Origin of the sequence: Streptomyces olindensis (assembly GCF_040645895.1) — a bacterium.
GTDB classification, from domain to species: domain Bacteria; phylum Actinomycetota; class Actinomycetes; order Streptomycetales; family Streptomycetaceae; genus Streptomyces; species Streptomyces olindensis.
This window is the reverse complement of record NZ_JBEYZD010000028.1, coordinates 1-99,255: the sequence shown is the minus strand read 5'-3', so window position 1 is coordinate 99,255 and position 99,255 is coordinate 1. Positions and strand designations below refer to the sequence as shown.

Here is a 99,255-nt window from a genome sequence, read left to right as displayed (position 1 = left end):
GGCACGAGCCCGAGCCCGTCGGAGACGGTGGTGAACCGGTCGACGCCCCGGTTCTTCAGCAGCCTGCGCGCCTCCTGGTACGCGCTCTCCGTCTGGTCTCGGGACCCCAGTAGACGTCCTCCTCGGACTCCCAGACGTCCGCGCGGCCGCCGGCGAAGCCGAAGGTCTCGAAGCCCATCTGCTCCAGGGCGACGTTGCCGGTGAGGATCATCAGGTCGGCCCAGGAGATGGACTGGCCGTACTTCTTCTTGACCGGCCACAGCAGACGGCGGGCCTTGTCCAGGTTGCCGTTGTCCGGCCAGCTGTTCAGCGGCGCGAAGCGCTGCTGGCCGGCGCCGGCGCCGCCGCGGCCGTCGCTGATGCGGTAGGTGCCCGCGCTGTGCCAGGCCATGCGGATCATCAGCGGGCCGTAGTTGCCGAAGTCGGCCGGCCACCAGTCCTGCGAGGTGGTGAGCACCTCGGCGATGTCGCGTTTGACGGCCGCGAGGTCGAGGTTCTGGAACGCCTCGGCGTAGTCGAAGTCCTCACCGAGGGGGTTGGCCACCTCGGGGTTCTTGGCGAGGATCTTCAGGTTGAGCCGCTCGGGCCACCACTGGCGGTTGCCGCCGCCCTGGGTCGGGTGCAGCGCGCGGCCGTGCGCCACCGGGCAGCCCCCTCCCGCCTCCTCCGACTTCGGGTCGGTGACGATCGCGTCGTGGTTCTCAGTCATGGAAATCCTTCCGGACGGGGTGGATCACGGTGCTCGGGTGGATCACGTGCTCAGGAACTGCGGGCGGTGGAACAGTCGGGGCACAGGCCCCAGTAGATGACCTCGGCCTCGTCGACGGCGAAGCCGCGGTCGTCGGACGCGGTCAGGCAGGGGGCGTGGCCGACCGCGCAGTCGACGTCGGCGACCGCTCCGCACGAGCGGCACACGAGGTGGTGGTGGTTGTCGCCGACCCGCCCCTCGTAGAGGGCCGGGCTGCCGGGTGGTTCGAGGCGGCGTATGAGTCCCGCCGCGGTGAGTGCGTGGAGCCCCTCGTAGACGGCCTGGACGGAGATGTGGCCGACGCGGCCGCGGACCTCGGAGGCGATGGCCTCGGCACCGAGGTGGTCACCGTCCCGCACGGTCTCGAGCAGCGCGACGCGGGCTGCCGTCACCCGCAGGCCGGCACCGCGCAGCTCTTCGGCGGTGGTCGGGGTCCCGGATGCGGTCATGCGGGACAACCTAGCGGCACAAACACGACCGATTCAAGAAAACGAACGGTTCAATTTTGGTGTCGTCCGCGTGAGGCTTTGCGGGGGCGGCTGTGTGGGCAGGGACCGTGAGCCATGTCACAGGGCTGATGATCGCGGCCGGCCACTGTCAGGGCGGTCCGTGACGCGCCGGGGCCGCCCGGGCGTCGCCGTCCTCGCGCTTGCACCGACGATCCCCCGCCACCGCCGGCGCCGCTCACCCCCGGTGCCGCCATCCGGGCGCCGGGCCGAGCACGTAGGGGCGCGTCACGAGGAAGTCAGGCGGGCGAGCCGGGCGGCGGCCGTCGCGGCCCGGCGGTCGGCCTCGCGGAGGCGGCGGTCGGCCTCGCGGGCCCGCTCCCGGGCCGACCGCTCGGCGAAGCGGGCCTGCTGGTGTTCGCCCCTGGTGCGCTCCAGTTCCCCGGTGAGCTCGTCGACGCGCTGCTGCAGGCGTTCCACCTGCTGCTTCGCCTCCTCGGCGACCTGTCCGGCGGCCGCTGCCTCGTCCTGCCGGGTCCGCAGCTCGTGCTCCGCCTCCTCGGCGGCCCGGCGGGCTTCCGTCAGCCGCTGCCGGTGCCGCTCATCGACCTTCTCGTCCGGCCGGTCGGGGACCTCGGGGGGCGTCGGACGCTGCGGCCTCGCACCCTCCGCGGCGGCGGGGAAGCCGACGGCGGCGCTGAGCGGCTTGGTCAGCCGGCCGCTCGCCCAGGCCTCGGCGGCACCGGGGTCGGCCAGGACGGCGTGCAGGGTGTTCTCGACCTCGCGCTGCACGCTCTCGCCGATCGGATGGCCCGCCTCCTTCGCGAGCTGCCGGGTCTGGCCGGACAGGGCGCGGATGAGCGCGTGCTGCCGGCGGCTCAGCTCGCGCAGCTGGGTGCCGTCCAGGTCCTGGTGGGCCCGGCGGAGGCCCTCCCCCAGCCGGAGCAGCGGCTCGACCTCGCCGGGGCGGCTGCGGACCAGGAGGTTGGCGGCCCAGGCCGCGAGGCTGGGCTTGCGCAACGCGCCGATGCGCTCGGCGAGTTCGCGGTCGCCGGCGGTGCGGGCGGCCGCCACGGCCGAGGCACGGGCGGCGGTGAAGTCCTCCGGCCGCAGGGCGTACAGCTCGTCGGCCACAGCGTCGAAATCCATGCGCGTCCCTTTCGCACGGAAGCTCCGTTCCGATCGTCTCAGGCCGGACCCTCGGGGGCGCGCGGGAAGCCGGCCGCAGGCCCCGGAGCCCCCCGTTCATGATCAGGAAATCGACGGTTTAACATATGAGCGCCGCCTAGCTCGAAAGATGGATTCGTGACTGCCAACGAGGACTCGTTCACCAATTGGAAGAACCGCGAGGAGATCGCGGAGTCGATGATCCCGATCATCGGGAAGCTGCACCGAGAGCGGGACGTGACGGTCCTGCTGCACAGCCGCTCCCTGGTGAACAAGTCGGTGGTCAGCATCCTCAAGACCCACCGGTTCGCCCGGCAGATCGCCGGCGCGGAGCTCTCGGTCACCGAGACGCTGCCGTTCCTGAAGACCCTCGCCGAGCTCGACCTCGGGCCGTCCCAGATCGACATCGGCATGCTGGCCGCGACGTACCGCGAGGACGACCGCGGTCTGTCGGTCGCCGAGTTCACCGCCGAGGCGGTCGCCGGGGCCACCGGCGCCGAGAAGATCGAGCGCCGCGAGGGACGCGACGTCGTCCTCTACGGCTTCGGCCGGATCGGCCGCCTGGTCGCCCGGCTGCTCATCGAGAAGGCCGGCTCGGGCAACGGCCTGCGGCTGCGGGCCATCGTCGTCCGCGGCGGAGGCGAGCAGGACATCGTCAAGCGCGCCTCGCTGCTGCGCCGCGACTCGATCCACGGCCAGTTCCAGGGCACGATCACCGTCGACGAGGCGACCAGCACGATCGTCGCCAACGGCAACGAGATCAAGGTCATCTACGCGAACGACCCGTCCGAGATCGACTACACGGCGTACGGCATCAAGAACGCCATCCTCATCGACAACACCGGCAAGTGGCGCGACCGCGAGGGCCTGTCGCAGCACCTGCGCCCCGGTATCGACAAGGTCGTGCTGACCGCGCCGGGCAAGGGCGACGTCCCGAACATCGTGCACGGCGTCAACCACGACACGATCAAGCCGGACGAGCAGATCCTGTCCTGCGCCTCGTGCACCACGAACGCCATAGTGCCGCCGCTGAAGGCGATGGACGACGAGTTCGGGGTCCAGCGCGGCCACGTGGAGACGGTCCACTCGTTCACCAACGACCAGAACCTGCTGGACAACTACCACAAGTCCGAGCGCCGGGGCCGCAGCGCGCCGCTCAACATGGTCATCACCGAGACCGGCGCCGCCTCCGCCGTCGCCAAGGCGCTGCCCGACCTCAAGGCGAAGATCACCGGCAGCTCCATCCGGGTGCCGGTGCCGGACGTCTCCATCGCGATCCTCAACCTGCAGCTCGCGCGCGAGACCACGCGGCAGGAGGTCCTCGACTACCTGCGCGAGGTGTCCCTGACCTCGCCGCTGAAGCGCCAGATCGACTTCATCAGCGCCCCCGACGCGGTCTCCAGCGACTTCATCGGCTCGCGCCACGCCTCGATCGTCGACGCCGGCGCCACCAAGGTCGAGGGCGACAACGCGATCCTCTACCTCTGGTACGACAACGAGTTCGGCTACTCGTGCCAGGTCATCCGGGTCGTGCAGCACGTGTCGGGCGTGGAGTACCCGACGTACCCGGCCCCGGCGGTCTGATCCGCGCGGTGCCGCAGGGAAGCGCGGGGCGTGCGGGCCCCGCGCTTCCTCGTGTCCGCGGCAGGTCAGCGGCGGGTGAGCTCGATCCGGTACTCGCGTGTCTGTGAGCCGTCCTCGCCGGTGACGGAGACGACGTGGGCCGTCCTGCCCCGGGAGGTGTCCGCGCGGACCGTCACGTTCGCGTAGGGGTCACGCGGGGAGGCGGTGACACGGGCCCGCTCCGGCCGGTCGACGGCCGTGCGGTAGCTCGTCCGGTCCGGGTCGAAGCCGGTCAGCGGCGTCCCGTCCACCTCGATCGAGGCCGCGGCGGCGTCGGCGGAGGTGCCCGGCGCCTTGGCGTACACCTCGATCTCGCCCAGGGTGATGTAGCCGCCCGGGCGTGCCGTCATGACCACGCGCACGCCGGTCACCGGGCCGCTCGCGCGCACCGGCACGTCGGCCACGGGCGTGCCCTCGGTGCCGACGGGGACCGTGTCGCTCGCGTCGGCCCAGGTGCCGTCGGCGCCGCGCACCTGCACCTTGAGGGCCTCGGCGAAGCTGACGTTGCTGCCGTCGCGGTGGAAGTGGGTCACGACGCGGGTCAGGTCGCGCGCCTCGGGCAGGGTCAGGGTGATGGTGTCGGACGGGTTCTTCGTGCCCGACTTCCAGTTCGACCAGGCCTTCTCGGAGGTGTTCCCGTTGCGCAGGCCCTCGGCGGAGTACCCGCTCTCGGTGTACGTCGCGCCGACCGTCACGCCCTGGTCGCGCGCGGCGTTCGTCTCCCGGGGCGCGGTGACCTGGACGCGTGCGGTCGCCGCCGTCGTGGTCCCGCCGGGGACCCGGGCGGTGCCGCGCAGGGTCACCACCCCGGCCTTGTCGAAGGCACCCTCGGGGGCGGTGTCCCAGGTGACCGGGAGGTCGGCGGTTCCGCCGTGCCGTCCGACGCCGGTGACCGTGGCGGGCAGTCCGGGCCGTCCGCCGGTGTAGGTCTTGGCGCGGGCGGGGAGGGTGGCGGCGACGGTGTCCACGGTGACCAGCGCCTCGGCGGGCAGGGTCCGGCCCAGCGCGTCGGTCGCCCGGCCCTTCACCCGTACCGTTCCGGGCTCGCGCCAGCGTGACGGCGAGGGCAGTGTCCACTCGACGGGGAGCGCGCCCCGGGCGCCGTCGCGGAAGACGGGCGTCACGGTCGCGGGCAGGTCGGGCGCGTGGCCGGGGACGGTGAACGCCTTGGCGGGCTGTGTGCGGAGCACCGTCTCGTCGGTGACGCCCCACCGCTGGTTGGCCGCGGAGGTCGGCAGGAAGGCCGACACGCGGGCGCCGTCCGCCGTGGACTGCCCGACGACGTCGAGCAGACGGCCCGTGGCGGCGTTGACGAAGGTCCAGGTGCCGTCCCCGGTGGTCGACATGATCCACTGCGCGGCCGGTGACGCCGGTGTGCCCGCTTCTTCGAGGACGGCCTCGTCGTCGCGCACGGTGAGGCGCCTGCCGTCGGAGGCGCTGACGAGGGCGTAGCGGTCCCGGTTGCCCTCGCCGCGGGTCAGCCGCTGCACGGACCACAGCTGGGACTTGGCCGCCGGGTCGTTCGTGCGGACGACGACGCCGTCACCGTCGGCGGACGGGGCCAGGGACTTTCCGCTCTGGGCGCCCTGGAGGCGGTAGACGTGGCCGGGCTGGACGAGTGCGGCGTCCGCGGCGGTGCCGGACACGCCGTCGACGAGGAGGGTCGTGACCGACTTCGGCGGCACGGTCAGCGTGGCGGAGTCGTCCTTCACCCGCACCGGCGTGCCGCGGACCAGTGCGCCCTCGGCGCTGGTCACCACGGGGGTCACGGTGGCGCCGGGGGCGACGCGCCGGAACTTCGAGAGGTCCAGGGTGACGGCGCGCGGGGTCGTGCCGCTGTTGACGTGCACCACGGTCGCTCCGCGGCCGGACCTGCGTACGGCGGCGACGCTGGAGGGGTCGTCGGCCTTCACGAAGTGGTCGCCGGGCCGGATGTGGTGGGTGAAGTTGCGCAGGGTGTGGAACTTGGTGTTGGCCTTGACCGGGCAGGTCTCCAGGGTGTCCTTCGCGGTGCAGTTGAACGGGATGTGGATGCTGCCCCAGTTCTTGCCGGCCGCCGCCTGCGGGATGGAGTCCTCGATCGGCTGCCACAACACCCAGGCCGACGGCTCCAGTTCACGGATGTCGTCGACGACCCGGGTGGCGATGCCGAGCCCCGGTTCCATGCCGGTGAAGTCGGTGCCGGTCCCCCAGGTGCCCTCGACCTCGCTCATCCAGAACGGTTTGTCCGCGGCCTTGGCGCTGTCGCGGGCGCTGGTGCGCATGCCGGTGCCGTAGGTGTGCACGTTGAGCTGGTCGACGGCGGCGCGGGCGGAGGCGTCGTAGGCGTTCCAGTTGCGGACGAAGGTGCCGGGGTTGGTCTCGTCCATGGCGGAGACGGTGGCGCGGGTGCCGGCGTCCCGCAGGGCGCGGTGCAGGGCCAGGACGACCTTCTGCTGGAGTTCGGGGCCGGCGTGCGCGCCCTCCTGGCGGCCGCCGGTGGGCTGTCCGTCGGGGCCGATCTGGGTGCCCCAGTAGTTGGTGTTGGGCTCGTTCAGCGGGGCGATGGTGTCGAAGCGGATGCGGTGCTTCTTCTCCAGCCGCTCGGTCACCCTGACCAGGTAGGTGGCGAAGTCGTCGACGCGGTCGGCCCGGATCTGGTCCGTGTTGGCGTCGAAGCCTCCGGAGACGTAGCCGCTGACGGTCTGGAACCAGGGCGGGGAGTTACTGAAGGCCTCCCAGCGGGTCACCTTGCTCTTGACCTGGTCCACCCACCAGCGCTGGTTCGCGTCGGCGGACCAGTCCCAGTGGTCCGGGTCGTCCGGGTTCCACCAGTCGGTGTCCTCCCGGGTGGTGCCCGGCGGGGCCTTCCAGAAGCCCTCCATGGTCGCGCCGACCTTCATGTAGTCCTTGCGGACGTCCGGGGCGTTGCCGCCGCCGATGTTGTAGCGCGCGATGTTCAGGCGGAGGCCGTCCTCGCCGAACAGCATGTCGACGAGCTTCCTGCGGATGGGTTCCGGATAGCCGCCGGTGATGTTGGCGAACCAGACGAGGCTCGTGCCCCACCCTTCGAACTCCTGCTGCCGGTACGACGGGTCGATCCGCACCGTGACCGCACTGCCGGGGGGCTCGGCGGCAGCGGCGGGCGGCACGGCCACGAGCCCCGCGCCGAGCGCCAGGGGGACGGTGGCCGCCAGGGCCCGGGCGAGGCGATGTCTGCTGGACATGAATTCCCTTCGGGAGCGAACAGAACCGCGCAGAACCAATCGAGCTTCCCGAATGTTTTAGGACGGCAATCAACACGTCAAGAGGCAGGACGAGTTGGGAACCGGCGCACACCCCTTGACGCGTTCCGCCCCGCCACCCCAATAATGACCGTCCACATATCTAAACGACGTTCTCTGTTGTGTACAGGAGCGAGCGCGGAGGCACAGTGGCCGGTTCAGGCGCAGCCCGCAGTCGTCCGATCGTCACGTCCCTCGTCGTCCTGCTCGCCGCCTCCGGCTGCTCGGTCGCCGGGGCCGATCCCATCGGCGGCGGACCGGACGACTTACGCATCGTCCTGCCCGAGGAACCGCCCACGCTGGAGCCGTGTGACGCCTCGCTGACCGCGACGGGCCGGGTGACCCGGGCCAACATCACGGAGGCGCTCACCGAGCGCGACGCGTCCACCGGACGCCTGGAGCCCGCCCTCGCCACCCGGTGGACCCGCACGTCGGCCACTTCATGGACCTTCACCCTCCGCCGGGGCGTCACGTTCCACGACGGCTCGCCGTTCACGGCGGCCGCAGCGGCGTTCTCGATCGCACGCGCCACGGATTCGGGGATCGACTGCAACGTCGACGGCTACATTTTCGCGGACAGCGAGCTCACCGCCACGCCCGTCGACGAGACCACCCTCCGGGTCACCACGGCGAAGCCCGACCCGATCCTGCCCCTGCGCCTGTCGTTCGTCGAGATCGTGCCGACGGGCACCGCCCCCGACTCCCGCGTGCGCGAGCCGGTCGGCACGGGCCCCTACCGCATCGACGAGTGGAACCAGGGCCGTTACCTGCGGCTGAAACGCTTCCCCGGCTACTGGGGCAAGGCCCCCGACTTCGCGGCGGCCACCTACGTCTGGCGCGCCGAGGGCAGTGTGCGGGCGGCGATGGTGACGAACGACGAGGCGGATGTCGCGATCGGCCTCGCACCCGAGGACGGGGCCGGTGACCGCGCCGTGGAGTTCGCCACCAACGAGGTCTCCTACCTGCGCATGGACGCCGGCAAGCCGCCCCTCGACGACATCCGTGTCCGGCAGGCCGTCAACTACGCCATCGACCGGGAGGGCCTGACCACGGCGGTCTTCGCCGGACGGCCCAGCGGGCAGCTCGTCTCCCAGGGCGTCACCGGCTACAACCCGAGCGTCCGGCCGTGGCCGTACGACCCGGAACGGGCCAGGGAACTGGTCGCCGAGGCCCGCGCCGACGGGGTCCGCACGGACACCACCCTCACCATCGTCGGCCGCAACGGCATCTACCCGAAGGCCGCCGAGGCCATGGAGGTCGTCCAGGACGGCCTGATCAAGGCCGGGCTGAAGGTCAGGATCAGGATGCTGGACGTCAACGCCTGGCTGGAGTACCTGCTGCGCCCCTTCCCCGCCGGCGACACCGGTCCCACCCTGCTCCAGGCCCAGCACGGCAACCAGGCGGGCGACGCCGCCTTCACGATGGGCCAGATCTACGGCAGCGAGGGCGCCCAGAGCAGCTACGGCACCGCCGAGTTCGACACGCTCATCGAGCGGGCCGGACTCGCCTCGGGCGGCGACCGCCAGAAGGCGTTCGCGGAGGCGTTCGCCCACCAGAACGACAAGGTCGTACGGGACGCCGTGATGGCCAACATGACCGGTCTGCTGGCCCTCTCCCCCAAGGTCCGCTACCGGCCCGACTCCGCCACCAACGACGAGATGCGACTCGTCGACATGCGGCGCCCGGACTGAGGGAGAGGACCTCACGTGCTGACCCTGCTGCGCCGCCGCGCCGTCTCCAGCGTCGTCCCCCTGCTGTTCGTGGTCCTCGGCGTGTTCTTCCTGGCCCGTCTCACCGGAGACCCCGCCAACCTGTACCTGCCGCTGAGCGCGACGCCCGAGATGCGGGCCGAGTTCGCCGCCCGCAACGGCCTGGACGACCCGCTGATCAACCAGTTCGGCGACTACCTCGCCCAGGTCGCCCACCTGGACTTCGGGGAGTCGCTGCGCACCGCCCAGCCGGCGGGCGAGGCCGTCCTGCGGGCGTTCCCCGCGACCCTGCAACTGGCCGGCTGGACGATGCTGCTCGCCCTCGCGGGCGCCGTGGTCATCGGCAGCCTGGCGGCCTACCGCCCGAACTCGGTCACCGACCGGATCGCGACCTTCCTGTCGTCGACGGCCGCCAGCGTGCCCGACTTCTGGATCGCCATCATGGGCGTGCTGGTCTTCGCGGTCACCCTGGGCTGGCTGCCCACCTCCGGCACCAGCGGCGCGGCGGCCTGGGTACTGCCCGTGGCCACGCTGCTCATCCGCCCGTTCGGGGTGCTGGTCCAGGTGGTGCGCGGCGCCATGGTCTCCGCGCTGTCCGCCCCGTACGTGAAGGTGGCGCGCGGCAAAGGCGCCTCCGAAATCCGGGTGGTCTTCGGGCACGCCCTGCGCAACGCGGCCGCACCGGCGCTGACCGTCGCGGGCGACCTGGCCGTGGGGCTGGTCAACGGAGCGGTCGTCGTCGAGACGATCTTCGGCTGGCCCGGGATCGGCAAACTCATGATCGACTCGGTGCTCCAGCGGGACTTCGCGGTGCTGCAGGCCGCGGTGCTCGTGACGGCGCTGGCGATCTTCGCTCTCAACATCCTGGTGGACCTCTGCCACGCGCTCCTCGACCCGCGGGTACGGCAGCGGGCGGCGGCATGAGCCAAGGACGGGACATGCTTGACACTTCCGAGGCCGGTGGTCCGGCCGTACGGCGACGGTGGTTCGCCCTGCTGCTCCGGGACCGGTTCGCCACCGCGGCGGCCCTGGTCCTCCTCCTGGTCGCGCTGGGCGCGGTGCTCGGGCCGCTGCTGGCCGGGGAGCTGGCGACCCGTCAGAACCTGCGCGCCCCGGGCCGCCCGCCCTTCAGTCTCGAACACGGCTGGGCCTTCGTCCTCGGCAGCGACTCGCTCGGGCGCCCCGTCGCCGCGCGGCTGCTGGCCGCGGCCGGGACGACCCTGGCGGTGGCGGTGCCCGCCGTGCTCTGCTCGCTCGTCATCGGCTCGGTGTGGGGCATGTGGGCGGGCTACCACGGCGGTTGGCGCGAGAACGTGTCGCTGCGGGTGGCCGACGTGATCCTCAGCTTCCCCTCCCTGCTGCTGGCCGTGGTGGTGCTGTACGTCTTCTCGCCGAGCGCCGCGAGCCTGGTGCTGGTGCTGGCCGTGGCCCGGATCCCGGTGTATCTGCGCACGGCCCGGGCGGAGGCGGCGGAGCTGCGCAGCCGGCTGTTCATGGACGCGGCCCGGACCTTCGGCACGGGCGGCTGGGCGGCCATCCGGCGGCACGTCGCGCCGAGTGTGCTGCCCACGCTGCTCACCGTCGCCGCGCTCGACTTCTGCTTCGTCATGCTGGCCGAGTCGTCGCTGAGCTTCCTGGGCATCGGCATCCAGCCGCCGGACGTCAGCTGGGGGCTGATGGTGGCGCAGGGGCGGCAGGAGCTGCAGAGCGCGTGGTGGATCGCGCTGTTCCCGGGCCTGGCGATCGTCGTCACGACCGTTTCGGCGACCGTGCTCGCCTCCTGGGCCCGGCTGACGACCGACCCCGGGCAGCGGTGGCGGGAGGGGCTGGGGCGACGCTCCCGGGGGCCGCGGCGTGACCGGGGGCGGTCCGCGGCGGCCGACGCGGCCACGGAAGAGGAGAGGGAGGAGGAGCGTCCGGTGCCGGGAAGCGCGGCCGGTACCAACGCCCGTCCCACCGGCGACGACACCGAGGCCGGCGTCCTGGTCGTGGACGGCCTGTCCGTCGACGTCCACACCCCGGCCGGTCCCGTGCACGTCGTCCGCCGGGTGAGCTTCGCCGTGCGCTCGGGCGAGACGCTGGCGCTGCTGGGCGAGTCGGGCTGCGGCAAGAGCATGACCGCGCACGCCGTCGCCGGTCTGCTCGACCCGGTCGCCGAAGTCGTGGGCGGGCGCGTGCGCCTGGACGGCGTGGACCTGCTCGGGCTCGGAGGGCGGGCCCGGCGCCGGCTGGCCGGCCCGGGTCTCGCCATGGTCTTCCAGGACGCGCTCAGCGCGCTCAACCCCGTCCACACGGTCGGAGCCCAGCTCGCCGAGCCGTTCCGCATCCACGAGGGACTGTCCCGGCGTGCGGCGAGGGCCCGGGCGGTGGAGCTGATGGAACGCGTGGGCATCCCGGAGGCCCGCGCCCGGGCGGACGCCTACCCGCACCAGTTCTCCGGCGGGATGCGGCAGCGCCTGCTGATCGCGACGGCGGTCGCCCTGCGGCCGAAGGTCCTGATCGCCGACGAGCCCACGACGGCACTGGACGTCACCGTGCAGGCCCAGATCATGGACCTGCTCGGCGAGTTGCGCGCCGAGCAGCGGACGGCGCTCGTCCTCATCACCCACGACCTCGGGCTCGCCGCCGAGCACGCGGACCGGGTCGCGGTCATGTACGCCGGGACGGTGGTGGAGACCGGGCCGGTCGCCGAGGTGTTCGGCAGGCCCCACCACCCGTACACCCGGGGCCTGCTGGCGTCGGTCCCGGCCGAGCAGCACCGGGGCGCCCGGCTGGCCTCGATCCCCGGGAGCCCGCCGGAGCCGGGCGCCGTGCCGGCGGGCTGTGCCTTCCGTACGCGCTGTCCCATGGCCCGGGAACGCTGCGCCACGCACCGGCCGGCGCTGACCGGCACCGGAGCCGGCCGGGCCGCCGCCTGCCACTTCGGGAAGGAACTGGCCGATGCCTGAGCACACGGCACTGCTGGAGGCCACCGGTCTGGCCAAGAGCTTCACGGTCCGGCGGACCCTGCGCGGCGGCACCCGGCTGCGGGCACTGGACGGTGTCGACCTGACCCTGGGACGCGGGGAGACCCTCGGACTCGTCGGCGAGTCGGGCTGCGGCAAGTCCACGCTGGCCAGGGTCCTCCTGCGGCTGGAGCGGCCCGACGCGGGCAGCCTGCGCCACGACGGCGTCGACCCGTTCGCGCTGTCGGGTGCGGAGCTGCTCGCCTGGCGCCGGAAGGTGCAGATGGTGTTCCAGGACCCGTTCGGTTCCCTGGACCCCCGCCTCACCGCCGCGGATCTGATCGGCGAGCCCTGGCTGACCCACCGCGCGCTCGTGCCCGCGTCGCAGCGGGCGGGGCGGGTGGCCGAACTGCTGGAGATGGTCGGGCTGCGCGCCTCGGACGCGCGCCGCCTGCCGCACGAGTTCTCGGGCGGGCAGCGGCAGCGGATCGGGATCGCCCGTGCCCTCGCGCTGGAGCCCGAGGTGATCGTCTGCGACGAGCCGGTGTCCGCGCTGGATCTGTCGGTGCAGGCCCAGGTGCTCAATCTCCTGTGCGACCTGCGGGACGAGCTGGGACTGTCGTACGTGTTCATCTCGCACGACCTGTCGGTGGTGCGGCACCTCGCCGACCGGGTCGCCGTGATGTACCTCGGGAGGATCGTGGAGACGGGCCCGACGGAGGAGGTCTACGAGCGGCCGCGGCACCCGTACACGGAGGCGCTGCTGTCGGCGGCCCCGTCCCCCGTGTCCGGCGGCGGGCGCCGCAGGCAGCGCATCGTGCTCACCGGCGAGATCCCGTCACCGGCCGACCCGCCGTCCGGGTGCCGGTTCCGGACGCGGTGTCCGCGAGCACGGGACCTGTGCGCCGAGGTCGCCCCCGCGCCTGTGCCGGGTGCGCCGCTCCACGGCGCGGCGTGCCACTTCCCCCTGGAGGAGACCCGCGCGGTCACGGCGTGACGGAGGGTTTCAGCCGGCGGCCTCCACCAGGAACTCCTGGTCCCGTGCCCCGGTGCACCGCTGCTGGGCGATCTCGGCGCCCGCGGCCCGGTCGTCGGTGCCGTTGACGCCGAGGCACATGCCGTTCTGCACCACGTGGATCCGGTAGCGGTCGGTCTCGGCGTCGCCGACGGGGTCGAAGTAGAAATGCTGGCTGGTGCGGTCCGCCGAACAGCTCTCCCAGGGCCAGGGTTCGAGCAGTCCCTCGACCACGTGGCCGCTGCCCAGCGCGGTGAGACAGCCGTCGCCCTGCACGGGGTGCCGCCACTGGATGTAGTACGAGCCTGTGGTGCCGACCGACACCAGTGACAGGTCGGGCGGTGTGGCGTCGGCACAGGGCCGTTGGGCGGCGATCTGGCTGCGGTAGCGGCCCTTGCGGTCGTGGCCTTCGGTGAGGCAGAGCCGGGGCGCCAGGACCGGCCGGATCCGGGACCGTCCGGGTGCCGGGCCGTCGGGATCGGTGCTGGGGCCGGGGGACGCCGAGGGTGCGGAGCGTGGCGCCACTCCGGCCGCGTTCGTCGTCCCGTCCCGGTCGTCCGTCTCGTCGGGCAGCAGCGCCCAGGCTCCCACCGCGGCGAGGAGCAGCACGGCGCCGGCCGAGGCGGCGAGGGCCCGCCGGTTCCGGATCCGGCCCGGGCCCGATGCCCGGGAGGCGGGATCCGGCGTCGGTTCCTCGTCCGTGTCCGGCGGCTCGGCGGCGGCCAGCCGGTTCCTGGCGTCCAGCCAGTCGGCGGTGTCCTCGCCCCTGCCGCAGGCCCGGACGAACGCGGCGACCACCTCCGCGCGGGGCAGCGAATCCCGGCGCAGCAGGTCCGCCGCGGTGCTGCGGGCGAGCACGTCCCCGCGTTGCTCCGCGTTGGCCTCCAACTGCCGGTAGGTGAGGCCGGCCTGCTGCTTGAGTGCGCGCATGCAGGCCACGAACTCGGCGGCGCTGCGCGCCTCGTGGGGTAACGGACCCTGCTGTCTCTCCATGTCCGGCCATCCTCGTCCCGCCGTCGGCCGGGGACAATCCGGGATTCTGCCAATCGCCGTCAGCGGAGACCTGCCGTGGCCGGTGCCGCGCCCTTGCCGCACGGGGACAGCGTGACTGGTGCCGCGCCCCCCACGGGAACGCGGCACCAGCATGCGACGGGCGCCCTCAGTGCTTGAAGACGCCCTCAGCGCTTGAAGGCATCCTCAGTGCTTGAAGACGTCCTCAGTGCTTGAAGACGTCCTTCGTCTTCTCCTTGGCCTGCCGGGCGTCGCCCTTCGACTGCTCCGCGCGGCCCTCGGCCTCCAGCCGCTCGTTGCCCACGGCACGGCCGACCGTCTCCTTGACCTTTCCCTTGGCCTGCTCGGCCTTGGCCTTGCCCTTCTGTTCTCCAGCCACGGTTCCTTCACTCCAAGCCGTGTCCGACTTCGGGGTCACGGTCCGAGTGACCTTGAAGAGGCGGTGCAAACGTCTCCGACGGTCAGTTCAGGAGCTCGCGGGCCAGCGCCCCGCACCACCACCGCTCGACGCGGTCGGGCGACCACCCGCGTTCCGCGGTCAGCTCGTTGTAGACGTCGATGTTGCACAGCGCGGCGTAGACGTCGACCGCGGACGGCACGTCGACGCCGGGGCGCAGGACTCCAGGCGGCCAGGCGGAGAAGACCTGCACCCGGGTCTGGTCGCCGCGCACCCGGCTGTCGCGGTAGAGCGTCGCCAGCTCCGGCTCGGAACGGCCCGCTTCCCGGACGAGCGTGATGATCTCGCCGGCGCGCTCGTACAGACGCCGGTCGTAGCCGGCCATCGCGGCGAGCTGCCGGGCGGGGTCCGTCGCGGCGGCCTCCAACTCGGCCACCTGCTGCGGCACATCGGCCGAGAGGTCGGCCGCGTCGGCCAGCGCCCGGGTCAGTCCGGACTTGTTGCCGTACGCCGCGTAGACGGTGGGCACGGACACCCCCGCCTCGCGGGCCACGTCCCGCACCGTCGTCGCCGTCCACCCGTGGGAGACGAACAGCCGCAGCGCGGCACGGGCGATGTCGGCACGCGTCTGCTGCGCCTGCGCCGTCCGGCGCAGGGAGTCGTACCGCCGCCGCCCCGGCCCCTCGGTCATGCTCGGCCCCTTCCCCACATTCACTGAACGCTGCTTATAATCAATATATGTTACGTCCTCCGCCGGGTACTCCCCCGGCTCCCCTGGGCTTCGCCCGGATCAGCGGGTTCGCCGCCGTGGGCTTCGCCTTCCTGATCGTCGCCGGGAACGTGGTCCTGGTACCGGCCGGCCTGCCGCGCACCGGCTCCGGCGTCGAGGAGGTCGAGGGGTTCTTCCGCACGCACGGGGACCTGGTCGGCCTCGGCTCCGCGGTGACCCCCCTCGCCTGGGTGCTGGCCACGCTGTTCGGCGCGGGCGCGGTCCGTGTGCTGTGGCGGTCCGAGCGGGACCGGGGCGAGGCGTGGGCCCTGCTCGGCTTCGCCGGGCTCGTCCTGCAGAACGCCGTCTTCACCGGGGTCGTCGCGATCCGGCTGGCGCTCGCCTCGACAGCCGCGGACGGCGTCGGCGCGGCGAGCGGCCTGTGGGCTCTGCACGACGCCCTGTTCACCCTGAACGGCACGTTCCTGGCGGTCGCGCTGGTCGGCCTGTCCCTCGCCGGCCTGCGTGCGGGGCTGATCCGGCCGTGGCACGGCCGTTGGGGGCTGGTGTCGGCCGCGCTGCTGTCCTGTTCGGCCGTGCTCACCCCCCTGGTCATCGACCACGACGGCCCGCTCGGACTCCTCGGCCTCGTCGGCTGGCTGATGTGGGTGGTGTGGATCGTCGTCTACGGCCTCGTCCTGATGCGCCCGGTGCCGGCCCCGCCTGCGCCGGCCGGCCGTTGAGCGGCGGCCGGCTGGTCCGTGGTCTCGGTCGACCGGCGTGAGAAAGGGGCCCCCGGGCTCGGGCCCCCACCGGGTCAGTGACAGCAGCCGTCGGCCTGCTCGGGGCCGGGCGCGGTGTCCAGGCGGCAGAAGCAGGACGCCTGGATCGGCACGTCGGCCAGCGCCGTCGCCAGTTTGAGCTGCTGGGCCACGAGGGCCGCCTCGCCGGTCTTGCCCGTCCGCAGCAGGCACTCGTGGAAGCCGTGCAGCGACCAGACGTTGCCCGGGTGCTGGAGGGCACGGGGCAGGGTGTCGTCCAGGCCGAGGTCCGCGCGGTAGACCGCCTCGGCCTCCGCCAGCCGGCCCTGCTCCAGCAGCAGCGCCCCGTAGGCGTGGCGGGTGGGCTGCATCCAGCCCCAGGGCTCGTCGTAGGGGAGGTTGTCGTCGAGCTCGATGGAGCGTTCCAGGGCGGCGAAGGCCAGGTCGTGGTTGCCCTTGCGGTACTCGAGTTCCCCGTCCAGCATGGCCGCCGCGATGGCGAGGATGTCGTGGCAGGTGTTGTTGAACAGCATCCGCGTCCCGGGCACCCGGGTCACCGCCGCGCGGAACAGTTCGCGTTCGGTCTCGGCCCGGGCGACCTCACCGGTGGCCGCGAGGGCGACACCGCGGGCGTAGTGCCGCAGGGCGGTGGTCACCGAGTAGAGCTCCGGGTCGGCGGGGGCCGGCAGGGCGAGGATGTCGGTCCAGCGGCCGAAGCGGATCAGCACGTGGACGCGCATGCCCAGGAAGGCCTCGAGCCAGTCGGCCATCGGCGGACTCTGCACGCGGAGCAGGTCCTCGGGCACGGCGGCTTCCAGCTCGGCGGCGGTGTCCAGGGCGATCCGCTCCTGGCCGAGGAACATCGCCCCGTAGATCTTGAAGTGGTAGTTGTGCACCCGGTAGAGGGTGTAGAAGTTCATCGCGCCGGACCGCCGGCGGAACTTCTCGTCGGCCGCGATCGCGTCGCTGTTGGCGGCCACGACCCGGCGGTAGTCGCCGCACAGGACGTCGAGGTGCGAGGGCATGTGGAGCAGGTGCCCGGCGTCGGGCACGACGCCGCGCAGGCGGTCGGCGACGGTCAGCGCCTGCTCCGGCGTCGGGGACATCTCCATCAGGTGGATGTAGAGGTGCAGGACGCCGGGGTGGTCCGCCCCGGCGGCGGTGCCGAGCGCGCTCTCCAGTACGGCCCTGGCCTCCAGGGTGCGGGCGCCCTCGGCCGGCCGGCCGGTCTTCAGGTCCCACAGCTGCCAGGGGGTGAGGTTCATCAGGGCGTCGGCGTGGAGCGTGGCGATGTCCGGGTCGTCGGGAGCCAGTTCGTACACCGCGCGCATCGCGTCCGCGTAGGGCTCGTTCCACACCGAGCAGTCCTCGACGGCCTCCGGCTGCGGGTAGCGGGCGCGCAGCGCGCCGATGAGGGCCTGCTCGACCGGGGTGGCGCCGGCGGTTCTGTCGTGGGCCCGTTCGACGGCGGTGTGCGTGCGTTCGACGGTGTCGGCCAGCTCCTCGTCGTCGAAGAATTCCCAGGGCTTGTTGTAGTTCGGGCCGAGCGCGTACGCGATTCCCCAATGGGCCATCGCGCACTCGGGATCGGCCGCGGCCGCCTTTTCGAAACAGGCGACGGCTTCCTCGTGATGGAAGGCGTACGTCCACACCAGGCCGCGATCGAACCAGAGTTGCGCTTCCGCCGAGGATGTGGTGACGGGACGGCTGTGGGTCCCGAGGTCGTAATAGTCGCCCATGGTCTTCTCCTGGAAAGGCGGGCCGGGGCCAGTGAGAATAGCGGCCGGCGACAGGCCGTCATCGACTTCCGATGAGTTCTCCTATTTCCACATTAAATCGAGTCGGCGTTGTCCACGCGGAATGCGACCGGTCGGCTCCGAGCCTTGATCGCTGCGGCCGTCCTGGCGGCCTGTTCGATCTTCGCGCGATGGGCCGCACGGGCTTCCTCGTCGATCTGCATCTCGTGTTCGGCGCGCATCCCGGTCCGGCCGTCGAGGCCCTCGCGCAGGATGTCGGCGTGCCCGGCGTGCCGGACGGACTCGCCGAGGACATGGACCATGACGGCGAACAGGTTCGTGGCGGCATAAGGCTCCGGCCACCACGGCACGTGGCCGGGGGCGTCGAGGGGAAGCTCGTCGATCGTCGCGTCCGAGTGTTCCCACGTGCGCCGGTAGAACCCGAAGATCTGATCACGGGTCTCGTCCTCGGTCGCCCACAGATCGCTGCCGTCGGAGTCCTGCCACCGGGGCAGCGGCTCCGGGGAAGGGCGGTCGAAGACCTCGCCGAAGTACCTGGCCTCGACGGTGGCCACGTGTTTGACCAGGCCGAGGAGGTTGGTCCCGGTCGCTGTCAGAGGTCGGCGGACGTCGTATTCGGACAAGCCGTCGAGTTTCCAGAGCAGCGCCTCGCGGTCCCGCCGCAGTCTCCCGTGCAGGTTGTCCTTCGCGAAGTCATCGATCACGCGGCATGAGCCTGCCATGGGCTGCTCGTGGCCTCAAGATCCCGTAAGTGGCCCGCCACCACGGGAGAGTCGGTGACACAGAGTGCGCGAACCGTGACATTCCCACGGTCGCGGCGAAACCTGGGCCGATCATCATGTCGTTCGATCGTGGACACCTTCGCCGACAGGCTGGCACCGCCCAACTCCCGCTCCCTAGGATGTACTTCCTGTCCAGCCAGTCCGTTGGCGCGGCACCTTGCAGGGGGAACGATGCACTCCGAGAAGCAGTTGTCCACCGAGATCGACGCGAACGTGCCGACGGCAGCGCGCATGTACGACTACTACCTGGGCGGCAAGGACAACTACGCGGCCGACCGCGCCGCGTGCGAGGAACTCGACAAGGTCGTCCCCAGCACGCGCCGCCTGGCCCTGAACAACCGGCGTTTCCTCCAGCGGGTCGTGCGGACCCTGTCCGAGGAGTACGGCATCCGGCAGTACCTCGACCACGGCTCGGGTCTGCCCACGCAGGACAACGTGCACCAGGTCGCCCAGCGCATCGACCCCACGACCCACGTGGTGTACGTCGACAACGACCCCATGGTGCTGGTCCACGGCCGCGCGCTGCTGGAGCAGGACGAGCGCACCACCGTCATCCACGCGGACATGCGCGAGACCGACCAGATCCTCGACCACCCCGACACCAAGCGGCTGATCGACTTCTCCGAGCCGGTGTGCGTGCTCTTCAACTCGGTGTTCCACTGCATCCCGGACAGCGACACCGACGGGCCCCTCGCGGTGGCGCGCCGCGTCCGGGAACGGCTCGCGCCCGGCAGCTTCATGGTGATGTGCCAGCTGGTCAGCGAGGACCCCGAGGTCCGCGACTTCGTCACGAACTTCATGGACCAGGCGACGCAGGGGCACTGGGGCCGGGTGCGTGAGGAGAAGGACGTCGCCGCGTACTTCGACGGCCTGGAGGTCCTCGAACCGGGTCTCGTCGAGGTGTCCACCTGGCGTCCGGACACAGAGGTGGCGCCCCGTCAGCTCACCCACGAATGGATCGAGTTCGGCGGTGTGGGGCGGGTTCCGCCGGCGAAGTGACCGAGGCCCCTCGTGTGGGACGCGAGCCGTCCCACACGAGGCGCATGCCCGTCACCCGTAGCGTTCGTCCATCGTCCGGCGCAGCATGTCGAGGGAGTCACGCGGCTTGAGCGCCTCGTCCGCGAGGCGGTCCAGCGCGATCCGGTACTCCTCCGTCTCGTCGCGGTCCTCCAGGAAGTTGGCGCTCCTGATGTGCTCCAGGTAGACCACGTCGGGAAGGTCCAGGCCGCCGAAGCGCAGATACGTCACCGGGATGGCGGGCGCCGAGGCGTTCGTGACGTCCAGCGGCACGATCTGCACCGTCACATGGGGACGCTGCGCCATCTCGACGAGGTGCGCGAGCTGTTCCCGCATCACGTCGGTGCTGCCCAGGACACGCAGCAGCACGGACTCGTCGATGATCGCCCACAGCTGCGGGGCGTCGGACCGGGACAGCAGACGCGTCCGGTGCCTGCGGAGTTCGACGCGCCGCTCCACCTCGCCGGCGGGCACGTTCGGCAGGCCGCGCTCCACCACCGCCCTGGTGTAGGCGGGGGTCTGCAACAGGCCGGGCACGTACTGGATCTCGAAGGTACGGATGGTGGCGGCGGCCTCCTGGAGACCGACCAGGCGGTCGAACCACTCGGGCATCAGCCGCTTGTCGTACCGCTGCCACCAGCCCGGCTCACCGGCGCGCTGCAGCAGCTTGAGCAGCACCGAGGCTTCGTAGGCGTCGGTGCCGTACAGCTCCAGCAGCGCCCGGACGTCGCTCTCCGTCGGCGGGCGGCGGCCCTTGCCCGCCTCGATGCGGGAGAGTTTCGCGGCGCTGAAACCGACAGCGCGCGCCGCCTGGTCCTGGGCGAGCCCGGCGTCCTCACGGAAGCCTGCCAGCTGCACACCGACGAGCATCTTCAGCAGAGTCGGCGCCGGCTCGGGCCTGTCCAGGTAGGGTTCCAGACGGGAGATGCGATGCGACGCGGCGGACATCCTGACTCCCAGCAGACCGGCACAAGGGCGATTTACACTATCGCACTCGTCCGGGCGTCTCCGCATCAGCCCGTAGGAGCGCACGGATATGAGGAGTTGGGCTCCGCTTCACCATGAAGGCTTCACACCGCGGACGCGTCGGGCCCCCCGCTCACACCAGGTGGTCGAACTCGCCGTCCTTCGCACCGGCCAGGAACGCCGCCACCTCCGCGGCCGTGTAGACCAGGGCGGGACCGTCGGGGTCGCGGGAGTTGCGCAGGGCGATCCCCCCGTCGACGAGAGGGGCGACCTCGACGCAGTTGCCCTCGGCGTTGCTGTGCCGGCTCTTGATCCAGCAGGCGTCCAACGAACTCGCCCGCACTCCGTTCCGCACTGGTGGCACCGCAGTCTCCTTGCTCTGAGGCCGTATTCGTCCCGGCTTGCGTACCCACGACGGCTTGATTTTCACGCAATTTCTCGTGCAATTGCACGCGAGCGCCGTCAGCGTGGATAATAGCTGCGGCGTCAACCCCCGTGCTGGCGCCTCGTCCTGACGTCGCATCGGGGAGATGCCGTGTCATCACCTGCGCACCATGTGCTCCAGCCGCCGAGTGGGGCTGCGGCACACGCAGGCGCATCGGCGACGGCCCACGACGTACCACCCGTCCCGCCCGTCCCACCCGGCCCGCTCACGGCGACGCCGTACGAGGCGACGCCGTTCGGGACCCCGCCCCCGATGCCGGAGACGATGCCGCAGCCCCCGGCCGCCCTGTGCGCCTCGGCCGTCCTGCGCGTCGAGTGCAGCCGGGAGGGCTTCGCGCGCGTCCGGTCCTTCACACGTGACACCCTCCACGTCTGGTCGCTCGACCACTGCTGTGACGACGCCACCCTCGTCATCACCGAGCTCACCGCCAACGCCGCGACGCACGCGGCGCCGGGGGCATCGAGTGCGCCGGACATCCGGCTCGGGTTCCTCCTGGACCCGACGCACCTGCTGGTCACCGTCTCCGACCCCGACGACCATCCGCCCCTGTACGCGCCCGCCGGCTGCTCCCTGGAGGAGAACGGCCGCGGGCTGTGCATCGTCGACGCCCTGTCCGAGGAGTGGGGCTGGGCCCCCAGCCCTCCGGCGGGCAAGACGGTCTGGGCCAGATTGTCGACCTGTCCACCCCTCTGACACGACTGCCGCGGAAAGGCCCCTCGCCATGCGCAGCGCTTCGACGGAACACCCGAGCAGCGAGCGCCCCCAGCGCCCCGACGCCCCGACCGGGGTGGCCCGGACCACGCCGCTCACGGCACTGGACCGTGTGCCGTGGGGCGACATCCAGGACTCCACCGGATCGGCCGCGGCCATTCCCCTGCTGCTCAACGGCATCGCCTGGGGAGACGCCGACACGGCCCGGTCCGCCCTGGACGACCTGCGGAAGCGGATCTGTCAGTTCGGCTTCGTCGTGGAGCAGGCGACCGCCGCCACGGTTCCGTTCCTGTGGGAGCTGGCGAAGCTGCCGCACGTGACCTGCCGCGCCGAGATCATCCAGCTGCTCAAGAGCATCGCCGACGCCCGGCAGTGGGAGAGCACCGCCGCCGTCTACCCGAAGCTGATGAACCGCCGGGAGAACCCGGTGACGTGGGAGCGCGCGGCGCGCCAGGCGGTGCGGGCCCGGCGCGGCGACCTCGGCCGGCTGTTGGCGGACGAGGACACGGAGATCGCCAGGGCCACCACCGAGCTGGCCCGCTCCCTCGGCACCTGAGCCCGTCGTGCGTTTTCCGAGGACCTCGAGCCCGTGCGGGTCCGGAGTCGTGACGAAACCGTGAGGGCCCCCTGTCACCATGGGTGATGCCCCTCGCCTCGCGGGGCCGGGCAGTGTAGACATGGCACATGGTCCGACTCTTGGGTCGATCCGGGACTCGATCGCCCCTGCGGCCCGGCGCTGCGCCGTCCGCACGGCAGCGGCGGGAGGCGGGCCCGTCGCGGTGGCATCCGGTGGCGGGGCTGCGGTCGACGCTGGGCGGACGCAGCGTCGCCGGACAGGTGTTCCTGCTGGTCGTGGTGATCGTCCTGCTGCTGGTCGTGGCGGCCGTGGTGGCGCTGGTGCTGCAGGTGCGGCACGACACGACGCTGGAGGCCCGCAACCGTTCGCTCGCCGTCGCGGAGACCTTCGCCAACGCGCCGGGCACCGTCGAGGCGCTGCGCGGCCCCGACCCCACGGCCGTGCTGCAGCCGCGGGCGGAGGCCGCCCGCGAACGGTCGGAGGTCGACTTCGTCGTCGTCATGAACACCGACGGCATCCGCTACACCCACCCCAAGACGGACCGCATCGGCAAGCGCTTCGTCGGGACGATCGCGCCGGCGCTGGCCGGAAAGGCGGTCACCGAGGAGATCGAGGGCACCATCGGCCCCCTCGTACAGGCCGTGGTGCCGGTGAAGGACCCGGACGGGCGGGTCGTGGGCCTGGTGTCGGCGGGGATCACGACGGCGAAAGTCGGCGGGACCGCCGACGAGCAGCTGCCGCTCCTGCTCTCCGCCGCCGCGGCGGCGCTCGCCCTGGCGACGGCGGGCGCCGCGCTGGTGAGCAGGCGCCTGCTGCGGCAGACGCACGGCCTCGGCCCGCACGAGATGACCCGGATGTACGAACACCACGACGCCGTGCTGCACGCCGTCCGCGAGGGCGTCCTCATCCTCGACGACGGCGGCACGCTGCTCCTCGCCAACGACGAGGCGCACCGGCTGCTCGGGCTGCCCGCCGACGCCGAGGGCCGGCACGTCCTCAGCCTGGGCCTCGACCCGGGCACCGCCGACCTGCTGGCCTCCGGACGCGTGGCCACGGACGAGGTGCACCTCGTCGGGGACCGGCTCCTGGCCGTCAACCAGCGGACCACGGACCACGCGGGCGGCCCGCCCGGCAGTGTCGCCACGCTGCGCGACTCCACCGAGCTGCGTGCCCTCTCGGGCCGGGCCGAGACCGCGCGGGAACGGCTCAACATGCTGTATGACGCCGGCGTGGGCATCGGGACGAGCCTGGACGTGACCCGCACGGCCGAGGAGCTGACCGAGCTGGCCGTGCCCCGGTTCGCCGACTTCGCCACCGTGGACCTGTTCGACGCGGTGCTGGGCGGCGGGCAGCCCGACGCGGCGGCCGCGCTGAGCCGCACGGCGCTCGGCGGGATCCGCAAGGACGCCCCGCTGTACGCCGTCGGCGAGCGGATCAGGTTCGTCGAGTCCTCCCCGCAGGGCCGCAGCCTCGCCACCGGCCGGCCCGTCCTGGAACCCCGGCTGAGCAAGGCCCCCGGCTGGCAGGCGCAGGACCTCGAACGCTCGGCGCAGATCGTCGACTACGGCATCCACTCCCTGATCACCGTGCCGCTGCGGGCCGGCGCCCTGGTGCTTGGCGTGGTCAGCTTCTGGCGCTTCGAGAAGCCGGAGCCGTTCGACGAGGACGAGCTGGCCCTGGCCGAGGAGCTGGTCGCGCGGGCCGCCGTCTCCATCGACAACGCGCGCCGCTACACGCGCGAGCACAGCATGGCGGTGACGCTCCAGCGCAGCCTGCTGCCGAGGAACCTGCCCGAGCAGGGCGCGCTGGAGATCGCCTACCGCTATCTGCCCGCGCAGGCCGGCGTGGGCGGCGACTGGTTCGACGTGCTGCCGCTGTCGGGAGCCCGGGTCGCGCTCGTGGTCGGCGACGTCGTCGGCCACGGTCTGCACGCCGCGGCCACGATGGGGCGGCTGCGCACCGCGGTGCACAACTTCTCCGCGCTCGACCTGCCGCCCGAGGAACTCATCGCCCTGCTGGACGAGTTGGTCGGCCGCATCGACCAGGACGAGACGGAGGCGGAGGGCAGCGCCCCGGTCACCGGCGCGACCTGTCTGTACGCCGTCTACGACCCGGTCTCCCGGCGGTGCACCGTCGCGCGGGCCGGGCATCCGCCGCCGGCCCTGATCCACCCCGACGGCCACGTCGAGTTCCCCGAGGTGCCGGCCGGGCCCCCGCTCGGCCTCGGCGGTCTGCCGTTCGAGACGGCCGAGCTGGAGCTGGCCGAGGGCAGCCGGCTCGTCCTCTACACCGACGGGCTGGTCGAGGACCGGGAGCGGGACATCGACGTCGGCCTGGAGATGCTGCGCCAGGCCCTGAGCCGGTCCGGCGCCTCCCCCGAGGACACCTGCCGGACCGTGCTGGACTCACAGCTCACGGCCCGCTCCAGCGACGACATCGCGCTGATCGTCGCGCGCACCCGGGCGCTCGCCGACGGCCGGGTCGCCGAGTGGCCGGTGCCGGCCGACCCGGCGGCCGTGGGCGAGGTGCGGGCGGCGGTCAGCCGGCAGCTGGCCGAGTGGGGGCTGGACGAGCTGACGTTCACCACGGAGCTCATCCTGAGCGAGCTGGTCACCAACGCGCTCCGGTACGGGGACGGGCCCATCCGCGTGCGGGTGCTGCGCGATCGCAACCTGATCTGCGAGGTGTTCGACAGCAGCAGCACCTCTCCGCACCTGCGGTACGCGACCATGACGGACGAGGGCGGGCGGGGGCTGTTCCTCGTCGCGCAGCTCGCGGAACGCTGGGGGACGCGTTATCTGCCCGCGGGGAAGGTGATCTGGGCGGAGCAGCCCCTGCCGTGAGCGGTCACCGGGCCGCGTCCGCCCGGGGCCGCTGTCCGATCCGGTCCACCACCCCCACCGCGACCAGTCCCTTGACCTCCGTGTACTTCTGACCGCCCCGCAGCTCGCCGTCCACCCACCGGCCGCCCTTGGAGCCCTCCTGCCGCAGACCGAGGTAGGCGTAGGTCTTCGGATCGAAGATGAAGGCGAAGCTCAGGCCGGGGTACGAGACAGCGACGCCGCGGCGTCCGAGCGCGTCCACCGCGTCGTGGTCCAGCCTGATGCCGGGCAGCTTCGCGACGGCCTCGAAGGCGGCGGCCTGGAGGCCGGGCGGCATCACGCGGGGGCCGCGCAGGAGCAGACAGGCGTTCAGGTATGCGTCCTGGGCGGCTTCCGGGCTTCCCGGGTCGCGCAGGCTGAGGACGTCCAGGAGCTTGTCGGGGTCCGTGGGCCACTTCTTGAGCTTGGCGTACTCGGTGGGGGGCCAGCGCACCTCGTGCTCGCCCAGGGGAGGTTCGTCGAGGATCCGGCCGTAGTAGCTGTACCGGGAGGGCCTGGAGCCGTCGACCGACAGCCAGCTCTCGTCGGTGAACCGCTGGGTCCTGCCGCCCTTGAGGAAGGTACGGGTGGAGATCTCCTTGGTGTAGAGGTACTGGTCGTTGCGCGGGACCGGCAGGTGCGCGCTGTCGGCGCGCGACCGCTCGGCGGCCCGGTGCAGGAGCTGCGCCGCGCCGGCCAACTGCGGTTCCCCGGCGTCCCGTTCCTCGCCGTCGGCCCTCAGGACGGCGGCGCCGGTCGCGACGGCCGCGGTGGCCGTCGCGGCGATCGCGGTGCGCAGCGCGAGCCTGCGGGTGAAGGCTCCGGCACCGTGCGGGCGGGTCTCGCGGTCGACGGCCCGCAGCAGGCGGGCTCGGGCGTCGTCGCGGGCCCGGTCGGTCAGCGGGGGCACGTCGGTCTCCAGGTCGCGCACCGCGGTGAGGTCATCCACGAGCAGTCCTTTCCGTCTCGCCGGCCGCGCCGGTCTCGTCCGTGTCGTCGTGCGGGGCGGTGGGGTCCGATCCGCCCAGTGCTTCGCGCAGCTTCTTCCGGGCCCGGTGCAGCCGGGAGCGGACGGTGCCCACCGGGATGCCGAGGGCCTGGGCGGCCTCGGCGTAGTCGAGGTCGCCCCAGGCGATCACCAGCAGCACATCGCGGTGGCGGGCGGGCAGCGCGGCGAGGGCGCCGGCCAGGGCGGCGCGCGAGCCCTCGGCGCTGACCCGGGCGGCGACCCGGTCCGCCAACGGTTCGGTGTCGCCGCTCCGTTCGCCCGGCGCCTGGGCGGCGACGCGGGACAGGGCGCGCAGTCTGCGGGCCTCGGCGCGCCGGTGCCGGCCGACGAGGTTGGTGGCGATGCCGTACAGCCAGGGGCGGGCCGGCGAGCGCGACAGGTCGTAGCGGCGGCGCTGCTGGAAGGCCGTCACGAAGGTCTCGGCCATCAGGTCGTCGGCCGCCTCGGTGCCGAGCCGCCGCGCGATGTACCGGTGGATGTCGTCGGCGTAGCGGTCGAAGAGCACCGCGAACGCGTCGGGGTCCTCCCGGGACCGCTCGATCACCGAGGCGTCGGGCTCCTCGCACCGGCCGGGGGCGTGGCGTGCTCCGACGCTCGGGAGTGCGGTCACCGGTCGGCTCTCGGGTACGGCCGGTCGCCTGTCAGGTCCATAGGGTTCCTCCGATGTCACGGGGCATGGTCGACTGCTGTTCGCCGATGCCCGCGGTCGGGTTCCCGAGGTGGGTGTGCGAGGGTGCCCCGACAGGCCGGACACCCGCCCATAAAGTAGCCTTATGAGCTCATAGACCGGACCCGCATACCGACTTAGGCTTGCCTTAGTTTAGGCTTCCCGTCGAGATCGCTTGTCGCCGCTCGAAGGGAACCTGACCATGCCCCGCCCCCTGCGGGTAGCCATCGTCGGATCCGGCCCCGCCGGGATCTACGCCGCCGACGCCCTGCTCAAGTCCGAGGTGGCCTCCGAACCCGGCGTGTCCATCGACATCTTCGAGCGCATGCCGGCGCCGTTCGGACTGATCCGGTACGGCGTCGCCCCCGACCACCCGCGGATCAAGGGCATCATCACGGCCCTGCACCAGGTGCTCGACAAGCCCCAGATCCGGCTCTTCGGCAACGTGGACTACGGCACCGACATCGGCCTGGACGACCTGCGCGCGTTCTACGACGGCGTGATCTTCGCCACCGGCGCGACGGCCGACCGGGCGCTGTCCATCCCGGGCATCGACCTCGACGGCTCCTACGGCGCCGCCGACTTCGTGTCCTGGTACGACGGTCACCCGGACGTGCCGCGCACCTGGCCGCTGGAGGCGGAGAAGGTCGCCGTGCTCGGCGTCGGCAACGTCGCGCTCGACATCGCGCGCGTGCTGGCCAAGACGGCGGACGAGCTGCTGCCGACGGAGATCCCGCCGAACGTGTACGAGGGCCTGAAGGCCAACCGGGCCAAGGAGATCCACGTGTTCGGCCGCCGGGGCCCGGCGCAGGCGAAGTTCAGCCCGATGGAGCTGCGGGAGCTGGACCACTCCCCCAACATCGAGGTCATCGTCGACCCCGAGGACATCGACTACGACGAGGGCTCGATCGCCACCCGGCGCGGCAACAAGCAGGCCGACATGGTCGCCAAGACCCTGGAGAACTGGGCGATCCGCGACGTCGGCGACCGCCCGCACAAGCTCTTCCTGCACTTCTTCGAGTCGCCGGTCGAGGTCCTCGGCGAGGACGGCAAGGTCGTCGGCCTGCGCACCGAGCGCACGGAACTCGACGGCACCGGGAACGTCAAGGGCACCAGCACGTTCAAGACGTGGGACGTCACCGCGGTGTACCGCGCGGTGGGCTACCTGTCCGACAAACTCCCCAAGCTGCCCTGGGACATCGACTCGGGCACCGTCCCGGACGAGGGCGGGCGGGTCATGCAGGAGTCCGGCGAGCACCTGCAGTCCACCTACGTCACCGGCTGGATCCGGCGCGGGCCGGTCGGTCTGATCGGCCACACCAAGGGCGACGCCAACGAGACGGTGTCGAACCTGCTGGACGACTACGCGAACGGCCGGCTGCACACGCCTTCGACTCCCGCGCCGGAGGCCGTGGACGCGTTCCTCGCCGAGCGCGACATCCGCTTCACCACGTGGGACGGCTGGTACCGGCTGGACGCCGCGGAGAAGGCCCTCGGCGAGCCCGAGGGGCGCGAGCGCGTGAAGATCGTCGAGCGCGAGGACATGCTCCGCGCCAGCGGCGCCTGATCTCACACACACCCCTGGGCGGGTTCGGTGGCAATGTCACCGGACCCGCCCTTATGCGTGCTTGAACCGTGTACGATCCAGACGCTTCACCGAACCATCACATCGCCTTCACCAGAGGGCCATGCAAGGGGGGACGAACGTCCATGCGTATACGCCTTGTCGCCGCCACGGCCGCCGCTGCCGGAGCCCTGACCGCCCTGACGGCGGCCCCGGCCCAGGCCGCCGAGTACAACTCCGCACTGAAGATCGGCGGTGTCCAGTACGACGCCCCCGGCCGTGACTCCAACAACTGCCGCACGGGGAACACCGACGAGGAGTACTTGAAGATCAAGAACTACTCGCGGTCGACGACGGTGAACCTCAAGGGCTACGTCGTGAAGGACGCCGCCGGGAACAAGTTCACCTTCACCGCGAACCACACCCTGCAGCCCGGGGACTACGTGAAGCTGCGCGGCGGCAACGGCACCGACTCCGACAGGAACAACGTCGTCTACCGCGACAACTGCAACTTCATGTGGAACAACGACAAGGACACGATCTACGTGTACAAGCCGTCCGGCAGCCCGGCCGATGTGCACTCGTACACCAAGAGCGGCTCCGACAAGGACGGCAACGGGTACGTCACGTTCCACGGCTGAGCCTTTTGCCGAACCGGCAACAGGCTTGGTGCGCGGCGCGGCGGGCGACGGATGATCAGTGGACTGAGTGTCCGATTCCGCCTCGCGGGAGGATCCATGCCGCAGACGTCCGCCGTCGACCGCACGCACCGCCTCGTGCCCTCACCGGCCGGCCGCACCCACCTCGTGGAACAGGGTGACGGGCCGCTCGTGCTCCTGCTGCACGGATTCCCGGAGTCCTGGTACGCGTGGCGCCACCAACTGCCCGCCCTGGCCGCGGCCGGTTACCGCGCGGTGGCCGTCGACGTACGGGGCTACGGACGCTCGTCCCGGCCCGCGGACGTGGAGGCGTACCGGATCCTCGAGTTGGTGGCGGACAACGTCGCCGTGGTGGAGGCACTGGGCGAGCGGTCCGCCGTGCTCATCGGGCACGACTGGGGTGCGACCATCGCCGCGACGTCCGCGCTGGTCCGCCCGGACGTGTTCCGCGCGGTGGGGCTGCTGAGCGTGCCCTACACGCCACCGGGCGGGCCCCGGCCGAGTGAGGTGTTCGCGGGGATGGGCGGCGACGAGGAGTTCTACGTCTCCTACTTCCAGGAGCCCGGCCGGGCCGAGGCGGAGATCGAGCCCGACGTGCGCGGCTGGATCGCGGGCTTCTACGCGGCTCTGTCCGCGGACACGATGCCCGCGGACACGCTGCCCGCGGGCGATCCGCATTTCGTGACGCGGGGCGGCCGGTTGCGCGACCGGTTCCCCGTCGGCCGGCTGCCCCACTGGCTGAGCGAGACCGACCTCGACGTCTACGCCGGGGAGTTCGAGCGCACGGGGATGACCGGCGCCCTGAACCGCTACCGGAACATGGACCGCGACTGGGAGGACCTGGCGGACTTCGCGGGCGCGCCCGTCACGCAGCCGTCGCTGTTCCTCGGCGGCGGCCTGGACGCGTCCACGACGTGGCTCGCCGACGCGATCGAGGCGTACCCGGCCACGCTGCCCGGCCTGACGGCGTGCCACATCCTCGACGGCTGCGGCCACTTCCTCCAGCAGGAGCGTCCCGCCGAGACCAACCGGCTGCTGGTCGATTGGCTGGGCGGGCTCCCCTCCTAGGGGCGCGGCAGCCAGCGGTCGAGGTAGGTGTGCAGCCCCGTCAGGTCGGTGCCGCCTGCCGCGTAGCCCACGTATCCGTCGGGGCGTACGAGGGCGTGGCCGGTGCCCTGCCACGGGCTTCGTGCGCCGAGTCGGTGGAGGGCGACCAGATCGTGCGGGGGCGCGATCTCGGGCCAGGGGCCGGTGAGCAGCAGGTGGTAGCCGGGGCCGGCGGTGCGCTGCTGGAGGCCGCGTGGGACGTCGGGGAGCCGGTCCCCCGCCCGCGGTCCGCGGCCCGGCTTGCGCGGCCCGGTCGTGGAGAGGGGGCCACGGCGGTAGTGGACGGCGAGTTCGGAGACCGTACGGAACAGGCGTGCGCGGGGGGCGGTCGTGCGCAACAGCAGGGGGGCGAAGCGCGGGGCGAGGTGGGTGCGGGCCAGGCGCAGCGCAGGGTGGCTGCTCGTGCCCGCGGTGAACGCGCGGTCGGTGAGGCGCCGTACGCCGTGGCCGACCGGGGCGCGTTCGGTCTCGTAGGTCTCCAGCAGGTCCTCCGGGGCGGCGCCGCGGCAGACGTGGGCGAGTTTCCAGCCGAGGTTGAGCGCGTCCTGGATGCCGGTGTTCATGCCCTGGCCCCCGGCGGGGCTGTGGATGTGCGCCGCGTCCCCGGCGAGGAAGAACGGGCCCTTCCGGTAGCGGGTGGCGCCGCGGTTGTGGATGCGGAAGGAGGTCATCCAGACCGGGTCGCGCAGGGTCAGCCGGTCGGTGGTCCAGTCGTCGGCGATCCGCTGGAGCAGCTCCGGTGTCACGTCGCCGGACCCGCTTCCCGGCGGCCGCATGGCGATCATCCGCCAAGTGGCCGGGGTGCCGAGGGGGAAGAAGAACAGCAGGCCGGAGCCGGTCATGAAGGTGTGCGCGGTGCCCGGCTCCAGTCCGTCGACCTCCAGGTCGGCCAGCAGGAACGTCTGCGGGTAGGCGTACCCCTCGAAGGCGATGCCCGCCTGGGCGCGCACGGTGCTGTGGGCGCCGTCGCAGCCGACGACGTAGCGGGCCCGCAGGGTCTCCCGGCCGCCGTCCCGGCGCCGCAGCCGGCAGGTGACGTGCGCGCCGTCCCGCTCGGCGCTCACCAGTTCCGTGCTCCGCTCCACCGCCACGTCCCGTGCGGCCAGACGAGCCGTCAGCACGGCCTCCGTCTCCGACTGCGGCAGGAACAGCAGGAAGGGGTACGGCGTGTCGTCGCACCCGACGTCGAACAAGGGCACCCGGAGCACGCGCCGCGACAGGTGCAGGTGGAGCCGGACGGTCGTACTGCCCCGGTCGACGAGGTCGTCCGTCACGCCGAAGCCGGCGAGTTGCTCCAGGGTGCGGGGCTGGATGGCCGGGGCGCGTGACTCCCGGGCGCGGTCCGGCGAGCGGTCCACGATCCGGAAGCGGGTGCCGTAGGCGCGCAGTTGCGTCGCGAGCGCGAGTCCGGTGGGGCCCGCGCCCACCACGAGCACGTCCAGGGGTGCCGTCATGGCATCCACCGTAGATCCGGCGGGCCGGCATGGCGGGGCCCTCCACGCCGGGTCCGTCGCGGAGGGCTCCCGTCCGGTGGTGCCGGTTCAGACCTCCAGGTCGGCTTCGATCCGGCGGAGCTGGTGGCGGGCCATGGCCAGGTTGGCGCGGCTTCCGTCCAGCACGAGGTAGAGGAACAGTCCGCTGCCCCCGCGCCCCTTGAGGAGGCGGATGAGGTGGTACTGGGAGTTCAGGGTGATCAGGATGTCCTCGATCTCCTCCTTCAGCCCCAGGTGTTCCATGGTGCGCAGCTTGGCCCGTACGACGTCGGTGTTGCCGGCGGCGGCGACTTCGAGGTCGAAGTCCTTGCTGCCGCCGAGGGTGCCGAGGGCCATGCCGCTGGTGTAGTCGACGAGGGCGGCGGCCGTGGCTCCGTCGATGGAGCTCAGGCATTCCTTCAGGGCGGTCTCCGTGTTGGCCATGCGGTCGGTTCCTTTCGTTCGGTGTTTCTTCTGTCGGTCCGGAGGTTCGGGTGGCTCAGATGCCGGTCTGCGGGCGCGGCGGGTGGGTGGGCCGCTGCGGGGTGCGTACCGGGAGGGTGCCGATGGGGCGGGCCGTGGCCGGAGGTGCCGTGGCGATGTGCTCTTCGGGTGCGGGTGGGGATGCGGGTGCGGGTGGGGACGGGGGTGCGGCTGCCGGTGTCGCCCTCGGCGTCGGCGTCGGTGTGGGTGTGGGTGTGGATGTGCTGGTGGGAGTCGGTGTCGGCCGGTCGGCGTGGCGGCCGGTGCCCGGGCCGACGCGCGTGGCCACGAGGTCGGCGATGCGGGCGCCGCCGCGGCGGCCCTCCAGGTGGAGGCGGCCGACGTTGACACGGTCCTCGGCCAGGAGGGTGAGGACGGCGGTCGTCCCGGCCGCGTAGGTCGCCACGTAGCCGTCGGCGCCCCGTACGAGCAGTTCGCGGAAGTCGCCGCGGGCGGCGGCGTCGGTCATGCGGTACGCAACGCCGAGGGCGGCGGCGGTGAGCGCCGCGAGTCCCTCCGGCTCGGCCTCAGGTACGTCGTGGGCGAGGACCAGTCCGTCGACGGTGGCCGCGAGGGAGCCGGTCAGCCCGGGTACGCGGGTGCGGAGCCGGCGCAGTTCGTCCAGGACGTCGGTCTCGACGGCCATGAGCAGTCTCCTTTCGGCACGCTGTCGTCGCGCGCGGATCACAGTGCCTCCAAGGCGTGCAGGAGCCGTCGCAGCAGTGCGGTGTCGGGCTCGTCCGGTGCCGCCGGCAGGGGGGCGGGGCCCGGCTCGGCGGACGCGGTGGCGGGGTCTGCGGGGACGACCAGCCCGGCTGCGGCCAGACGGCGGAGTTCGACGAGGGTGTGGAAGGTGCGGCAGGCCAGGGCCGTCGCGATCTGGGCGGCGGTGCGGACGCCGTCGACCTGGGCGAGGGTCCGGCCGCGGCGGGCGGGCAGGTCCACGGGGTCGCCCGGCACGCGGGCGAGCGGAGCGACGTCGATGGCGGGTTCGGGCCATATGCGGTGCAGCAGTTCGCGGCGGCGTCGGGACTCGCGCAGGACGGTGTCCACCGGTACGGAGCGGACGGCGCCGAGCCAGTGCGCGACTCCGGGGCGGAAGCGGAGGGCCGGTCCGTCGTGGGCGAGGACGAAGTACGCCGCGTCGAAGAGGGCGCCGAGGTGGCAGAGTTCGAGTGCGCCGGCGGCGAGGTGGCCGCTGTCCACGAGTTGTCTGCCGACCCGGCAACGGCGGCCGGCCTGGTCGATCGCCGCCCACCAGCCGTCCGGGGCGAGTGCTCCGCTGTGGGTGAGCAGGTCGCCGAGGTCGGGGGTGACGGCGGATTCGACGTGGACGACGTGTCCCGACGCGAGGTAGACGATCCCCGACTCGGTGGACAGGGCGCCGCTCGCGCCCTGGGCCGCGAGGGTGCCGAGCAGGACCGAGGCCGGTTCGTCCGTGCGTGCGGTCAGCATCGGCGCGATCATCCGAGCACCAGTCTGTCCGCCATCTCGGCGAGCCGGATGCGGGCGAGGGCCAGGTTGCCGTCCGCGCGGTCGAGCCACAGGTGCAGGAACACCGTGCTGTCGAAGGTCGTGGTGACGAATCTCAGCAGGTGGTACGAGTCGGTGTTCGTGATGATCAGGTCCTGCACGGGCGGTTCCTTGCCGGACGGCCCGCCCGCGTCGCCGCCGGCCGGCGCGAGGGCGCCGCTCTCCGTGGCGAGGCGGGCGAGTTCGGCGGTCTCCGCGGCCGTCGCCTCCGGGTCGCCGCCCGGTGCGTCACCCACCGCGCCCAGGGCGAGACCACTGATCCAGTCGACCACCGACGCGCCTCGCGCACCGGGCAGCCGCATGGCTTCCAGCAGACTTTCGTCGATTCCGGGCACGCCGGATCCCCTCCCCCTGCACGGCCGTTCCCGCGAACGTGAGCACGACACTACGGAAAGTGCTCGGCCCAGGTGAACGCTTTGGCATTTTCCAAATGAATGTGCCGGAAGCGAGCGGGAGCTGATCAGGGTTGAACGGAAGCGAGCAGGAAGAGTCGCAGCACCAGGTTGGGCGCAGGCCGGTGACCTGACCTGTGCGGAGTGCGTCGAGATCACTCGAAGACGGCAGCGATACCTGGTCGCCACCAACCAGGTTCCGCGGCGGGAGCGTTGACGCGCCGGCGTTCGTTTCGCCATGAGGCCGCCCAGGCGGGGCCGGAGGACCGTCGAGCGCGTGGAACACCGGCCCCACGACGGCCGCTCCGGCGATTCCGGACACGGCCGCGTACACGGCGAGCACGGCGAGGCGGATCAACGTGCGCTGCCGGTCGGCGTGACCGTGTCCTTGAACTCTGCCGCCAAGACAGGCGACTTGGCGCCGCGCGCGGCGATACGCACCTGAAGGCGGGGTGGAGGGTCAGCCGAACAGACGGCGCTGGATCTCCCGCCGGTAGTCCTCCAGCGTCCTGTCGAGGTGTACCGCCGTGGCCTCGGCCGCCTCGTCGGGCCGGCCGTCGCGGATGGCCCGGTAGATCGCCTCGTGCTCCTCCACCGCGGCCTCGGTCCCGTCACCGAACGTGTCATGGATCCCGATGGCGCTGGACTGCCGCTGCAGTCGCCGCGCGTCGCGCACCGCGCTGGCCAGGAAGGTGTTGTGCGAGGCCGCGGCCACACCGGCGTGGAAGTCGTCGTCCGCCTGGTTGAACACGTCGACCTGGCCGTGGACGAACCCGTGCCGGCACTGCTGCATCGCCACTTCGATGGTCCGTAGCTCGGCGGGCGTGGCACGGGTGGCCGCCAGACTGCTGGCGGCCATCTCCTGCACCCTGCGGAACTCGAACAGCATCAGGACGTGGTCGAGGTCGACGGGGCGGAAGAAGCCTCCCCAGCGGCTGGTGATGAGCATGCCCTCGTCGTCCGCGACGAACAGTCCGCGCCCCTTGTGCGCCCGGACCCGGCCGAGGGCCGACAGGATCTTCACCGCCTCCCGTACGACCGCCCGGCTGGTGTTCAGCGTCTGGGCGAGGTCGTTCTCCGTGGGCAGCCGGTCCCCCGGGGTCAGACGCTGCTCGGCGATGAACTCGAGGATCCGCTCGGCCACCACTTCGTAGCCGGGCCGGTAGTCACGCCGCTCCCCGTCCGGGCCGTTCACCGCCGCGGCAGCGGTGGTGGAGGCCTGCGCGGGCAGGTCCAGTCCGGTCGCGGGCGTGTCGTTCATCTGTGATGCCTCCGGGTGACTGCGACGACAGCGATCGATCGCTGCTGAGCCGGGCTCATCCTACCCACAGCCAACAATGAGTCGTACTCATTTGGCAATGGCCTGGACAGACAAGGCTGATACATAAATCGGTTACTAGGTCTCAATGAGGGCAAATCGCCCCAGCAAGATGCGGTCAGCGCTCCGAAATTGCGCGAAGAGAGCGGCACACACCCTTGACTGGCCTTCGGATAAGGCGCCTAATTTCTTCCGCGACGGCAGTGACAGAGCAGTCGTCGCCCCATCCGCGCGCCACCTTCCCGAGCTGCTTCGGGGCGCCCGCACACCGAGTGGAGTCGTTCATGACCCTCAACGAGTCTTCGGCCGGCCAGGCAAGAGTGCCCAGCAAGAGACGTTCGGCGTTGCTGGCCGGCTGCGCGGCCACCGTGCTCCTGACCGTGACCGCCTGCGGTGGCGGCGGCACCGCGAGCACGACCGAGAAGGACGGCTTCGCCCAAGCGCCCCAGAAGGACGGCGCGTTGACCGTCTGGGTGGACGCGACCCGCATGGAGGCCGCGAAGCTGTACCAGCGGCTGCACCCGGAGGTGAAGCTGAGCATCGTCAGCTACGACGGCAACGCCAACGGGTCGAACTACCTCCAGACCAAGGTCCAGCTCTTCAACCGCACGAAGAAGGGCTGGCCGGACGTCGTCTTCAGCTCGCAGAACAACGAGGTCACCTGGGCGGTCGACGCGGGCTTCGCCGCCCCGCTCGACAAGGGGCTGATGCCGGCGGCGACCCTGGGGAAGTTCGCCAAGGGCGCCAACGACGTCTGCACGGTGAACGGCACGCTCTACTGCCTGCGCAACGACCTCTCCCAGGCGGTGCTCTGGTACAACGCGCCGCTGATGAAGAAGTTCGGCTACACGGTGCCCACGACCTGGGAGGAGTACCAGAAGCTCGGCGAGAGGGTCGCCGAGGAGCACCCCGGCTACCTGGTGGGCGACGCGGGCGACTCCTTCACGCCCGAGATCTACCTGTGGGCGAGCAAGTGCGGCGCCAACCACATCACCGGCCCCAAGGCCGTGTCGGTGAACACCACCAGCGAGGCCTGCACCAAGATGGCCAGGCTCATGGACGTACTGATCAAGAACAAGTCCATGTCCGTCAGCGGGGTGTTCAGCACCGACTTCGCCAAGAACAAGGCCGACAAGGTGCTGCTCTTGCCCGGACCGGCCTGGTTCGGCGGGGCGGTGTTCAAGGACGGTCTCAAGACCCCGGCGAAGCAGATCGGGGTGGCTCCCATGCCGCAGTGGGAGGGGGACTCCGCGACGTCCACCGGCAACGTCGGCGGCGGCACCTGGCTGCTCTCCCAGCACTCCCCTCATCTCAAGGCGGCCACCGACTTCCTGAAGTGGGTCACCACCGACAACGCCTACCAGGGCGAGAAGGCACCCGGCTTCCCGGCCTACGCACCCGCTGCCGAGAACTGGCTGAAGGCCCAGGACGCCTCCGGCTACTTCAGCGGTGACCTCAGTGCGCTCAAGGACGCCTCCTCACAGGTCTGGCCGGGCTGGGGCTCGGGCCAGTTCAGCCAGGAGGCGATCTGGGCCGCCACCGTCAAGCCCGGCCTCACCCAGGGCAAGAGCATCGTCTCGATGCTGCCGGCCTGGCAGGACTCCATCGTCGAGCACGCCAAGTCCAACGGATACCAGGTCTCCCAGTGACCCTCACCCTCTCCTCGGCCGGTTCTGCCCGTCGGCGCCGTCGCGGCCCCGCCCGGCAGAGCCGGGCCGGCGTGGCGTTCGTCGCCGCCTACGTGGTCCTGCTGATCGCCTTCGGCATCCTTCCGACCGGCTACGCCATCTGGTTCGCCTTCACCGACGCCGGGGGCACCTTCACCGGATTCGCCAACTTCGTCACCACGGCACGGGACTTCCGGTTCCTGGACGCCGTGAGCCACGTCGCGGTCTATCTCGTCCTGTGGCTGGTCTCGCTGGTGGTCTTCGTGGTCGGCCTGGCGCTGCTGCTGCACCGCCTGGCCTCCGGCAGGACCGGGCAGGCGCTCCGGTTCCTCTACTACATCCCCGGAGCGCTCGCCGGCGCCGCGAGCGTGCTGGTGTGGCTGTTCATGCTCGATCCGACGGTGAGCCCGGTCAGTTCGCTCCTTGGCGCGCTGGGCTTCCAGACCTTCGGCGAGGTGATCGCACCCGGCAACCTGGCGTTGCTGTTCACCATCATCGCGTTCTGGACCGGTGCGGGCGGCTGGATCGTCGTCATGTACGGGGCGCTCAACAACATCCCCAAGGACGTCATGGAAGCCGCGCGCATCGACGGTGCCAACGCCTGGCAGATCGCCTGGCGGGTGCAGATCCCGATGCTCCGCAAGTGGATCGTGTACATGGTGATCCTGGCCTTCGCGGGCGGCGCCCAGCTGTTCGTCGAGCCGCAGTTGCTGTCCCTCGCCAGCGTGGGCGTGGCCGGACGTGACTACTCGCTCAACCAGTTGACGTACGACTTCGCCTTCCAGATGAACAACGTCAACGGCGCCGCCGCCGTGTCGGTGGAGCTCCTGGTCGTCAGTGTGTCGGCCGCCGCCCTCTTCGTCGCACGGTCGGGGTTCTTCGATGCCGATTGACACCTCCCCCAGTCCGGTCGCCGCGCCCCGCACGGAGCGGGGCCCCGAGCGCACGAGCCGGTCACGGCACCGGCCCTCCCGGCAGCGCCGACGGTCCGTACGGCACCTGCCGTCCCGGCTGCTCGCCGCGTCCGTACTCGCCCTGTTCGTCGTGTTCTTCGTGCTGCCGGTGCTCTGGCTCGTCCTCGCGGCGACCAAGACCGACCAGCAGCTGGTCCACGACAGCCCGCTCTCCATCGGCTCCTGGCACACGCTCGAGGCCAACTGGCACGCCCTCTCGGCGTACCAGGACAACGCCATCCTGCTGTGGTTGCGCAACTCCGCGCTCTATGCGGTGATTTCGCTGGTCATCACGCTCTGCGTGGCCGTGCCCGCGGGCTACGCCCTGGCGATGACCGAGTTCCGGGGCCGGCGCGCGCTGCTGGTCTCGACGCTGGTCGTGATGCTCATGCCGAACGCCACGCTGGTGGTGCCGCTGTTCCTGGAGATCAACGCGGTGGGCCTGATCGGCACGATGTGGTCGATCATCCTGCCCTACTCCTTCTACCCGTTCGGCGTGTACCTGACCTACATCTACTTCACGACCGCCGTCCCGAAGGACCTGCTCGCGGCAGCGCGGATGGACGGCTGCTCCGAGTTCGGTGTCTTCCGCCTCGTGGCGCTGCCGCTGGCGACACCGGTCATCGCGCTCGTGGGCTTCTTCAGCTTCGTCGCCAACTGGACCAACTACTTCCTGCCGTACGTGATGCTCCCCGAGAGCGACCAGATGCCCGTCCAGGTGGGCGTGGGCAACCTGCTCAGCAGCGTGCCGTCGTTCAACCCGACGGTCGGCTCGCTCGCCGTCGAGCGCCCGCAACTGGCCCTGGCGACCCTGGTGGCCATCACACCGGTGCTGGTCGTCTTCCTCTTCGCCCAGCGCTTCCTGGTCAGCGGGATGCTCGCGGGCGCCACCAAGGAATGACGTCCCCGCCACCACCCCGAACGGAGATCCCTCGCATGCCACTCAGCTCTGCCGACCGCGACTCGGGGGAGGACGCCCAGGCCTCCGGCCACCTTGCTCCCCCACCCGAGGTCCGGGCCGGGGTGCCGCTGCTCGAACCCCCCGGCTGGGCCACGGCGCAGCGTGCGCTGTTCGACCTGCTCGACCACGCCTGGCGCCGTTTCGCCCGCGACTTCACCGGCCCGGACGGGCGGCTGAACTACAACGACCGTCTCACCACCCGTGACGGTGTGGACGACTTCTACGAGGTGTTCTTCAACTGGCCCCAGCTGTACCTCCTCGGCGGCGCCGACGATCTGCTGCCCGCCAGTGAGAAACACTGGGAGGGGGTGACCCGGCAGCTGACCGAACTGGGCATGCTGCGCGACGAGTACGAGCGCGGCTACGACTGGTTCCACCAGGGCGAGAGCCTCCTGCTGCTGTACTTCCTGTGCATGGCCGCCCCGGACCGCTGGTCCGAGCGCGCCCTGCGCTTCGCCGAGCTGTACGTCGATCCGGCCCACGGGAACTACGACCCCGGGCACCGCATCGTCACCCGCCCGCACAACGGCAGCGACCCGGACCGGTCGGGCCTGTTCGACGGTGACGTCTACCCCTGGCTGTTGAAGGAGGCCGAGACCTACGGCTTCCCCCTGGACTGGATCCCCGAGGCGAAGGGCGGCCCGTTCCCCCTCTCCGAGGATCCGCGTCTGGGCGAGCAGATGCGCGAGCGGATGGGCGTCGGCGACACGGCGGTCAACCTCGCCGCGGCCGGGCTGGTCCTCAACGCCTGGATCCTGTCGGGCGAGGAGCGTTACCGCGACTGGATCGTCGAGTACGTGGGCGCGTGGCGGGAACGGACGCGGGCGAACGAGGGACTCGTCCCGGACAACGCCGGCCCGGACGGCGAGGTCGGCAGTCTGCTGGAGGGACGCTGGTACGGCGGCCACTACGGCTGGTCCTGGCCGCACGGCTGGCACAGCGTGGGCCACGCGGCCTGTGTGGCGGCGCTGGCGGCGGCGACGGTCACCGGGGACGACGACTACCTCTCCATGGTCGCGACCTCGCTCGACACCCTCATCGGCCACGGCAAGGTCATGCCCCACACCGAGGCGGACTCCAGCCTCCCCTCCAAGTGGGTCGTCGAGCTCGGCCCGGACGTCCACACGCCCACGCTCCACCTCCCCTTCCGCCACAACGACTCGGGCTGGTTCGACTACAACCCGGTCACCGCGCCGGTGCCGGTGGCCCTGTGGCACCACACGGCCTCCGACGCCGACCGGGCCCGGCTGGAGGGGCTGCGCGAGGCGGACGGCATCGACTGGCGTACGGTCCGGCCGTTCCGTGCCAAGGAGGAGTCCGGGCACGAGAAGGCGTGGTTCGCCTTCCTCGCCGGTGACGACCCCGGCTACCCGGAGCGGATCCTCGCCACCGCTCAGGCCCAGGTTCGCCACCGTCTGCGGCGCATCGACCGCTACCGCGACCTGGACGTGCCCGAGGCCGACATCCACGTGTGGCAGCTGTGCAACCCCGTGGTCACCGAGGCCCTCGTCCAGCTGACCTGGGGCGGCCCCCAGGTGCTGTACAACGGCGGCCTGCAACAGGCCCGGCTGCGCTACCACGACGCCGAGGCCCGCCGCGCCGGCCTGCCGCCGGACGTGGCCGCGCTGGTCACGTCCATCGAGCCCGAGGCGACCACCGTCGAACTGGTGAACCTCTCCCCCGAGGCCGAGCGCACGGTGATCGTCCAGGCGGGCACCTTCGCCGAGCACACCATCACGACGGTCCGGTACACGACCTGCGCGGACGACAGCTGGGTCGGGGACATGTACGACTACGGCCACACGGAGCCTGTCGTCACCGAGGCGGAGACGGTCTGCGACAGCGCCTTCCTGACCGTCCGGCTGCCGGCGTCCACCCGCATCCGGCTCACGCTGCGGCTCCGGCTGCGCACCCACACCCCCAGCTACCGGACGCCCTTCACCCCCGAGGAGGGTGCGTGATGAAACGCATCGCTCAGACCATCAGACTCCGGTCCGAACGCCGCCGGGAGTACCTCGAACTCCACTCCGCCGTCTGGCCCGGAGTCGAGGCCGCCCTGCGCCGGGCACACATCCGCAACTACAGCATCTTCCTCCACGGTGACGTGCTGTTCGCCTACTTCGAGTACCACGGCGACGACTTCGAGGCCGACATGGCGGAACTCGAGGCCGACCCCGAGACCCAGGAGTGGTGGAAGCGCACCGATCCCTGCCAGGAGCCCTGGCCGGACCGGGGCGACTCGCGCCAGTGGACGGAGCTGGCGGAGGTCTGGCACCTGAGCCCGGAGGAGGGCCGGCGGTGACCGCGACCCCCGCACTCGTCGACGCCCACCACCACCTGTGGGACCTGGACCGCCGTCCGCAGCCCTGGCTCGACGACCCCGACATGGCAGTGATCCGCCGTACCTTCAGCCCCGGCGACCTGCGCTCCACCGCCACTCAGCCGATCGCGGGCCGGCTGCTGCACAGCACGGTCGTGGTGCAGTGCGTCGCGGACGTGCCCGAGACCGAGGACCTGCTCGCGCTCGCCGCGCGGGAGCCGCTGATCGGGGCCGTGGTCGGCTGGGCGGATCTGACGTCCCCGGCGATCGGTGACGTGCTCGACGGCCTTCGCGCCGGACCGGGCGGCACGTATCTGCGTTCCCTGCGCCACCTCGTCCAGGGCGAGACGGACCCCGGGTGGCTGCAACGGCCCGATGTGGAGCGGGGCCTGGCGGCGGTCCGGGACCGGGGCCTCTGTTACGACGTGCTCGTCCGCAGCCACCAGCTCGACCAGGCGATCCGGCTGGCCGAACGGTTCCCGGACCTGCCCCAGGTGCTCGACCACGCGGGGAAGCCGCCCATCGCCGCGGGTGACCTGGCGGACTGGGAACGCCAGGTGCGCCGGCTCGCGGGTCACCCCCACGTGGTGTGCAAGGTGTCGGGGCTGATCACCGAGGCCGACCACGACAGCTGGACGACCGCCGGCATCCGGCCCGTCTGGGACGTCCTGCTCGACTCCTTCGGCCCCGACCGGCTGATGTTCGGCTCGGACTGGCCGGTCGCGAACCTCGCGGGCGGCTGGAACCGCTGGGCCGCCACCGTGGACGAACTCCTCGACGGCTGCGCCGAGAACGAGATCCGGTCCGTCCTGGCCGGCACCGCGACCGCCTTCTACCGCCTCGCACCCGCCCCCGAAGGCGACGTGCCTGCACACCGGCCCAGTCCCCCCGCCGCTCCACCTCCGTCGTGAGGTGAACCCGCAGTCGTGCCCAGGCCTGCGAGGCACTCAGGGCCGAACCCACCGAAGATCCGAGTCAACCGCGCCGAGGACCCACCGAGGACATACAGGAGCCGCAGTATGTACGCCAACCCGATCATTCGCACCGCGGGGAGGGACAGACGATGAAGCACGTCATCCCCTCCGTCCGCATATTGTCAGCAGGCATCGCGGTGGCGGTCTCCGCCGCGCTGCTGACGTCCCTCACGACGCCGACCCCGGCCTCGGCCGCGACCCAGGCGACGTACTACGTCTCTCCCGACGGCAGCGACTCCAACTCCGGGACGATATCGGCGCCGTTCAAGACCCTCCAGCGCGCACGGGACGTCGTGCGCACGGTCAACGACGACATGACCGGAGACATCAACGTCTATCTCCGCGGCGGCACCTACCCGGTGAGCAGCACCATCGGCTTCACCTCGGCCGACTCCGGCACGAACGGGCACCGTGTCGTGTACGCCGCCTACCCGGGCGAGAAGCCGGTCCTGGAGGGAGGCGTCCAGGTGACCGGCTGGACCCAGCACAGCGGCAACATCTGGAAGGCCACCCTCAACCGCGACAACAAGCTGCGCGCTCTCTACGTCAACGGCAAGCGCGCCGAGATGGCCTCCAAGACGATCAACTCGGCCGGATGCTACTCGCGCTACAAGGTCGATCCTCCCTTGCCGTCCTGGGCCTGGGAGGCGGTCGACGAGTGCGACGGATCCAAGTACAGCCTCTCCGACCTGCCCGCCATCGCGTCCGACCAGGACGACGTGGAGATCAAGACGACGTGGACCTGGACCACGGCGATCATAGGCGTCAAACAGATCACCACGAGCTCGGACGGCGCCCACCGCGTGGCCATGTACCAGCAGCCCGGCGCGGCCATCGCCCAGGGACCGCCGAACGGCAACTTCAACCCCGGCGGCAGCCACACGTTCATGAACGCGTACGAGTTCCTGAACCAGCCGGGTGAGTTCTACTTCGACAAGACCAGCCACGCGCTGTACTACTACAAGTCCAGCTCCGAGGACATGACCACGGCGAAGGTCTTCGCCCCGAACAACGTGTCCACCCTCCTCAAGATCGCGGGCACGTCGAGGACCGACCACGCCAAGAACATCACGTTCTCCGGTCTCACGGTCGAGCACTCCGACTGGAACCTGACCAAGGTGGGGGACTCCGTCTTCCGGCAGGGCCAGCAGGGCAACGCCGGCGCGAACGTGTTCACGACGGGGAACTTCCACGTCTACCACTACCGCAACGTCGATCTGCCGCCGGCGATGATCCAGATCGAGAACGCCGACGGGATCATCCTGCGGCGCAACACGGTGCAGCACACCGGTGCCGACGGGATCACCATGGCCAACGACGTGACGGACTCGCAGGTGACCGGCAACTTCACCAATGACATAGCCGGCTCCGCCCTCACCGTGGGACACCCCCAGCATGTGTACATCGGGGACTACACCTCGACCAACCACGAGAAGTACCCGGTGGACGTCGAGGGCGTCTGCAAGAACATCACCGTCACGAACAACTACCTGTACGACAGCGCGGTCCTGTTCGAGGGTTCCAGCCCCGTGTCGGCCTACTTCGCCGACACGCTGTCGCTGCAGCACAACCGCATCGAGAAGGCCCCGTGGGCGGGCATCACGCTCGGCTGGGGATGGTGGAACTTCGACGGTTCGCAGAACTCCATCGTTCCCGGGACCCCGACCACGACGGCGAAGAACAACAGCGTCCAGTACAACGAGCTCATCGACACCATGCAGACGCTCAGTGACGCTGCTCCCATCTACACGCTGGGCAATCAGCCGGGCACGGAGATCAGCAACAACTTCCTCCAGGGCGTGCCCGCCGGGCACAAGTACGGCATCCACCCCGATGAAGGCTCGGCCAACATCAACGAGCACGACAACGTCCTGGACATCGATCCGAACGTCAAGTACGCCATCAACTCCGGCACCTGGGGCAACCAGAACAACCTGAAGATCACCAACACCTACGGTCCCGTCAACACGATCTTCAGCACGAGCGTCCCGGGCAGCACCATCGAGAACGTGCGCGTGCACGCGGACCGCGTGTGGCCGTCGCAGGCGTACGGCATCGCGGTGAACGCGGGTCTGGACGACCTCTACAAGGACATCATCCCGTCCGGCCATGTGACGCTCCAGGACTACGCGCTGCCCGCCAGCACGTTCACCGGCAAGGGCGTGACGACCATTCCGGTGCGCAGCCCCGGAGACAGCACCAAGACCCTCTGGCTGGCTCCCACCGGCACGACGACGTTCACCGCCGGTCCCACGAAGACCCGTGCGAGCGGCACCGCGACGTCCATCAGCGTTCCGCAGACGGCGGGTGACTACCGCCTCTACGTCGTGGACGCCCAGGGGAACGCGTCCGCCGCGTCGAAGGCGCTCGTGCGGCAGCGCTGGAACCACGTCGACGACAAGGCGACCGGCGTGACCTACTCCGGCACCTGGTCGAACTGGAACGACACGCAGGACATGAACGGGTCCGAGAAGTTCACGAGCACCGCGGGCCACTACGCCGAGTTCTCGTTCACCGGCTCGGGCGTCCGGTACCTGAGCATGACGCAGCCGAACATGGGCAAGGTGGACGTCTACCTCGACGGTACCCTCGCCCAGTCGGGCGTCGACGCCTACGCCTCGACGGTGACAAAGCAGGTGCCGCTGTTCGAGAAGACGGACCTCGCGGCGGGCCCGCACACGATCAAGGTGGTGTGCACCGGCACGAAGAACACCGCGTCGTCCGGCACCGTCTGCGCACTGGACGCGTTCGCCTCCATCGCGTTCCCCACCACCAACGCCAACTACAAGGTGCTCAACAAGGGCAGCGGCAAGGCGGTCGACGTCTCGGCGGCTTCGAAGACCGACGGAGCCAACGTCATCCAGTGGAACGACACCGGAGGCCCGAACCAGAACTGGCGCTTCGTCCCGGTCGGTGACGGCAGCTACGAGATCGTCAGCCGGAACAGCGCCCTGTTGCTGAGCGTCAGCGGTGGCGTCACCACCGAGGGCGCGTCCATCGTCCAGTCGGCCGACACCAACGCCGCGAGCCAGCGCTGGACCCTGGTCGCCAACGGAAACGGCTACTACGAGATCAAGAACGTGAACAGCAGCAAGCTGCTCACCGTGTCCTCGGGAGGCACTCAGCTCGTCCAGTCGACCGACACGAACGCCGACGGCCAGTTGTGGAAGGTCGTGAACGTGGACTGACCGCTCACCGGTACAGGTGAGCCGGAGAACTGAAGGAGGCGAACAATCCTGCGGGGCGGGGCCGGTGGAGAAACCGGCACCGCCCCGCGGGCGTGCCCGCAGGACTGCCCCGTCTGGTCGAGGAGACTCCGTGCCGGTTCTCGAAGACGAAGCTGGAACCGCTGATGTAGGTGAACAGCGAGCGGTGCAGGCCGGGACTGACCACGCGGCACGGTCAGCGGGCCCGCGCTGCCGGTCCGAGGGGGCCGAGTTCGCCCCGCACGCGCGCACCGGCCCGGACGAGGACCGGAATACGCTCCAGCGGTGCCGCGACGGGCACGCTCGTGCCGCCTTCGTACTCGGCTCCGCTCGCGGTGTCGCACCAGCGGCTGCCGGACGGCAGGTACACGGTCCGTTCGCGGGCGCCCGCCTCGGTGACCGGTGCGACGAGCAGGTCGGGGCCGAGCATGTACTGGTCGTCGACGTCCCAGGCGGTCTCGTCGTCCGGGAAGTCGAAGAACAGCGGGCGCATGGGCGGGGCGCCGGTGCGGTGGGCGGTCTCGGCGAGTCCGTGGAGGTAGGGGCGCAGGCGTTCACGCAGCAGAAGGTGGTCGCGCAGGATCGGGTACGCCTGCTCGCCGTAGGACCAGATCTCGTTGGGGCCGCCGCTCATCCGGGCGCTGAAGGGCTGGTTCGGCTCGCGGTCGCCGTGCAGGCGCATGACGGGGCTGAACGTGCCGTACTGGAACCAGCGGATCAGCAGTTCCCGGTAGGCCGGGTCGTCCGGGTTTCCGCCGAGGAAGCCGCCGATGTCGGTGTGCCACCAGGGGATGCCGCTCAGGGCGACGTTGAGTCCCGCGCGGACCTGGGCGGCCAGGGAGTCGAAGGTGGGCGGGATGTCCCCGGACCACAGTGCGGCGCCGTGGCGCTGGCTGCCCGCCCAGGCCGAGCGGACCAGGCTGAGGGGACGGTCGTCGCCGGTCTCCCGCAGCCCCTCGGCGACGCCCCGTACGTGCTCGTGCCCGTAGGCGTTGCCCACCTGGGGGCCCGGTCCCGCGTGGTAGACGGCTCGGGACGCCAGGGCCGGGGACAGGTCGGGTTCGCAGGCGTCCAGCCAGAACGCGGTGACGCCCAGGGCCTGGTAGTTGGCCCGCAGCCGGTCCCAGAGGAGGCGGCGGGCTCTCGGGTGGGTCGCGTCGTAGTACGCCATGGGCAGATAGCGCTGGTCGCCGCCGCGCGCCGGCCAGTGCTGCCGCAGCAGCCCGCCGTGGCTGTCCCGGACCAGGCCACCGCAGTCGCGCAGGGCCGCGAAGCCGGCACTGTCGTCCTCCAGGGTCGGCCAGACGGACACGAGGAGCCGTACGCCGAGCGCGTCCAGTTCCTTGGTCATGGCCGCGGGGTCGGGCCAGTCCTCCGGATCGAACGACCAGTCGCCCATGCGGGTCCAGTGGAAGAAGTCGCAGACGATGACGGACAGGGGCAGTCCGCGCCGGTGGTGTTCGCGGGCGACGGCGAGGAGTTCGTCCTGGGTGCGGTAGCGGAGCTTGGACTGCCAGAAGCCGCTCGCCCAGTCGGGCAGCAGGGGCGGGTGGCCGGTGGCGTCCGCGTAGGCCGCCATGATCTCGGCCGGGGTGTCGCCCGCGACGACCCAGTAGTCGATCCCACGGGTCTGCTCGGCGACCCAGCGGGTGGTGTCGGTGGCGAGTTCCACGCGGCCCGTGGCGGGGTTGTTCCACAGCAGGCCGTAGCCGCGCGAGGAGTGGAGGAAGGGGATCGTCACGACGGTGTTGCGCTGGACGAGGTCGATGACACGGCCCTTGTGGTCCAGGCCGCCGTGCGGATGCTGACCGAGGCCGTGCAGGCGCTCACCGTCGTACGCCTCGAAGCTCTGCTCGGCGGTGTAGGTGCCGTCGCCGCGCGAGGCGTGGACGCGGGGGCCCGGGCGGGCGTGGTGGGGGCGCTTCTCGGCGAGCAGTTCGCGCGGGGCGTCCGCCTCTCCGGTGCGCAGGAAGCGCAGCCGCCCGTCCGGGTCGGCCTCGACGGTGAGGCGTCCGTTGACCAGGCGGGCCGTGCCGTCGCCGCGTACGAGGACTGTCGACTCCCCCTGCACGGGAGGCAGGTCGAGGGCCCACCTCGCCTCGTGGTCGATGGTGTCGGCCGCGGCGCGCACCCGGACCGCGTGCGGGCCCCAGGGTTCGACGCGCAGGATCTCGCCCTGGGTCCGTCGCTCGAGGGCGCGTTCGGCTCGCTGGTACATGGTGTCGGCCTCAGTTCTCGTGACGAAGGGCGAGGGCGGTAGGAGCAGGGGCAGGAACCCAAGAGGGCCCCCTGGAAGCACGCCGGTTTCGAGGTGTTGAAGCGCTTCGACGCTGCCACCGGCCTCTCAGGCTGTCAATGGACCGAGGAAAAGAAAGTTTCCTAGGCATCACCCTCTTGTTTCGCGAGAAACCTGTCGTTAGCGTACGCCGCCAGGTGAAGCGCTTCGACAGCGAGCGCCCGATCCGCCCCGGTTCCGACGGTGCGCCAGAGCGGTGCACTCGCCACGTCGCCTCACCAGGAGGGCCCGTCATGACCTCGCGCAGCCTCACCGACCGTCTGGGCGGACTCGCCTTCGGCGGTGACTACAACCCCGAGCAGTGGGACGAAGCGGTCTGGAAGGAGGACGATGAGCTGATGCGACGGGCCGGGGTCAACCTGGCCACCGTCGGGGTCTTCTCCTGGGTCCTGCTGGAACCGGAGGAGGGCCGCTACGACTTCGCCTGGCTGGACGCCCACCTCGACCGGCTGCACGCGAACGGCGTGGCCGTCGACCTGGCCACCCCCACCGCCTCCCCGCCGCCCTGGTTCACCCTGGCCCACCCGGACGCGCTGACGGTCCGGCCCGACGGCACCCGCCTCGTGCACGGCAGCCGGGACACGTACTGCCTCACCGCGCCCGCCTACCGGAACGCGGCCCGCCGGATCGCCGGGGCCCTCGCGGAACGCTACGGGGACCATCCCGCCGTCGCGCTGTGGCACGTGCACAACGAGTACGCCACGCTGTGCTACTGCGACCACACGGCGGCCGCGTTCCGGGTGTGGCTGCGGGCCCGCCACGGCTCGCTGGACGCCCTCAACGAGGCCTGGGGGACGGCCTTCTGGAGCCAGCGCTACGGCTCCTGGGAGCAGGTGCTGCCGCCGCGCGCGACCAACTGGCACGGCAACCCGGGCCAGCACCTCGACTTCCGTCGCTTCTGGTCCGACGAGGTGGTCGCCGCCTACCGCGAGCAGCGCGACGCGATCCGCGCGCACAGCGACCGCCCGGTGACGACCAACCTGATGCTGCCCGCCTACCAGAACCTGGATCTGTGGGCCCTCGCCCGCGAGCTCGACGTGGTCAGCTGCGACCAGTATCCGAGCGCCCCCGGGCCGGCTGCCGCCGCCGACGTCGCCTTCCACGCCGACCGTGCCCGCTCCCTGGGCGGCGGACGGCCGTGGCTGCTGATGGAGCAGGGCACGAGCACGGTGTACGACGGGGACCGGGTCCTCGCCAAGGACCCCGGGGACGTCCTGCGCCACACCCTCGGCCACATCGCGCGTGGTTCGGAGGGCGCCCTCTTCTTCCAGTGGCGGCAGTCCCGGGCCGGCGCCGAGACCTGGCACTCGGCGATGGTGCCGCACGCGGGGCCCGACAGCCGGATCTTCCGTGAGGTCACAGAGGTCGGCGAGGCGGTCGCCCGGCTCGGCGAGCTGGCGGGGTCGACGGTCGCCGGGTCGGTGGCCGTCCTGCACGACGCGGACGCGTGGTGGGCGCTCGGCGTGGACGGCCTGCCCTCCGCGGGCCTCGACTACCACGCGGCACTCGGCCGGGCACACCGTGCCCTGTGGGACGCCGGTGTCACGGTCGACTTCGCCCACCCGGAACACGACCTGGGCCCCTACCCGCTGGTCATCGCACCGGCCCTGTTCCTCCTGTCCGACGCGGCCGCCGAGAACCTGCGGCGTTACGTCGCCGGCGGTGGAACGCTCCTGGTCCAGCACGCGAGCGGATACGTCGACGACCGCCTGCACGCCCGTCTCGGCGGCTACCCGGCCCCTGCCCTGCGCGAGGCTCTGGGCATCCGCGTCGAGGAGTACCGGCCGTTGCGGCGGGACGAGCGGGTCACCCTGTCGGACGGGTCGCACGGCACCGTATGGAGCGAGTCCCTGCGCACCGACGGTGCCCAGACGCTGGCCGCCTACACCCACGGGATGCTCGCCGGCAGCCCGGCGCTCACCCGTCACCGCCACGGCACCGGCCAGGGCTGGTACCTCTCCACCCGCCTCGACGACGCCGGTCACGCGGCCCTGGTCGCCCGGCTCCTCGACGAGGCGGGAGTGGGACCCGAGGTGCGGGGCCTGCCTCCCCGGGTCGAGGCCGTCACCCGGCACGCCGCGGACGGCCGCCGCTGGCGCTTCCTGATCAACCACCGCACCGAACCCGTGCCCCTGCCCGAGCCCGCCCACGACCTGCTCACGGACGCCCCGGTGTCCGAACTGCCGCCCGGCGGCTGCGTCGTACTCCGCATCGCCTGAAGCCGGCCGACCTACCGGAAAGGCAATCATGACCAGCGCACCGCAGATCCTCCGATGGGGCCATCGGACCCTGGAGGTCGAGATCGGCGTCGCCGAGGACGGCACCGCCCGCCTCACGCGGATCGGCCTTCCCGGCGGCACGCCGCCCGAGCGGCGCAACTGGCCTCCGCTGCCCTTGGTGGAGGTGACGGCCGCGGGCCACGGCCGCGCCTGGTCGGGCGGGCGTCTGATCGACACGTCCCTCGGCGCGCGTCTGCGGTACCGCGAGCACCGTGTGACCCGCGACGGCGCATGGCACGTGCTCACTGTCGGACTCCACGACCCCGAGACCGGTCTCACGGCACAGGTGACGTACCGCTCGCCGGACGGCGTGCCCGTGCTGCGCGCCGAAGTGGTCCTGCGCAACGACGGGGCGGCCACCCTCCACCTGGAGTCGGTCTCCTCCCTCGTCGTGGCCCCTCTCGCCGACGGGCGCGAGGCCATCGAGGCGGCGGACGTGCTGTGGGCCGAGAACGACTGGGTCGCCGAATGCCGGTGGCGGCGACAGCCGATGCGGGTGACCTCGCCCTTCCTCGGCGACCGCGTCGTCTACGACAACGGCAAGGGCGAGATCACACGGACCGGGCGGGGGGTGTGGTCCAGCTGCGGCCGACTGCCCATGGGCGGACTGACCGACCGTGGCGCGGGCCGCACCTGGCTGTGGCAGATCGAGCACAACGGCGGTGGCTGGCACTGGGAGTGCGGGGAGCGCGACGGGCTGGCCTACCTGGCCCTGTTCGGTCCGAACGACACCCACCACGGATGGCGGCATCCCCTGGAGCCCGGCGCGGAGTTCACCACCGTACCGGTCGCCCTCGCCTTCGGCGACCACGGCGGCCCGGACGAGGCGTTCGCCGCACTCACCCGCTACCGGCGCGCCATCCGCCGCCCGCACCCGGACCACCAGCGGCTCCCCGTCGTCTTCAACGACTACATGAACTGCCTGATGGGCGACCCCACCACGGAGAAACTGCTGCCGCTGATCGACGCGGCGGCCGAGGCGGGCGCGGAGTACTTCGTCATCGACGCCGGCTGGTACGACGGCGAGAACGGCGGCTGGTGGGACAGCGTGGGCGCCTGGGAGCCCGCCGCCTCGCGCTTCCCGGGGGAACGCGGCATCCACGAAGTGCTGGACCGCATCCGGGAGCGCGGCATGGTGCCCGGTCTGTGGCTGGAGCCGGAGGTGATCGGCGTCCGCAGCCCCATGGCCAAGTCCCTCCCGGACGAGGCGTTCTTCCGCCGCGACGGTGTCCGCGTCACGGAGACCGGCCGCCACCACCTCGACCTGCGCCACCCCGCCGCCCGCGCCCACCTGGACCGGGTCGTGGACCGCCTGGTGGGCGAGTGGGGCGTCGGCTACCTCAAACTCGACCACAACATCGACCCGGGCTCCGGCACCAGTGCCCACCCCGGGGAAACGCCGGGCGCCGGTCTGCTAGGCCACAACCGGGCGCACCTCGACTGGCTCGACGGCATCCTGGACCGCTTCCCGCGACTGGTCGTGGAGAACTGCTCGTCCGGCGGCATGCGCTGGGACTACGCACTGCTGTCCCGGATGCAGCTGCAGTCCACCAGCGACCAGCAGAACCTCCAGCTGTACGCGCCCATCGCCGCCTCCGCCCCCACCGCGGTCACCCCCGAGCAGGGCGCCGTCTGGGCCTACCCGCTGCCGCAGGACTCCTCGGACGAGGTGGCCTTCACCATGGCCAACGCCCTCCTCGGCCGCATCCATCTGTCGGGGCTGCTGCCGGACCTGCGGCCAGAGTCCCTCGCCCTGGTGCACGAGGCCGTCGCCGTGTACAAGGCCATCCGCGCCGACCTGACCCGGGCCGTCCCCGCCTGGCCGCTCGGACTGCCGGCCTGGGAGGACCCGTGGATCGCCTTGGCCCTGCACACCCCCGACACCACGTACCTCACGGTGTGGCGCCGCCCCGGAGCCGAGGCCACCACGCGTCTCGCCCTGCCACACCTGCGGGGCGCCACGCCTCGCCCTGAGGTCCTCTACCCCACCGCCAGCCGGGCCGACGTCGCATGGGACCCCGGCACCGGCCACCTCACGCTGACGCTGCCCACAGCTCCGTCCGCGGTGCTGCTCCGCCTCGACAACGCGTCGACGAACCACTGACGACAAGGACTTGACCGAGTGTCAGAGAACCAGCTCTCCGAAGCCCTCGTGGCCAACCCCGTCATCCCCGGCCTCCATCCCGACCCCAGCGTGTGCCGTGTGGGCGACGACTACTACCTGGTGTGCTCCAGCTTCGAGTACTTCCCCGGCGTCCCCGTCTTCCACAGTCGTGACCTGGTGCACTGGAGGCAGATCGGCAACGCCCTGGACCGGCCCGGCCAGCTCCGCCTGACCACGGACACGCCCTCCTCCGCCGGCATCTACGCCCCCACGCTGCGCCACCACGACGGCCGCTTCTGGCTGATCGTCACCAACGTGGCCAAGGGCGAGGGAAACCTGCTGTTCACCGCCACCGATCCGGCCGGGCCGTGGTCCGATCCGGTGCGGCTGCCGGGGATCAAGGGCATCGACCCGGACCTCGCCTGGGACGAGGACGGCACCTGCCTGTGCACGACCGCCGGGGTCTCGCAGGTGCGCCTCGACCCGTCCACCGGAGAGACGCTCGGCGAGCCGCGACCCCTCTGGTCCGGCGGCGTCGACGCGATGGCCCCGGAGGCGCCGCACCTGTACCGCATCGGCGCGTACTGGTACCTGCTCATCGCCGAGGGCGGCACCGAGCGCGGTCACGCCGTCTCGATCGCCCGCGCGACGTCTCCCTCCGGCCCGTTCGAGCCGTGCCCGCACAACCCGGTCGTGACCCACCGCGGCACCAACCGCCCTGTCCAGAACACCGGACACGCGGACCTGGTCCAGGCGCCCGACGGCTCGTGGTGGATGGTGCTGCTCGCCGTCCGGCCGCGGGGCGGCACGCCGGGCTGGCACGTGCTGGGCCGCGAGACGTTCCTGGTGCCGGTGGAGTGGGTGGACGGCTGGCCGGTCGTCGGCGAGGTGCCGTCCGAACTGCCCGCGCCGGCCTGGCCGCTCGTCCCCCAGCCCGCCGAACCCGTCCGTGACGACTTCGACCTCACTGAGCTGCGGCCGCAGTGGATCTCCGTGCGGGACCGTCCCGTGGAGCACTGCACTACGAAGGAACGCGCCGGCTGGCTGACCCTGCGGGCCCGCGGCGCCTCGCTCGACGAACGGGATGTCGTCTTCGTCGGTCGCCGCCAGCAGCACCTGACGTGCGCGGTGCGCACCCGCGTCGACCCGGCGGAGGGCCGTGGCGGCCTCGCCGTCCGCCTGGACGAGGAGCACCACTACGAGATCGAGGCGTCCGAGGGCGAAGTGCGGCTGCTCGCCCGGATGGGGCCCCTGCGCACCGTCGTGGCGTCACGGTCCGTGCCCGCCGGGCCCGTGGTCCTCGGCCTGCGCGTCTCCCCCACGCCGGCCCGGGACGCGCGCACCGGGCCGGACACCCTCACGTTCGGCGTCGAGGAGCCGGACGGCACGTTCACCGAGCTCGGCGCCCTCGACGGCCGCTATCTGTCGACCGAGGTGGCCGGCGGCTTCACCGGCCGGGTCATCGGCCTGTACGCAGCCGCCGGCACGGTCCACTTCGACTGGTTCGACTACGAGTCCGACTACGAGCCCTCCGGCCCCTGATCCGGCGTCAGGATGCCGTGGCAACGGCCTTTCCTCGACCGACCGAACACACGATCCCCCCACGGGCGGGCCCCGCCCGGCCGAACAGAGAAGGGTCAGAGATGCAGAGAACGCACCACCTCACCGACCGCCGCAGTCGCGGTCCGGGCCGGGTACTCGGCCTCCTGCTGGCGCTGATCACCATGATCGGGCTGACCGGCACCGCGGCATTCGCCGCACCCGACCAGAAGGGCTCGCTCCCGATACGGCTCCCGCTGCTCGCCGCGAGCCCGATGGACACCGTGGCCGCGATGCAGCCGAGCTGGAACCTGGGCAACACCCTGGACGCCATTCCCGACGAGACGTCCTGGGGCAACCCGAAGGTCACCAAGGCCCTGTTCGACACCATCAAGGCCCAGGGCTTCCGCAGCGTCCGCATTCCCGTCACCTGGACCGACCACCAGTCCGCCACGGCCCCCTACACGATCGACGCGACGTGGATGAACCGCGTCAAGGAGGTCGTCGACATGGCCCTGGCCGACGGGCTGTACGTCGTGGTCAACGTCCATCACGACTCGTGGCAGTGGATCTCCGCCATGCACACCGACCACGACCGTGTCCTGGCCCGCTTCAAGGCCACGTGGACCCAGATCTCCGCCACGTTCAAGGACTCCCCGAAGTCCCTGCTCTTCGAGAGCAACAACGAGCCGCAGTTCGACAACACCACCGATGCCCAGGGCATCCAGTACAACAGCGAACTGAACACGGCGTTCCGCACCGTGGTGCGCCAGTCCGGCGGCAACAACGCGACCCGGCTGCTGGTCCTGCCCAGTCTGCACACCAGCTCCGACCAGGTCTTCCTGGACGCCCTGTCCGGCGAGATGAAGGCGATGAACGACCCCAACCTCGTCGCCACCGTGCACTACTACGGCTACTACCCGTTCAGCGTGAACGTCGCCGGCGGCACGCGGTTCGACGCCACCTCGCAGCAGGACATGAGCGACCGCTTCAACCGGCTCCGCACCACCTTCACCTCCAAGGGCGTCCCGGTCTACCTCGGCGAGTGGGGTCTGCTGCAGTTCCCCGACTCCAACCACCCCTCCCGCATCGAGCGGGGCGAGGCGCTGAAGTTCTACGAGCAGCTCGGGTACAACGCCCGCACCGCCGGAGTGACCACCGCCCTGTGGGACCCCGGGACCTGGGCCTACCTCAACCGCACGACGTTCCGGTGGACCGACCCCGCGCTGTTCGCCGCGATCAAGTCCAGCTGGACCACCCGCTCGGGAACCGCCTCCTCGGACCGGATCTTTCTGGCGAAGTCGAGCGCCATCACGGCCAGGACGCTCACCCTGAACCCGAACGGCACCGCCTTCCGCGGCCTCTGGCAAGGCAGCACGCAACTCGTCCAGGGCCGGGACTACACCGTCTCCGGCACCCAGCTGACCCTCACGGCCTCCGCTCTCACCAGACTGGCCGGGAACCGCGCCTACGGCATCAACGCGACGATCCAGGCCCGGTTCTCCACGGGCGTCCCCTGGAACATCCACGTCACCACGTACGACAGGCCGGTGCTCTCCGACGCGAGCGGCAGCACCTCCGACGGGCTGAGCATCCGCACCCAGTTCCGCGGTGACCAGCTGGCGACCATGGAGTCCAAGTACGCCGACGGCAGCACCGCCGGCAACACCGCCTGGACCCCGTATCAGGAGTTCAACAACGCGTTCTCCCCCAACTACTCCGGCAACGCGCTCACCCTGACGCCGGCGTACCTCAACGCCCTGCGTGACGGTGCGCAGGCGACTCTCACCTTCCACTTCTGGAGCGGAGCGACCGTGACGTACCGCGTGACGAAGAACGGAGGTTCGGTGACGGGGACCGTCGCCTGACCCTGCCCCGCCGGCCCCGGGTGCCGTCCTGGCACCCGGGGTCCTCCCGGTCCCCTCAGTTCTTGGGCGGCGCCGTGCTCTCCCGGACGGTGAGCGTGGTCGCGATCTCCAGTCCGGCCCGGGGCACGTCCTCGCCGCGTCCCAGGGCCAGGGCCAGTTCGGTGGCGGCCACGGCCATCTCCGCGAGGGGCTGGTGGACCGTGGTCAGGGGCGGGTCGACCCAGGCCACGGCCGGTACGTCGTCGAAGCCCACCACGCTCAGATCCGCCGGGATGCTCAGCCCCAGCTCGCGCGCCGCCTGGTAGACGCCGAGGGCCTGCATGTCGTTGGCGGTGAAGACCGCGGTGGGGCGGTCCGGGCGGGTGAGCAGGTCCCGTGCCGCCTGGTAGCCGTCCTCGCGGGTGAGGAGCGTCTTGACCATCAGGTTCGGATCCGCCGGCAGACCGGCTTCGGCGAGCGCCGAGACGTAGCCGGCGTTCCGCGCGAGGCAGAAGGGATGGTCAGGGCCGGTGATCATGGCGATGCGCCGGTGTCCCAGATCGATCAGGTGCCGGGTCGCGGCCTGGCCTCCCCGCCAGTTCGTCGCACCCACGAACGGCACGTCGTCGGGGAGTTCCCCGTTCGGGTCGAACACGACGAACGGGATGCCCTTCGCCTTCAGCTGGTCCCGCTCCTCCTCCGACAGCCACGCCACCGACAGGACGCACTGCGGGCGTCGCCCCACGGTCTCGTCGATGGTCCTGACCGGAGTGTCGTGAAGACCGAGTTCCGACACCAGGACACCGACCTTGTTGCGGCGAGCCGCCCGTTCGACCCCGCGGATGATCTCCACGGACCACATGCTCTCCAGCTCGCGGAACACGAGCTCCACGAGGTTGCTGCGGTTCTTCGGCGGCTTGCGGTAGCCGTACCGCTGGATCAGCTCCTCGATCCGGGCCCGGGTCTCGTCGGACACACCGGGCCGGCCGTTGAGCACCTTGGACACCGTGGGGACCGAGACGCCGGCGGACTCGGCGATGTACGCGATGGTGACGGCCGCCGGCCCGCCACCGCCCGTGCTCCGCTCCTCCGGTGCTCCCGTTTCCTCCGGCGCTTCCGGCCCTTCCGCGGCAGGCGCTGCTGATCGGTTGTCCGGCACGTTGCCTTTCCCATTCCCTCGCCCAGTGGGGCCGTCATTCCGGCACCCTCCCCCGCGCGACCCCGGGGGGTCACGAAAGCATACCCGGGCTTTCGCGATCGGCAGGGGCCACGGGAAACACCCCTGACCCTCGCCTGACCAGGCGGGAAGCGGACCAGCCCGCTCCCGTGGGACGTCTTCGACGGCATGGTCACCCGCGATACTTTCGCACCGGAGGGTCGCAGATCGAGCACGGCCGCCGCCGCGCCCCGCTCGGCCAGGGTCGCCGGGAACCTGCCGTCGTGTCTCAGGTGGTCATCGCGTCGCGGACGAGCGCGGTGTCCGTGAACTGCTCGAAGCGGACGATCAAGCCGCCGCGCACCACGAAGTGGTGGGCCACCCTGACGTCGATCGGCTTGCCGGTGCCTTTGTGAGTGGCGGTGTAGCGGGCGAGGACGACGACGTTCTCGCCGTCGGCGACGTAGGTGTCGTCGTGGGCCGTCCAGGCGTCCCAGTCCTGGCCCAGTTTCTCCATCACGTTGGCGGTGACGCCCTCGGGGGTGCGGTAGGTGCCGGCGAGGGGGAAGCCGACCATCTCCGTCCACTCCACGTCGGGGGCGAGCGTGGCGCGCAGGGCGGCCAGGTCACCGGCCGCCGAGGCCAGGTACTGGCGGCGTACGACGTCGGCGGGGGCGGTGGAGGTGGCGAACTCGCTCATCGTCAGCCCCACTGCATCTCGCCCTTGGCGACCTTCGCCCCGATCTGGGCGGCGATCAGCATGCCGTTGTCCGGGTAGCGCTCGACGAGGGCTTCGGTGAGCGCGGCGCCGTCGGCCGCCTTGCCGAGCTCCTCCTCGAAGGCGACGAGGTACGCACGGGTGGCGGTGATGGCGGAGGCGTCGGCGGGAGTGCCGGGCAGGCGGTGGCCCGGGACGACGAGCTCCGGCTCCAGGGCGGCCATCTCGTCGAGCAGGCCGATCCACGCGGAACGGTCAGCGGGGGTCGGGGTGTCGGCGACCCAGACGTGCTCCCGCTGGAACAGCAGCACGCCGCCCAGGATCGCGCGGTGCCCGGCCTGCCACAGGTAGTGCCGGTCGGGAAGCTCGGCCGGGCCGCCCTTGAGTTCGAAGCGGTGCCCTTCGAGGGTGAGGTCGCCGGTCAGGGGCTCCAGGTCGACGAGGCGCGTGGGCAGGTTCTCGCCCACGGCCGCCCATGCCTTGAGCTTGCCCTCGTAGGAGTGCCGGATGTGCTCGATGACGATCGGGGTGGCGAGGAACTTGGCCGCCGGGAAGGCGTCGGCGAGGACCTCGGCGCCGAAGTAGAAGTCGGGGTCGCCGTGGCTGACGAAGACGGTGGTCAGCTTCTTGCCGGAGTCGAGGATCTCGGCGGCGAGGCGGTGGCCGTCGGCGCGGGTGAAGGCGGCGTCCACGAGGAGGGCGTCGTTCTCGCCGGTGACGAGGGTGGCGGTCTTGTTCTTGCTGCCGGCGGGGAAGTCGAGGTCGAGGACCTTGAAGGAGAGGGCGCTCATCGCTGGTTCCTTGTGTTGAGGGGTGGTGGGGGACGGGGGTGGGTGGCTCAGTGGGCGGTGAGGGCCGAGAGCCGCTGTTCGACCTCGGTGGCGGTGGCGTTTCCGTAGGCCAGCGGCGTGACCCGGTCGCCGTCGACGGCGAGGAGCGTGGGGAAGCCGGTGACGCCCAGCGCGGCGGCCCGGCGGAAGTCGGCCTCGGCCGCCTCCCGGGCCCCGGGTGCTTCGAAGGCGGCGACCACGGCATCGGCGTCCAGTCCGGACTGCTCGGCGACCTTCCGGTAGGTCGCCGGGTCGGAGAGGCCGAGGCCGTCGACGTAGAAGGCCCGCTGGAGTGCGGCAGCCAGCTCGGCCGAGCGCGCGGGCGCGACCTGGCGCAGGGCGGCGACACCGCGTGCGGCGGCCTCGGAGTCCATCACGAACGAACCGTCGGCGATCAGCCGGTCGTAGGCCTCGCCGAACTCGGCGCCGGTCAGCTCCGCGATCTTGGCGTTCGCGCCCTGGACGTATCCGAACGCGCGGATCGGCACCCGGCGGGACCCGGTGAAGAGGCCGCCGGAGACCACGTCGACGTCGAGTTCCGGATGCCGCGACACCACCTCGCGCAGCGTCCGGGAGAAGCCGTGGGACCAGCCGCAGTAGGCGTCGAAAACGTAGATGAGCTTCATCGAGAACCTCGGCACAAGGGTGGGGCGCCCGTCTGGTGCGGGCGATTCACCTGACTCAACAGTACCTGACACGTCAGGTATTTCTTTGAGGACGTATCGCTCGCCACATGGGGCCGAGCGGCCGGGACGTTCCCGACCACGAGAAAGGGCCCGCTGATGCGGCGGGCCCGTCGTCTCGGCTCGTCTCAGTGGATGTGGGAACCGCCGTTGACGTCGTACGTGGCACCGGTGACGTAGCCGGAGCCGGGCCGCGTCAGAAACGCGATGACCTCGGCGACGTCGTCGACGCCCCCGATCCGGCGCACGGGGATGTCCGCCACCATGGCCGCCTTGCGGGCCTCGTCGAGCTTGCCCTGCGTGATGTCGGTGTCGATGAGGCCGGGTGCCACGCAGTTGACCGTGACGCCCGACGGCCCCAACTCGCGGGCCAGCGCCCGGGCGAAGCCGAGGAGTCCGGCCTTGGCCGCGGAGTAGGCCACCCCGCCGAAGACCCCTCCCCCGCGTTCGGCGGAGACCGAGGAGAGGAAGACGATGCGGCCGAATCCGCGTTCCGCCATGCCCGCCGCGACGCGCTGGGTGACCAGGAAGCCGCCGCGCACGTTGACGTCGAAGATCCGGTCCCATTCGGCGGGCGAGACCTCCAGGAACGGCACGGGCGAGGTGATGCCCGCGTTGTTGACGAGCGCGCCGAGGGGCGGCAGAGCCGCTTCCGCCTGCGCGACGGCCGCGTCGACGGCATCGGCGTCGGTGACGTCCGCCGCGAGGGCGAGGGTCTCGACCCCGTGGCGGGCGGCCACTTCGCGGGCCGCCTCCTCGGCGGCTTCCTTGTCGAGGTCGAGGACGGCGACGGCGTAACCGTCGGCTGCGAGGGCGTGCGCGGTGGCGCGGCCGATGCCGCGGCGGGACCCGGCTCCGGTGACGAGGGCGGTGCGCGGGCTGTTGCGGGTGGTCATGCGGACTCCTGAGAGGGGCGGTGAGTTCACGGTGGTCGGGTCGGCGGCCGGCGGCTTCACAGTTCGCGGCGGACGAGGTCCTTGATCGCCGCCACCGACAGGCCGTACCGGTCGTGCAGCGTGGGCAGCGCGCCCGCCGCGAGGAACTCGTCCGGCAGACCCACGGGGACGAGGCGGGCGGTCACCCGGGCGAAGGCCAGGCTGGAGGCGACGGACTCCGCCAGGCCTCCGATCACACTGTGGTTCTCGAGGGTGACGACGAGTCGGTCCTTCGCCGCCTCCCGGACGACGGCCTCACGGTCGAAGGGCTTGATCGTCGGCACGTGCAGGACCGCGGCGTCGATGTGGTCGCGTTCGAGTTCCCGGGCCGCCGACAGGGCGCGTACCGTCATCAGGCCGGTGGAGATGAACAACACGTCGCGGCCGCCGCGCAGTTCGGCGGCGCGTCCCAGCCGGAAGGTGTAGTCGTACTCGTCGAGCACGGTGGGGACCGCGCCGCGCAGCAGCCGCAGATAGGTGGGGCCGGGGTGCGCGGCCAGGGCGGGTACGGCCTGCTCGATGTCGACCGAGTCCGCCGGATCCACGATGGTCAGACCGGGCATGGCCCGCAGGATCGCGAGGTCCTCGGTGGCCTGGTGGCTGGGGCCGTAGCCGGTGGTCAGCCCGGGCAGGGCGCCGACGACGTTGACGTTCAGTCCCGGCTCGGCGATGTCCAGGCACAGGAAGTCGTAGGCACGGCGGGTGGCGAAGACGGAGTAGGTGGAGGCGAACGGGGTCAGGCCCGACTCGGCGAGCCCCGCGGCCGCGCCGAGCATCGCCTGTTCCGCCATGCCCATCTGGAAGAAGCGCTCGGGGTGCGCCTCGCGGAAGACGTGCATGTCGGTGTACTTGGCGAGGTCCGCCGACAGGCCGACGATGTCCGGCCGTTCGTCGGCGAGCCGGGCGAGGGCGTGCCCGAAGGGAGCCTTGGTGGTGCGCTGGCCCTCCTCCGCGATGGAAGCGATCATGGCGGAGGTGGTGAGCCTGCGCGTGCCGGTGCCGGTGGCGAGGGCGGCGACGGAGTTCATGCGGTGTGCTCCTCATCTGCGGTCGTTGCGTGCCGGTCGCCGCGCTCGGCGTGGAATCCCGCGGTCAGCTGGTCGCGGGCGAGCTGCCACTCGTGCTCCTCGACCCGCATGAAGTGCGCCTTCTCCCGCGTCTCGAGCATCGGCACGCCGCGGCCGACACGGGTGTCGCAGACGAGCACGGACGGTGAGCCCCGGTGGGTGCGCAGGCTGTCGAAGGCCGTGACGAGGGCGTCGACGTCGTTGCCGTCCACCCGGACCGCGTGCCAGCCGAACGCCTCCCACTTGTCGGTGACGGGCTCGGTGCGCAGCACGCCGTTCGTCGGTCCGTCGGCCTGCAGGGCGTTGACGTCGACGATGGCGGTGACGTTGTCGAGGCCGTGGTGGGCGCAGGCCAGGGCGGCCTCCCAGGTGGAACCCTCGTCCAGTTCGCCGTCGGAGAGGAGGTTGTACACGTGGGCGCGGCTGCCCTGGTGGCGCAGTCCGAGCCCCAGTCCGGCGGCGATGCCCAGGCCGTGCCCGAGCGAGCCACCGGAGATCTCCATGCCGGGGGTGTAGGAGGCCATGCCCGACATGGGCAGGCGGGAGTCGTCGCTCCCGTACGTGTCCAGTTCCGCGGTGTCGAGCACCCCTGCCTCCGCGAGCGCGGCGTACAGGGCGATGGCGTAGTGCCCGATCGAGAGCAGCAGCCTGTCCCGCCCGGGCCATTCAGGGTCCTCGGGACGGTGGTTGAGCACGTCCTTGTAGACGACGGCGAGGATGTCGGCCACGCCGAGTGCCTGTCCGACGTAGCCCTGGCCCTGGACCTCGGCCATGTTCAGGGCGTGGGTGCGGATGCGGTACGCGGACTCCCGCAGAGCGCGCAGTCGCTCGGTGTGCGACAAGGGTCGGACGGCAGGCGGGCCGGCGGCCGGCGTGGTGGTGGCGGTGGAGGCCACGTCAACTCCTTCTTCCGGATTACGAGTCAGTGGGACAGGGCGGCGGGTGCGGTGGTGTCGCGCCCTGTCCGGGCCGCCAGGTCGGCCTGCCGCCGCTCGGGTGCTCCCCAGGTCTCGCGGGTCAGCGCGGTGGCGACGAGGCCGAGCAGCCCGTAGAAGCTGAAGAGGAGGGCCGGGCCGGTCCAGCCGACGGCGGAGTACAGAGCGGTGGCGATCATGGGCGTGAACCCGGAGACGACGGCGGAGAGCTGGTAGGCGAGCGAGGTGCCCGCGGTGCGGGTCCGGGTGGCGAACAGCTCGCAGAACCAGGCCCCTTGGACACCCGCCAGGGAGTTCTGGCACACCGCGTAACTGATCACGAAGGCGACCAGGACGAGCGCGGCGGTGCCGGTGTTGACGAGCAGGAACAGCGGGACACCCCACAGCAGGGTCACGGCACAGCCCAGTAGGTACACCGGTCGGCGTCCGACCCGGTCGGACAGCAGTCCCCACCCTGTCGTGGCGAAGATGCCCAGGGCCGCGGCGGTCACCAGCGCGGTGAGGCTGACCGCGCTGGAGACGTCGGGGGCGCGGTCGTCGTTCAGGTAGGAGAGGACGAAGGTGACCGAGACCGCGTATCCGGCCGTCTCCGTGGTCCGGAGGCAGAAGGCCCGCAGCAGACCCCGCCAGTCCTTGCGGAGCACCTCACCGAGGGGGTTCTTGGCGACGTCGCCGGACTCCTTCAGCTCCTCGAACTGCGGGGACTCGTCGATCTTGAGCCGGATGAAGATGCCGACCGCGATCAGTACGGCGCTGAGGAGGAACGGCACGCGCCAGGCCCAGGTGTCGTCCAGGGTGTGCCGGCTGAGGAGAAAGGCCAGGTTGGCCAGGAGCAGCCCGACGGGGAAGCCCGCCTGGGTGATCCCCGTGTACAGACCGCGTCGTCGCCACGGCGCGTGCTCGAAGGTCATCAGGATGGCGCCGCCCCACTCGGCGCCGAAGGCGAGTCCCTGGACGATGCGGACGGCCACGAGCAGCACCGGGGCCCAGACACCGACCATCTGGTAGGTGGGCAGACAGCCGATCAGGACCGTCGCCACGCCCATCAGCAGCAGCGATCCGACCAGCACCGGCTTCCGTCCGACGCGGTCTCCCAGATGGCCGGCGATCACCCCGCCGAGGGGGCGGGCGGCGAAGCCGATGCCCAAGGTGGCGAAGGACAGCAGGGTGGCGGACAGCGGGTCGGAGTCCGGGAAGAACACGTCTCCGAAGTAGAGCGCCGCGGCCGTGCCGAAGCCGATGAAGTCGTAGGTCTCGATGGTCGCGCCGACACCGCAGCCGATGGCGACTCTCATGCGCTCGGGGGAGCCCTGGGCCGACGGTCCTGGGGGCGGGGAAGCAGCCATGCCGATCCTCCTTGATCGCTGACGGACGGTCCGTCCCTGAACCGTTCCTGTTGGCTGTTGACTGTTAACAGTCGAGAGTCGACTCTGGGGAGTGCATGCGCACGTGTCAACCCCTGGCCACGAAAAAGGCCCGCCGGCGGTCACCGGCGGGCCTTGCGAAAAGGAGGAAGGAATCAGCGAACGGCCTGGTCGCCCCCGGTGTCGACGTCCGCGGCACCGAGTTGCTCGACGGCGGATGCCATGTGGGCGCGCAGGACCTCCTGCGCCGCGGCCGCGTCACCGCGCTCGATCGCCTCCACGAGCGGCAGATGGGCCGACGCGGCCATGGCCACCTCACGCCGCTCGGCCGCCGCGCTCATGACGACCACCCGGATCGGGCCCTCGAGCCCGCGCCAGGTCTTCAGGAGGACGGAATTGCCCGACAGTTCACACAACAACAGGTGGAAGGCGAGGTCGGCCTCCACCTTGTCGCTCAGGTCCGCACCCGACTCGACGGCGGCGTGCAGGCGCGCCACGGCGTCCCGCAGGGCGCGCAGCACCTCGGGGCCCGGCGACGACTCGATGATCTGCGTGATGGCCAGGCCTTCGAGCACCTCCCGGACCTGGAACAACTCCCGCACCTCGGCCGGCGACAGCTGGGACACCCGCAGCATGCCCCGGGCGCCGGCGGTGACGAGCCCCTCCTGCTGGAGATGACGCAGCGCCTCGCGCACGGTCCCGCGACTCACGGCCAGCCGCTCCGCGATCTCCACCTCCCCCAGATGATCACCCGGCCGATACCGGCCGCTGGTGATCGCCGCTCGCAGCGTCAGGAGCGCCTGCTCCCGCAGGGTCGTCGAGCGGGCCAGACTGGAAAACGTCGGACCGGTCACGGACCAGGCCTCCTTCAGGCTCCGGGGAAAATCATCGTAACGGACGGCCTGTCATCTGTTGACAGTCAGCACTCCCCCCCCCATGTGACCGCCCGGCTGCTCCGGATCCATCGGTCAGGATCCGGTGGCGAGCGGCCGGTTCAGGGAAGACGGGGCAGCATGTCCCGCGCCGAGTGGCTGAGGACGCGGAGGTTCTCGGCGAACCGCTCCCGTTCCTCGACCGGCAGGGGCGCCAGGAAGTAGCGCCTGATGTTCTCCGCGTGCGCCCGTGCCGCGACGACCGTGGTCTCCTCGCCCCGCGCCGTCAGGCGCACCAGGCGCGCGCGCCGGTCACCGGGGTCCTCGACCCGCTCGACCAGGCCGGCCGCCACCATGCGGTCGACCAGGCGGGTGGCCCCTCCGGTGGTGAGCACCTGCTCCTGGGCGATGGCCCCCATCGACAACCCCGGGTCCCCCGCCCTGCCCAGGATGAGCAGCACCTCGAACGTCAGATGGCTGATGCCGCACTCCGCCTCCAGCGCCCGGCCCAGGATGTACTCCAGCCGGTTCGCCGCCCCCTGCAGCCGGCCGAAGGCCAGCACCAGGGGATCGTTCGCCGCCTCCCGCGGCGTCGAGATCTCCGCCCGCTCATCCACAGCCCCGGCTCCCCTCGGCTCCTGCGCACGCCACGCTCCCGATCATGCCGCACCCTCGCCGGGCGGCACCTGCCGGCTGTGGTGCACCTGCCGGAAAGCGCCCGGCGGCATGCCCGTGTGCCGGGTGAAGAACTTGCCGAAGTTGGTGGGCTCGGGGAAGCCGAGGCGGCGTGCGATGGTCGCCACCGGCTCGTCGGTGTGGGCGAGCAGGCGCCGGGCCTCCAGGGCGACACGGCCGTCGATGACGTGCTTGACGGGCTGTCCGGTGGCGGCCGCACACGCGCGGGTGAGGGTCTTGACGGTGTAGCCGAGGCGGTGGGCGTAGTCGGCGGCACGCCGGGTGGTGGCGTAGGAGCGTTCCAGCTCGGCGCGGAAACGTGCGTAGACCTCCCCGCCGGCGTGCGGATCGCCGCCGCCTTCGGGGTGGGGCAGCCGATCGACCTGCAACAGCACGGTGGCCAGGAGGAGTTGCAGGATCTCCGCGGACACCGTCTGCTCCGGCCGGTCGTACTCGGCGCGCAACTGGCCCAGCAGGGTGGACAGCACGGCGTACTCGGGGCCGGCGCCCAGTTGCCGGCATGTGGTCCCGTACCAGTCGCTGACCAGCCGGTCGGCGCTGCTGGCGTGTGGCGGGAAGGCCGAAGTGAACAGCAGCTGGGTGCCGTTGGCGGTGCCCGGACGCACGAAACTCTGCACCTGTCCGGGGCGGACCCACAGCAGTGTGCCGGGGCGGATGGGGTAGGTCACGAAGTCGACGGCGTGCTCCCCGCTGCCCTCGGTGATGAGGGTGAGGGTGTGGAAGTCGACCCGGTGCACGGCGTCCATGCGGCGGCCCCGGCGCCGGCGCCGCTCGTGCAGGGTGGACAGGTCGAGGATCTCGAAGCCGGGGATCCGTTCCTCGGGCGGGTTGAAGTCGAACCGGGGGATGACGCGGCGCCGGGACGGGTCGTCCGCGGCTGGATCCGGGGCGATCATCGCATTCTCCGAATGTCCTCGATTTACCATGCCGGGTCTCCAGCGTATCTCGCCTGCCTGCGCTTTCACGGAGAGAGTGGAGGCCATCGAGAGCGACACAAGGCCGCTCTCACCTCCAAGGAGCAACCCCATGAACGGCACGGTCACGGTCCTCGACAAGGGCGCGGTGCGCATCCACAGCTACATGTCCCCGGCGGACACCTTCCACACCACCACCCAGCTGATCGAGACCCCGGCGCGGATCATCGCGATCGACGCCCAGCTGCTCCCCGCCTACGCGGACGAGGCGATCGCCTACGCCAAGGGGATCGGCAAGCCGCTGGACCGCCTCATCGTCACCCACGCCCACCCCGACCACTACAACGGTGCCGCCCGCTTCGGAGTCCCCGTCCACGCCCTGGCCGTGGTACGCGAGCAGATCGTCGCGCGGGGCGACAGCCAACTGCCGACCGGACTGGTCATCCCGGTCGCCGACTTCACCCCGACCGTGGACCTCACCCCCGGCACCGAGGTCATCGACGGAGTCCCGTTCGTCTTCGAGGCCGTCTCCGGCGGCGAGGCCGCCGACGAACTGCTCATCAAGCTGCCCGACCAGGGTGTGCTGGTCGCCCAGGACCTCGTCTACAACGACGTCCACCTCTACCTGGGCAACAACGACATCACCGGCTGGCAGCAGGCCGTGGACGCACTGGCCGCCGAGTCCGGCTACGAGACCGTCCTCGCCGGCCACGGCCTGCCCACCGGGCCCGAGGTCTACGCGGACGTACGGCGCTACCTCGCCGACGCCCGCGAGCTGCTCGGCGACGACGGCGACGCGTACAAGAAGGCCATCGTGGACCGCTACCCCGCCCACGTCGGCCCGTTCATCATCGACATCGCCAACCGCTCGCTGTTCGGCGCCTCCCACTGACCGCGAAGGGAAACGACCCTCATGCAGATCACCATCATCGGCGCCGGCAACATGGCCCGCGGCATAGCGACCCGCGCCCTGGCCGGCGGGCACACGGTGACCCTCACCGCCAAGGACCCGGCCAGGGCCGCGGCTCGCCGACGAGCTGAGCGCGCAGGCTGCGGGCGACGCGACCGTGCACGCCGGCGGGGACTCCGCTGTGGACACCGCCGAACTCGTGGTCCTGGCCGTGCCGTTCGCCGCGGCCAAGGAGCTCACGGCCGCCCTCGGGGCCCGGCTGAGCGGCAAGGTGCTCGTGGACATCAGCAACCCCGTCGACGCCTCGCTGGACGCGCTCGTCGTCTCCCCGGGAACCTCGGCAGCCGAGGAGATCGCCGCGGTCGCCGCCCCCGGCACCAAGGTCGTCAAGGCGTTCAACACCACGTTCGCGACGACCCTGGTGGCCGGCCGGGTGGCCGGCACGCCACTGGACGTCTTCATCGCCGGTGACGACGAGGTGGCCCGCAAGCAGGTCGCGGACCTGGTGACCTCCGGCGGTCTCCACGCGGTCGACGTCGGCGCGCTCAAGCACGCTCGCGAGCTGGAGGGCTTCCAACTGCTGCACATGGCCCTGCAGATCAGCGAGGGCGGCTACGGCTGGGCGAGCACCGTCAAGCTCGTCGCGCCCTGATCACCTCGCCCCTTCCGAGCCGTACGGCGGGAGCCGTCTGGGCCACCAAGGCCGACGAAGGCACCGTCCCGCGCCTCCCCGTCACCGCACGGGACACCGCGGGACGGGCCGGGGCCCGGGCCACCGGCCCGCCCTCGATCGACGACTCCGCCCTCACGAGGACCCCGACCTCCCGAAGGCACGCCTCGACCGCTGACGCGAGGGGGCATCCCAAGGGGGCATCCTCCCCCTGCTCGTGCCGGTGCCCGTCCCGCCCGGTCGGCACCGGTACCGCGGCCCCCCGGCCCGCCCGCTTCCCTCCTCCCCCTGGACCACCCATGCCAGAAACACCCCCGGCCGGCGCCGCCGTCAGGGAAGGCCCGTCCGGACCTCCGGCTCCCGGCCGCCGTCCGCGCCGTCTGCCGCTCGTGCTGATCCTGGGCTCGCTGACCGCGCTCGGCCCGCTCACCATCGACCTCTACCTGCCGGCGCTTGTCGAGGTCAGCGGGGACCTGCACATCTCACAGGCCGTCACACAGCTCACGCTGACGGCGTTCATGGCCGGCATCGCGGTCGGCCAGCTGGTCATCGGTCCGCTCAGCGACACCCTCGGCCGTCGGCGGCCGCTGCTGACGGGACTCGCCGTGTACGTGGTGGCGGGCTTCGTGTGCGCCGTCGCCCCGGATCCGGCGGTTCTCATCGGCATGCGACTGGTCCAGGGGCTGGCCGGCGCGGCGGGCATCGTCATCGCCCGGGCCGTCGTCCGCGACCTGTACGACGGTCTCGGCGCGGCCAGGCTGCTGTCCTCGCTGATGCTGGTCTCCGGCACGGCGCCGATCCTGGCTCCGGTCCTGGGCGCCCAGTTGCTGCGCGTGACCTCCTGGCGCGGCGTCTTCGTCGTCCTCACGCTGCTCGGGCTGGCGGTCCTGACCGCGACCGCCGCCCTGCTGGCCGAGACCCTGCCTCCCGCACATCGCCGCCCCGGCGGACTCGCCAGCACCCTGCGCACCATGCGCGACCTGCTCCGCGACGGTCCCTTCACCGGCTACCTGCTCACCGGCAGTCTCGGCTTCGCGGCCCTGTTCGCCTACATCGCGGGCTCCTCCTTCGCCCTCCAGCAGGTCTACGGCGCCTCCCCGCAGACCTACAGCCTGCTGTTCGCCCTCAACTCGATCGGCATGGTCGCCACGGGCCGGCTCAACGGCACGGTCCTGCTCGGCCGTTACCCCTCGCACCGCATCCTGGCCGGGGGCCTGACCGCGCTCGCCTGCGCGAGCACCACCCTGGTCCTGCTGGTCACGACCACGCACGCGGGCCTGCCCTGGGTCGCGGCAGCACTGTTCCTCATCGCCTGCCCCGTCGGTATGATCCTGCCCACCACGACGGCACTCTGCCTTCAGCGCGCCCCGCACACGGCAGGCAGCGCCTCCGCGCTGCTGGGCACCACCCAGTTCCTCATGGGCGCTCTCGCCCCCGCCCTGGCCGGTCTCGGCGGCCACGGCACCGCCCTTCCCATGGCCGCGTCGGTCCTCGGACTCGCGCTGGCAGCGGCAGTCTGCTTCCTCGCCCTGTGCCGTCCCTGGAGAGCCGTCCCCGATCCGCTCGCTCAGTGAGCGCGGAAGACCTCAAAGGCGAGCCATTGCCATGGAAAGAACCCTCACAGCGGCGGATGTCCGCTCCTACGAAACCCTCGCACTGCTCATCCGTCTCGTCGAAACGTCGGTGAACCGTGTGTTGCAGCGGGAGTTCGGCCTCACATGGGAGGAATACGCGACTCTCTCCCATCTCCACGGATCCCCTCACCGGTTTCTGCACATGACGGAGTTGGCCACCGCACTCGGATTCTCCAGAAGCCGGGTGTCCCGCGCCGTGGCCCGTCAGGAGATGCGCGGGCTGATCTCCCGCACGGCATGTCCCAGGGACGCCCGCGCGGCCCACGCGGCCGTCACCGACCAGGGCATCTCCCTCCTCGAGGGGATCAGCGGCCTGTACGAGACCACCGTGCGCGGCACGCTTACGAAGCTCGGCGTCGACACCGAGCAGGTGACAGGTCTGGTGGAGCAGCTGGTGCCGAACGCGTCCGGCCACGGAATTGCGACCGATCGGTCCTTTCTGACGCTTACACGTGTCGTGAGCGGCTGTCATTTTGTAGGTCCCACACGCACAAGTGGACGGCGCGATCGCTAAATTGTTCCCGCCGGGAGCCCGCAAGCCACAGCGGTCGAGCTCTCTCCCTCCCCTCCTTTGTCTCTCCCTTTCCCTCCCCCACGGCATGCCTTCCGGCAGCCACTCCCCCCAACAATTGGAAAGCGCGCAAGTGATGAGAATCCTTCAGCGGTTCGTTCCGGGACTGGTCGTCTCCGCGATGGCGGTCCTGCTGAGCACGCCCGGGCCGGCCACCGCCGCCGACGAGGCGACCGCCGGAAACGGCGCCACCTACTACATCTCGCTGGGCGACTCCCTGGCCTCCGGCTACCAGCCGGACGTCGACAAGGACACCCGCCTCGCCTACACGGACCGCCTCTACGCACAGCTCAAGCAGCGCGACCCGGGGCTGAAGCACATACGCCTCGGCTGCACCGGGGAGACCACGGAGTCGCTGATCAAGGGCGGCACCTGCCGCTACCCCGGCGCCACCTCCCAGCTCGATGCCGCGCTCAAGGCCATGGCCCGGCACCACGGCAAGGTCGCCTACGTGACGCTCAGCGTGGGCGCCAACGACATCCAGGCGTGCGTCACCCCTGCCGGGACCCTCGACGGCACCTGCCTGAACAACGCGAGCCAGACCATGGGCCGGAACCTCGCCCGGATCACGGGCGCGCTCCACCAGGCCGGTACGAAGAACACCCAGTTCAGCGGCTCGACGTACTACAACCCGTTCCTCGCGACGTGGCTGCTGGGCGATGCGGGGCAGAAGGCCGCCAAGGAGTCGGCGCCCCTCATCAAGGAGGGCGACAAGGCGATCGCCCAGGTGTACGGTGCCACCGGCTTCAAGGTGGCGGACGTGGCCGGAGCCTTCTCGTCGGACGACTTCGGCACGCTCGTCGACATGCCCGGCGTGGGCAAGGTGCCGGCGAACGTGGCCAAGATCTGTCAGCTCACCTGGGCGTGCACGCCGAAGAAGGACCCGCACCCCAACGCCGACGGCCACAAGGTGATCGCGTCGGCCTTCGCGGCGACACTGTCGATGAAGAGCGCTGCTCCCGGCCGGAACACGAACCCCGGAGCCGACGCTTCCCCCTCCCCCGTCCCCGCGAGCGACACGGGCGCGAACAGCCCCACCGCCAACGGGGATCTCGCCGAGACCGGCGCGTCGAGCAGCACGCCCCTGATCGCCGGCGCCGGTCTCGCGGTGGTGGTGGCCGGCACGGCCGCGCTCTACTTCGGGCGCAGGCGCCGTACGGCCGGCCAGAGCTGACGGACACGCCGGAGAGCCGGGCCGTCCACGACACCGTGGGCGGCCCGGCCGCGTCGTCTCCGCTACCGGCGTCCGGGGTGGAGCCCGAGCCACCCCGGGGACGGCGCGCCCGCCACCTCGCCGACGTGGAGGGTCAGTTGCCGGCGGAAGCGTTCCACGGGGCCGTGGCCCTGGCCGACGAGGTCGAGAAGGGCGGGGCGATCCGGCGTCGCGTCACCCTGGCGTACTGAACGCCGGTGGGCCTCACAGAGCCGTGAAGGTCCACATCAGGTTGGTGCTGCCGTCGTAGGTCCACTGCTTGGTGACCGAGCCGGAGGGCACGTTGCCGCCGCCGTCGAGGACCAGGCCGGTGGTGCGGTTGGCGATCGAGTAGCGGCCGTCGCCCCGGTGGGTGATCCGCCACTGCTGGTTGGTGCCGCCGTTCCAGGCGGCCTGCCGGGCCGTGGAGCCGTCGGTGGCGGCACCCCACCCGTCGGCGACCATGCCGTTGGCCCGGTTGACCAACTTGTAGTAGCCGCCGCCCACTTCGACCGCCTGCCACTGGAGGTTGGGACTGCCGTCCCAGCTCCACTGCTTGAGGTCGGAACCGGGATCGACGTCACCTCCGGAGTCCAGGGCCAGGCCGTCCGTGACGTTGGTGATCCGGAAGAACGCGGACGGCGCGAACTGGACCTTCAGCGAGGCGATCCTGTTGTCGCCGCCGGTGCCCCGCAGGTCGCGGTGGTCGGTGGTGAAGGTCCAGGACGTGCCGGTGAAGTCGTCCCCGGAGTAGCCGACCACCTGGTAGCCGGGGGCCGGCCGCAGCGAGGACAGGGTGCGGGGGCCGAGACCGGCGAGCCGCAGCCGGTCGCTGTCGTACTCGCCGACGGCGAGGACCGCGCCCGTCCCGCGGTAGCCGGAGTCCGGGAAGGCCACGGCGCCGTGCAGGGGGCGCAGGCCGGGGATCTGACCGGAGAACTCGAGCTTCAGGACGTACGCGTGGGCCTGGAACGGCGCTGCCGCCGGCAGGCTCACCCGCAGTCCGGTCGGGCCCTGCACCGGCTCGGGCAGGGTGATGTAGTGGCCGGCCTCGTCGTCGAGGAGTTTCACCGACCGCAGCGAGGTGAGGTCGATCCGGTCGGAGGCTAGGGTGCTGATCGTCAGCGAACTCCCGGGCCAGCCCAGGACGGTGGCGTACAACGCGGTGTTGGACTTGGTCCGGGTGAACCGGATGTCCTGCGCCGTGCCGGCGGTCGGGTTGGTGAAGGCACCGCCGCCCATCTTCGTCGGGCCCTCGCCGTACGCCGTCCAGGCGCGGGTCGAGTACACCGACTCCCCGAAGCGCTTCAGGTGGTCGCCGATGCCGAGCAGGATGTCCTTCTGGGCCTGCGGGATGCTGCCGTCGGCCTTCGGCGCGATGTTGAGCAGCACGTTGCCGTTCTTGCTCACCCGGTCGAGGAACGAGTGCAGCATCTGCTGGATGCTGTAGTAGCCGATGCCCTCCGTGTAGCACCAGCTGGAGCTGGAGATGCTGTCGTCGGTGAGCCAGTACGGGGCGGTGAGGTCGGCCGGGCCGCCGCGCTCGTAGTCGAAGACCTGACCGCGGTCGCTCATGCCGTCCTTGTAGGTGGCGACGACTTCCTTGCCCCAGGCCTCGGCCTGGTTGTAGTAGTACGCCAGGAACTCGAGCCGCTTCTTCTCGTCGACGGCGTCGAGCTTGAAGTCCTGCCAGAGGATGTCGGGGCGGGCGCGGTCGACGACTTCCTTGAGCTTGTCGTACCAGAGTTGGTTCTCCTCGGCCGGACTCAGCTGCCCGTACAGCTTCTTGAGGCTGGGGTCCGTCTGTGGGGGCACATGGTCGAAGAAGCCGTTGAAGTGGTACGCGTGGTGCATGGCCACCAGGAGTTTCAGGCCCCTGGCGCGGATGGCCTCGGTGAAGATCCGCAGCAGGTCGAGCTTCGGTCCCCTGGCGGCCGAGTTCCACTCGCTGGCCTTGCTGTCCCACATGGAGAAACCGTCGTGGTGCTCGGCGACGGGACCGGCGAACCGGGCACCGGCGTCGACGAACAGCTGCACCCATTCCTCGGGGTCGAAGGCGCCGCCCGCGGACTTCGGCTTCGGCGCGAACTGCACGGCGTTGCCCGCGAGATCCTTCCCCCCGTCGATGAAGTTGCGGTAGGGCCAGGCCGAGGGCGGGCCGTAGGCGGCCACATGGTGCTTGTTGGCCGTGTGGCCCTCGATGTACATGTGGCGCGGGTACCACTCGTTGTCGAAGGCGGGGACGCTGAAAGCGCCCCAGTGGAAGTAGATCCCGAACTTGGCGTCCCTGAACCACTCCGGGGCCGGCGGATGCCGGTCGACCGACTCCCAGTCGGGCGTGTAGGTGCGGCTGCGGGGCACTGCCTGCGCGCCGCCGGCGCCGAACAGGCCTCCGGCGGTGGTCGCGGCGGCCACCACCGTGGCCGCCGCGAGGAACTGACGTCTGTTGGTGCGACTCGACATGGGCGTCCCTGCGACGAAGGGGAAGGGGGGTGCGCTCGGACACGAGGCTCCGAAGCGCCCTGGTGCCACGGACGAAGGTCAACCATGCGACCCGCTCATGTCAACGGGTGTGCACATGATTGATGGGATGGATAGGGCTTTCAGGCGGATTCTCGTCGAGAAATCCACACTTTCAGCCTGAACTCATCCCATCAATCAAGCGATCCACGGCCGGCCGATCGGTCAGGCGGCGCGCCGCTGGAACTGCTGGTTGGTGCCGGTGCCGCAGGTCCACTGGATGAGGCGGGTGCCGTTGGCGGTGGCGCCGTTCTCCACGTCCAGGCACTTGCCGCTGTGCCGGGCGACGAGGCGGTAGTAGCCGTTGCCCTGGTCCTGCTGGAGCCACTGCTGGTTGGTGCCGGTGGTGCAGCGGTGCTGCTGCACGTAGGCGCGGTCCGCGGTCGAGGCGCTGGCGACGTCCAGGCACTTGCCGCTGTGCTCGGCGATGATCTGGACGTAGCCGTTGCCGGCGTCCTTCAGCCGCCACTGCTGGTTGAGGCCGCCGTTGCAGTCGTACTGCACGACGTCGTAGCCGTCGGCGGCGGAGTTGTCCTTGACGTCGACGCATCTGCCGCTGTGCCGGGCGACGAAGGTGTAGTAGGGACCGCCGCCGACGCCGGTGACCGTGCCGGCGGCCGTGTCGATGGCCACCTGCGGGTACCAGGGCAGGTTCACGGTCCGGCTGGTGGGGAAGGTCAGCGGCAGCCAGACGTACCGGGAGTCGTTGACCGTGCCGCCGATGGAGTTGCCCCAGCGGTCGCCCATGTAGAGGTACGAGGTGCCCGACGCGCCCTGGACGGGCAGGACGAAGGTGGTCTGGGAGCCGTAGGCCGTCGCGTCACCGACGTCCACCATGGCGCTCCAGGGGCCGGCGAGGCTGGTGGCGGTGGCATAGCGCTGCTGGTTGGGGTTCCAGCCGCTGGTGGTGGAAGTGAGCATGAAGTAGACGCCGTTGCGCTTGAACAGGGCCGGCGCCTCGCGGAAGGCGCCGGGCCACGGGTCGGCGACCAGGCTGTCGACCTTCGTGTAGTCGGCGCTCAGCCGGTAGATGTGGAGGTCGGCGTTGTTGTTGGCGGCCGAGATGAAGTAGGCCGTGCCGTCGTCGTCCTTGAAGAGGGTGTCGTCCCGGGACATCTCACCGAGCGGCCGGAAGCTGCCCTGGTAGGTGTAGGCGCCGTCGACCGTGTCCGAGACCGCGACGGCGGCCCGGGCCTCGCTGTAGTCCTTGCCGTTCTCCTTGTGCATCCACATCACGAACTTGCCGGTGGCGCTGTTGTAGATCACCTTCGGCCGCTCGATGTTGGCGAGGGCCAGCTCGGGGGAGCTGCTCTGGGTGAGGGCGTTGCCGCGGGCCTCCCACGTCTTCAGGTCCGTGGAGCGGTAGACCGAGACGGCCTTGAAGGTGTTGTCGGGGTTCCGGTTCTCGCCGAACCAGTAGTAGTACGAGCCGACCTTGATCACGCCGCCGCCGTGGGCGTGGACCACGGCTCCGGTGGTGTCGGTGAACTGGGTCGCATTGGTCACGGTGACGGAAGCGGCCTGGGCGGGCGCGCCGGCGGACAGCAGTCCGAGCACGCCCACGAGGAGGGCCGACAGGAGCAAGCAGGCACGACGGAGCATGGCATCCATGCCTTTCTTCGCAGTGACGGGAGAACAGGCTCCGGAGCCTGGGACTTGGGAAATTGTTGAAACATGCGCGTTTCTGCTGGAGGACGGTAAGCCCCGCCCGGAGCCTCGTCAAGATGTGATGCACCCCCTGATACATCCCATGTCGCACCTGTCCGCCCAAGGCTTCCCCGCAGGTGGGCGACAGTTTCATAAATAGATGCGCCACAAGGCTAGACACAGGTCCTGTGCGTATCCGTTAATTCATCCCATCTATGGCGATGGATCGGGCGCCGGGCCCCTCTGTCGCGGATCAGTTCACTCGCCGGCTCCGGGGGATCGCCGACGACCGCGCCAAGATCCTCGGCCGGCAGGCCGCCCTCAGCTCACCGGATCCGCGACGCCGCTGCGCACCGCCGTGCCGTGGCGTCGCGGCCGCCCACGGAAACGGAGTCTCCGCCATGCCACTGCCCGACCGCCCCCTCCACCGCAGACGCTTCCTCACCGCGGCCGCCCTCATGGCGGGCACCACGGGCCTGCCCGGCCTGGTCTTCGCCCCGCGGGCCGGTGCCGCCGTGCCGCCGCAGGTCACCCTCCCCGATCGCGGCATCTGGGACGACGCCGCCTCCTCGACCTGGACCGACGGCTTCCTGAGCGGCAACGGCGAGTACGGCGTCGTCTACTACGGGGCGCCGACGCTCGAGAAGATGATCCTCAACCACCACCGGTTCGTCCTGCCCAACGGCAGCCGCGACGTCATGCCTCCGGTGCTGTCGCCCTACCTCGAGTCCGCCCGTGACAAGGCCTTGGCGGGTGACTACGCCGGTGCCTCCTCGACCTTCGCCCACGGGTGGAACCTGCGCTGGACGCAGACCTTCCACCCCGGTTACGAGCTGCGGCTGGCCACGCCCGGCATGACCACGGTCAACGACTTCGCCCGGATCACCGACTTCCGCACCGGCGAGGTCACCCACACCTGGACCGACCAGTACGGCACCTGGAAGCGGCACATCTTCGTCTCCCGCGCCGACCAGGTCGTCGTCCACGAACTGCTGCCGGCCACCGGCCGCACCGTCGACACCACCATCAGCGTCAACACCGCCCTCGAAGGTGCGCCGACCAGCGTCACCTACACCACCACCGCCTCGAAGAGCGGCCCCGACGGCTACCTCAACCTGCGCGGCACCTACCCGTCCGGGGGCGCGTACGGCTACGAGGGCGTCACCCGGGTCGTCGTCACCGGCACCAACGCCTCGGTGACCGCGAGCGGGGCGACACTCGTGGTCGCCAAGGCCACCAAGGTGCTGCTGCTGACCAAGCTCGGCCGGTACGAGACGGCCACCGGCTGGGACGCCAGGCCGCTGCAGACCGCGCTCGCGGCGCTCACCGCCGACTACGCCACCCTGCTGGGCCGCCACGCCCCGAAGCACCAGGCGATGTACGACCGTTCCAGCCTCGACCTGAACGTCTCCACCGCCGACCGGCAGCTGTCCACCAGTGCCCTGATCGCACGGCAGAAGAGCAGCTCCTCCACCATCGACCTCGCGCTGCTGGAGCGCATGTACGACTCCGGCCGTTACCTGTTCATCAGCTCCAGCGGCGTCCTGCCACCCCGCCTGACCGGGATCTGGACCGGCACCTGGAACGGTGCCTGGGCCGACGACTACACCACCGACGCCAACATCAACCTGCAGGTCGCGGGCGGCAACATCCTCGATCTCAGCGACGCCATGCAGGGCTATTTCGACCTGGTCCTCGGCCAGCTGGCCCACTGGCGGGACAACGCCGAGAACCTCTACGGCGCCCGCGGCTTCCTCGCCCCGTCCCGCACCGACGGCGAGTACGGGCACATGCTGCACTTCAACAGCGGCAGCTTCCCCGGCGAGGCGTGGACCGGCGGCGCCGACTGGCTGCTCTACCCGCTGCTGGAGTACTACCAGGTCACCGGCGACGCCGACTTCCTGAAGAACAAGCTCGGCCCCGCCCTGATGGAACTGGCCCTGTTCTACGAGGACTTCCTGACCCGTACCGACTCCAAGGGCAAGGCCGTCTTCGTCCCCTCCTACTCCATGGAGAACCTCCCCACGAGCACCGGCCAGGCGTTCTCCATCAACGCCACCGGCGACATCATGGCCGGCAGGCACGCCCTGCAGGCCGCCATCGACGCGGCGAACGAACTCGATGTGGAGCAGGGCGCCGGCCAGGGCGTCGAACGCTGGACCGCGCTGCTCGCCAAGCTGCCCGACTACACCGTCAACGGCGACGGGGCGCTGGCCGAGTGGTCCTGGCCGGGCCTGACCGAGCGCTACAACCACCGGCACGTCCAGCACATGTACGGCGCCTGGCCGCTGCACGAGATCAACCCCGAGGACGAGCCCGACCTCGTCAAGTACGCCCGCAGGGCCCTGGACCTGCGAGGCGACGAGAACTACTCGGCCCACGGCAGCCTGCACCGGGCCCTGGCCCGCGCCCGCCTCAAGGACGCCCCGGGCGTCTACACCAACCTGCTGAAGATCTACGGCAGGAACATGGTGTGGCGGTCCCTGATGACGTCCCACAACCCCAACCTGGACATCTACAACTGCGACGCCGCCAACGCCATCCCCGGCGTGCTCGGCGAAGCCCTGGTCTACTCGCGCCCCGGTCTCCTGGAGATCCTCCCCGCCCTGCCGGACCAGCTGGCCACCGGCACCATCAGGGGCGTCCGGGGCCGCAACCGCGTCACCGTGCGGTCCCTGACCTGGGACACCGGCGCGCGCACCGCCACCGTCACGCTCGTCTCGGACATCGACCAGGACATCACCTTCGTGTGCCGGCGCGGCATGACCTCCGTCAGCACCTCGGCGACCGTGCGGACGTCCCCGCTGGGCAACCACGCCCGCGTCGTGTCACTCACCGCCGGGACCGTCAGCACGCTCACCATCGGCCTGCTCACCGGCAGGTTCAAGCTGGTCAACCGCAACAGTGCCAAGGTCATGGAGGTGGAGGGCTCCGCCACCTCCGACGGTGGCGCCGTCATCCAGTACGACTGGTCCGGCAGCCCCAACCAGCAGTGGAGACTGCTGCCCGACTACGACGGATCGTTCCGGCTGTCCAACGTCAACAGCGGCAAGGTGCTGGACAACCCCGGGAGCTCCACCACCGCGGGCACGGCTCTGGACCAGTGGTCGGACACCAACTCGCCCAACCAGTGGTGGAGGCTCGTACCGGCGTCCACCACGGGCCACTACCGCCTCGTCAACGTCAGGAGCGGCCTCTGCGCGGACGTGCAGAGCAACTCCACGGCCAACCGCGCGAAGGTCATCCAGTGGCCTTCCACCACCGGCTCCAACCAGGAGTGGCAGCTCGTAGGGCTGTGACGGGCCTCACTAAGCCATCCCATTATTGATGGGATGGATCTTCCTCTCCGACTGCGCGGCGGTCACCTTCTAGATCGCTTGACGTCCTTTACCAGCGACTTCAGGCGGACCTATAGACGGACCGACCGAATGCCCTCTATAAACATCCCATCTCTCCACGAGCGACACACGGATGTCGTGTCGGCGTGACAACTCCCGCTCCGGGACAAGCGCGAGGAACCCAACGATGAGACTCAGAACCGTGCTCTGCTCCACCGCCTCCGCCGTCAGCGCACTGGCGCTGCTCAGCGGCTGCGGCGGCGGCTCCACCGCCGCGTCGTCGAGCGACAAGCCGCTGGTCGGCGTCGACTACCCCCGCTCCGACACCGACTTCTGGAACTCGTACATCAAGTACACCCCCCAGTTCGCCAAGGAGCTGGGCCTGGACCTGAAGACCACCAACTCGCAGAACGACGTCGCCAAGCTGACGGCCAACGCGCAGACGTTCCTGAGCCAGGGCGTCAAGGGCGTCGCGATGGCCCCGCAGGACACCGCCGCCATCGCGCCCACCCTGGCGCAGCTGGAGGCGAAGAAGATCCCGGTCGTCACCGTGGACACGCGCCCCGACAGCGGCAAGGTCTACATGGTCGTCCGCGCCGACAACCGCGCCTACGGCGAGAAGGCCTGCCAGTACCTCGGCACCAAGCTGGGCGGCAAGGGCAAGGTCGTCATGCTCCAGGGCGACCTCGCCTCGATCAACGGCCGTGACCGGACCGAGGCGTTCAACGCGTGCATGAAGAAGAACTACCCGGGGATCAAGGTCTTCGGTGAGGCCACCAACTGGGACGGGGCCGTCGCCGCGCAGAAGCTGCAGACCGACCTGACCGCCCACCCCGACATCAAGGGCGTCTACATGCAGTCCAGCTTCGCCCTGTCCGGCACGCTCCAGGTCCTCAAGCAGCGCGGCCTGCTCGTCGACCCCAAGGACAAGAAGCACGTGTTCGTGGTCTCCAACGACGGCATCCCCGAGGAGCTCAAGAGCATCGCCGCGGGCAAGATCGACGCCACCGTCTCCCAGCCGGCCGACCTCTACGCCAAGTACGCCCTGTACTACCTGAAGGCCGCGATCGACGGGAAGACCTTCAAGCCCGGCAAGACCGACCACGACAGCACCATCATCCAGGTCCGTCCCGGCCTGCTGGAGGACCAGCTCTCCGCCCCGCTCGTCACCGCCGACGGCGGCACCTACGGCGGAGTTCCCAGCGTCAAGAGCGACGACCCGTCCCTGTGGGGCAACAACCTCGGCTGACATCCCCCGGCAGAGCGACAGCTGACGAGACCTAGGCGGTTGAGATGAAGGACGGGGAGCGAGCAACGACCCCCGTGCCCGCCCCGGCGGACCTTGGGCGGGCCTCCACGGGCCTGCCCATCGTCGAGGCGACGGGCATAGTCAAGCGATTCGGTCCGACGGTGGCCCTGAACGGCGCCCGGATCACCATCAGGCCCGGCGAGACCCACGCGCTCGTCGGACGCAACGGAGCGGGCAAGTCGACCCTGGTGTCCGTCCTCACCGGCCTGCAGTCCCCGGACGAGGGCACGGTCACCTTCGGCGGCGGCCCCGCGCCGCGGCTCGCGGACCGCGACGCCTGGCGGCGGCGCGTGGCCTGCGTCTACCAGAAGTCCACGATCATCCCCACGCTGACCGTCGCGGAGAACCTCTTCCTGAACCGGCACGACCACGGCCGAAGCCGGCTGATCAGCTGGCAGGGGGTGCGCCGCCGGGCGCGGGACCTGCTGGCGACCTGGTCGGTGGACGTCGATCCGCAGACCCCGGCCGGTGAACTCAGCGTGGAGCAGCGGCAGTTCGTGGAGATCGCCCGGGCGCTGTCCTTCGGGGCCCGGTTCATCATCCTCGACGAGCCGACCGCCCAGCTCGACGGGGCCGCCATCAACCGGCTCTTCGACCGGATCCGCGGTCTGCAACAGCAGGGTGTCACCTTCCTGTTCATCAGCCACCACCTCCAGGAGGTGTACGAGATCTGCGACATGGTCACGGTGTTCCGCGACGCCCGGCACATCGTGACCGCCCCGGTCGCCGGACTCCCCCGCACCGAGCTGGTCGCCGCCATGACCGGCGAGGCGGCGGCGGTCCGGCAGCAGGAGCGGCCCAGCAGCCTGGACCGCACCGCGACGCCCGCGCTGTCCGTGCGCGCCCTGGGCGGCGACGACGCCTTCGGCGACGTCACGTTCCAGGTGGGCGCCGGGGAGATCGTCGGACTCGCGGGGGCCACCGCCAGCGGCCGTACCGAGGTCGCCGAGACCGTCGTCGGCCTGCGGGCCCCGACGAACGGTGACATCGAGATCGCCGGGCGCAGGCCCCGGCCGGGCAGCGTGCCGGCCGCCCTCGCCGCCGGCGCCGGGTTCGTCCCGCAGGACCGGCACCACCAGGGCTTCGTGCCCGACATGTCGATCGCGGACAACGCCACGCTGTCCGTGCCGGGGCGTCTGGGCCAGGGCGGTTTCCTGAACCGCGGCCGGCGGGACCGGCTCGCCGAGGGCATGATCCGGAACCTGGCGATCAAGACACCGGGCCCGGAGCTGCCCGTCTCCGGGCTCTCCGGAGGCAACCAGCAGAAGGTCGTCATGGCCCGGGCCCTGGCCGACGACCCCCGGCTGCTGGTCCTGATCAACCCGACCGCGGGCGTGGACGTGCGGTCCAAGGAATTCCTCCTCGGCAAGGTCGAGGAGACCGCCCGGAGCGGCACCGGAGTGCTCATCGCCTCCGACGAGCTCGACGACCTGCGCATGTGCGACCGCGTCCTGGTGATGTTCCAGGGCCGTGTGACCAACGAGATCGCCCGGGGCTGGCACGACCACGACCTCGTCGCCGCGATGGAAGGAATGGACCTCAATGCCTGAAACCGTCGTCGCCGACGCGTCCGTCACCGCGGACGCGCCCCGCGCGAAGCGGACCGCGCTGCTCGGCGGCCGGATCCCGCTGGCCCGCCTGCGCGACCTCGCCCTCGTCCCGGCGATCGTGGCCATCGCCATCGTCGGCCAGATCGTCAACCCGGTCTTCCTGCAGGCCGACAACCTCGTCAACGTCCTGCAGACCATGTCCGAGATGGCGCTGCTGGTCCTCGCGCAGACGATGATCCTGATCGTCAAGAAGATGGACCTGTCCCTGGAGTCCACGATGGGGCTCGCGCCCGGCGTGGCCGCCTGGCTCGTGGTGCCGGCCGGAGCCGGACACGGGCTCGGGCTCCTGCCCGGTGGCCTGTCGATACCCGTGACCCTGGCCGTGGGGTTGCTGATCGGTGTCGTCAACTCCGTGCTGATCATCCGCTTCGGCCTCAACGGATTCATCGTCACGCTCGGCATGCTGATCGTGCTGCGGGGCATCCTCACCGGCATCTCCGGCGGCCAGACGTTCTTCCAGCTCCCGCCGTCGATGCTCTACCTGGGCACCGCGGAGTGGTTCGGGATCCCGGCGTCCATCTGGATCTGCCTGTCCCTGTTCGCCGTCGCGATCGTGGTCCTCGGCTGGACCAGCTTCGGTCGTTCGCTCTACGCCATCGGCGGCAACGTCGACGCGGCGAAGGCGGCCGGCATCCGCACCGACCGGGTGCTGTGGATCGTCATCGTCACGGGCAGCCTGCTCGCCGCCCTCGCGGGGCTGATGCTCTCCGGACGGCTGGCCTCGGTCGCCTCCGCGCAGGGCAACGGCTACATCTTCACCGTGTTCGCCGCGGCCGTCATCGGCGGCATCAGCCTCAACGGCGGCAAGGGCACCGTGTTCGGCGCCTTCAGCGGCATCCTGCTGCTCTTCATGATCCAGAACGTGCTCACCCTGGCCGGGGTCCCCGCCCAGTGGATCGGCGCCCTGAACGGCCTGATCATCCTGGTCGCCCTGACCATCTCCCGGATCACGGGCGGCAAGGTCCAGGAGTGAACCGGGCGGCCGTCGCCGCCGGACACCGACCACCGCACCATCCTTCCCGCCGCAGGGGGGCCGCGCCCCGCCTGCCCCCTCAGGAGTTGCTGCCATGTCCTCCGCCGTGCCCTCAACCGCCCGCATCGTCGCCCTGGACGTCCTGGACGTCCGCTTCCCCACCTCGGAGCATCTCGACGGCTCGGACGCGATGAACCCCGAGCCCGACTACTCGGCCGCCTACGTGGTCCTGCGCACCGACGCCGGCGACGGGCTGGAGGGCCACGCGCTGGCCTTCACCACCGGACGGGGCAACGACGCGCAGGCGGCCGCCATCGCCACCCTCGCCCCGCACGTCGTCGGACGGTCGGTCGAGGAGGTCTGCGGCGACCTCGGCGCCTTCTCCCGCTCCCTGGTCCACGATCCCCAACTGCGCTGGCTGGGGCCGGAGAAGGGCGCCATCCACATGGCCACCGGGGCCGTCGTCAACGCCGCCTGGGACCTCGCGGCCAAGCGCGCCGGCAAGCCCGTCTGGCGCTTCCTCGGCGAGATGTCCCCCGAGGAGCTCGTCGCGCAGGTGGACTTCCGCTGGCTCTCCGACGCGCTCACCCCCGAGGAGGCGCTGGAGATCCTGCGCCGCGCCGAGCCGGGCCGCGAGCGGCGCATCGGCCTGCTGGTCGACGGGGGGTACCCCGCCTACACGACCACCCCGGGCTGGCTCGGGTACTCCGACGAGAAGCTGGCCCGGCTGGCCCGCGAGGCGGTCGCCGACGGCTTCACCCAGATCAAGCTGAAGGTCGGGGCGGACCTGGAGGACGACATCCGGCGCATGCGCGTCGCCCGCGAGACGGTCGGCCCGGACATCCGCGTCGCGGTCGACGCCAACCAGAGATGGGACGTCCAGCCCGCGATCGACTGGATGCGCGAGCTGGCCCCCTACGACCCGTACTGGATCGAGGAGCCCACCTCCCCCGACGACATCCTCGGCCATGCCGCCGTCCGCAAGGCGCTCAGCCCGATCAAGGTCGCGACCGGCGAGCACATCGCCAACCGGGTCGTCTTCAAGCAGCTGTTGCAGGCGGGCGCGGTGGACATCGTGCAGATCGACTCCGCCCGGGTAGGCGGGGTCAACGAGAACATCGCGATCCTGCTGCTCGCCGCGAAGTTCGGCGTGCCGGTCTGCCCGCACGCCGGCGGAGTGGGCCTGTGCGAGATGGTGCAGCACCTGTCGATGTTCGACTACGTCGCCGTCTCGGGCACCACCGAGGACCGCGTCATCGAGTACGTCGACCATCTGCACGAGCACTTCGTCGACCCGGTGCGCATCGCCGACGGCCGTTACCTGGCACCGACGCTGCCCGGGCTGAGCGCGCAGATGCACCCGGAGTCGCTGAAGGAGTACTCCTACCCCGACGGCCCGGTCTGGTCCTCCCGTGTCTGAGTTCCTGCCGCTGGTCGATTCCCACCACCACGTGTGGGACCTGAGCCGTCGTGCGCAGCCCTGGCTGGACGAGCCCGGCCTCGAACCGATCCGCCGCACCTACGGGGTCGACGACCTGCGGAGGGAGGCGATCCGGCCGCTCGCGGGCCGGTGGCTGACGCGCACGGTGCTCGTCCAGTGCATCGCGTCCCTGCCGGAGACGGCGGAACTGCTCGTGCTCGCCGACCGGGATCCGCTGGTCGGCGCGGTCGTCGGCTGGGTGGATCTCGCCGCGGCCGATGCCGGGGACATGCTCGACGTGCTCCGCGCCGGCACCGGGGGCTCGCACCTGCGCGCCGTGCGGCACGTGGTGCAGGGGGAGCCCGATCCGGAGTGGCTGCAACAGCCGGTCGTCGAGCGGGGTCTGCGTGCCGTGCAGGAGCGGGGCCTCGGCTACGACGTGCTCATCCGCAGTCATCAGTTCCCGCAGGCCATCCGCCTCGCCCAGCGCTTCCCCGAACTTCCCTTGGTCCTGGACCACGCGGGGAAGCCGCCCCTCGGCCCGCACGCCCGCCGTGACACGCTGCCCGACTGGCAGCGGCGGGTGCGGGTGCTGGCCGGCTTCCCGCAGGTGCGGTGCAAGGTCTCCGGGCTGATCACCGAGGCCGACCACCGCGAGTGGACCATCGCCGACATCCGGCCGGTGTGGGACACCCTGCTGGCCGCCTTCGGCCCCCAGCGGCTCATGTTCGGCTCCGACTGGCCCGTCTGCGTCCTGGCCGGCGGCTGGGCCCGCTGGGCGGCCACCGTCGAGGAGCTGCTGCACGGTTTCTCCGCGCACGAGAAGCAGGCGCTGCTGTGCGACACGGCGGCCGGCTTCTACCGGCTGCACGAGACGTAGGGAAGAGGCCCATCCATGCTGCTGACCGAACTGCTCCACCCCGGCATCCTCGAAGCGCTCGCCGGAGCCGGGCACGGGGCCCGTGTGCTGCTCGCCGACGGCCACTACCCCGCGAGTACCGCCGTCGGGGAACGGGCGAGGATCGTCCACCTCAACCTCGCCCCCGGCGTGCTCGACGTCACCACCGTCCTCGACGTCCTGCTGCGGGCCCTGCCCGTCGAGACGGCCCACGTCATGGTGCCGCCCGAGACGGAGCCCGAACCGCCGGCCATCGCCGAGTACCGCTCCCGGCTGGCGCCCGTCCCCGTCAAGACACTCGGCCGCTTCGAGTTCTACGACGCCGCCCGCTCGCCCGACCTGGCTCTCGCCGTCGACACCGCCGACATCCGTACCTACGCCAACCTGCTGCTGACCATCGGCGTCCGCGCTGAAGGGACCCTGACTCCACGATGACTCTCGCCGTCCGCTACCTCGCCGCCCGAACCCTCGACACCGCACCCGCCGAAAGCGCCGAACCCGGTCCGGGCGAGGTGCAGGTGGCCCCCGCCTACGTCGGTATCTGCGGCACCGACCTGCACATCTTCCACGGCGACATGGACGCCCGTGTCTCGGCGCCCGCCGTGCTCGGGCACGAGATGTCCGGCCGCGTCGTCCGCGTCGGGCCGGGCGTGGAGGGCTGGCGCCCGGGGGACGCGGTCACCGTGATGCCGCTGCGCTGGGACGACACCTGCCCGGCCTGCCGGTCCGGTCACCGGCACATCTGCCAGCACCTGGACTTCATCGGCATCGACTCCCCCGGCGCCATGCAGCAGCGGTGGACCGTGCCCGCCTCCACCCTCATCCGCCTGCCCGCCTCGCTGCCCCTGGACCAGGCCGCGCTCGTCGAGCCCACCGCGGTCGCCGTGCACGACGTCGGCCGGGCCGGGGTCCGCCACGGCGAGAAGACCGTCGTGGTCGGCGGCGGCCCGGTCGGCATCCTCATCGCCCTCGTCGCCAGGGCCGCGGGCGCCGACGTCCGCGTGGTGGAACTCAGCGCGCACCGCCGCCTGCTCGCCGGGGAACTGGGCCTGACCACCTGGGACCCGGCCGCCGCCGACATCCCCTCGCTCGTCGGCGAGTGGACCGGCGACGCGGGCGCCGACGTCGCCTTCGAGGTGTCGGGTGCCGCCGCCGGTGTCGACACCGCCGTCGAGGTCCTCGGGGTGCGCGGGCGGCTGTGCCTGGTCGCCATCCACCCCAAGCCCCGCGAGATCAGCCTGCACCGCTTCTTCTGGCGCGAACTCACCCTCGTCGGGGCCCGGTTGTACGACCGTTCCGACTTCGAGAAGGCGGTCGCCCTGGTCGCCGACGGCACCGTCGCCGCCCACCGCCTCATCAGCAAGGTCGTCCCGCTCACCCAGGCACCGGCCGCCTTCGAAGCCCTGGAGGGCGGCGGTGACGTGATGAAGATCCTCGTCGACTGCACCACCGGCACCGAGGGAGCCGCCGCGTGAACGCCTTCGACCTCACCGGACGACTCGCCGTCGTCACCGGCGCCCGTCGTGGCATCGGCCGGGCCATGGCCCGCGGCCTCGCCGAGGCCGGCGCCGACGTCATCGGCGTCAGCGCGTCCCTCGAACCGGGCAGCGGCGTCGAGAAGGACGTCACCGCCGCGGGCCGCACGTTCGAGGCGATCCGCTGCGACTTCGCCGATCCCGAGGCCGTGCGGGCGCTCGGCGCGGACCTCGCCGGGCGTGAGCGCCCGGTGGACATCCTCGTCAACAACGCCGGCACCATCCGCCGCACACCTGCCGCCCAGCACTCCGACGCGGACTGGGAGCTGGTGCTCCAGGTCAACCTCAGCGCCCAGTTCGCGCTGACCCGCGCGGTCGGGGCGGGCATGGTCGCCCGGGGGCACGGCAAGGTCATTTTCACGGCGTCGCTGCTCAGCTACCAGGGCGGCATCACGGTCCCCGGCTATACGGCCGCCAAGCACGGCATCGCGGGCCTGACCAAGGCCCTGGCCAACGAGTGGGCCCCGCACGGCGTCAACGTCAACGCCATCGCCCCCGGCTACATCGCCACCGACAACACCCAGGCGCTCCAGGACGACCCGGCACGCAGCAAGGCCATCCTGGATCGGATCCCCGCCGGCCGCTGGGGCTGCGCCGACGATCTCGCCGGCGCGACGGTGTTCCTCGCCTCGAGCGCGGCCGACTACATCCACGGGACCACCCTCCCCGTCGACGGCGGATGGCTCGGCCGATGAGCGCGACGAGTGGCACCGACCTGACGGCCGTACTGGCGGGGGCGCGTCTCCTGCCCGTGCTGACCGTGCCGTCCGCCGCGACCGCCGGCCCCCTGGCCGACGCGCTCGCGGCGGGCGGCGCCCGGTGCGCCGAGGTCACCTTCCGCACGCCCGACGCCGAGCAGGCCCTCAAGGCGATGGCGGCGCACGGCGGTCTGACCGTCGGCGCCGGGACGGTCCGCACGGCGGAACAGGCGGAGCGGGCCGTGGCGGCCGGAGCCCGGTTCCTCGTCTCGCCCGGTTTCGACGCGGACGTCATCGACAGGGGACGGGAGTCGGGGGTGCCGGTCGTGCCCGGCATCGCGACCGCCACCGAGTTGATGCGGGCGCTCAAGGCCGGCCTCGACACGGTCAAGCTGTTCCCCGCCGAGCCGCTCGGTGGCATCCGCATGCTCCGGGCACTGGCGGCGCCCTTCCCCCAGGCGCGTTTCGTGCCCACCGGCGGCATCGGCCCTGACCTGTTGCCCCGCTACCTGTCCCACCCGGCGGTCCTCGCCGTGGGAGGCAGCTGGATGGCCACCGGCGCCCTCCTGGAACGCGGCGACTACGCGGAGATCCGCCGGCTGACCGCGACGGCCGTGGAAGGGAGCACGCCGTGACCGACGTGATCGCCCTGGGCGAGGTGATGCTGCGCTTCGACCCGGGTGAGGGCCGGATCCACACCGCCCGCTCCTTCCAGGTGTGGGAGGGGGGCGGCGAGTACAACGTGGTACGGAGTCTGCGCCGCTGTTTCGGCCTGCGCACCGCGGTCGTCACGGCCCTCGCCGACAACGCCGTCGGCCGGCTCGTCGAGGATCTGGTCCTGCAGGGCGGCGTCGACACGTCGCTGATCCGCTGGGTCCCCGGCGACGGCATCGGCCGCGGTGCCCGCAACGGACTCAACTTCGTGGAACGCGGCTACGGCGTCCGCGGCGCGCTCGGCGTCAGCGACCGGGCGAACACGGCCGTGTCGCAGCTGCGGAAGGCAGACGTCGACTGGGACGCCGTCTTCTCCGGCCCGGTGCGCTGGTTCCACACCGGTGGCGTCTTCGCCGGACTGTCGGACACCACCCTCGACGTGGCCGACGAGGCGATGGCCGCCGCCCGCCGCCATGGTGTGACCGTCTCCTACGACCCCAACTACCGGCCGAGCGTGTGGGCCGGCCGGGGCGGCGCCGACCGCGCCCGCGAGGCCGACCTGCGCCTCGCCCGGCACGCCGACGTCGTGGTGGGTGCCCTCGGCCTCGCCGGCAGCCATCCCGGGGCCTCCCGCCTCACGGCGGACGAGGTGCCCGACGCGCTCGCCGCGGTAGCCCGGCTGCTGCCCGGGGCGAGGGTGCTGGCCACCACGCTGCGCGAGGTGCCTTCCGCCGGCGTCAACGACTGGTCCGCGGCCGCCTGGTCACCCGAGACCGGTCTCGTCACCGGTCCCCGCATGCCCGGGCTGCACGTCCTGGACCGCATCGGCTCGGGCGACGGCTTCGCCGCGGGCCTGGTCTACGGCCTGCTCACCGGTGCGGACCTGGAACAGGCTCTCGCCTACGGCACCGCTCACGGCGCCCTCGTCATGACCACCCCGGGGGACGTCTCGATGGCCACCCTGGCCGAGGTGGAGGCGCTCGTCGCGGGCGGCTCGGCCCACGTCAGACGCTGACCGCACGCACCCCGTCACCCTCTAGGAGAACGTCTTGCGCCGCCGAACCATCCGCAACACCCGTGTCGAAGTCACCGAGCTCGGCTTCGGAGCCTCCGTGATCGGCAACCTCTACCGCGTCACCCCCGCCGAGGACGCCTCGGCCGCGGTCGACGCCGCCTGGGACGCCGGCATCCGCTACTTCGACACCGCACCCCATTACGGCCTCGGTCTGTCCGAGCGCCGGCTCGGCAGCGCGCTGCGCGAGAGGCCCCGCAGCGAGTACGTCGTCTCCTCCAAGGTGGGCCGCCTGCTCGTCCCCAACGAGAACCCTCGTGGTGTCGACGCCGAGGGCTTCGTCGTCCGCGACGACCTGCGCCGGCAGTGGGACTTCAGCCGCGACGGGGTGCTGCGCTCCATCGAGGCCACTCTGGAACGCACCGGCCTGGACCACCTGGACGTCGTCTACCTGCACGATCCCGACGACCACTGGCGACAGGCCGCCGACGAGGCCATGCCCGCCCTCGCCGCGCTCCGCGACCAGGGCGTCATCGGCGCCATCGGCGCCGGCATGAACCAGTCCGCCATGCTCGCCCGGTTCCTGCGCGAGACCGCCGCCGACGTCGTCATGCTCGCCGGCCGCTACACCCTGCTCGACCAGGGCGCCCTCGACGATGTCCTGCCCGCCGCGCGGGAGACCGGCAAGAGCGTCGTCGCCGTCGGCGTCTTCAACTCGGGCCTGCTCTCCCACGAGCGCCCCACCGCCGGCATGAAGTACGACTACCAGGACGCCCCGCCCGGCCTCGTGCGCCGTGCCCTGGCCATCGCGGAGATCTGCGAGGCCCACGGCACGAGCCTCCCGGCCGCCGCCATCGCCTTCCCGTACACCCACCCCCACGTCGTGAACGTCACCCTGGGCATGCGCGATGCCGACCAGGTCACCCGCAACGCGCGGCTGCACCGCCACAGCGTCCCCGACGGTCTCTGGACGGACCTCCTCGACCTGGGGCTCATCAGGCCCGACGTTCCCATCGGCGGGGTTCCGCACGGTGCCGGCACCTCCGAGAGGAGCGCCCGGTGAATTTACAATCGTTTCTTCCCCTGCAAACATGGGATGTATATGATCTGGACGCGGCCGGGGATCTTCGACCAGCCGCCGCTATCATCGGCGTCACACTGAACGGCCCTTCCCCCCGGGACTCTGCGGAAGAGGCCCCGAAGAGCCGCGCGCTCACGGAGGGAGCTCAGGTTGTCCCTGACGGACAAGGCCATCGAGCAGATCCGTGAGCTCATCCGTTCGGGAGCGCTTCCCCCGGGCGCGAAACTGCCCCCGGAGCCGGAGTTGGCGGCGCAGCTGGGGCTCTCCCGCAACCTCGCCCGCGAGGCCGTCAAGGCCCTGGCGGTCGCACGGGTGCTCGAGGTTCGGCGCGGAGACGGCACGTACGTGACCAGTCTCCAGCCGAGTCTGCTCCTGGAGGGCCTCGGCGGCGCGGTGGAGCTCCTCCAGAGCGACAAGGGCGCCCTGCTGGACCTGATGGAGGTGCGACGGCTGCTCGAACCGCTCGCCACCGGGCTCGCCGCCGGCCGGATCACGGACGACCAACTGGGCGAAGTCGAGCGGCACTTGGACGCCATGCGCGAGGCCCGCGACGATGTCGAGCGACTCAACGCGCACGACGCCGCCTTCCATCGGGCGGTTGTCGCGGCCACCGGGAACGAGACCCTGCTCACCCTGCTCGAGGGTGTCTCAGGCCGCACCCTGCGCGCTCGCATCTGGCGCGGGCTGGTCGACGACCGGTCGTCCGAGAGGACGCTCGCGGAACACGAGGCGATCTTCGAGGCCCTGCGCACCCGTGATCCCGCCCTCAGCCAGGCGGCCGCCCTGCTGCACGTCAGCAACACCGAGCACTGGCTCCGCCGGCACCTGGGATCCCACGACCTTCAGGCCTAGCGCCGGGCGGGGCGGGCGCAGTGCACGTGGCCCGAGGTGAGGGCGTCCCGGGGCAGGGACAGGCCGAAGGCTCGTTCCAGTCCGGCGAAGAACAGCGCGATGCGGTCCGTCCAGTCGGTGTTCTCCTCCGCCCGGCGGATGTGCGGGTTGAGGAAGCCCAGCGGCGCGTTGGGGGCGAACGGTGTCTCGCCGGGGGTGTACCAGATGAGCTCGTACATGTCCCGCCGTGTGTCGGCGCTGTTCTCGAGCGGGAAGGGGTTCTGATACACCCCGTCCACGCTGTACCGGAAGTCGTAGATGCCCTTGGCCATGGTCGCGGTCAGGGTGATCTGCTGTAGGGGAGGCGGGTCGAGGCGGCGGGAGAAGGCGTGGTCGATGTCATGGTAGCCCAGCCACGTCCACTCGCCGCCCTCGCCGAAGGCGAGGACACGGAGGAGGTCGTCGGTGCCGTCCCGTTCGTCCCGCTCCCGCACCTGGTGCAGCAGCAGCCCGTCGGTGATGTCCTGGGCGTCCGCCCCGTAGGCGAGGGCGACCTCTTCGGGGGACGGGCCCTTGATGAATTCGAGCACCGTGAAGGGCTCTTGTTCTCTCCAGTCGCGGACGATCCAGGCGATCCCGTCGCCGACCGGGGGCTGCCGGGCGAGGAACTCCTCGAACGCGGCGGCCTGTTTCGGGTCCATGTGCCCCTGGCGGCCGGTGCGCGCGTTGCCCTCCAGCCACTCCAGCTCGTCGACGGACAGCAGCTCGGCCACGGTCACACGGTCCCGGGTGAACGTCATCCGCACCCCACCGGTGTGCGCGTACCGCACGTACGGGCCCTGCCGCTCCGGCCAGTCCGGGCGCTCCCGCACGGTTCCCGGCCGGGGCCTGGGACCGCCGTAGACGCGCTGCGCGAAGTGCTCCAGCTCGGCCACCTCGGCCGCGGGAAGAAGCACACCCACCGGCTCACCGCCGTCGGTGACACCGACCCGCTCACCGGCCTCCTCGACACGACCGATCAGAGGCCCGAAGTCCCCTAAGAATTCGCTCAGTTCAACGTTGTTCATGATGTCGGACACTACCGGGCACGATGGCGCTCATCGGTCCTCGGATGACGGAGTCCCGCCTCGGCGGAGTACGTCATAGCCCACGAACTCGAAGAGCCGGGTGCCCGTGTGCAGGGGTTCGGGTGTGCCTGTGAAGCGGTGGACGCCGACTCCGTAGCCGGCGTCCGGTTCCGAGAGCCACTGCTGTTCGAAGCCGTGCTCGCCGAACCAGTCACAGATCGCTGGCACTCGGTCGGGGGCGGCGCGGTGGCGGGTCCAGATGACCGTGCCGCCGGTCCCGCACAACTGGTTGCAGGCGCTGACGGTGTGCTCGATGTCGCTGTCGGTGATGTTGCCGAAGACGCCGCAGATCAGGACGAGGTCCGCAGGGATCATGTCCCGGTACTGATCGATGAGGGAGGCGTCGCCGGTCACCACCTCGACCTGGTCCAGCCCGGCCAGGCGGGCCGTCTCCGCGGCCGCGGCGGTGTTGCGGGGATCCAACTCGACCAGCCGCGCCCGCACGTCACGGCGGCGCGGATGGTCGCGCAGGACGTGGAGGAGGTCGCGACCGTCCCCGGCGCACAGGCTGACCACCCTCAACGGCCCGGCCGGGGCGTGGTCGAGGGCGATCCGGATCCGCCCCTGGACGGTCAGCAGCCGCCGCGCCATCCAGGAGTCCGTTGCGTCGTACCTGTCGTGCCAGGCGTTCCAGTCCATTGCCGCAACCTACGGCTTCTCAGGGCCATGAGCGACCCGAAAAGTGAGCCGTACCCGTGCCGCGTCAGCCGACCCGGATGCCGACGATGCACGTGTCGTCGTCCGTGTCCGACTTGCTGTAGGTCAGCAGGCGGTCCAACTGCTGGTCGAGGGTACTCGGTGCCGTACGGGCGGTGGTCAGCAGATGGGTCAGGGACTCCTCCACGGGCCGGTCCCGGCGTTCGACCAGGCCGTCCGTGTACATCAACAGGGTGTCCCCGGCGGCCAGTTGGATCTCCGCCTCCTCGTAGGCTGCCTCCGGCACCGCACCCAGCAGCAGCCCCCTCACCAGAGGCAGCGGGGCCGCCTCGCTGCCCCGGACGAGCACGGGCGGCAGATGGCCGGCCCTGGCCCAGCGCATCGTCCGCCGGACCGGGTCGTACAGACCGCACACCGCCGTCGCGGTGACGGAGCCCGTCAGGTGGTGCGCCACGATGTTGAGCCACGACAGCAACTGTCCCGGCCCGGCGCCGGTCACCGCCAGACCGCGCAGCGCGTTCCGCAGAACGACCATGCTGGTGGCGGCCTCGATGCCGTGGCCGGCGACGTCCCCCACGCACAGCAGCACGAACCCGGACGGCAGCACGACGGCGTCGTACCAGTCACCGCCCACCAGTTGCTCGGTCTCCGCCGGCCGGTAGCGGACGGCCACCTGGAGGCCGGTCACCTGCAACGGCGCCTGGGTGGGGGGCATGATGGCGTGCTGCAACTGCAGGGTCAGCCGGTTGCGTTCATGTGCCTGCTGCTCGGTGTGCGCCAGCTGGTCGCGGGTGGCGGCGAGGGCCACCTCGGTCCAGTGCTGCGCCGAGATGTCCTGGCAGGCGCCGCGGACCAGGAGCAGCCGGCCGTCGGTGTCGAGCACCGGTTCGGCGACGATCCTGATGTGGCGGGTCACCCCGTCGGGCCGTTGCAGCCGGAAGGCCGCGGCCGCCGGCCGCCGGTGGTGCAGCAGCGTGCGCAGGAAACGCCGGATGGAGACGCCGTCGTCCGGGTGGGCATGGGACGGCAGCTCCTCCAGGGGTACCGGGGTGCTCGACTGCGGGCGCCCGTAGAGGTCGAACAGCTGTCCGTTCCAGGTGATCTCACCCGTCAGCACGTTCTCCTCGAAGCCGCCGATGCGGCCGAGGCGCTGGGCGTGCTGGAGCAGGCTCGCCAGCCGCGCCGTCTCGTCCTCGATGCGCCAGATCAGCAGGACGGCGGTGCCGTGCCGGCTGATGCTGATGTCCGCGACCGCCGAGAGGGGGACCTGGTCGACGAGGGCGGTGAGGTTCATCCGGCGGGCCCGGAAGGGCTCACCGGTGGCGTAGACCCGCTCGACGCGCTGGAACAGCTCGCTGTCCCCGGCGGCCATCGGGTACGCCTCCAGCAGCAGCGCGCCGCTGACGACCGCTCGCGGCCGGCCGGCCGGATCCAGGAAGCGGCCGTTCACGTGCTGGATGCGGAAGTCGGCCAGGTGCCCGTCGCCGTCCAGGTGGGGCACCAGGACCAGGGCGGGGTCGTGCAGGCCGTCGGCCAGGTCCATCAGCTCCGCGGCGTCCGGCAGGACGCGCGGCTCCTGGGCCCCCGCCTGCGGCGGCGTGTACGTCTCCAGCGTGTGCGCGCACAGCTCGGCCAGGGCCTCCACCTGGCGGACGACCTGCGGCGGCTGCGGTGTCAGGGGCGCCGGCCAGGCGATCTCCAGCACGCCGTGGATGCGCCCTCCGGTGCCGGCGGGCAGAGCGACCCTGCCCCCGTCCGGATGGTAGTGCAGGCCGATGCTGGGCAGTCCGGTCTCCCCGAGAGAGGTGATCCACTGGCCCTCGCGCTCGATGAGGCCCCGGCGCGCCACGGTCACCACGTCCGGCGGGACGTAGCGCCAGCGCGTGGCCTCCGCCGGTGAGAAGCCCGCGCTGCCCGCCAGGGTGAGCGAACCGTCGGAACCCGCGGCCCAGACGGCCACGGCGACCGCGCCGAGGGGGCGCAGCGCCTGCTCCAGCAGGGCGTCGGCGACGGCCTGGGTGTCGTCCGCGGCCAGCACGCCGCTCTCCGCCGCGCGCAGGCGTACGGCGGCCGAGTCGGCCTCCGCGCCGTCGGCGGCCTTCGTTGCGGCGAGGAACGCGTCCGTCACCTCGGACATGCGGTCGCGCGCGGCCTGGTTGATGACGTCGACGGCGAGTTCCAGGGGGGTGACCCGGGCCTGCTCGGCCAGCTCGGCGAGCTGCCGGGCGGCCTGGACGGGCCCGCACTTCAGCCGTTCGACCAGGACGCCCTTGGCGAGTTCGATCAGGGCCCGCCCCTCGGCCTCGGCCTGGGCGGCCCGCACCTCCCGGCTGAGCCGTTCGACGGTGGCCGCCAGCCGGCCCACCGGGGAGGCGGGCGAGACACCACCGACTTCCTCGAACGCACCGCCGGCTTCGGCGGACGCACCACCGACTTCCGCGAGTGGCCCGTCGGCTTCCGCGCGTGGCCCGTCGGGAGACGAGAACGGCGGTCCGTCGGGAGACGCGAACGGCCCGTCATGGGACGCGAACGGCCCGTCGGAGAGCGCCCGCTGTGCTTCGGGAGTGGCCGAAGGCCCGTCGGACGTCACCGACGGGAAGGCGGACGCCGGACCGGCGGCGGAGTCGCGCTGCGGCTCACCGCCCTGATCCGGTTCGCGCGGCTGCTCGGACATGCTCACGGTGTGGATGCTCCTCGGCTGGAGCGCCCTGGGGCGCGGAACGACGGGCGCTGCGGGGCGCCCGGCCCGCACAGGTGCGGGGCGGGCGCCGGTGTCCTCATGCGGGCAGCCAGCGCCGGACGCAGGCGATGAGGTCGCGGGTGTCCACGGGCTTGGTGACGTAGTCGCTGGCGCCCGAGGCGAGGCTCTTCTCCCGGTCGCCGGGCATCGCCTTCGCCGTGACGGCGATGATGGGCAGCTCGGCGTACTGCGGCATCCTGCGGATCTCGGCCGTCGCGGTGTAGCCGTCCATCTCCGGCATCATCACGTCCATCAGCACGAGCGCGACGTCCGGGTTGTTCACCAGTGCCTCGATGCCTCTGCGCCCGTTCTCGGCGTGCAGCACCCGGAAGCCGTGCAGTTCCAGGATCCCGCTCAACGCGAAGAGGTTCCGGGCGTCGTCGTCGACGACGAGGACGGTGCGGCCTGCCGAAGCCTCGTCGAGGAGGTCCGGCGCCGGATGCTGCGGTTCCTCGGGCCGGACCAGGGAGAGCACGTCCCCGGGCTCCTCGGCGGACAGGTGCAGGGCGATGCGCTCGCGCAGTTCGTCGAGGCTGGAGAGGAACTCCAGCGCCCCGCCCGCCGAGCGGGACCGCAGCGTCTCGTCCAGGGAGACGTCCACGGAGTGGCTGCTGTGCACCAGGACCGGGACGCTCGCCAGTGCCGGGTCGCCCTCCAGGGCCTGGAGGAAACGGGACGCCTCGGCGTCGCGCATGCCCAGTTCCAGGACGACGCAGTGGCACGGTTCGGCCGCGAGGGCACCGGCCGCCTCCTGCGCCCCCACGGCGGTGATGATGTCGACGGCGGGCCGCTGTCCGCCGTCGGCGCGGCCGTGCGTCAGGTCGGCGACGACGCTCTCCGCGACGAGGGTCAGCAGGCCGCGGGGCCGCTCCTCCACGACGAGCAGGCGCCTGGGGCGCGGTCCGGGCCCGGTCTGGTGGACCGGCACCGGACGGGACGATCCCCCGGGCAGCTCGGCCGCGGCCCGCTCCGGGATGCCGCGGTGACCGAGCACCTCCTCGAAGTCGGGGCGGGCCACGGGCAGGAACAGCGTGAACGTGCTGCCCTGCCCGGGCGTGCTGTGCACCGACACGGCGCCGCCGAGCAGCTGGGCGATCTCCCGGGTGATGGACAGGCCCAGGCCGGTGCCGCCGTACTTGCGGCTCGTCGTGCCGTCCGCCTGCTGGAAGGCGCCGAAGATCGTCTCCAGGTTCTGCTCCGGGATGCCGATGCCGGTGTCCTTCACCCGGAAGGCCACCACGGCCCCGCCACGGATCACGCCGTCGGGCACCTCGTCGTCCGCCGCGGGCTCGATGCTCAGCTCCACGCCGCCCTGCTCGGTGAACTTGACGGCGTTCGACAGGAGGTTGCGCAGCACCTGGCGGAGCCGGGAGTCGTCCGTGAGGAGGTCGGCGGGCGCGCCGGGAGCGGTCGTCACCGTGAACTCCAGGCTCTTCTGCGTCGTCATCGGCCGGAACGTGGCCTCGACGTACTCGATGAGCTGGCGCAGTGTCACCCGCTCGGGCGTGACGTCCATCTTGCCGGCCTCGACCTTGGAGAGGTCCAGGATGTCGTTGATCAACTGGAGCAGGTCCGAGCCGGCGGAGTGGATGATCTGCGCGTACTCGACCTGCTTGGGGGTGAGGTTGCGGGACGGGTTCTGCGCCAGCAGCTGGGCCAGGATGAGCAGGCTGTTGAGCGGGGTGCGCAGTTCGTGGCTCATGTTGGCCAGGAACTCCGACTTGTACTTGGAGGCCAGCGACAGCTGCTGGGCGCGGGTCTCCAGTTCCTGCCGGGCCTGCTCGATCTGCAGGTTCTTCGCCTCGATGTCCCGGTTCTGCGCCGCGAGCAGGGATGCCTTGTCCTCCAGTTCCGCGTTGGAGCGCTGGAGTTCCTCCTGCTGCACCTGCAACTCGGTGGAGCGGGCCTGGAGTTCGGCCGTGAGGCGCTGTGACTCGACGAGCAGCTCGTCGGTGCGGGCGTTGGCGACGATGGTGTTGAGGTTGACGCCGAGGGTCTCCATCAGCTGCTCGAGGAAGTCCCGGTGGATCTGCTTGAAGGGGGTGACCGAGGCCAGCTCGATGACGCCGAGGACCTGGCCCTCGACGACGATGGGCAGCAGCACCAGGGCGGTGGGCACGACCTGGCCGAGGCCCGAGGAGATGGTGACGTAGCCGGGCGGCAGCTCGTCGACGGCGATGGTGCGGCGGCTGCGCGCGGCCTGGCCGACCAGGGTGCGGCCGAAGGCGATGCGGGTGGGGCGGCCGCTGTCCTCGGGGTAGCCGTAGGAGCCGACGAGCCGCAGTTCGGGTCCGTCGACGCCGTCCTCGGCGAGGTAGAAGGCGCCGTATTGGGCGGACACCAGCGGGACCAGCTCGTCCATGATCAGCTCGGCGACGACGGGCAGGTCGCGGTGGCCCTGCATCAGGCCGGAGATCCGGGCGAGGTTGGTCTTGAGCCAGTCCTGCTCCTGGTTGGCGCGGGTCGTCTCACGCAGGGACTCCACCATCGAGTTGATGTTGTCCTTGAGCTCGGCGACCTCGCCGGAGGCCTCCACGTTGATCGAGCGGGTCAGATCGCCCTCGGCGACGGCGCTGGTGACCTCGGCGATGGCCCGCACCTGCCGGGTCAGGTTGCCCGCCAGCTCGTTGACGTTCTCCGTCAGACGCTTCCAGGTGCCCGAGACGCCCTCGACCTCGGCCTGGCCGCCGAGGCGCCCCTCGGTGCCGACCTCGCGGGCCACGCGGGTGACCTCGTCGGCGAAGGCGGAGAGCTGGTCGACCATGGTGTTGATGGTCGTCTTGAGTTCGAGGATCTCGCCGCGGGCGTCCACGTCGATCTTCTTCGACAGGTCGCCCCTGGCCACCGCGGTCGTCACCAGCGCGATGTTGCGCACCTGGCCGGTGAGGTTGTTGGCCATGGAGTTGACGTTGTCGGTGAGGTCCTTCCAGGTGCCGGCGACGTTCGGCACGTGCGCCTGGCCGCCGAGGCGCCCTTCGGTGCCGACCTCGCGGGCCACGCGGGTGACCTCGTCGGCGAACGCGGACAGGGTGTCGACCATCGTGTTGATGACCTCGGCCAGCGCGGCGACCTCGCCCGCGGCCTCGACCGTGATCCGCTGCGACAGGTCGCCGCGCGCCACGGCGGTGGCGACCTGGGCGATGGAGCGGACCTGGCCCGTGAGGTTCGACGCCATCACGTTGACGTTGTCGGTGAGGTCCTTCCAGGTGCCGGACACGCCGCGCACCTGGGCCTGGCCGCCGAGGCGCCCCTCGGTGCCGACCTCGCGGGCCACCCGGGTCACCTCGTCGGCGAACGCGGACAACTGATCGACCATCGTGTTGATGGTGGACTTCAGCTCCAGGATCTCCCCGCGCGCGTCCACGGTGATCTTCTGCGACAGGTCGCCCTTGGCGACGGCGGTGGCGACCAGGGCGATGTTGCGGACCTGGCCGGTGAGGTTGCCCGCCATGAAGTTCACCGAGTCGGTGAGGTCGCGCCAGGTGCCCTTGACGCCCTTGACGTCGGCCTGGCCGCCGAGGCGTCCCTCCGTGCCGACCTCGCGGGCCACCCGGGTCACCTCGTCGGCGAACGCGGACAACTGATCGACCATCGTGTTGATCGTGGACTTCAGCTCCAGGATCTCCCCGCGCGCGTCCACGGTGATCTTCTGCGACAGGTCGCCCTCGGCCACCGCCGTGGTGACCTGGGCGATGGAGCGGACCTGGCTGGTCAGGTTGCCGGCCATGTGGTTCACGGAGTCGGTGAGGTCGCGCCAGACGCCGGCCACGCCCGGCACCTGGGCCTGGCCGCCGAGACGTCCCTCGCTGCCGACCTCGCGGGCCACCCGGGTCACCTCGTCGGCGAACGCGGACAGCTGGTCGACCATCGTGTTGACGGTCTCCTTCAGCTGGAGGATCTCGCCGCGGGCGGGTACGTCGATCTTCTGGGAGAGGTCGCCCTTGGCCACCGCCGTGGCCACCTGGGCGATGTCGCGGACCTGGGTGGTGAGGTTGCCCGCCATGGCGTTGACCGAGTCGGTCAGGTCGGCCCAGGTGCCCGAGACGCCCGGCACCTCCGCCTGTCCGCCGAGCGTGCCCTCGGTGCCGACCTCGCGGGCCACGCGGGTGACTTCGGAGGTGAACACGGACAGCTGGTCCACCATGCCGTTGAAGACCTTGGCGATGTCGCCCATGAGGCCGTCGGCGTCGTCCGGCAGACGGGTGCCGAAGTCCCCGTCCCGGACGGCCGTCAGGCCCGCCAGGAGCCGCCGCAACTCCTGATCGCCCGGCACCGCATCGACGACACCGGCGCTGTCGCTGGTCATGCGCACCCTCGTTCCGCTCCCCAGGAGTCCCCGCACGCCGAGGACTCGGAACTCCCCCGGGCCCGCTTGGTCGGCCCGGCTGTCGTGCCTGCATTTCCGTGGTCACGGATCTGCGCGACGTAGAAATACGCCGCAGGCTAACCCAGGTCTCGAGCCCGGAACAAAGCGTGGGCAGCGGTTCGGACGGGGCGGGCCTGCGGCGGGCGTGTCCGGCCGGAGAGCGGGGGCGCACGCCGATATTCACACCAGGGTGCACGCCCCGCGCGCGCCCCACGGCGCGGCGCGACGCCGGGGAGACGCCGGGGAGACGCGCCCCCGGTCCCGCCGCCGCCCTCGCGAAGGCGTACCCGCCGTCCGCCCCTGCGGGACCGCACGGCCCCGGCCGGGCCCCGGGCCGCACGCCGGGGTCGTCCGCGCCAGGCGTCGGCCAGTTCCAGGGCCGCCCGGACCACCAGCGTGGACTTGCCGGCGCCGGGCGGGGAGTCCACGACC

At 71.3% G+C, this 99,255-nt stretch carries 78 protein-coding genes and 2 pseudogenes; 43 read left to right on the top strand and 37 right to left on the bottom strand.

Annotation, left to right across the window (positions count from 1 at the left end; translation table 11 throughout):
• Nucleotides 1–94: 94 nt before the first annotated feature.
• From ABZ948_RS19940 to ABZ948_RS19930, 3 genes and pseudogenes are all read right to left on the bottom strand, one after another.
• A pseudogene (locus ABZ948_RS19940) lies at nucleotides 95–709 on the bottom strand (peroxidase family protein); the annotation flags it as partial.
• Nucleotides 710–759: 50 nt separating this feature from the next.
• Nucleotides 760–1,197 (bottom strand): Fur family transcriptional regulator, encoded by a 438-nt coding sequence (locus ABZ948_RS19935; protein WP_359761270.1) that lies wholly within the window; start codon nucleotides 1,195–1,197, stop codon nucleotides 760–762.
• A 285-nt stretch (nucleotides 1,198–1,482) separates the two neighbouring features.
• Nucleotides 1,483–2,343, bottom strand: coding sequence for a hypothetical protein (locus tag ABZ948_RS19930; RefSeq protein ID WP_359761269.1), 861 nt, complete (start codon nucleotides 2,341–2,343; stop codon nucleotides 1,483–1,485).
• A 156-nt stretch (nucleotides 2,344–2,499) separates the two neighbouring features.
• Here ABZ948_RS19930 and ABZ948_RS19925 point away from each other — a divergent pair, with 156 nt between their 5' ends.
• A complete protein-coding gene (locus ABZ948_RS19925; RefSeq protein ID WP_359761267.1) occupies nucleotides 2,500–3,945 on the top strand; it encodes a glyceraldehyde-3-phosphate dehydrogenase in 1,446 nt (481 codons plus the stop codon).
• Between the two features lie 65 nt (nucleotides 3,946–4,010).
• On the opposite strand, the gene ABZ948_RS19920 is transcribed toward ABZ948_RS19925, so the two are convergent.
• Entirely contained in the window at nucleotides 4,011–7,190 is a 3,180-nt protein-coding gene (locus ABZ948_RS19920; protein ID WP_359761265.1) for an RICIN domain-containing protein, read from the bottom strand.
• 206 nt (nucleotides 7,191–7,396) lie between these two features.
• Between ABZ948_RS19920 and ABZ948_RS19915 the strand changes: the two genes are divergently transcribed.
• From ABZ948_RS19915 to ABZ948_RS19900, 4 genes are read left to right on the top strand one after another with little or no spacing between them, the layout of a single operon-like run.
• Complete coding sequence (locus ABZ948_RS19915; protein WP_359761263.1) at nucleotides 7,397–8,938, top strand: ABC transporter substrate-binding protein; 1,542 nt, start codon at nucleotides 7,397–7,399, stop codon at nucleotides 8,936–8,938.
• A gap of 15 nt (nucleotides 8,939–8,953) precedes the next feature.
• Nucleotides 8,954–9,880 carry an ABC transporter permease gene (locus ABZ948_RS19910; protein WP_359761261.1) on the top strand — a complete coding sequence of 309 codons (927 nt, stop codon included), beginning with the start codon at nucleotides 8,954–8,956 and terminating at the stop codon, nucleotides 9,878–9,880.
• Between the two features lie 14 nt (nucleotides 9,881–9,894).
• Nucleotides 9,895–11,904: a dipeptide/oligopeptide/nickel ABC transporter permease/ATP-binding protein gene (locus ABZ948_RS19905; protein WP_359761259.1), complete on the top strand. Its 2,010-nt coding sequence runs from the start codon at nucleotides 9,895–9,897 to the stop codon at nucleotides 11,902–11,904.
• The gene (locus ABZ948_RS19900) at nucleotides 11,897–12,898 is read left to right on the top strand and encodes an ABC transporter ATP-binding protein (protein ID WP_359761257.1); all 1,002 of its coding nucleotides are present in this window, start codon (nucleotides 11,897–11,899) and stop codon (nucleotides 12,896–12,898) included. The genes ABZ948_RS19905 and ABZ948_RS19900 overlap by 8 nt, the downstream gene beginning before the upstream one ends.
• A 9-nt stretch (nucleotides 12,899–12,907) precedes the next feature.
• Here the strand turns inward: ABZ948_RS19900 and ABZ948_RS19895 are convergent, their stop codons facing one another.
• The 3 genes from ABZ948_RS19895 to ABZ948_RS19885 form a co-directional block, all read right to left on the bottom strand.
• Entirely contained in the window at nucleotides 12,908–13,909 is a 1,002-nt protein-coding gene (locus ABZ948_RS19895; protein ID WP_359761255.1) for an RICIN domain-containing protein, read from the bottom strand.
• 223 nt (nucleotides 13,910–14,132) lie between these two features.
• Entirely contained in the window at nucleotides 14,133–14,306 is a 174-nt protein-coding gene (locus ABZ948_RS19890; protein ID WP_359761253.1) for a CsbD family protein, read from the bottom strand.
• Between the two features lie 82 nt (nucleotides 14,307–14,388).
• Nucleotides 14,389–15,015 carry a TetR/AcrR family transcriptional regulator gene (locus ABZ948_RS19885; RefSeq protein WP_359761251.1) on the bottom strand — a complete coding sequence of 209 codons (627 nt, stop codon included), beginning with the start codon at nucleotides 15,013–15,015 and terminating at the stop codon, nucleotides 14,389–14,391.
• Between the two features lie 47 nt (nucleotides 15,016–15,062).
• On the opposite strand from ABZ948_RS19885, the gene ABZ948_RS19880 reads away from it, so the two are divergent.
• Nucleotides 15,063–15,776, top strand: a complete 714-nt coding sequence (locus ABZ948_RS19880; RefSeq protein WP_359761249.1) for a 2-oxoglutarate/malate transporter — start codon at nucleotides 15,063–15,065, stop codon at nucleotides 15,774–15,776.
• 74 nt (nucleotides 15,777–15,850) lie between these two features.
• Here the strand turns inward: ABZ948_RS19880 and ABZ948_RS19875 are convergent, their stop codons facing one another.
• Together ABZ948_RS19875 and ABZ948_RS19870 are read right to left on the bottom strand one after the other, a co-directional pair.
• Complete coding sequence (locus tag ABZ948_RS19875) at nucleotides 15,851–17,533, bottom strand: hypothetical protein (RefSeq protein ID WP_359761247.1); 1,683 nt, start codon at nucleotides 17,531–17,533, stop codon at nucleotides 15,851–15,853.
• A 92-nt stretch (nucleotides 17,534–17,625) separates the two neighbouring features.
• The gene (locus tag ABZ948_RS19870; RefSeq protein WP_359761245.1) at nucleotides 17,626–18,255 is read right to left on the bottom strand and encodes a DinB family protein; all 630 of its coding nucleotides are present in this window, start codon (nucleotides 18,253–18,255) and stop codon (nucleotides 17,626–17,628) included.
• Between the two features lie 249 nt (nucleotides 18,256–18,504).
• Here ABZ948_RS19870 and ABZ948_RS19865 point away from each other — a divergent pair, with 249 nt between their 5' ends.
• Nucleotides 18,505–19,332, top strand: a complete 828-nt coding sequence (locus tag ABZ948_RS19865) for an SAM-dependent methyltransferase (protein ID WP_359761243.1) — start codon at nucleotides 18,505–18,507, stop codon at nucleotides 19,330–19,332.
• A 51-nt stretch (nucleotides 19,333–19,383) separates the two neighbouring features.
• Here ABZ948_RS19865 and ABZ948_RS19860 read toward each other — a convergent pair whose 3' ends face one another.
• Both ABZ948_RS19860 and ABZ948_RS19855 read right to left on the bottom strand, forming a co-directional pair.
• Entirely contained in the window at nucleotides 19,384–20,298 is a 915-nt protein-coding gene (locus ABZ948_RS19860; RefSeq protein ID WP_359761241.1) for a helix-turn-helix domain-containing protein, read from the bottom strand.
• Nucleotides 20,299–20,449: 151 nt separating this feature from the next.
• Nucleotides 20,450–20,680, bottom strand: coding sequence for a DUF397 domain-containing protein (locus ABZ948_RS19855; RefSeq protein ID WP_031118450.1), 231 nt, complete (start codon nucleotides 20,678–20,680; stop codon nucleotides 20,450–20,452).
• A gap of 333 nt (nucleotides 20,681–21,013) precedes the next feature.
• Between ABZ948_RS19855 and ABZ948_RS19850 the strand changes: the two genes are divergently transcribed.
• The 3 genes from ABZ948_RS19850 to ABZ948_RS19840 all read left to right on the top strand — a co-directional run bounded on the left by ABZ948_RS19850 (nucleotide 21,014) and on the right by ABZ948_RS19840 (nucleotide 24,892).
• Nucleotides 21,014–21,454: an ATP-binding protein gene (locus ABZ948_RS19850; RefSeq protein ID WP_359761238.1), complete on the top strand. Its 441-nt coding sequence runs from the start codon at nucleotides 21,014–21,016 to the stop codon at nucleotides 21,452–21,454.
• 28 nt (nucleotides 21,455–21,482) lie between these two features.
• Complete coding sequence (locus ABZ948_RS19845) at nucleotides 21,483–22,028, top strand: hypothetical protein (protein WP_359761236.1); 546 nt, start codon at nucleotides 21,483–21,485, stop codon at nucleotides 22,026–22,028.
• A gap of 128 nt (nucleotides 22,029–22,156) precedes the next feature.
• On the top strand, nucleotides 22,157–24,892 hold the full coding sequence (locus ABZ948_RS19840) for a SpoIIE family protein phosphatase (RefSeq protein WP_359761234.1): 2,736 nt from the start codon (nucleotides 22,157–22,159) through the stop codon (nucleotides 24,890–24,892).
• A 4-nt stretch (nucleotides 24,893–24,896) separates the two neighbouring features.
• Here the strand turns inward: ABZ948_RS19840 and ABZ948_RS19835 are convergent, their stop codons facing one another.
• Complete coding sequence (locus ABZ948_RS19835; RefSeq protein ID WP_359761232.1) at nucleotides 24,897–25,859, bottom strand: CU044_5270 family protein; 963 nt, start codon at nucleotides 25,857–25,859, stop codon at nucleotides 24,897–24,899.
• The gene (locus ABZ948_RS19830) at nucleotides 25,852–26,529 is read right to left on the bottom strand and encodes an RNA polymerase sigma factor (RefSeq protein ID WP_359761230.1); all 678 of its coding nucleotides are present in this window, start codon (nucleotides 26,527–26,529) and stop codon (nucleotides 25,852–25,854) included. The genes ABZ948_RS19835 and ABZ948_RS19830 overlap by 8 nt, the downstream gene beginning before the upstream one ends.
• Nucleotides 26,530–26,788: 259 nt before the next feature.
• Between ABZ948_RS19830 and ABZ948_RS19825 the strand changes: the two genes are divergently transcribed.
• From ABZ948_RS19825 to ABZ948_RS19815, 3 genes are all read left to right on the top strand, one after another.
• Entirely contained in the window at nucleotides 26,789–28,153 is a 1,365-nt protein-coding gene (locus ABZ948_RS19825; protein ID WP_359761228.1) for an FAD-dependent oxidoreductase, read from the top strand.
• Nucleotides 28,154–28,296: 143 nt separating this feature from the next.
• Nucleotides 28,297–28,791 carry a lamin tail domain-containing protein gene (locus tag ABZ948_RS19820; RefSeq protein WP_359761226.1) on the top strand — a complete coding sequence of 165 codons (495 nt, stop codon included), beginning with the start codon at nucleotides 28,297–28,299 and terminating at the stop codon, nucleotides 28,789–28,791.
• Between the two features lie 96 nt (nucleotides 28,792–28,887).
• The gene (locus ABZ948_RS19815; protein ID WP_359761224.1) at nucleotides 28,888–29,877 is read left to right on the top strand and encodes an alpha/beta fold hydrolase; all 990 of its coding nucleotides are present in this window, start codon (nucleotides 28,888–28,890) and stop codon (nucleotides 29,875–29,877) included.
• Here ABZ948_RS19815 and ABZ948_RS19810 read toward each other — a convergent pair.
• The 6 genes from ABZ948_RS19810 to ABZ948_RS19785 all read right to left on the bottom strand — a co-directional run bounded on the left by ABZ948_RS19810 (nucleotide 29,874) and on the right by ABZ948_RS19785 (nucleotide 35,057).
• Nucleotides 29,874–31,370: an FAD-dependent monooxygenase gene (locus ABZ948_RS19810; protein WP_359761222.1), complete on the bottom strand. Its 1,497-nt coding sequence runs from the start codon at nucleotides 31,368–31,370 to the stop codon at nucleotides 29,874–29,876. The two genes, ABZ948_RS19815 and ABZ948_RS19810, sit on opposite strands and share 4 nt — an antisense overlap.
• A gap of 87 nt (nucleotides 31,371–31,457) precedes the next feature.
• Nucleotides 31,458–31,832, bottom strand: coding sequence for a roadblock/LC7 domain-containing protein (locus ABZ948_RS19805; protein ID WP_190200016.1), 375 nt, complete (start codon nucleotides 31,830–31,832; stop codon nucleotides 31,458–31,460).
• A gap of 55 nt (nucleotides 31,833–31,887) precedes the next feature.
• Entirely contained in the window at nucleotides 31,888–32,517 is a 630-nt protein-coding gene (locus ABZ948_RS19800) for a roadblock/LC7 domain-containing protein (RefSeq protein WP_359761220.1), read from the bottom strand.
• A 38-nt stretch (nucleotides 32,518–32,555) separates the two neighbouring features.
• Complete coding sequence (locus ABZ948_RS19795; RefSeq protein WP_359761218.1) at nucleotides 32,556–33,326, bottom strand: hypothetical protein; 771 nt, start codon at nucleotides 33,324–33,326, stop codon at nucleotides 32,556–32,558.
• Between the two features lie 8 nt (nucleotides 33,327–33,334).
• Nucleotides 33,335–33,739: a hypothetical protein gene (locus tag ABZ948_RS19790; protein WP_114257150.1), complete on the bottom strand. Its 405-nt coding sequence runs from the start codon at nucleotides 33,737–33,739 to the stop codon at nucleotides 33,335–33,337.
• Between the two features lie 517 nt (nucleotides 33,740–34,256).
• Nucleotides 34,257–35,057, bottom strand: coding sequence for a FadR/GntR family transcriptional regulator (locus ABZ948_RS19785; protein ID WP_359761216.1), 801 nt, complete (start codon nucleotides 35,055–35,057; stop codon nucleotides 34,257–34,259).
• A gap of 341 nt (nucleotides 35,058–35,398) precedes the next feature.
• Here ABZ948_RS19785 and ABZ948_RS19780 point away from each other — a divergent pair, with 341 nt between their 5' ends.
• The 7 genes from ABZ948_RS19780 to ABZ948_RS19750 all read left to right on the top strand — a co-directional run bounded on the left by ABZ948_RS19780 (nucleotide 35,399) and on the right by ABZ948_RS19750 (nucleotide 45,177).
• Complete coding sequence (locus ABZ948_RS19780) at nucleotides 35,399–36,763, top strand: ABC transporter substrate-binding protein (protein WP_359761214.1); 1,365 nt, start codon at nucleotides 35,399–35,401, stop codon at nucleotides 36,761–36,763.
• Nucleotides 36,760–37,674, top strand: a complete 915-nt coding sequence (locus ABZ948_RS19775) for a carbohydrate ABC transporter permease (protein ID WP_359761212.1) — start codon at nucleotides 36,760–36,762, stop codon at nucleotides 37,672–37,674. The genes ABZ948_RS19780 and ABZ948_RS19775 overlap by 4 nt, the downstream gene beginning before the upstream one ends.
• A gap of 106 nt (nucleotides 37,675–37,780) precedes the next feature.
• Nucleotides 37,781–38,635, top strand: a complete 855-nt coding sequence (locus ABZ948_RS19770; RefSeq protein ID WP_359761278.1) for a carbohydrate ABC transporter permease — start codon at nucleotides 37,781–37,783, stop codon at nucleotides 38,633–38,635.
• Between the two features lie 35 nt (nucleotides 38,636–38,670).
• Nucleotides 38,671–40,656 carry a DUF8034 domain-containing protein gene (locus ABZ948_RS19765; RefSeq protein WP_359761210.1) on the top strand — a complete coding sequence of 662 codons (1,986 nt, stop codon included), beginning with the start codon at nucleotides 38,671–38,673 and terminating at the stop codon, nucleotides 40,654–40,656.
• Entirely contained in the window at nucleotides 40,656–40,997 is a 342-nt protein-coding gene (locus ABZ948_RS19760) for an L-rhamnose mutarotase (protein WP_359761208.1), read from the top strand. Before ABZ948_RS19765 ends, ABZ948_RS19760 begins: the two co-directional genes overlap by 1 nt.
• Nucleotides 40,994–41,926 (top strand): amidohydrolase family protein, encoded by a 933-nt coding sequence (locus tag ABZ948_RS19755; protein WP_359761206.1) that lies wholly within the window; start codon nucleotides 40,994–40,996, stop codon nucleotides 41,924–41,926. The genes ABZ948_RS19760 and ABZ948_RS19755 overlap by 4 nt, the downstream gene beginning before the upstream one ends.
• A gap of 152 nt (nucleotides 41,927–42,078) precedes the next feature.
• Nucleotides 42,079–45,177, top strand: coding sequence for an RICIN domain-containing protein (locus ABZ948_RS19750; RefSeq protein WP_359761204.1), 3,099 nt, complete (start codon nucleotides 42,079–42,081; stop codon nucleotides 45,175–45,177).
• 214 nt (nucleotides 45,178–45,391) lie between these two features.
• Here ABZ948_RS19750 and ABZ948_RS19745 read toward each other — a convergent pair whose 3' ends face one another.
• Nucleotides 45,392–47,413, bottom strand: coding sequence for a glycoside hydrolase family 31 protein (locus ABZ948_RS19745; RefSeq protein WP_359761202.1), 2,022 nt, complete (start codon nucleotides 47,411–47,413; stop codon nucleotides 45,392–45,394).
• Nucleotides 47,414–47,724: 311 nt separating this feature from the next.
• On the opposite strand from ABZ948_RS19745, the gene ABZ948_RS19740 reads away from it, so the two are divergent.
• The 4 genes from ABZ948_RS19740 to ABZ948_RS19725 all read left to right on the top strand — a co-directional run bounded on the left by ABZ948_RS19740 (nucleotide 47,725) and on the right by ABZ948_RS19725 (nucleotide 55,281).
• Complete coding sequence (locus ABZ948_RS19740) at nucleotides 47,725–49,710, top strand: beta-galactosidase (RefSeq protein ID WP_359761200.1); 1,986 nt, start codon at nucleotides 47,725–47,727, stop codon at nucleotides 49,708–49,710.
• A gap of 28 nt (nucleotides 49,711–49,738) precedes the next feature.
• Entirely contained in the window at nucleotides 49,739–51,874 is a 2,136-nt protein-coding gene (locus ABZ948_RS19735) for an alpha-galactosidase (RefSeq protein ID WP_359761198.1), read from the top strand.
• A gap of 18 nt (nucleotides 51,875–51,892) precedes the next feature.
• Nucleotides 51,893–53,416 carry a glycoside hydrolase family 43 protein gene (locus ABZ948_RS19730; protein ID WP_359761196.1) on the top strand — a complete coding sequence of 508 codons (1,524 nt, stop codon included), beginning with the start codon at nucleotides 51,893–51,895 and terminating at the stop codon, nucleotides 53,414–53,416.
• Nucleotides 53,417–53,517: 101 nt separating this feature from the next.
• On the top strand, nucleotides 53,518–55,281 hold the full coding sequence (locus tag ABZ948_RS19725) for a cellulase family glycosylhydrolase (protein ID WP_359761194.1): 1,764 nt from the start codon (nucleotides 53,518–53,520) through the stop codon (nucleotides 55,279–55,281).
• A gap of 55 nt (nucleotides 55,282–55,336) precedes the next feature.
• Here ABZ948_RS19725 and ABZ948_RS19720 read toward each other — a convergent pair whose 3' ends face one another.
• The 11 genes from ABZ948_RS19720 to ABZ948_RS19670 all read right to left on the bottom strand — a co-directional run bounded on the left by ABZ948_RS19720 (nucleotide 55,337) and on the right by ABZ948_RS19670 (nucleotide 65,412).
• Nucleotides 55,337–56,419 carry a LacI family DNA-binding transcriptional regulator gene (locus ABZ948_RS19720; RefSeq protein ID WP_435857536.1) on the bottom strand — a complete coding sequence of 361 codons (1,083 nt, stop codon included), beginning with the start codon at nucleotides 56,417–56,419 and terminating at the stop codon, nucleotides 55,337–55,339.
• Between the two features lie 286 nt (nucleotides 56,420–56,705).
• The gene (locus ABZ948_RS19715; RefSeq protein ID WP_359761193.1) at nucleotides 56,706–57,116 is read right to left on the bottom strand and encodes a nuclear transport factor 2 family protein; all 411 of its coding nucleotides are present in this window, start codon (nucleotides 57,114–57,116) and stop codon (nucleotides 56,706–56,708) included.
• A 2-nt stretch (nucleotides 57,117–57,118) separates the two neighbouring features.
• Nucleotides 57,119–57,925, bottom strand: coding sequence for an MBL fold metallo-hydrolase (locus ABZ948_RS19710; protein WP_359761191.1), 807 nt, complete (start codon nucleotides 57,923–57,925; stop codon nucleotides 57,119–57,121).
• A gap of 47 nt (nucleotides 57,926–57,972) precedes the next feature.
• Nucleotides 57,973–58,590 (bottom strand): DsbA family protein, encoded by a 618-nt coding sequence (locus tag ABZ948_RS19705; protein ID WP_359761190.1) that lies wholly within the window; start codon nucleotides 58,588–58,590, stop codon nucleotides 57,973–57,975.
• 185 nt (nucleotides 58,591–58,775) lie between these two features.
• A complete protein-coding gene (locus ABZ948_RS19700) occupies nucleotides 58,776–59,543 on the bottom strand; it encodes an SDR family NAD(P)-dependent oxidoreductase (RefSeq protein WP_359761188.1) in 768 nt (255 codons plus the stop codon).
• Between the two features lie 56 nt (nucleotides 59,544–59,599).
• The gene (locus ABZ948_RS19695; RefSeq protein WP_359761186.1) at nucleotides 59,600–60,610 is read right to left on the bottom strand and encodes a transketolase family protein; all 1,011 of its coding nucleotides are present in this window, start codon (nucleotides 60,608–60,610) and stop codon (nucleotides 59,600–59,602) included.
• Complete coding sequence (locus ABZ948_RS19690) at nucleotides 60,607–61,545, bottom strand: transketolase (RefSeq protein WP_359761184.1); 939 nt, start codon at nucleotides 61,543–61,545, stop codon at nucleotides 60,607–60,609. The genes ABZ948_RS19695 and ABZ948_RS19690 overlap by 4 nt, the downstream gene beginning before the upstream one ends.
• 26 nt (nucleotides 61,546–61,571) lie before the next feature.
• Nucleotides 61,572–62,930 (bottom strand): MFS transporter, encoded by a 1,359-nt coding sequence (locus ABZ948_RS19685; protein ID WP_359761183.1) that lies wholly within the window; start codon nucleotides 62,928–62,930, stop codon nucleotides 61,572–61,574.
• Nucleotides 62,931–63,103: 173 nt separating this feature from the next.
• Nucleotides 63,104–63,802, bottom strand: a complete 699-nt coding sequence (locus tag ABZ948_RS19680) for a GntR family transcriptional regulator (protein WP_359761182.1) — start codon at nucleotides 63,800–63,802, stop codon at nucleotides 63,104–63,106.
• Between the two features lie 140 nt (nucleotides 63,803–63,942).
• Nucleotides 63,943–64,437: a MarR family winged helix-turn-helix transcriptional regulator gene (locus ABZ948_RS19675; RefSeq protein WP_359761181.1), complete on the bottom strand. Its 495-nt coding sequence runs from the start codon at nucleotides 64,435–64,437 to the stop codon at nucleotides 63,943–63,945.
• 42 nt (nucleotides 64,438–64,479) lie between these two features.
• Nucleotides 64,480–65,412: an AraC family transcriptional regulator gene (locus ABZ948_RS19670; RefSeq protein ID WP_359761179.1), complete on the bottom strand. Its 933-nt coding sequence runs from the start codon at nucleotides 65,410–65,412 to the stop codon at nucleotides 64,480–64,482.
• Nucleotides 65,413–65,542: 130 nt separating this feature from the next.
• On the opposite strand from ABZ948_RS19670, the gene ABZ948_RS19665 reads away from it, so the two are divergent.
• From ABZ948_RS19665 to ABZ948_RS19640, 6 genes and pseudogenes are all read left to right on the top strand, one after another.
• The gene (locus tag ABZ948_RS19665; protein ID WP_359761177.1) at nucleotides 65,543–66,322 is read left to right on the top strand and encodes an MBL fold metallo-hydrolase; all 780 of its coding nucleotides are present in this window, start codon (nucleotides 65,543–65,545) and stop codon (nucleotides 66,320–66,322) included.
• Nucleotides 66,323–66,343: 21 nt separating this feature from the next.
• Nucleotides 66,344–66,412: pseudogene (locus ABZ948_RS19660) on the top strand (NADP oxidoreductase); the annotation flags it as partial.
• 109 nt (nucleotides 66,413–66,521) lie between these two features.
• Nucleotides 66,522–66,992 (top strand): NADPH-dependent F420 reductase, encoded by a 471-nt coding sequence (locus ABZ948_RS19655; RefSeq protein ID WP_359761175.1) that lies wholly within the window; start codon nucleotides 66,522–66,524, stop codon nucleotides 66,990–66,992.
• Nucleotides 66,993–67,309: 317 nt separating this feature from the next.
• On the top strand, nucleotides 67,310–68,584 hold the full coding sequence (locus ABZ948_RS19650) for a multidrug effflux MFS transporter (RefSeq protein ID WP_359761173.1): 1,275 nt from the start codon (nucleotides 67,310–67,312) through the stop codon (nucleotides 68,582–68,584).
• A gap of 31 nt (nucleotides 68,585–68,615) precedes the next feature.
• Nucleotides 68,616–69,158 carry a MarR family winged helix-turn-helix transcriptional regulator gene (locus ABZ948_RS19645; protein WP_359761172.1) on the top strand — a complete coding sequence of 181 codons (543 nt, stop codon included), beginning with the start codon at nucleotides 68,616–68,618 and terminating at the stop codon, nucleotides 69,156–69,158.
• A gap of 133 nt (nucleotides 69,159–69,291) precedes the next feature.
• Nucleotides 69,292–70,389, top strand: coding sequence for a GDSL-type esterase/lipase family protein (locus ABZ948_RS19640; protein WP_435857535.1), 1,098 nt, complete (start codon nucleotides 69,292–69,294; stop codon nucleotides 70,387–70,389).
• Between the two features lie 243 nt (nucleotides 70,390–70,632).
• Here ABZ948_RS19640 and ABZ948_RS19635 read toward each other — a convergent pair whose 3' ends face one another.
• Both ABZ948_RS19635 and ABZ948_RS19630 read right to left on the bottom strand, forming a co-directional pair.
• The gene (locus ABZ948_RS19635; RefSeq protein WP_359761170.1) at nucleotides 70,633–72,870 is read right to left on the bottom strand and encodes an alpha-L-fucosidase; all 2,238 of its coding nucleotides are present in this window, start codon (nucleotides 72,868–72,870) and stop codon (nucleotides 70,633–70,635) included.
• Nucleotides 72,871–73,092: 222 nt separating this feature from the next.
• Complete coding sequence (locus ABZ948_RS19630; RefSeq protein ID WP_359761168.1) at nucleotides 73,093–74,529, bottom strand: RICIN domain-containing protein; 1,437 nt, start codon at nucleotides 74,527–74,529, stop codon at nucleotides 73,093–73,095.
• Between the two features lie 446 nt (nucleotides 74,530–74,975).
• Here ABZ948_RS19630 and ABZ948_RS19625 point away from each other — a divergent pair, with 446 nt between their 5' ends.
• From ABZ948_RS19625 to ABZ948_RS19565, 13 genes are all read left to right on the top strand, one after another.
• Nucleotides 74,976–77,873, top strand: coding sequence for a glycosyl hydrolase family 95 catalytic domain-containing protein (locus ABZ948_RS19625; RefSeq protein WP_359761166.1), 2,898 nt, complete (start codon nucleotides 74,976–74,978; stop codon nucleotides 77,871–77,873).
• A gap of 226 nt (nucleotides 77,874–78,099) precedes the next feature.
• Nucleotides 78,100–79,161, top strand: coding sequence for a sugar ABC transporter substrate-binding protein (locus ABZ948_RS19620; RefSeq protein WP_359761164.1), 1,062 nt, complete (start codon nucleotides 78,100–78,102; stop codon nucleotides 79,159–79,161).
• A gap of 44 nt (nucleotides 79,162–79,205) precedes the next feature.
• Nucleotides 79,206–80,771: a sugar ABC transporter ATP-binding protein gene (locus ABZ948_RS19615; RefSeq protein WP_359761162.1), complete on the top strand. Its 1,566-nt coding sequence runs from the start codon at nucleotides 79,206–79,208 to the stop codon at nucleotides 80,769–80,771.
• Nucleotides 80,764–81,804, top strand: a complete 1,041-nt coding sequence (locus tag ABZ948_RS19610; protein ID WP_359761160.1) for an ABC transporter permease — start codon at nucleotides 80,764–80,766, stop codon at nucleotides 81,802–81,804. The genes ABZ948_RS19615 and ABZ948_RS19610 overlap by 8 nt, the downstream gene beginning before the upstream one ends.
• A 94-nt stretch (nucleotides 81,805–81,898) precedes the next feature.
• A complete protein-coding gene (locus ABZ948_RS19605) occupies nucleotides 81,899–83,224 on the top strand; it encodes an L-fuconate dehydratase (protein WP_359761158.1) in 1,326 nt (441 codons plus the stop codon).
• The gene (locus tag ABZ948_RS19600) at nucleotides 83,217–84,104 is read left to right on the top strand and encodes an amidohydrolase family protein (RefSeq protein WP_359761156.1); all 888 of its coding nucleotides are present in this window, start codon (nucleotides 83,217–83,219) and stop codon (nucleotides 84,102–84,104) included. The genes ABZ948_RS19605 and ABZ948_RS19600 overlap by 8 nt, the downstream gene beginning before the upstream one ends.
• A 15-nt stretch (nucleotides 84,105–84,119) precedes the next feature.
• Nucleotides 84,120–84,557, top strand: a complete 438-nt coding sequence (locus ABZ948_RS19595; protein WP_359761154.1) for an RbsD/FucU domain-containing protein — start codon at nucleotides 84,120–84,122, stop codon at nucleotides 84,555–84,557.
• The gene (locus ABZ948_RS19590; protein ID WP_359761152.1) at nucleotides 84,554–85,597 is read left to right on the top strand and encodes a zinc-dependent alcohol dehydrogenase; all 1,044 of its coding nucleotides are present in this window, start codon (nucleotides 84,554–84,556) and stop codon (nucleotides 85,595–85,597) included. The genes ABZ948_RS19595 and ABZ948_RS19590 overlap by 4 nt, the downstream gene beginning before the upstream one ends.
• Nucleotides 85,594–86,352 (top strand): SDR family oxidoreductase, encoded by a 759-nt coding sequence (locus ABZ948_RS19585; protein ID WP_359761150.1) that lies wholly within the window; start codon nucleotides 85,594–85,596, stop codon nucleotides 86,350–86,352. The genes ABZ948_RS19590 and ABZ948_RS19585 overlap by 4 nt, the downstream gene beginning before the upstream one ends.
• Nucleotides 86,349–86,990: a bifunctional 4-hydroxy-2-oxoglutarate aldolase/2-dehydro-3-deoxy-phosphogluconate aldolase gene (locus ABZ948_RS19580; protein WP_359761148.1), complete on the top strand. Its 642-nt coding sequence runs from the start codon at nucleotides 86,349–86,351 to the stop codon at nucleotides 86,988–86,990. The genes ABZ948_RS19585 and ABZ948_RS19580 overlap by 4 nt, the downstream gene beginning before the upstream one ends.
• Nucleotides 86,987–88,024 (top strand): PfkB family carbohydrate kinase, encoded by a 1,038-nt coding sequence (locus ABZ948_RS19575; protein WP_359761146.1) that lies wholly within the window; start codon nucleotides 86,987–86,989, stop codon nucleotides 88,022–88,024. The genes ABZ948_RS19580 and ABZ948_RS19575 overlap by 4 nt, the downstream gene beginning before the upstream one ends.
• 34 nt (nucleotides 88,025–88,058) lie before the next feature.
• On the top strand, nucleotides 88,059–89,084 hold the full coding sequence (locus ABZ948_RS19570; RefSeq protein WP_359761145.1) for an aldo/keto reductase: 1,026 nt from the start codon (nucleotides 88,059–88,061) through the stop codon (nucleotides 89,082–89,084).
• A 168-nt stretch (nucleotides 89,085–89,252) separates the two neighbouring features.
• Nucleotides 89,253–89,954, top strand: a complete 702-nt coding sequence (locus tag ABZ948_RS19565) for a FadR/GntR family transcriptional regulator (RefSeq protein WP_359761143.1) — start codon at nucleotides 89,253–89,255, stop codon at nucleotides 89,952–89,954.
• Here ABZ948_RS19565 and ABZ948_RS19560 read toward each other — a convergent pair.
• The 4 genes from ABZ948_RS19560 to ABZ948_RS19545 form a co-directional block, all read right to left on the bottom strand.
• Nucleotides 89,951–91,000, bottom strand: coding sequence for a type II toxin-antitoxin system prevent-host-death family antitoxin (locus ABZ948_RS19560; RefSeq protein WP_359761141.1), 1,050 nt, complete (start codon nucleotides 90,998–91,000; stop codon nucleotides 89,951–89,953). The two genes, ABZ948_RS19565 and ABZ948_RS19560, sit on opposite strands and share 4 nt — an antisense overlap.
• A gap of 30 nt (nucleotides 91,001–91,030) precedes the next feature.
• The gene (locus tag ABZ948_RS19555) at nucleotides 91,031–91,699 is read right to left on the bottom strand and encodes a class I SAM-dependent methyltransferase (RefSeq protein WP_359761140.1); all 669 of its coding nucleotides are present in this window, start codon (nucleotides 91,697–91,699) and stop codon (nucleotides 91,031–91,033) included.
• A 64-nt stretch (nucleotides 91,700–91,763) separates the two neighbouring features.
• Nucleotides 91,764–94,397, bottom strand: coding sequence for a SpoIIE family protein phosphatase (locus ABZ948_RS19550; RefSeq protein WP_435857534.1), 2,634 nt, complete (start codon nucleotides 94,395–94,397; stop codon nucleotides 91,764–91,766).
• Between the two features lie 97 nt (nucleotides 94,398–94,494).
• A complete protein-coding gene (locus tag ABZ948_RS19545) occupies nucleotides 94,495–98,763 on the bottom strand; it encodes a hybrid sensor histidine kinase/response regulator (RefSeq protein ID WP_359761138.1) in 4,269 nt (1,422 codons plus the stop codon).
• Nucleotides 98,764–99,255 lie beyond the last annotated feature (492 nt).

What these genes read in the sequence shown, in the direction of transcription:
- ABZ948_RS19750 (WP_359761204.1), top strand. Translation starts at nt 42,079, where the DNA reads ATGAAGCACGTCATCCCCTCCGTCCGCATATTGTCAGCAGGCATCGCG.
- ABZ948_RS19705 (WP_359761190.1), bottom strand. Translation starts at nt 58,590, where the DNA reads ATGAAGCTCATCTACGTTTTCGACGCCTACTGCGGCTGGTCCCACGGC.
- ABZ948_RS19885 (WP_359761251.1), bottom strand. Translation starts at nt 15,015, where the DNA reads ATGACCGAGGGGCCGGGGCGGCGGCGGTACGACTCCCTGCGCCGGACG.
- ABZ948_RS19605 (WP_359761158.1), top strand. Translation starts at nt 81,899, where the DNA reads ATGTCCTCCGCCGTGCCCTCAACCGCCCGCATCGTCGCCCTGGACGTC.
- ABZ948_RS19555 (WP_359761140.1), bottom strand. Translation starts at nt 91,699, where the DNA reads ATGGACTGGAACGCCTGGCACGACAGGTACGACGCAACGGACTCCTGG.
- ABZ948_RS19900 (WP_359761257.1), top strand. Translation starts at nt 11,897, where the DNA reads ATGCCTGAGCACACGGCACTGCTGGAGGCCACCGGTCTGGCCAAGAGC.
- ABZ948_RS19845 (WP_359761236.1), top strand. Translation starts at nt 21,483, where the DNA reads ATGCGCAGCGCTTCGACGGAACACCCGAGCAGCGAGCGCCCCCAGCGC.
- ABZ948_RS19785 (WP_359761216.1), bottom strand. Translation starts at nt 35,057, where the DNA reads ATGAACGACACGCCCGCGACCGGACTGGACCTGCCCGCGCAGGCCTCC.
- ABZ948_RS19715 (WP_359761193.1), bottom strand. Translation starts at nt 57,116, where the DNA reads ATGAGCGAGTTCGCCACCTCCACCGCCCCCGCCGACGTCGTACGCCGC.
- ABZ948_RS19650 (WP_359761173.1), top strand. Translation starts at nt 67,310, where the DNA reads ATGCCAGAAACACCCCCGGCCGGCGCCGCCGTCAGGGAAGGCCCGTCC.
- ABZ948_RS19865 (WP_359761243.1), top strand. Translation starts at nt 18,505, where the DNA reads ATGCACTCCGAGAAGCAGTTGTCCACCGAGATCGACGCGAACGTGCCG.
- ABZ948_RS19760 (WP_359761208.1), top strand. Translation starts at nt 40,656, where the DNA reads ATGAAACGCATCGCTCAGACCATCAGACTCCGGTCCGAACGCCGCCGG.
- ABZ948_RS19625 (WP_359761166.1), top strand. Translation starts at nt 74,976, where the DNA reads ATGCCACTGCCCGACCGCCCCCTCCACCGCAGACGCTTCCTCACCGCG.
- ABZ948_RS19665 (WP_359761177.1), top strand. Translation starts at nt 65,543, where the DNA reads ATGAACGGCACGGTCACGGTCCTCGACAAGGGCGCGGTGCGCATCCAC.
- ABZ948_RS19560 (WP_359761141.1), bottom strand. Translation starts at nt 91,000, where the DNA reads ATGAACAACGTTGAACTGAGCGAATTCTTAGGGGACTTCGGGCCTCTG.
- ABZ948_RS19615 (WP_359761162.1), top strand. Translation starts at nt 79,206, where the DNA reads ATGAAGGACGGGGAGCGAGCAACGACCCCCGTGCCCGCCCCGGCGGAC.
- ABZ948_RS19710 (WP_359761191.1), bottom strand. Translation starts at nt 57,925, where the DNA reads ATGAGCGCCCTCTCCTTCAAGGTCCTCGACCTCGACTTCCCCGCCGGC.
- ABZ948_RS19630 (WP_359761168.1), bottom strand. Translation starts at nt 74,529, where the DNA reads ATGCTCCGTCGTGCCTGCTTGCTCCTGTCGGCCCTCCTCGTGGGCGTG.
- ABZ948_RS19905 (WP_359761259.1), top strand. Translation starts at nt 9,895, where the DNA reads ATGCTTGACACTTCCGAGGCCGGTGGTCCGGCCGTACGGCGACGGTGG.
- ABZ948_RS19740 (WP_359761200.1), top strand. Translation starts at nt 47,725, where the DNA reads ATGACCTCGCGCAGCCTCACCGACCGTCTGGGCGGACTCGCCTTCGGC.
- ABZ948_RS19850 (WP_359761238.1), top strand. Translation starts at nt 21,014, where the DNA reads ATGCCGGAGACGATGCCGCAGCCCCCGGCCGCCCTGTGCGCCTCGGCC.
- ABZ948_RS19765 (WP_359761210.1), top strand. Translation starts at nt 38,671, where the DNA reads ATGCCACTCAGCTCTGCCGACCGCGACTCGGGGGAGGACGCCCAGGCC.
- ABZ948_RS19610 (WP_359761160.1), top strand. Translation starts at nt 80,764, where the DNA reads ATGCCTGAAACCGTCGTCGCCGACGCGTCCGTCACCGCGGACGCGCCC.
- ABZ948_RS19735 (WP_359761198.1), top strand. Translation starts at nt 49,739, where the DNA reads ATGACCAGCGCACCGCAGATCCTCCGATGGGGCCATCGGACCCTGGAG.
- ABZ948_RS19580 (WP_359761148.1), top strand. Translation starts at nt 86,349, where the DNA reads ATGAGCGCGACGAGTGGCACCGACCTGACGGCCGTACTGGCGGGGGCG.
- ABZ948_RS19815 (WP_359761224.1), top strand. Translation starts at nt 28,888, where the DNA reads ATGCCGCAGACGTCCGCCGTCGACCGCACGCACCGCCTCGTGCCCTCA.
- ABZ948_RS19805 (WP_190200016.1), bottom strand. Translation starts at nt 31,832, where the DNA reads ATGGCCAACACGGAGACCGCCCTGAAGGAATGCCTGAGCTCCATCGAC.
- ABZ948_RS19880 (WP_359761249.1), top strand. Translation starts at nt 15,063, where the DNA reads ATGTTACGTCCTCCGCCGGGTACTCCCCCGGCTCCCCTGGGCTTCGCC.
- ABZ948_RS19670 (WP_359761179.1), bottom strand. Translation starts at nt 65,412, where the DNA reads ATGATCGCCCCGGATCCAGCCGCGGACGACCCGTCCCGGCGCCGCGTC.
- ABZ948_RS19825 (WP_359761228.1), top strand. Translation starts at nt 26,789, where the DNA reads ATGCCCCGCCCCCTGCGGGTAGCCATCGTCGGATCCGGCCCCGCCGGG.
- ABZ948_RS19810 (WP_359761222.1), bottom strand. Translation starts at nt 31,370, where the DNA reads ATGACGGCACCCCTGGACGTGCTCGTGGTGGGCGCGGGCCCCACCGGA.
- ABZ948_RS19745 (WP_359761202.1), bottom strand. Translation starts at nt 47,413, where the DNA reads ATGTACCAGCGAGCCGAACGCGCCCTCGAGCGACGGACCCAGGGCGAG.
- ABZ948_RS19545 (WP_359761138.1), bottom strand. Translation starts at nt 98,763, where the DNA reads ATGACCAGCGACAGCGCCGGTGTCGTCGATGCGGTGCCGGGCGATCAG.
- ABZ948_RS19700 (WP_359761188.1), bottom strand. Translation starts at nt 59,543, where the DNA reads ATGACCACCCGCAACAGCCCGCGCACCGCCCTCGTCACCGGAGCCGGG.
- ABZ948_RS19635 (WP_359761170.1), bottom strand. Translation starts at nt 72,870, where the DNA reads ATGTCGAGTCGCACCAACAGACGTCAGTTCCTCGCGGCGGCCACGGTG.
- ABZ948_RS19930 (WP_359761269.1), bottom strand. Translation starts at nt 2,343, where the DNA reads ATGGATTTCGACGCTGTGGCCGACGAGCTGTACGCCCTGCGGCCGGAG.
- ABZ948_RS19595 (WP_359761154.1), top strand. Translation starts at nt 84,120, where the DNA reads ATGCTGCTGACCGAACTGCTCCACCCCGGCATCCTCGAAGCGCTCGCC.
- ABZ948_RS19645 (WP_359761172.1), top strand. Translation starts at nt 68,616, where the DNA reads ATGGAAAGAACCCTCACAGCGGCGGATGTCCGCTCCTACGAAACCCTC.
- ABZ948_RS19840 (WP_359761234.1), top strand. Translation starts at nt 22,157, where the DNA reads ATGGTCCGACTCTTGGGTCGATCCGGGACTCGATCGCCCCTGCGGCCC.
- ABZ948_RS19725 (WP_359761194.1), top strand. Translation starts at nt 53,518, where the DNA reads ATGCAGAGAACGCACCACCTCACCGACCGCCGCAGTCGCGGTCCGGGC.
- ABZ948_RS19935 (WP_359761270.1), bottom strand. Translation starts at nt 1,197, where the DNA reads ATGACCGCATCCGGGACCCCGACCACCGCCGAAGAGCTGCGCGGTGCC.
- ABZ948_RS19875 (WP_359761247.1), bottom strand. Translation starts at nt 17,533, where the DNA reads ATGGGCGACTATTACGACCTCGGGACCCACAGCCGTCCCGTCACCACA.
- ABZ948_RS19920 (WP_359761265.1), bottom strand. Translation starts at nt 7,190, where the DNA reads ATGTCCAGCAGACATCGCCTCGCCCGGGCCCTGGCGGCCACCGTCCCC.
- ABZ948_RS19820 (WP_359761226.1), top strand. Translation starts at nt 28,297, where the DNA reads ATGCGTATACGCCTTGTCGCCGCCACGGCCGCCGCTGCCGGAGCCCTG.
- ABZ948_RS19860 (WP_359761241.1), bottom strand. Translation starts at nt 20,298, where the DNA reads ATGTCCGCCGCGTCGCATCGCATCTCCCGTCTGGAACCCTACCTGGAC.
- ABZ948_RS19800 (WP_359761220.1), bottom strand. Translation starts at nt 32,517, where the DNA reads ATGGCCGTCGAGACCGACGTCCTGGACGAACTGCGCCGGCTCCGCACC.
- ABZ948_RS19695 (WP_359761186.1), bottom strand. Translation starts at nt 60,610, where the DNA reads ATGAACTCCGTCGCCGCCCTCGCCACCGGCACCGGCACGCGCAGGCTC.
- ABZ948_RS19780 (WP_359761214.1), top strand. Translation starts at nt 35,399, where the DNA reads ATGACCCTCAACGAGTCTTCGGCCGGCCAGGCAAGAGTGCCCAGCAAG.
- ABZ948_RS19590 (WP_359761152.1), top strand. Translation starts at nt 84,554, where the DNA reads ATGACTCTCGCCGTCCGCTACCTCGCCGCCCGAACCCTCGACACCGCA.
- ABZ948_RS19795 (WP_359761218.1), bottom strand. Translation starts at nt 33,326, where the DNA reads ATGCTGACCGCACGCACGGACGAACCGGCCTCGGTCCTGCTCGGCACC.
- ABZ948_RS19895 (WP_359761255.1), bottom strand. Translation starts at nt 13,909, where the DNA reads ATGGAGAGACAGCAGGGTCCGTTACCCCACGAGGCGCGCAGCGCCGCC.
- ABZ948_RS19640 (WP_435857535.1), top strand. Translation starts at nt 69,292, where the DNA reads ATGAGAATCCTTCAGCGGTTCGTTCCGGGACTGGTCGTCTCCGCGATG.
- ABZ948_RS19685 (WP_359761183.1), bottom strand. Translation starts at nt 62,930, where the DNA reads ATGGCTGCTTCCCCGCCCCCAGGACCGTCGGCCCAGGGCTCCCCCGAG.
- ABZ948_RS19620 (WP_359761164.1), top strand. Translation starts at nt 78,100, where the DNA reads ATGAGACTCAGAACCGTGCTCTGCTCCACCGCCTCCGCCGTCAGCGCA.